Genomic DNA, 115,343 nt, shown 5'->3' on the forward strand with positions numbered 1-115,343 from the left:
AGCGGTGCCTCGATCCCGGCGTCGCCCAGCGCCTGCACCAGCGTGAGCACCGGCGCGAGCGCGGACACGGGATCCGCGTCGGCGGCACAACCCACCGCCGACAACGACACCACCCCCGTCGGCACACCCTCCTCGCCGATCGCCGCCAGCCGCCGCGCCAACGCGGTCCGTTCGCCCACCGCGGACAGCACCACCACTTCGACGCCGCACTCGGCCAGCGCGCCGGCGAGCACGTCCCCGACCTCCCCGTCCGGAGCGACGAGCACCAGACGCCCCATCCCGTCGGCGGAGGCGGCCGGCGCCGCCCACGGCTCCCACCGCACCCCGTACCGCCAGGACCGCACCGTCGCGTCCGCCCGCCGCCGCGCCCGCCAGGACGTCAGCGCCGGCAGCACGTCGCTCAGCGGCGCGTCCGCCGCCACCTCCAACTCGGCCGCCAAGTCCTCGGCGCCCGCCGCCGCCAGCGCCTCCCACAGCCTGCTGTCCTCGGCATCGCCCACCACCGGCGTCGGTGTCGTGCGACCGGGCAGCGCCGTGCCCATGTCCGGTTCGAGCCAGAAGCGGCGACCCTGGAAGGCGTACGTCGGGAGCTGTACCCGCCGGACCCCGTCGTGGTGCAGCAGCCCGGCCCAGTCGACCGGCAGGCCGCTTACGAACGCCGCCGCCAGTGCCGCGACCAGGCGTTCGGGGCCGCCCTCGCCCCGGCGCAGCGTCTCCAGGACCGTGCCGGACGTGCTCCCGAGGGCGTCGAGGGTGTCGCCGAGCGGCACCACCAGGCCGGGGTGCGGGCTGCATTCGACGAACACGGTGTGCCCGTCGGCCGCCGCCGCGCCGACCGCCGTGGTCAACCGCACGGTGCGGCGCAGGTTTTCGAACCAGTACTCGCCACCCAGGTCCGCCGGATCGGTGACCTTCAGCCCGCTCACGGTCGAGTACATCGGCACCCGCCCGTTCCCCGGCTCCACCCCCGCCAGCGACTCGGCCAACACCTCGCGCACGTCGTCCATCCGCGCCGAGTGCGAGGCGTAGTCCACCGGAATCCACCGCGCCCGAACCCCGTCGCGCTCGCACGCGGCCGCGATCGGCGCCAGGCCCTCGACCGGCCCGGAAAGCACCACGCCCGCAGGCCCGTTGACAGCCGCCAGAGACAATCCCTCGACCAGCGCCACGAGTTCGCGACCACGCTCGGCGGACACGCCCACCGACAACATCCCGTCACCTTCGGCCGCCAGCCCCCGCAGTGCCCGACTGCGCAGCACCACGATCCGGACCGCGTCCTCCAGGGACAAAAAGCCCGCCACATGCGCGGCGGCGATCTCCCCCTGGGAGTGCCCGATCACCGCGCTCGGCCGTACCCCGCACGACTCCCACCAGCGGGCCAGACCGACCATCACGGCGAACAACACGGGCTGGATCACATCCACCCGCTCCAACAGCGCGGCGGACGCGTCCCGGAGCACGTCGAGCAGTGCCCAGTCGGCCAACAGCGGATCCATCGCCGCCGCGCACTCCACCATCGACTCGGCGAACACCGGGCAGCAGGTCAGCAGTTCCGCCGCCATCCCGACCCACTGCGAGCCCTGACCGGGAAAGACGAACACCGGCCCCACGGCCGCCTCGCCCGAAACACCGGTGCCGCCGGCAAGCACGGCACGTGCCCCCGCGTCCCGCCCGGTCGCCAGCGCGTCCAGGCCCGCCGTCAACTCCGCGCCGTCCCGGCCCCACACCACCGCGCGCCGCTCGAACACGGCCCGTCCCGAAGCCAACGACCAGCCCACGTCGGCCGGATCGGCCTCGGGACGGGCCCCGGCCCAGTCCCGCAGCCGGGCCGCCTGGGCCCGTACGCCCGCCTCGGTCCGGGCCGAGAGCACCCACGGCAGCACCCCGCCGATGCCGGTGCCGGCCGTGGTCCGGGCGGCGGGTTCCGGCTCCTCGTCGGCGTGTTCGAGGATGACGTGGGCGTTGGTCCCGCTGATCCCGAACGAGGACACCGCCGCCCGGCGGGCCCGCCCCACCTCGGGCCACGGCCGCCCCTCGGCGAGCAGTTCTACCCGCCCGGTCGACCAGTCCACGTGTGGCGAGGGTTCGTCCACGTGCAGCGTCGGCGGCAACGTCCCGTGCCGCATCGCCATCACCATCTTGATCACCCCGGCCACCCCGGCCGCCGCCTGGGTGTGGCCGAAGTTGGACTTGATCGAGCCCAACCACAGCGGCCGTTCCGCCGGCCGGTCCCGACCGTAGGTGGCCAGCAGCGCCTGGGCCTCGATCGGGTCGCCGAGCACCGTTCCGGTGCCGTGCGCCTCGACCGCGTCCACATCCGCCGTGGCCAGCCCGGCGTTCGCCAACGCCTGCCGGATCACCCGCTGTTGCGACGGGCCGTTGGGCGCGGTGAGGCCGTTGGAGGCGCCGTCCTGGTTGATCGCCGAGCCCCGCAGCACCGCGAGGACCGGATGCCCGTTGCGGCGCGCGTCGGACAGCCGCTCCACCAGCAACATGCCGATGCCCTCGCCCCACGCCGTGCCGTCGGCCGCCGCGGCGAACGACTTGCACCGGCCGTCGGGCGCCAGGCCGCGCTGCCGGGCGAATTCCACGAAGACACTGGGCGTGGACATCACCGTCGCCCCGCCCGCCAGCGCGAGATCACATTCCCCGCTGCGCAGCGCGTGCGCCGCCCAGTGCAGCGCGACCAGCGAGGACGAGCAAGCCGAGTCCACGGTCACCGCCGGGCCCTCCAGGCCCAGCGTGTAGGCGACCCGGCCGGAGGCGACGCCGAACGAGTTGCCGTTGCCGATGTACGCCTCCAACTCGTCGCCGACGTCGCCCACTCGCCCCGCGGCGTAGTCCGCGTACATCAGGCCCGCGAATACCGCCGTATTGCTGCCGCGCAGCGAGGCCGGGTCGATGCCCGCGCGTTCGAACGCCTCCCAGGAGGTTTCCAGGAGCAGCCGCTGCTGCGGGTCCATGGCCAGCGCCTCGCGCGGGGAGATCCCGAACAGTTCGGCGTCGAAGCGGTCGATGTCGCGCATGAACGAGCCTTCGCGGGTATAGCAGCGCCCGGAGCGGTCGGGGTCGGGGTCGTACAGCGCACCCAGGTCCCAGCCGCGGTCGGTCGGGAACGGCGAGGTCAGGTCCACTCCGCCGGCGACGCAGCGCCACAACTCCTCGGGAGTGTCGATGCCGCCCGGATAGCGGCAGCTCATCGCCACGATCGCGATCGGTTCGTCCGAAGTCCGGTCCTTGGTCCCGGTGTTCGCCGCCTGGGTGTACTGCGGTACGCGCAGCGTCTCGGCGCGCAGGAAGCGGGCCAGCGCGGCGGCGTTGGGGTAGTCGAACAGCACCGTGGCGGGCAGCCGCAGGCCGGTGACCGTGTTGAGCCGGTTGCGCATCTCCAGCGCGGTGAGCGAGTCGAAGCCCAGTTCGGTGAACGCGCGATCGGCGGCGACCGCGTCGGCGCCCGCGTGGCCGAGCACCACGGCGGCCTGGGCGCGGGTCAGTTCGGTGAGCAGGCGCAGCTGCTCGGGCTCGGAGCGGCCGGCGAGCCGTTGGGCCAGTCGGCGGGTGTCCGCCGCGCCGGGGCGGGCGCCGTCGGGGCGTGAGGTGGGCACCAATCCGCGCAGGATGGCGGGGAGTTCGTCCTCCAAGCGGCGCAGCGCGGTCAGGTCCAGGCGCACCGGGGCCAGGATCGGCTCGCCGTGCGCGAGCGCCGCGTCGAACAGTGCCAGGCCCTGTTCGTCGGACAGCGGCAATACGCCGCTGCGGTTGATGCGTTGCCGGTCGGTTTCGGCGAACTCCTCGCGCATCAGCCCGCTCTCCTCGGCCCACAATCCCCAGGCCATGGACACCGCGGGCAGCCCGAGGGCGCGTCGCCGCTGCGCGAACGCGTCCAGGAAGGCGTTGCCGGCCGCGTAGTTCGCCTGGCCGAGGCTGCCGATCACCCCGGCCACCGAGGAGAACAGCACGAACGCGGTCAGGTCCGCGTCCCGGGTCAGCTCGTGCAGGTGCAGCGCCGCGTCGACCTTGGGCCGCAACACCCGGTCCACCCGCTCGGGCGTCAGCGCGCCGATCACCCCGTCGTCGACCACACCCGCGACGTGCACCACCGCGGACAGCGGGTGCGCGGACGGGATCGCGGCCAACTTCTTGGCCAGGTCGGCCCGGTCCGACACGTCGCAGGCCACCACGTCGACCGTCGCGCCGAGACCGGTGAGTTCGGCGGCGAGCGACCCGGCGCCCGGGGCGGCGATCCCGCGCCGGCTGACCAGGAGCAGCCGACGCACCCCGTGCGCGACCACCAGGTGCCGGGCGACCAGGGCGCCGAGCGCACCGGTGCCGCCGGTGACCAGGGTCGTGCCGTCGGGCGCGAACAGCGGCGCGCTCGGCTCGATCGCGGGTGTCCGGGTGAGCCTGGGCCGGTACGCCACCCCGGCCCGTACCGCGAGTTGCGGCTCACCCGCGCCGATCGCGGCGAGCAGCGCCTCGGGCGAGGCCGCGTCATCGTCCAGGTCGACGAGGACGAGCCGGTCCGGGTGCTCGGACTGGGCCGACCGGACCAGGCCGCCGACGGCGGCGGCGGCCGGATCCCGCACCTCCTCGTCCGCGACGGCGACCGCACCCCGGGTGACCACGACGAGGCGGGCGCCGGTGAAGCGCTCGTCCCCGAGCCAGGTCTGCACGGTGGCCAACGCCCGGTTCACGGCGGCGTGTACGTCGTCCGGGTCCGGGACGTCGCCGAGTGGTCCGGCCGGGATCGTGGGCCACGCGAGGACGACGACCTCCGGCGCCGGCAGCCCGGCGTCCACCGCGTCGCCGAGCGCGGTCGGATCGGGATGTACGGTGCCGCCGAGCCGGCCCGCGAACGGGTCCCCCGAGCCCGACTCGGCGATGATCGCCGGGGATCCGACACCGGGCGCGGCCGACGGCCGGGGCAGCGGGGTCCAGCGCAGCGTGTACAGCGGGTCGCGGCGACCCGCCGTGGAGGTGCGCAGTTGTTCGGCCGAGATCGGCCGCACGGCCAACGACTCGACCTCGGCGACGGGTCGGCCGTCCTCGTCGGCCAGGCTCAGCGTCACCGACTCCGGCCCGGTCCGCACCACCCGCGCCCGCACCGCGGCCGCGCCGGGAGTGTGCAGCCGTACCTCACGCCACGAGAACGGCAGCGCCAAATCGCCTCCCTCGGCCTCCGCCGAATCCGCGAACGCGGCCACCCCGAGGAGGTGTTGGGTGGCGTCCATCAGCGCCGGGTGCACGCCGAATCGGTCGGCCTCGAACCCGACCTGCTCCGGCAGCGCGATCTCGCCGAAGATCTCCTCCCCACGACGCCAGACCGCGCGCACCGCCCGGAAGCACGGCCCGTAGGCGACTCCGTTGTCGGCCAGCCAGGGGTAGAAGTCGTCGATCGGCACGGGTGTCGCGCCCGTCGGCGGCCAAGGGGTCGGGTCGGCGGCGGCGGGTGGTTCGTCCTCGACCGGCGCGACCGTGCCCACCGCGTTGCGGATCCACCCCTCGTCGCCGTCGCCGTCGTCCGGCCGGGAGTGGATGGTGATCGCCCGCCGCCGCTCGTCGGGGCCGGCCGCCTCGATCCATACCTGCACCTGGCAACCACCGCGCTCGCCGAACGCGAGCGGGGTCTCCAGGGACAGTTCCTCGACCCGGTCGCAGCCCACCCGGCGCCCGGTGTGCAGGGCCAGTTCCAAAAACGCGGTCCCGGGCAGCAGAACCGTGTCCAGGACGACGTGATCGGCCAGCCACGGATGGGTGTCCAGGGACAACCGCCCGGTGAACAGCGAACCGTGTCCGTCGGCCAGGCCGACCACAGCGCCGAGCAGCGGGTGATCCACCGTCCCCTGTCCCAAGCCGGTCGGGTCGCCCGTGCCGGTGCCGGCGTCCAGCCAGAAGCGCCGCCGGGTGAAGGCGTACGGGGGTAGCCCGACCCACCGCCCGGGCACCAGCGCCGCCCAGTCCACCGCCGCGCCGTGCACGAACACCCGGGCCAGCGCCTCGACCACACCCGTCACCGGGTCACGGTCACGCCGCCGGGTGGCGACCGCCACCACGTCGTCCGCGTCGGCCGTGACATCGGCGACCATCGGGGTCAACGCGGCGTCCGGCCCGATCTCGACGAACGTGCGCACCCCGTCGGCGCGCAGCGCGTCCAGCACATCGCCGAAGCGCACCGCGCGCCGCACGTGGTCCACCCAATAGCGCGGATCGCACCACTGCTCCGCCGACCCGATCCGGCCGGTCACGTTCGACCCGATCGCCATCCGCGCCGGACGCGGCGTCAATCCCGAGACGACCTCGGCCAGTTCGTTCAGCATCGGTTCCATCAGCGCCGAGTGGAACGCGTGCGACACCCGCAGCCGGGAGATGCGCAGCCCGCGCTCGGCACACACCCGGGCCACCTCCGCCACGGCCGCCGCCTCGCCGGAAAGCACCACGCCGGTCGGCCCGTTCACCGCCGCGATGCCCACCCCCGGGTGGTCGGTGAGCAATCGGGCCGCGGCGCTCTCCGACGTGCCCACCGCGACCATCGCGCCCCCGGGCGGCAGCGCGCTCATCAGCGCGGCGCGGGCGGCGACGAAGGTGGTGGCGTCGGCGAGCGAGAACACCCCGGCCACATACGCCGCGACCACCTCGCCGAGCGAGTGCCCGGCCACCGCGTCGGGCGCCGCCGCCCACGAGGTCCACAACCGGTACAGCGCCACCTCGTAGGCGAACAAGGCCGGTTGCGCCACGCCGGTGTCCTCGACGCCCTCGTCCTCGTCCTCGCCCTCGCCCTCGGCGAGCAGCACATCGCGCACCGAGAACGGCAACACCGCGTCGAACGCGACACACACCTCGTCCAGCGCCGCCGCGAACACCGGGAACGCCGCGTGCAGTTCGCGCGCCATGCCGCGCGAGCGAACCCCCTGGCCGGTGAACAACACGGCGGTACGGCCCGATCCGCGTCGGGCCTCACCCACGATCGCCTCGGGCTCGCCGTCCGCCACGGCGGACAATCCCTCGACCAACTCCGCCGTGTCCCGGCCGAGCACCACGGCCCGGTGGCCGAACAGTGCCCGCCCCGAGGCCGACGACCGGCCCACGTCGGCCGGATCGGCCTCCGGATGCTCGATCGCCCACTCCCGCAACCGCTCCACCTGGACCCGCAGGCCGTCCTCGGTGCGCGCCGACACCACCCACGGCGTCACCCCGCCGAGGGGCCGGGCCGGATCGGCCGCCGCGACCGGGTCCTCGACCGGCGGCGCCTCCTCCACGATCACGTGCGCGTTGGTCCCGCTCACCCCGAACGAGGACACCCCCGCGCGGCGCACCCGTTCGCCGGCCGGCCACGCCATCGGCTCGGTCAGCAGCGCCACCCTCCCGGCGGACCAGTCCACGTGCGGCGTCGGCTCGTCCACGTGCAGCGTGCGCGGCAAAGCACCGTGCCGCAGCGCCTGCACCATCTTGATCACGCCCGCCACCCCGGCCGCCGCCTGGGCGTGGCCGATGTTCGACTTGATCGAGCCCAGCCGCAACGGCCGCTCGGCCGGCCGGTCCTGCCCGTAGGTGGCCAGCAGCGCCTGGGCCTCGATCGGGTCGCCGAGTCGGGTGCCGGTGCCGTGCGCCTCCACCGCGTCCACCTCGGTCGCGGTCAGTCGGGCGTTGGCCAGCGCCTGTCGGATCACCCGCTCCTGGGCCAGGTCGTTCGGCGCGGTCAGTCCGTTCGAGGCGCCGTCCTGGTTGACCGCCGAGCCGCGCACCACCGCCAGCACCCGGTGTCCGTTGCGGCGCGCGTCGGACAGCCGCTCCATCAGCAGCAGACCCACACCCTCGCTCCAGCCGGTGCCGTCGGCGCCGGCCGCGAAGGACTTGCAACGACCGTCGCCGGCCAGGCCCTGCTGCCGGGAGAACTCGTCGAACGCGCCGGGCGTGGCCAGGACGGTGGCCCCGCCGACCAGGGCGAGGTCGCACTCGCCCGCCCGCAGCGCCTGGCCGGCCAGGTGTACCGCGACCAGCGAGGACGAGCAGGCGGTGTCCACGGTGACCGCCGCGCCCTCCAGACCGAAGTGGTAGGCGAGGCGGCCGGACGCCACGCTGACCAGGCTGCCGGTCAGCAGATGGCCCTCGACCTCCTTGGGCACCCGGGCCAACCGCGACAGGTAGTCACTGGCGATCACCCCGACGAACACCCCGGTACGGCTGCCGCGCAGCGTGGTCGGATCGATCCCGGCGTGCTCGAAGACCGTCCACGACGCCTCCAGGAGCACCCGCTGCTGCGGATCCATGGCCAGCGCCTCGCGCGGCGAGATACCGAAGAAGTCGGCGTCGAAGTCGGCCGCGTCGGTCAGGAAGCCGCCCCGGTACGACGTCGCGTTCGCGGCCTCGTCCACCTCCCAGCCCCGGCCCGGGGGCGGTCCGGTGATCGCGTCGGTGCCCGCGTCGACCAGGTCCCACAGGTCGTCCGGCGAGGCCACCCCGCCCGGGTAGCGGCAGTGCATGCCGACGATGGCGAGCGGTTCGTGCCACTTGTCCTCTGTCTCGCGCAACCGCAGTCGGGTTTCCCGCAGTTCGGTGGTGGCCCGGCGCAGATAGTCGCGGAGCTCGTCTTCGTTCGCCATCGGTGCTTCTCCTTGCCTGTTCAGGAGGACGGGAGAGTCCCAGCCCCGCGATCGGTCGTCGGTCCTCGATCCCGCCGTCGTCGAATCAGTGCTCGATCCCACCGTCGATGAAGTCGAACAGCTCCTCGTCCGTGGCCGCGTCGAACCCCCGGCCGCCGGCCGCGTCGCCGTTCGCGTCGAACCGGCGGCCACCGGACGGAACTTCCGGGCCGCCGATCAGGTCCCGAAGCCGCTCCGCCGCCCGGGCCCGGTCCCCGTCGTCGAGTTGTGCGAGCATCGCCTCGACCCGGTCGATCTCGCCGAGCACCGAGTCCCACGAGACACCGCGCTCGCGGCGCAGCAGGCCGTGCAGGTGCCGGCCCAGGGCCGCCGCGTTGGGATGGCTGAAGATCAGCGTGGCGGGCAGCGTCAGACCCAGTGCGGCGCGCAGTCGGTTGCGCATCTCCAGGGCGGTCAGCGAGTCGAAGCCGAGATCCTTGAACGCCGCTCCCGTCTCGATGGCGGTCGGATCGGCATGACCGAGGATCGCGGCGGCGCAGCCGCGAACCAGGTCGACCAGGGCGCTTTCCCGCTCGTCGTCCGGCAGGTCGAGCAGTCGGCCGAGCAGCGCGGGTGCCGCCTCGGCGGCGCCGACGCGGTGGGTCGGGTCGGCTACCAACGTGGTCAACAGCGCCGGCAGTACTCCCGGTTCGGCCCGGCGCAGCGCCGAGGTGTCCGGCACGAGCGGGATCAGGGCGGGTTCGGACAGGCCCAGGGCCCGATCGAACAGGGCCGTGGCCTGCTCGGTGGGCAGCGGCAGCAGCCCGGCGGCCGGCTCGTCCCCCGGTGCCCAGGCCAGCGCGAGCGCGGGCAGCCCGGCGGCGTGCCGGTGCCGGGCCAGGGCGTCCAGGAAGGCGTCGCCGGCCGCGTGTTCGCCGCGGCCGGAATCGGCGAGTACGCCGTCCAGGGCGGTGCAGAGCACGAAGGCCGACAGGTCGGCGTCGCAGGTGAGTTCGTGCAGGTGTACGGCCGCGTCCACCCGGGCCCGCAGCATGGCCTCGGTGTCCGACCGGGCGCGTCCGGCGGCGTGCACCACGGCGGTCAGCGGGCTGTGCTCGCGGATCGTGGCCAGCAGCTTCGCCAGTTCGGCGCGGTCGGTCACGTCGCATGCGACCACGTCGATCTCCGCGCCCTGCGCGGCCAGTTCCCGGGCAAGCGGCAACCCGGTGGCGGGCCCGCCGGCCAGGATCAGCCGGCGCACCCCGTGGGCGGTCACCAGGTGGCGGGCCAGCAGTACGCCGACCGTGTCGGTGCCGTCGGCCGCGTCGGTCGGCTCGGCCGCGACGGTGACCAACACCGTGCCCTCGGTCCGGAAGTCCGCCGTGCCGCTCTCGCCCGCCGGTATCCGGGCCAGGCCCGGCAGCAACACCGTACCCGCGCGGATCGCGAACTCGGCGCGACCGGCGGCCGCTTCGGCCATCAGCACCGGCCAGGACCCGTCCTCCCCGTCGACGTCGGCGAGCACGAACCGCTCGGGGTCCGCCGCCCGGGCCGCCCGGACCACGCCCCACACCGCCGCCGCCCCCGGATCGGCGACCCGGTCCTCGGGCCGCGCCGACACCGCGTCGTGGGTCACCACGACCAGGCGCGAGGCCGCCAGACGCGGTTCGGCCCGCCACTGCCGCACGGTCTCGCGCACCGCCCGGATCGTGGCCCGGATCGCCTCCGGATCGAGCCCGCCGGCCGGGTCGATCCGCACGGGCAGCGCGACCAGATCCGGAACCGGGACGCCGACCTCGACGGCCGCGATCAGTTCGGCGGCGGTCGGGTAGGCCGGCACCCCGTCCCAGGCCCGCGCGCCGAGCACGGCCCAGCGACCTCCGGCCGCCGCTGTGCCGGTCGGCTCGACCCGGGTCCACTCCCAGCGGGTCAGCCACGGTCGGGCCCGCCCGGCGGCCCGCACCTGACCGGCGGTCCAGGGCCGCAGCGCCACCGACTCGATCCGGGCCACGGATCGGCCCGCCTCGTCGGCCAGTTCGACCTCGACGCCGTCCCCGTCCACGACCCGCAGCCGGATCCGGCCGGCGGTACCGGCATCGCCGCCCAGCGTCACCCCGCGCCAGGCGCCGGCCGGCCGCACCTCGGTCGGTGCGCCGTCATCCGTGTGCTCCGCCCCGGGGGCCAGTCCGTGCAGGGCCGCGTCGAGCAGGGCCGGGTGCAGGCCGAAGCGGGCGGCGCCGCGTTCGGCGTCGGCGGTGCGCGCGACCTCGGCGAACAGCTCGTCGCCGCGCCGCCACGCGGCCCGCAGTCCGGCGAGCGTCGGGCCGTAGCCCAGGCCCAGTTCGGCCAACCGGCGATATACGTCCGCCACATCCAGCGGCGTCGCCCCGATCGGCGGCCACGGCCCGGACTCCTGCTGCGGCCGGTGCGCGCCGGGGGCCACCGTGCCCGAGGCGTGTCGGATCCACGGCTCGGTGGCGGGCGCGTCCTCGGGCCGGGAGTGCACGGTCAGCGCCCGCACACCCGCGTCGTCCGGTGCCTCGACGGTGACCTGGATCCGCACCCCGTCCGCGTCCGGCAACACCAGCGGCTCGTGCAGGGTCAACTCCTCGACCGCCGCACAGCCGAGCGCGCCGCCCGCGCGCAGCGCCAGGTCCACGAACACCGTGCCCGGAACCAGCACTTCGCCGAGCACGAGGTGGTCGGCGAGCCAACCGTGTGTGGTGGTGTCCAGGCGCCCGGTGAACACGGTCGCCGAGCCGTCGGCCAGGTCGACCCCGGCGCCCAGGATCGGGTGCTCCACGGCGAACTGCCCCCAGCCGGCGCCTCCTCGGGCCGGTCCGACGGGCTCCACCCAGTGCCGCCGACGCTGGAAGGCGTACGTGGGCAGCGCGACCCGGCGACCCGGCAGCAGTCCGGCCCAGTCCACCGCGCCGCCGTGCACGAACATCGCGGAGAGCGCGGCGAGCAGCCGGTCGGCGCCGCCGTCCGCGCGGCGCAGCGTCTCCAGGGTGGCGCCGTGCACGCCGAGCGAGTCCAGGGTGTCGCCGAGCGGCACCACCAGGCCGGGGTGCGAGCTGCATTCGACGAACACGGTGTGTCCGTCGGCCGCCGCCGCGCCGATCGCCTCCTCGAACCGCACGGTGCGCCGCATGTTCTCGAACCAGTAGTCGATGTCGAGCAGCGCGTCGTCGGCGAGTCGGCCGCCGGTGACCGTGGAGTACATCGGCACCCGCCCGGGGGTGGGTTCGATGCCCGCGAGCAGGCGTTCCAGGTCGCCGCGTACGGCGTCCATCTGCGGCGAGTGCGACGAGTACGCGGCCGGGATCCAGCGCGCCCGCACTCCCTCTCGCTCGCAGTCGGCCACGATCAGGGCCAAGGCGTCGGTGTCGCCGGACAGCACGGTGTTGGTGGGGCTGTTGATCCCGCCCACGTTCACCAGGTCCCCGGTGCCGGTGCGGGAGATCAACTCCTCGGCCCGCGCGGCGGATACCGCGACCGCCACCATCGCGCCGCGGATCATGTCGGCGGCCTGCACCGCGCGGATCCGCAGCGCGGCGATCCGGGCGGCGTCCGGCAGAGTCAGGTGGCCGGCGACGTACGCGGCGGCGATCTCGCCCTGGGAGTGTCCGATCACCGCGGCCGGTCGCACCCCGCACGACTCCCACCAGCGGGCCAGGCCCACCATCACCGCGAACAGCACGGGTTGCACCACCTCGACCCGGCGCAGCAGTTCCGCCGTCTCCTCGTCGGTGCCGCGCAGCACGTCGAGCAGCGCCCAGCCCGGCAGCAGCGGGTCCATCACCTCGGCGCACTGTGTGACGGTCTGCGCGAAGACCGGGCAGCACGTCAGCAACTCCGCCGCCATGCCCACCCATTGCGATCCCTGGCCGGGGAAGACGAACACCGGCCCCGGCCCGATCGCCGTCGGCGCCTCGCCCGTTGCCGGCGCATCGGCCACCTCACCGAGCGCGGCGACCAGTTCGCCGGTGTCCCGACCCCGGACCACCGCCCGTCGCTCGAACACCGCCCGCCCGCGCACCAGCGAGGCGGCCACGTCGGCCGGGGCGAACTCCGGATGCGCGGCGGCCCAGTCCCGCAGCCGCGCCGCCTGCGCCCGCAACCCGGCCTCGGATCGCGCGGACACCACCCACGGCACGGTTCCCCCGGGCGCGGCGACCGGCGCGGCCTCGACAGGCGCCGCCTCGACCGCGTTCTCCGCCGGCGCCTGCTCGATGATCACGTGCGCGTTGGTCCCGCTCACCCCGAACGAGGAGATCCCGGCCCGGCGCACCCGCTCCCCCGCCGGCCACGCCACCGGCTCGGTGAGCAGCCGCACCTGTCCCGACGCCCAGTCCACATGCGGTGTGGGCGCGTCCACGTGCAACGTCGGCGGCAACGTCCCGTGCCGCAGTGCGAGCACCATCTTGATCACCCCGGCAACCCCGGCCGCGGCCTGGGTGTGCCCGATGTTGGACTTGACCGACCCCAGCCACAGCGGCCGGTCCGCCGGCCGGTCCTGCCCGTAGGTCGCCAGCAGCGCCTGCGCCTCGATCGGGTCGCCGAGCGTGGTCCCGGTGCCGTGCGCCTCGACCGCGTCGACGTCCGTCGCGGCCAGGCCCGCGTTGCGCAACGCCTGCCGGATCACCCGCTGTTGTGAGGGGCCGTTGGGCGCGGTCAGCCCGTTCGAGGCGCCGTCCTGGTTGACCGCCGAGCCGCGCACCACGGCCAGCACCGAATGCCCGCGCCGGCGCGCGTCGGACAACCGCTCGACGAGTACCAGGCCGACGCCCTCGCCCCAGCCGGTGCCGTTGGCCGCCGCCGCGAACGGCTTGCAGCGCCCGTCCGCGGCCAGTCCGCGCTGTCGGCTGAACTCGATGAACGCCTGTGGCGACGTCAACACCGCCACCCCGCCCGCAAGCGCGAGATCGCACTCGCCCGCTCGCAGCGCGTTCGCCGCCAGGTGCAGTGCGACCAGGGACGACGAGCACGCGGTGTCCACGGTCACCGCCGGTCCCTCCAGGCCCAGGACGTAGGAGACCCGGCCCGAGATCACGCTGGTCGCGGTCCCGGTCAGCAGATAGCCCTCCTGGCCCTCGGCCATCGCCTGTGAAGTGCCGTGGTAGTCCTGCGCCATGGCCCCGACGAACACCCCGGTACCGCTGCCGCGCAGCGTGGTGGGGTCGATGCCGGCCTGCTCGAAGGTCTCCCACGCGGTCTCCAACAGGAGCCGCTGCTGCGGGTCCATCGAGGTCGCCTCGCGGGGCGAGATCCCGAAGAACTCGGCGTCGAAGTGCACCGCGTCGGCGACGAATCCGCCTTCGCGCACATACGACTTGCCCGCCCGGTCGGGGTCCGGGTCGAAGAGTGTGTCCAACTCCCAACCCCGGTCCCGGGGGAAGGGCCCGATGGTGTCGGTGCCCTCGGCGAGCATGCGCCACATCTCGTCCTGTCCGGCCACCCCGCCGGGGTAGCGGCAGCCGACGCCCACGATCACGATCGGGTCGTCGTCGGTGTGTGCGGCGGGTCGCTCGGGTTCGGCGACCACGGGCGCGACGCCCAGCAGTTCGGCGCCGACGTGGTCGGCGAGGGCCTGCGGGGTCGGGTGGTCGAAGACCAAGGTGACGGGCAGGCGCAGGCCGGTCGCGGCACCGATGCGGTTGCGCAGTTCGACCGAGGTGAGCGAGTCGAAGCCGAGTGCCTTGAACGGGCGCAGCGGAGCGACCGCGTCCGGGGTGGCGTGGCCCAGGACGGCGGCGGTCTCGGTGCGGACCAGGGTCAGCAGCGTCTGCCGGCGCCGCTCCTCGGGCAGTCGGGCCAGCCGCGCGGCCAGGGACGCGGCGTCCGGCGCGGTGTCGGTGGCGGCGCGGCGTCCGCGCGGGCGGACCAGGTCGCGCAGCAGCGCGGGTACGGTCGGAGCGGCGGCGCGCAGCGCGTCCGGGTCCAGGCGGGCGGGCACGATCGTGGGGCGGTCGGCCGCGCGGAGCGCGTCGTACAGGGCGAGTGCGTGGGCGGTCTCCAGCGCGGCGACGCCGGTGCGGGCGATGCGGTCCAGGTCCTCGGCGCCCAGGTGTCCGGTCATCCCGCTGGCCTGCGCCCACAGGCCCCAGGCGGCCGCGGTCGCGGCCAGCCCGCGGGCGCGGCGGTGCTGGGCGAGCGCGTCCAGGAAGGCGTTCGCGGCGGCGTAGTTGGCCTGTCCGGCACCGCCGAAGGTGCCGGCCATCGAGGAGAACAGCACGAACTCGGCCAGGTCGAGGTCGCGGGTCAGCTCGTGCAGGTTCCAGGCGGCGTGCAGTTTCGGGCGCAGCACCCGGTCCAGCCGCTCGGGAGTGAGCGCGGTCAGCGCCGCGTCGTCGATCACGCCGGCGGCGTGGATCACCGAGGTGAGCGGGTGTTCGGCCGGGATGTCGGCGAGCAGCGCGGCGAGCGCCGCACGGTCGGCGGCGTCGCAGGCCGCGATGGTCACCCGGGCGCCGAGCGCGGTCAGTTCGGCGGACAACTCGGCCGCGCCGTCGGCGTCCCGGCCGCGCCGGCCGATCAGGAGCAGGTGTCGTACCCCGGCGGTGTGTACGAGGTGGCGGGCGAGCAGGCCGCCCAGGGTGCCGGTGCCGCCGGTGATCAGGACCGTGCCCTCCGGGTCGGGGGCGGCGCCGAGGGTGGGCGGCAGGGTCAGCACGATCTTGCCGGTGTGCCGGGCCTGGCTCAGGTGCCGGAACGCGGCGACCGCGCCGCGCACGTCCCACGTGGTCACGGGCAGCGGGTGCAGCACGCCGGTCTCGAAGAGCCGGTACAGGTCGGCCAGCATCTCCCGGATCCGCTCGGCCCCCGCGTCCATCAGGTCGAACGCCCGGTAGTCGCGGCCCGGATGGGCGGCAAGCACCTCGTCCCGGTCGCGGATGTCGGTCTTGCCCATCTCCAGGAATCGGCCGCCGGGCGCGAGCAACCGCAGTGAGGCGTCGACGAATTCGTGCGCGAGCGAGTTGAGCACCACGTCGACCTCGCCGAACCGGTGTGCGAAGTCGAGATCGCGCGAGGACGCCAGATGCGCGGCGTCCAGGCCCTGGCCGCGCAGGGTGGCCCATTTGCCGGGCGAGGCGGTGCCGAACACCTCCACATCCCAGTGCCGGGCCAGTTGCACGGCCGCCATGCCCACTCCGCCGGTGGCGGCGTGGACGAGCAGCGATTCGCCGGCCCGCAGCCCGCCGAGGTCGGACAGGCCGTAGTAGGCGGTCAGGAACACCACCGGGACGGCCGCGGCCTGGGCGAAGGTCCAGCCGGTGGGGATCGGCGCGAGCAGCCGGTGGTCGGCCACGGTGATCGGTCCGGTGCCGCCGCCGAACAGGCCCATCACCCGGTCGCCCGGGGCGAGTTCGGCTACGTCCGGGCCGACCTCCACGACGATTCCGGCGCCCTCGCCACCGGGCGGGCGGGTGTCGGTGACCATGCCGAGGGCGACCACGACGTCGCGGAAGTTCAGCCCGGCGGCGCGGACGGCGATCCGGACCTGTCCGGGCGCGAGCGGGGCCGCCGCGTCGGCGTTCGGGAGCAGCGCGAGCCGGTCCAGGGTGCCGCCCCCGAGCAGGTCGAGCCGCCAGGCCGGGGTGCCTGCCGGCGGGCTCAGGCGCGGTTCGGTCCCGGTGCGGATCAGTCGGGGTGCGGACACGGTGCCCGTGCGGATGGCCAGTTGCGGTTCGCCGACGTCGGCGACGACGGCGCCGCGCAGCGCGGCGAAGGAGTCGGCGTGGTCGTCCAGGTCGACCAGCACGATCCGGCCCGGGTGTTCGGTCTGCGCGGAGCGGACCAGGCCCACGATCGGCGCGGCGACCAGGTCGCACACGTCCTCGCCGTGATGTCCGGCCACCGCGCCCCGGGTCAGCACGACCAGGGTGCATGCGGTGAGGCGGGGGTCGGTCAACGTGCGCTGGAGCAGGTCGAGTACGCGGTGTGCGGCGGCCCGGGCGGTTTCGGGGACGTCGTCCCCGGTCCGGCCGGCGCAGGTGATCAGCAGTACGTCGGCGGGGTCGGGCTCGCCGTCCGCGTGCACCTCGGCGCCGGCCGCGCGCAGCCCGGCCACCGCCTCCAGTTCGTCCGGGCCGAGCAACGACCAGCGGGCGGTGGTGGGTTCGGTGGGGGTGGGCAGCGGGGACCAGTCGACGTGGTGGAGGTCGCGGTGGGCCGGGTCGGCGGCGGGCGCGAGCCGGCCGGCGGTCGCGGGGCGGCCGACCAAGGCGCCGACGGTGGCGACCAAGGCGCCGGTGTGGTCGCTGAGTTCGAGGCCGACGGTGTCCGGGCCGCGGCGTTCCAGGCGGACCCGGAGTGCCGCGGCGCCGACGGCGTGCAGGCGTACGTCGGTCCAGGCGAAGGGTAGGCCGATGGTGCCGTCCCCCGCGGATGTACCACCTTCGGCGGCGCCGGCGGCGTGCAGCGCGGCGTCCAGCAGGGCCGGGTGCAGCGCGAAGTCCCGGGCGCCGTGCGCCTCGTCGCCCGGCGCGACCTCGGCCAGGACCGTGTCGCCCAGGCGCCACGCGGCCCGCACCGCGCGGAAGGCCGGCCCGTACCGGTAGCCCTGTCCGGCCAGCCGCTCGTACAGCCCGTCCACGTCCAGCGCGACGGCCCCGGCGGGCGGCCACGCGGCGTCGGTCGCCGGCGCGGCGCCGGGCCCGTCCGCGACCGGCGCCAGTACCCCGCTCGCGTGCCGCGTCCACGCCTGGTCCGCGGGCGCGTCGTCGGGACGGGAGTGGATGGTCAGCGCGCGGCGGCCCTGCTCGTCCGGCTCGTCCAGCAACACTTGCAGGTGTACGGCGCCGGTGTCGGTGAGTCGCAGCGGGGCCTCGACGGTCAGTTCCTCGATCAGGTCGCAGTCGACCCGATCGCCCGCCTGGAGGGCGAGTTCGACGAACGCGGTGCCCGGGAGCAGCACCGTGTCCAGGATCGTGTGGTCGGCGAGCCAGGGGTGGGTACGCAGCGAGATGCGGCCGGTGAGGATGTGCCGGTCGCCCTCGGCGGGTATCACTGCCGCGCCCAACAGGGGATGTGCCGCCGGGTGCAGGCCGAGGCCGGCCGCGTCGGTGGGCGCCTTGCCCGCCTCCAGCCAGTAGCGCTCGCGTTGGAACGCGTAGGTGGGCAGGTCGACCGGCCGGGGTCGGTGTCCGGCGTGGGTCGCGGACCAGTCCACCGGGACGCCGTGCACGTGCAGGCCGGCCGCGGCGGTGAGGAAACGGGCGAGGGTGTCGGTGTCGCGCTGGAGGCTGCCCACGACCGTCACGTCCGTCCCGGCACGCTGAGCGCTGTCCTCGACGGCGGGCGCCAGCACCGGATGCGGGCTGGTCTCGACGAACACGGTGTGACCGTCCCGCAGCAGGGCGTCGGTGGCCCGGTCGAAGGCGACGGTGGCGCGCAGGTTGCGGTACCAGTACTCGGCGTCGAGCGCGGTGCCCTCGACGGGTTCGCCGGTGACCGAGGAGTAGAAGACCGCTTCGGTGTTGGGTGTGGGCACGATCTCGCCCAGGGCGGAGAGGAGTTCATCGCGGACCTGCTCGACCTGGGCGGAGTGCGAGGCGTAGTCGACCGGGAGCACGCGGGCCCGGATCCCGTCCGCCTCGCAGCGGGCGTGCAGTTCGGCGAGCGCGTCGGCCGTGCCGGAAATCACCACGGCGGCGGGGCCGTTGACGGCGGCGATGCCGAGCCGGTCCGCGAGTCCGGCGAGCAAGCGCCCGATTTGCTCCGGGCCGGCCGCGACGGACATCATCCCGCCGTCGCCGGACAACCCGCGCAGGGCGCGGCTGCGCAGTGCGACGATCCGGGCCGCGTCGTCGAGGGTGAGCGCGCCCGCGATGTGGGCGGCGGCGATCTCGCCCTGCGAGTGGCCGACCACCGAGGCCGGCCGTACGCCCAGCGAGCGCCACAGTTCGGCGAGCGCGACCATCACCGCGAACAACACCGGTTGCACCACGTCGACCCGGTCGAGTGGCGGCGCGTCGGGCTCGCCGCGCAGCACGGCGAGCAACGACCAGTCGGTGTGCGGCGCGAGCGCCGCGTCGCAGTCACGGATCCGGGCGGCGAAGACCGGCGACTCGGTGAGCAGTCGGGCGCCCATGCCGGGCCACTGCGAGCCCTGGCCGCCGAACACGAAGGCGACCCGCCCGGGTTCGCCGGCCACGCCCACCGGTACCGCGGCGTCGGGCCGGTCGGCGCTCAGCGCGTCCAGCCCGGCCCGCAGGCCCGCCGCGTCCTCGGCGACCACCACGGCGCGGTGTTCGAACCGGGATCGGCCGCCGACGAGCGCGTGCGCGATATCGACCGGACCGTACTCGGGGTGCGCGTCCAGGTGTGCGCGCAGCCGCTCGGCCTGCCCGCGCAGCGCCGCCGCGCTCGCCCCGGACAGCGGCCAGGCCAGCGCGGCCGGAGGCGCCGGTGCCGGTTCGGCGGGCGCGGTCGGGGCGGGGTCGCCCTGTTCCAGGATCACGTGCGCGTTGGTCCCGCTGATCCCGAACGACGACACCCCCGCACGGCGCGGACGCCCGGTCCGCGGCCACGGGGTCGCGGCGGTGAGCAGCGAGACCGCCCCCGCCGACCAGTCCACGTGCGGCGAGGGGGCGTCCACGTGCAGCGTCCCGGGCAGTTCGGCATGCCGCATCGCCATGATCATCTTGATCACGCCGGCCACGCCCGCCGCCGCCTGGGTGTGCCCGAGGTTGGACTTGACCGACCCCAGCCACAGCGGCCGATCCGCCGCCCGGTCCTGCCCGTAGGTGGCGAGCAGGGCACGCGCCTCGATGGGGTCGCCCAGCGGCGTGCCGGTGCCGTGCGCCTCCACCGCGTCCACGTCGGAGGGACGCAACTCGGCGTGCGCGAGCGCGTCCCGGATCACCCGCTCCTGGGCGAGTCCGTTCGGCGCGGCCAGGCCGTTGCTGGCACCGTCCTGGTTGATCGCACTGCCGCGAACCACGGCCAGCACCGGATGGCCCAGCCGGCGCGCGTCCGACAGGCGTTCCACCAGGAGCAGTCCGATGCCCTCGGACCACGAGGTACCGTCGGCGCCGGCCGCGAACGACTTGCACCGCGCGTCCGGGGCCAGGCCGCGCTGCCGGGAGAACTCGACGAAGGTGGCCGGGCTGGACATCACGGTCACCCCGCCCGCCAGCGCCAGATCACACTCGCCCCGCCGCAGTGCGTCGGCCGCCAGATGCAGTGCGACCAGGGACGACGAGCAGGCGGTGTCCACGGTCACCGCGGGCCCCTCCAGGCCCAGCGTGTAGGCCACCCGCCCGGACGCGATGCTGCCCGCGCTGCCGTTGCCGAGATAGCCGTCCACGCCCTCCGGCGCGCTGCTCAGTCGCGACGCGTAGTCCGCGTACATCAGGCCCGCGTACACCCCGGTCCGACTGCCGCGCAGCGACCGGGGATCCAGGCCGGCGCGCTCGATCGCCTCCCAGGACGCCTCCAGGAGCAACCGCTGCTGCGGGTCCATGGCCAGCGCCTCGCGCGGCGAGATGCCGAAGAACTCCGGGTCGAACTCGGTTGCCCCATAGAGGAAGCCGCCCTCGCGGACATACGAGGTCCCGGCATGTTCGGGGTCGGGGTGGAACAGCTCGGCCAGGTCCCAGCCCCGATCCTGCGGGAACTCCGAGATGGCGTCGGTGTGTTCCGACACCAGCCGCCACAGGTCCTCGGGGCTCGCGACGCCGCCGGGGAAGCGGCAGCTGATCGCCACCACCGCGACCGGCTCGTCCGACACCGGCCGGGCAACGCTCGCCGCCCGCCCGGGTGTCGGCGCGTCCAGCAGTCGCGCACGCAGGTGTACGCCCACGGCACGCGCGCACGGATGGTCGAACAACATCGTCGCGGGCAGGCGCAGTCCGACCGCCGTGCTCAGCCGGGTGCGCAGTTCCAGCGCCGCCAGCGAGTCCAGGCCCAGTTCGCCGAACGCGCGGTCCGGGTCGATCGTGCGCGCGTCGGCGTGGCCGAGCACTCCGGCCGCGTGGGTGCGGACCAGGTCAACCAACAGCCGGTCCTGCTCGGCCTCGGGCAGCGCGGCCAATCGGCGCACCAGCGAGCGGGCGGTGTCCGAGGTGCGCGCCGGCACGCGCCGGGCCCGGGTCGGCACCAGCCCGCGCAACACGGGCGCCACCCGCTCCTCCGGGCCGCGCAGGATCGCCGGGTCCAGGCGCAGCGCCGTCAGCACCGCCTCGGGCCGCCCGGCCGCCGCGTCGAGCAGTGCGAGGCCCTGCTCGACGGACAACGCCCGCACACCGGCGCCGGCCGCCCGGCGCCGGCCGGTCGCGCTCATCGTCGCGGTCAGCGCACTGCGTTCGGCCCACAACCCCCACTGCAGCGACACGGCCGGTCGACCGAGCGCCCGGCGCCGGCGCGCCAGGGCGTCGAGGGCGACATTGGCCGCCGCGTAGTTGGCCTGCCCGGGGTTGCCGACCAGACCGGCGGCCGAGGAGAACAGGATGAACGCCGACAGGTCGGCGTCGGCGGTGAGTTCGTCCAGGTGCAGCGCCGCGTCGACCTTGGGGCGCAGCACCGCCGTCAGCCGCTCGGGGGTCAGCGCTTCGACCAGCCCGTCGTCGGTCACCCCGGCCAGGTGCACCACGCCGGTCAGCGGGTGGGCGGCCGGGATCGCGGCCAACACGTCGGCCAGCAAGTTTCGTTCGGCCGCGTCACCGGCGGCGAAGGTGACGTGTGCGCCGGCCTCGATCAACTCGGCCCGCAACTCGGCGGCGTCGGGGGCTTCGTCGCCGCGACGGGAGAGCAGGAGGAGGCGGCGCACTCCGTGTGCGCGCACCAGGTGTCGGGCGACCTGCCGGCCCAGGGCTCCGGTGCCGCCGGTGATCAGGACGGTTCCGTCGGCGGTGAAGCCGAAGTCGGCCTTCGGCGCCACGGCCGCTCGGCGCAGGCGCGGGACCCGGATGCGGCCGGCCCGCACGGCCACCTCGGGCTCGACCGCCACGGCGGCGATGGCCTCGGGCGAGATCTCGTCGAGGTCGGCGGCGTCGACGAGCGCGAACCGCTCGGGGTGTTCGGAGCAGGCGGTGCGAAGCAGGCCATGGGTCGCGGCGGCGGCCGGGTCCGGCGCGTCGCCTTCGACGGCGGCGACCGCGTGGCGGGTGCGCACGATCAGGCGGGCCGACTCGAAGCGCTCGTCGGCGAGCCAGGATCGGGCCAGGTCGAGCGCTTGCGCGGCGGCTTGCTGTACGGCTTCGGCGGATGCTCCGGGGATGGCGGTGACCAGGTCGTACAGGACCGTCTCGGGGATCGCCGACTCGGCCAGGGCGGCCAGGTCGGGGTGGTGCGCGGCGCCGAATCGGGCGGCCGTCGAGGCGAGTTCGGGGCCGCCCACCACCACACCGAGCGTGTCCGCCGTGTCCGCCGGCGACAGCGGCGTCCACTCCGGCTCGAACAACTCGCCCGCGTTCGCGTCGGGTTGCGGCAGTCGGTCCCGCGACGGTTCGCGCACCGTCAGGGCCTCGACCGAAACCACCGGTCGGCCCGTCTCGTCGGCGGCCGTCACCGCGATGGTGTCGGGCCCGGTGGGACGCAGCCGCACCCGCAACGTGCGTGCCCCGGACGTGTGCAGCGCCACTCCGCGCCAGGAGAACGGCAGCCGCAGGCGCGGCGCCTCCGCGTCGAACAGGGTCAGGCCCAGCGGGTGCAACGCGGCGTCGAACAGCGCGGGGTGCAGCTCGAACCGGCCGTCGGCGGCGGGCTCGTCGGCCGCGAGCACGATCTCCGCGAACACCTCGTCATCACGACGCCAGGCCGCCTGTACGACCTGGAACGAGGGTCCGTAGTCGACGCCGGTCTCGGCGAACCAGGGGTATAGCGCCGCCGTGTCCATCGCGGTCGCGTCGGCGGGCGGCCAACTCGCCGCGTCCAAGGGGGTGTCCACCTCGGACGACGGCGCCAGGGCCCCGGCGGCGTGCAGCGTCCAAGGCGCCTCCTCCGCCGAATCCGGCCGGGCATGCACCGTGATCGTCCGTGTCCCGCTCTCCTCCGGTACACCGACCCGGACCTGGACCTGCACGGCGCCCGTCGACGGCAGCGCCAGCGGGGCCGACAGGGTCAGCTCGTCGACCCGCGCGCAGTCCAGGAGGCGGCCGACGTGCAGGGCCAGTTCCAGGAATGCCGTGCCCGGCAGCAATACCGCGCCCAGGACGCTGTGTTCGGCCAACCACGGATGGGTGTCCAGAGCCAACCGGCCGGTGAACAGGATTCCCTGGTCGTCCGCCAGGCCCACGACCGCACCGAGCAGCGGATGGTCCACCGCGCCCTGCCCCAGACCGACCGCGTCGCCCGCGTCCACACCGGCGTGCAACCAGAAGCGCCGCCGCTCGAAGGCGTAGGTCGGCAGGTCCACCCGTCCCCCGGGCCCGGAACCGGTCGACAACGCGCCCCAATCCACCGGCGCGCCGTGCACGAACACCCGGGCCAGCGCCTCCACCACACCCGACACGGCGGCTCGACCCCGGCGCCGGGTCGGTACGGCCACCACGTCCTCCGCGCCGGCCGTGCCCTCGACCACCATCGCGGTCAACGCCGCCTCCGGCCCAATCTCCACGAAGGTACGCACCCCTTCGGCGCGCAGCGTGGCGATCGCATCCCCGAAACGCACCGCGCGGCGTACGTGCCGCACCCAGTACTCGGGATCAGCCAACTCTTCGGCGCTCGCGACCCGCCCGGTGGTGTCCGACACCACCGTGACCTCGGGCGCCCTATAGGCCAACCCGCCCAGCACCTCGCGGAGTTCGGCCGTCATCGGTTCCATCAGCGCCGAGTGGAAGGCGTGCGACACCGGCAGGCGCGAGACCCGCCACCCGCGGACCACACAGTCCGGCTCCAGCGCGGCCACCGCCTCGGCGGGTCCGGAGACCACCACACTCGCCGGGCCGTTCACCGCCGCGATCGTCACCCCGGCCGGGCACGACGCCGCCACTTCGGCCTCGCTCGCACCGACGGCGAGCATCGCCCCTCCGCTCGGCAGCGCACTCATCAGCCGAGCCCGCGCCGCGACGAAGACCACCGCGTCCGCGAGCGAGAACACGCCCGCCACATGCGCCGCGACGATCTCGCCGAGCGAATGCCCCACCACGAAGTCGGGCATCTGCCCCCACGAGGTCCACAGCCGGTACAGCGCAACCTCGAACGCGAACAGCGCCGGCTGGGCCACCCCGGTGTCCTGCGCGTCGGCCTCCGACACCCCCTCGGCGCCGAGCACGACGTCCCGCACCGAGAACGGCACCACGTCGTCGAAGGCGGCACACACCTCGTCCAGCGCCGCGGCGAATACCGGGAACGCGCCGTGGAGTTCACGGCCGATACCGAACGCCCGCACCCCCTGACCCGTGCACAGCACGGCCGTCTTCCCCGGCCCGCGACCCACGGCGCCGACCACCGCGCCCTCGGCGCCCGCCACCACTGCGGACAACCCATCGGCCAGCTCGGCGAGATCGGCGCCGGAGACCACCGCCCGGTGGCCGAACAGTGCCCGCTCGCCCACCAACGAGCGGGCCACGTGCGCCGGATCGAGATCCGGGCGGGCTGTGACCCAGTCCCGCAGTCGGGCCGCCTGTTCCCGTACCGCTGCCTCGGACCGCGCCGACACCACCCAGGTGTGCCGCCCACCGAGCCCGGAGTCGGCCGGCCCAGCGGGCACTTCGGTCACCGGTGGCGGCTCTTCCAGCACCACGTGTGCGTTGGTCCCGCTGATCCCGAACGACGACACACCCGCCCGGCGCACCCGCTCGCCCGCCGGCCACGCCACCTCGTCCGCCAACACCTCGACCCGCCCGGCCGACCAATCCACATGCGGCGTCGGCTCGTCCACATGCAACGTCCGAGGCAACACCCCATGCCGCAACGCCAACACCATCTTGATCACCCCGGCCACACCCGCAGCCGCCTGAGTGTGCCCGATGTTCGACTTCACCGACCCGAGCCACAACGGCCGATCCCCCGGCCGGCCCTGCCCGTACGTGGCCAACAACGCCTGCGCCTCGATCGGATCACCGAGCGTGGTCCCGGTCCCGTGCGCCTCCACCGCGTCCACATCGACCGGCGACAAACCGGCGCCGCCCAACGCCTGCCGGATCACCCGCTGCTGCGAAGGCCCATTCGGCGCGGTCAGGCCATTCGACGCACCGTCCTGGTTCACCGCCGACCCACGCACCACCGCCAACACCGGATGCCCATTGCGCCGCGCATCCGACAACCGCTCCACCAGCACCAACCCGACACCCTCACCCCATCCGGTGCCGTCCGCCGCCGCCGCGAACGACCGGCACCTGCCGTCGGACGACAGGCCGCGCTGTCGGGAGAAGTCGAGGAACACACTGGGCGTCGACATCACGGTGACGCCACCCGCCAGGGCCAGTTCACACTCGCCCGACCGCACCGCGTTCACCGCCAGGTGCAGCGCCACCAGGGACGACGAGCACGCCGTGTCCACGGTGACCGCCGGTCCCTCCAGACCGAACGTGTAGGCCACCCGGCCCGAGGCGACACTGCCCACGTTGCCGTTGCCGATGTAGCCCTCCAGCTCGTCCGGCACCTTCCGCAACCGGCCGCCCGCGTAGTCGTAGTAGATGGCGCCGGCGAACACCCCGGTCCGGCTGCCGCGCAGCGAGGTCGGATCGATGCCCGCCCGCTCGAACGTCTCCCACGCCGTCTCCAGGAGCAACCGCTGCTGCGGATCCATCGCCAACGCCTCACGCGGCGAGATCCCGAACAGGTCCGGGTCGAAGTCGGCGGCCGTGTCGACGAATCCGCCGGTGCGCACGTAGGTGCTGCCGGGTCGGTCCGGGTCCGGGTCGAAGATGCGCTCGATGTCCCAGCCACGATCGGTGGGGAAGTCGGTGAGCGTGTCCACCCCACGGGCCACCACGTCCCACAGGTGTTCGGGCGCGGTGATCCCGCCGGGGAATCGGCAGCCCATGCCGACGATCACGATCGGATCGTCGCCGGCGTCGGAACCCACCGACGACACCACCTGCGCCCCGGCGGTCGAGCCGACCGGGCCGGCCTCCTCCTCGGCGAGCCGATCACACAACCACCGGCCCAGGACCACCGGGCTGGGGTAGTCGAAGACCAGCGTGGCGGGCAACCGCAGTCCGGTTGCCGTGTTCAACCGATTGCGCAGTTCCAGGCCGGTGAGCGAATCGAAGCCCAAATCGCGGAACGCCCGTGTCTCGTCGATCTCGGTCGCGTCGGCGTGGCCGATGACGGCGGCGGCATGCGCGCACACCGCCCGGATCAGCGTCTGCTCCCACTCGGCCGCCGAGACACCGACCGGACGACGGCGCAGCTCGGCCGCCGAACCCGTCGTCGCAGACCGCCGGTTGGGTATCCGGGCGAGGCCGCGCAGCAGCGTGGGCACCACCGATCCGGCGGCGCGTAGCACCGCGAGGTCCATCCGGACCACGGTCGGCGTCGGTTCGGAATGGTTCGTCGCCGCGTCGAACAGGGCCAACCCCTGTTCCGGGGCCAGGGGCAGTACACCCAGGCGCGCCATCCGCTGCCGGTCGGCGTCGCCGAGCCCCGCGGTCATCTCACTGGTCGGCGCCCACCAGCCCCACGCCAACGAGCTGCCGGGCAGGCCCTCGCGGCGCCGGCGGCGGGCGAGCGCGTCGAGAAAGGCGTTGGCCGCCGCGTAGTTGCCCTGCCCGGGGTTGCCGAGCACACCCGCCGCGGAGGAGAACAGCACGAACGCGGTCAGGTCCAGGTGCCGGGTCGCCTCGTGCAGGTTCCACGCGGCGTCCACCTTCGGGCGCAACACCGCGTCCAGCCGGTCGGCGGTGAGGGACTGCACGACGCCGTCGTCCACCACGCCCGCCGCGTGGATCACCGCCGTCAGCGGGTGTTCGGCGGGGATCGCCGCCAACACCCGCTCCAGCGTGGCGCGGTCGGCGGCGTCGCCGGACACGCAGGTCACCTCGGCGCCGAGCGCCGCGAGTTCCGCGACCAGGTCCGCCGCGCCGGCGGCCGTCCCGCCGCGCCGACTCAGCAACAGCAGCCGGCGCACGCCGTGGTGGGTGACCAGGTGCCGGGCAAGCAGCGTGCCCAGGGTGCCGGTGCCGCCGGTGATCAGGACCGTGCCGTCGGCAGCGGGCGCGAATCCGGCCGATCCGCCGCCCGCGGGGGCTCGAACCAGACTCGGTACCAGAGCCGTTCCGTCCCGCAGAACCAGCTGATCCGCACCGGTCCGCAGTCCGCGGGCGAACTCCGGGCCGGGGTCGGCGACGGAGTCCGCGTCCACCAGGACGAAGCGCCCGGGGTGTTCGGACTGGGCGGAGCGGACCAGGCCCCAGACGGCCGCCGAGGCGGGGCGTATCTGCTCGTCCGCGACCGCGACCGCGCCGGAGGTGACGAACACCAGCCGAGAGTCGGCGAACCGCTCGTCCGTAAGCCAGTCCCGAAGCACCGACAACACCTGCCGGCCGGCGGTGTGCGCCGCCGCCACGGGATCCGCGTCGTCGACCGACACGGGCACAACCACCAGAGCCGGTACGTCGGTTCCGGTGCCGACAGCCGTCGTCAGCGCGGCGAGATCGGCCACACCGTCGCCGCCCGACAGGGTCACGCTCGGCGCGTCGGCATCGACATCCGGTAGCTCCAACGCGGTCCACGCGAGCGTGAACAGGGAGTCGCGGACCAAAGCATCGGGCGTCCGCAACCCATCCGCCGAGACCGGGCGAATGGTCAGCGACTCGATCGCCACCACCTCCCGGCCGCCCTCGTCCCACGCCCGGACCGACACCTCGCCGGAAGCCGAGGGCGAACCGGCAGCCGACCCCGACGCCGAGCGCACCAGCCGAACCCGCAACCGTCGCGCCCCGGGCACACCCGCCCGAATGCCCCGCCACACGAACGGCAGCCCGGCCACGATCTGCGCGTCGGCACCGGCCGCGACCACCAGCGGATGCAACGCGGCATCGAGCAGCGCCGGGTGCAGCGCGAACCGGTCCGCGTCCGCGCCCCCCTCCTCCGGCAACTCCACCTCGGCGAACAACTCGTCGCCCCGCACCCGGACCGACCGCAGCCCCTGGAACACCGGGCCGTAGTCGAAGCCCGCCACCGCCAGCCGCTCATAGGCGTCGTCGACCCCGACCACCGTGGCACCCGGCGGCGGCCACGGCCCGACCGGCGCCTCCTCGGCCCGCTCCTCGCCCGCCGCTACCAGCACCCCCGAGGCGTGCCGAGTCCACGGGTGCTCCGGCGGCGCGTCCTCGGCTCGCGAGTGCACGTCGACGGTCCGCGCCCCGTCGCCGCCGTCGCCGTCCGCCGCACCGACCACCACCTGTACCAGGACGCCCGAGGCGTCCGGCAGCACGAGCGGCGTGTGCAGGGTCAGTTCCTCGATCGCCGGGTAGCCGACCTCGGTACCGGCGCGCAGAACCAGGTCCAGGAACGCCGTCCCGGGCACGATCACCGTGTCGAGCACGGCGTGGTCGGCCAGCCACGGTTGGGCGGTCGTCGACAGCCGCCCGGTGAACACGGTGCCCGCGTCGCCGGCCAGGTCGACGGCGGCGCCGAGCACCGGATGCGTCACCGCCCGCTGCCCCCAGGCCACGCCGCCGCCCGCGGGCGATTCGGCCTCGGCCCAATAGCGGCGATGTTGGAAGGCGTACGTGGGCAGGTCGGCCCGCCCCTCGCCCGGAAACAGTGCGGCCCAGTCCACCGGCACACCCGCGACGAACGCCGCCGAGAGCGCGGCGACCAGCCGATCGGGGCCGCCGTCGTCCCGCCGTAACGTCTCCAGGACCGTGCCGTCGTCGACGCCCAACTCCTCGAGGGTGTCCGCGAGCGGCACGACCAGGCCCGGATGCGGGCTGCACTCGACGAAGGCGACGTGTCCGTCGGCAACGGCCGCCCCCACGGCGGTGGTCAGCCGTACCGTTCCACGCAGGTTCTCGAACCAGTAGCCGGCGCCCAACTCGGCCGGGTCCGTGACGGCTTCCCCGGTCAGCGTCGAGTACATCGGCACCCGACCCGCCCGCGGCGTCACCTCGGCCGACAAACGCTCGACCTCGTCCCGAACCACCTCCATGTGCGCGGAATGCGACGCGTAGTCCACGGGGATCCACCGGGCCCGCACGCCTTCACGCTCACACGCGTCGACGACGGCGGCCAGTGCCTCACGGTCCCCGGAAAGCACGACGCCGCGCGGCCCGTTGACGGCCGCGAGCGACAATCCGGCGGACCCGGCGACCAGTTCCTCCGCCCGCTCGACGGACACCCCCACGGACACCATGCCGCCACCGGCCGCCGCGATCCCGCGCAGCGCCCGACTGCGAAACACCACGATCCGTACTGCATCGGCCAGGGACAGACAACCCGCCACATGCGCGGCCGCGATCTCCCCCTGCGAATGCCCGATCACCGCACCCGGCCGCACCCCACACGACTCCCACCACCGCGCAAGCCCCACCATCACCGCGAACAACGCCGGCTGAACCACATCCACCCGCTCGGCCAACGCCTCGCCACCCGCACCACGCAACACATCCAACAGCGACCAATCCGCCACCAACGGATCCATCACCGCCGCACACTCCGCCACCGCACCCGCAAACACCGGAGAGCACTCCAACAACCCGGCCGCCATCCCCACCCACTGCGACCCCTGACCCGGAAACACGAACACCGGACCGGGTCCGGCGAACATCGACCGCCCGCCGCCGAGTTCACCGCCGTCGGCCACCTCGCCGACGCGCACGGCGAGTTCGGCGACGTCGCGCCCGCGCACCACGGCGCGACGTTCCAGCACCGCGCGCCCTGTCGCCAACGACCGGCCCACGTCGACCGGATCCGCCTCGGGGTGCTCGGCCAGCCAGTCCCGCAGTCGCCCCGCCTGCGCACGCAACGCCGCCTCGGACCGGGCCGACAACACCCACGGCAGGACACCGCCGATGCCCGTGGACTGGGGCCCCTCCACGACACCGTCGTCACCGTCCGACGGCGCCTCCTCCACCACCACGTGCGCGTTCGTCCCGCTCGCCCCGAACGACGACACACCGGCCCGGCGCGGCCGGTCCGACCTCGGCCACGGCACGGGCTCGGTGAGCGGTTCCACCCGCCCGGCCGACCAGTCGATATGCGGGGAGGGCGCGTCCACGTGCAGCGTCCTGGGCAGCACACCGTGCCGCAGGGCCAACACCATCTTGATCATCCCGGCCACCCCCGCGGCGGCCTGGGTGTGTCCGATGTTGGACTTGATCGACCCGAGCCTCAGCGGCCGATCCGCGGGCCGATCCTGCCCGTAGGTAGCCAACAGCGCGTGTGCCTCGATGGGGTCGCCGAGCGTGGTCCCGGTGCCGTGCGCCTCCACGGCGTCCACGTCACCGGTCACCAGTCCGGCGCTCTGCAGGGCCTGCCGGATCACCCGCTCCTGTGCCGGCCCGTTCGGCGCGGTCAGCCCGTTCGACGCGCCGTCCTGGTTGATCGCCGAACCGCGCAGCACGGCCAATACCGGATGCCCGTTGCGCCGCGCGTCGGAGAGCCGTTCGATCAGGAACAGGCCCGCGCCGTCGGAGAGGATGAACCCGTCGGCCGCGGCCGAGAACGGCTTGCACCGGCCGTCGCGGGCCAGTCCGCGCTGCCGGCTGAAGTTGACGAAGATCTCCGGCGTGCACATCACCGTCGCGCCGCCCGCCAGGGCCAGGTCGCATTCCCCCGACCGCAGTGCGTTGCTCGCCAGGTGCAGCGCCACCAGGGACGACGAGCACGCCGTGTCCACGGTCACCGCCGGCCCCTCCAGGCCGAGGATGTACGCCACCCGACCCGCCAGCAGGCTGGCCCCGTTGGCCATGCCGAGCGTGCCGTCCCGGCCCTTGGCGGTTCGGGCCAACACGCTCGTGTAGTCGAGGCCGTTGATCCCGGTGTAGATCCCGGTCCGGCTGTGCCGCAGTGACGTCGGGTCGATGCCCGCGCGCTCCACCGCCTCCCACGAGGTCTCCAGAAGCAGCCGCTGCTGCGGGTCCATCGCCGCCGCCTCGCGCGGCGAGATGCCGAAGAACTCGGCGTCGAAGTCCGCGACGTCGTAGAGGAATCCGCCCTCGCGGACGTACGACGTGCCCGGGCGGTCGGGATCCGGGTCGTACAGCCCGTCGAGGTCCCAGCCCCGGTCGGTCGGGAACTCGCCGATCGCGTCGCCGCCTTCGGCGACGAACCGCCACAGGTCCTCCGGCGTACGCAGACCGCCGGGGAAGCGGCAGGCCATGCCCACGATCGCGATCGGCTCGCGCTGCCGGTCCTCCAACTCGCGCACCCGGCGATGCGCGTCGCGCGCGTCGGTGATGGCCTTCCGCAGGTACGAGCGCAGTTTCTCTTCCGACTCAGCCACGTTGCCTCTACTCCTTGCCGACACGGTCGAATGCGTGGATGGGCCGGGTCATTCGAAGCCCTGGTCGACGAGCGAGAACAACTCGTCGTCGGTGGCCGACTGCACGTCCGAGACGTCGTCGGCGGTGGTGGGGGCGCTCTCGTCCGGCGCGGTGCAGTCGGCCAACAGCCGACGCAGCCGCTCGGCCAACCGGTCGCGGGCGTCCGCCTCGCCGAGCACCGCGTGCAACTCGCCCTCGAACCGGTCCAGATCGGCCAGCAGCGCACCGATCGGGGACGCTGCCTCGACCAGCCGGCCGCTCAGGTGGCGGGCCAGGATTCGCGGCGTGGGGAAGTCGAAGACGAGGGTGGAGCGCAGCCCGACCCCGGTGCCCCGGATCAGCCGGTTGCGCAGTTCCACCGCGGTGAGCGAGTCGAACCCGACCTCCTTGAAGGCCCGTTCCGGTCCGATCTCGCCGATGCCGGCATGCCCGAGCACCGCCGCGGCCTGGGCCCGTACCAGGCCGACCAGTTCGCGCTCGCGCTCCTCCTCGGGCAGCGCCGCCAGGCGCCGGACCAGGGCCTCGCCGTCCGCCTCGGTCGAGGTCTCGGCGGGGATCGTGCGACTGCCGTTCCGGGAGGGCGACAACGGTGACGTCGACGCGGGCCCGGTGAGATCCGTCGACGCCGAAACCAACACGGCGTCCTCCCGGCGCATCGCCTCGTCGAACAGGTCGGGCAGCCCCGGCAGCGGATCCGTCCCGCACGCGAGCGACACCCCGGGCAGCCCACGCGCCCGCCGATGTGCGGCCAGCGCATCGTGAAGGGCGTCCACCCCGGCCGTGGCCGCGTACGTCGACGAACCGAGCAGGCTCGCCGCCGACGAGAACAGCACGAAGAACGCCAGGTCCACGTCGGCGGTCAGCTCGTGCAGGGCCCAGGCCGCATCCGACTCGCCCGACGCGTCCACCACGCCCACCGGCCGGTGTTCGGCCAAGAGCGCGGCAAGCCCGCCCGAATCGTGCCCGTCCCAGGCCGCCGACACGACCTCGACACCGGCCTCACGCAGCCGGGCGAGCGGTTCGGTCGGCCCCGCGCCCGAAGGATCCACGGACAACAACACGAACCGACCCACCCCGTACGCCTCGGCCAGATGTTCGGCCACCCGCGCACCGACCGCCCGGTCCGCACCGGCGATCAACACCGTGCCGGTCCCCACCGCCGACCGTGCCCCGCCGGAGGCCGGAATCCGCTCCAGCCTCGGTACCGACACCCGGCCACCGCGCACCGCGAACTGCGGCTCACCACCGGCCGACGCCACCGCCGCCAGAACCGCCGCCGAGGCCGGCTCGTCGTCCAGGTCGACCAGCACGATCCGCCCCGGATGCCCGGCCTGCGCCGCCCGGACCACTCCCCAGACCGACGCCGACGTCGGATCCCCGAGGCTCGCGTCCCCATCCACGACCACCGCCGAGCGGGTCACCACGACCAGCCGGGCCGGCGCGAGCCGTTCGTCGCCGAGAAACGCCTCCAGCCGTCCGACCAGTTCCGCCGTCACCTCCCGCATACGCCGCTCGGAGAACGGCACATCGGCATCCGGATCGCCGACCGGGAGCAGTACCAGATCTGGCAACGGCCGCTCACTCGAAGCAAGTTCGGCAACTCCCGGATACCGGTCCACCGACCCGCCCAGACCGGGCGGATCCCACCCGCCGACCACCGCCACACGCGGCGCCGCCACGGGTACGGGAACCGACGACGCCCGCCACGCGAGCCGGTACAGCGCGTCCCGCCCGCCGCCGGCCCGCCGTAGCTGCTCGGCGGAGATCGCCCGCACCGTCAACGCCTCGACCGCGGCGACCGCCCGTCCGGTCTCGTCCGTGATCCGCAGCGACACCGCGCCCTCGCCCGACGGCACGCACGACACCCGCAGCCGGGTCGCACCGGCCGCGAAGAGCCGCACCCCGTGCCAGGAGAAGGCCACCCGGATGTCGTCCTCGTCGAGCTGCCCCGGATCCACCCGCAGGGTCTGCACGCCCGCGTCGAGCAGCGCCGGATGCACCCCGAAGCGGTGCGCGTCGCGCTCCTCCCCGGCCGGCAGCGCCACATCGGCGAACACCTCGTCCCCGCGCCGCCAGGCGGCGCGCATCCCGCGAAACGCCGGCCCGTAGTCGACCCCGGACCCCATCAGCCGCGCATAGAAGTCCGCCACCTCGATCGGCTTCGCGCCGACCGGCGGCCACGCCTCCGCAGCCGCGTCGAGAGCGGCACCCGCCTCGGTGTCGGCGACGAGGACACCGACGGCGTGTCGGGTCCACGGTTCCTCGCCGGGCGCGTCCTCCGGCCGGGAGTACACCGCGACCGCCCGGGCCCCGGCGGCGTCCGGCCCGTCGACGGTCACCTGTACATGCACGCCGCCGTGCTCCGGCAGCACCAGCGGCGTGTGCAGGGTCAGTTCGTCCACCACCGGGCACTCCGCCTCGGCCCCGGCCCACAGCACCAGGTCCACGAACACCGTGCCCGGCACGATCGTCGAGCCGAGCACCACATGATCCGCGAGCCACGGGTGGGTCGCCGTCGACAACCGCCCGGTGAACAACAACCCCGCGCCCTGCGCCGGCCGTATCGCCGCACCCAGCAAAGGATGCGCGACCGCGGCCAGTCCCAACCCGGCCGGATCCCCCGAGCGTGCCCCTTCGTCCAACCAATAGCGCCGCCGCTGGAAGGCGTAGGTCGGCAAGTCCACCCGCGCACCGACGATCAATCCGGCCCAATCCACCGGCAGACCACGCACGAACGCCGCCGAGAGCGCGGCGACCAGCCGATCGGGCCCACCCTCGCCCCGCCGCAGCGTCTCCAGAACGACGCCGTCCACCCCGGCCGCCTCCAGGGTGTCCCCCATCGGCACCACCAGCCCCGGATGCGGACTGCACTCCACAAACGCACCATGCCCATCCGCGACCGCCGCACCGACCGCCCGCTCCAACTCGACCGTGCGACGCAGATTCTCGAACCAGTACGACCCGCCCAACTCGGCGGGATCCGCGATCGGCGCACCGGTCACGGTCGAGTACATCGGCACACGGCCCGCCCGCGGCGTCACACCCGCCGACAACCGCTCCACCTCGTCCCGCACGGCCTCCATCCGCACCGAATGCGACGCGTAATCCACCGGGATCCACCGAGCCCGCACACCATCCCGCTCACACCCGGCGACCACCACCGCCAGCGCCTCGACATCACCCGAAAGCACCACACTCGACGGCCCGTTCACCGCCGCCAACGACAACCGGTCGTCCTCGGCAACCAACTCCCGGGCCCGATCGGCGGACACACCCACCGACACCATCCCGCCACCGGAAGACGCAACCCCGAGCAACGCCCGACTCCGCAGCACAACCACCCGCACCGCATCCGCCAACGACAGATAACCCGCCACATGCGCAGCCGCGATCTCCCCCTGCGAATGCCCGATCACCGCACCCGGCCGAACCCCACACGACTCCCACCACCGCGCAAGCCCCACCATCACCGCGAACAACGCCGGCTGAACCACATCCACCCGCTCCAACTCACCGGCAGACCCACCCCGCAACACATCCAACAACGACCAATCCGCCACCAACGGATCCATCACCGCCGCACACTCCGCCACCACACCCGCAAACACCGGCGAACACTCCAACAACCCGGCCGCCATCCCCACCCACTGCGACCCCTGACCCGGAAACACGAACACCGGATCCGAGCCGGTCATCAGCGAACCGGGGTCCCCCACCCCACCGCGCGCCAACTCGTCCAGCCCAGCGACAAGCTCGCCGGACTCGCGCCCGCGCACCACCGCCCGCACGTCCAACACCGCCCGACCGACCACCAACGACCGGGCGACATCCGCCGGTTCGGCGTCCGGATGGTCGCTCACCCAATCCCGCAACCGCGCCGCCTGTGCCCGCAGCCCGGCCTCGGTGCGCGCCGACACCACCCAGGGCAGCACCCCGCCGACTCCCGGGACCTCCGGCGCGGCGGGCGCAGGCTCGGCGGCGTCCGCAGGCGCCTCCTCCAGGACCACGTGTGCGTTCGTCCCGCTGATCCCGAACGACGACACACCCGCCCGGCGCACCCGCTCGCCCGCCGGCCACGCCACGTCGTCCGCCAACACCTCGACCCGCCCGGCCGACCAATCCACATGCGGCGTCGGCTCGTCCACATGCAACGTCCGAGGCAACACCCCATGCCGCAACGCCAACACCATCTTGATCACCCCGGCCACACCCGCAGCCGCCTGAGTGTGCCCGATGTTCGACTTCACCGACCCCAACCACAACGGCCGATCCCCCGGCCGACCCTGCCCGTACGCGGCCAACAACGCCTGCGCCTCGATCGGATCACCCAACGTCGTCCCGGTCCCGTGCGCCTCCACCGCGTCCACATCGACCGGCGACAAACCGGCGCCGCCCAACGCCTGCCGGATCACCCGCTGTTGCGAAGGCCCATTCGGCGCGGTCAGGCCATTCGACGCCCCGTCCTGATTCACCGCCGACCCACGCACCACCGCCAACACCGGATGCCCATTGCGCCGCGCATCCGACAACCGCTCCACCAGCACCAACCCGACACCCTCGGCCGCGCCCATCCCGTCCGCCGCCGCCGCGAACGCCTTGCAGCGGCCGTCCGGCGACAGACCCCGCTGCCGGGAGAACTCCACGAAGAACTCGGTGGTGGCCATTGCCGTGACGCCTCCGGCCAGGGCCAGTTCGCATTCGCCCGACCGCACCGCGTTCACCGCCAGGTGCAGCGCGACCAGGGACGACGAGCACGCGGTGTCGATACTGACCGCCGGGCCCTCCAGGCCCAGGACGTACGACACCCGACCGGACGCGATACTCGCCGAACTGCCGTAGCCCAGATAGCCCTCGACCTCGTCCGGTACCTGGTTCACCCGGGCGCCGTAGTCATTGTCGATCACCCCGGCGAACACCCCGGTCCGGCTGCCGCGCAGCGAGGTCGGATCGATGCCAGCCCGCTCGAACGTCTCCCACGCCGTCTCCAGGAGCAACCGCTGCTGCGGATCCATCGCCAACGCCTCACGCGGCGAGATCCCGAAGAACTCCGCGTCGAACTCGCCGATCCCATACAGGAATCCGCCCGATTCCACGTAGCTCTTGCCGGCCCGCTCGGGATCGGGGTCGAACAGCCCGGCCAGGTCCCATCCCCGGTCCGTCGGGAACGGCCCGATCGCGTCCCCGCCCGAAGCCAGCAGGCTCCACAGGTCCTCCGGCGAGGCCACCCCACCCGGGAACCGGCAGCCCATGCCGACGATCACGATCGCATCGTCGGCGTCCCCGTGCCGCCCACCGATCGGCGACACCGGCACCGGCACGGCCTGTATCGAACGACCGACCAACTCACCCACCAGGAACGCCGCCAGCCCCGCCGGCGTCGGGTAGTCGAAGACCAGCGTGGACGGCAAGCGCAGCCCGGTCGCGGTGTTCAACCGGTTGCGCAGTTCCACCCCGGTCAGCGAGTCGAACCCCAGCTCCTTGAACGCTCGCCCGGACGGCACCGCCCCGGCCGACTCGTGTCCCAACGTGTTCGCGGCCTCGGTCCGCACCACGTCCAGGACCGCCTGCTCCCGCTCGGCCGGGGACATCCCCGCCAGCCGTCGGGTCAGCGCCGACCCGCCCGCGCCCGCCGCCGCCCGTCGTGTAGCGGTCCCGAGCAACTCGCGGAACAGCGCGGGTCGAGCACCGGCATCCGCCCGCATCACCGGGAGGTCCAGGTGTGCCGGCACCAGCGCCGCCTCGGGCCGGCCCAGCGCGATGTCGAACAACCGCAGTGCCTCGGCCGCCGGCATCGCCACCGCGCCGGTCCGGGCCCAGCGGGCCACGTCGGCCTCGCTCAGCCGCCCGCCCATCCCCTGCGTACCCGCCCACAGGCCCCAGGCCAGCGAGATCCCGGGCAGGCCGCGATCGCGGCGCTGCCGGGCCAGGCCGTCGAGGAAGGCGTTGGCCGCCGCGTAGTTGCCCTGTCCCGGGCCACCGAAGGTGGTGGCCCCGGAGGAGAACAGGACGAACGCGGCCGGGTTCGCGTCCCGGGTCAACTCGTGCAGATGGAACGCGGCGTCCGCCTTGGGACGCAGCGCGTGTTCCAGGTGCGCATCGGTCAGGTTCGTGATGGTGGCGTCGTCCACCACACCGGCGGTGTGGATCACCCCGGTCAGCGCGTGCCGGGCCGGGATGCGCGCCAACTCGGCGGCCAGCGCGGCACGATCGGTGAGGTCGCAGGCGGCGAGGGTGACCTCGGCCCCCTGCGCGGTCAGGTCCTCGACCAGTTCGGCCGCGCCGGGTGCGGCCGCGCCCCGGCGGGACAGCAGCAGAAGTCGGCGCACGCCGTGCGCGGACACCAGATGCCGGGCCACCAGGGCACCCAGGCCGCCTGTGGCACCGGTCACCAACACCGTGCCATCGGGCGCGAAGGCGAACGGCCCGCCGTCCCCGGCAGTCACCCTCGCCAGCCGAGGCACCCGGAATCGGCCCGCGCGGATCGCCAGTTGCGGCTCCGCCGAGGCAAGAACCGCCGGCCAGGCATCAATCGACGCAGCGTCCTCGTCGAGGTCGACCAGCGAGCATCGGTCGGGGTGTTCGGACTGGGCCGAGCGCAACAACCCCCATACCGCCGCACCGGCCAGGTCCGCCACCCGCTCGTCGGGGTCGGCATCCACGTCGGCGGCGACGGCCCCGGAGGTCACCACGAGCAGGCGCGTCGCCGCGAAGCGGGAATCGGCCAGCCATTCCTGCGTCCGGCCCAGCACGTCCGCAAGCACCCGCCGGGTGCGCTCGACCGACCCTTCCGAATCATCGGGCCTGCCCACGCCCACCACCACGACATCGGGCGGTCCCGCCGCCACATCCCCGGCCGCCTCGACCACACTTCGGTACACCGGCACATCCGGATACGCCGCCACCAGCCGGGCAAGCGGCCCGGAGTCCGCCGCGCCCACCACCGCCCAGCGAACCGCCGCGCCCGGCTCGTCGCCCGACACCGACCGCCACTCCACCCGGAACATCGAGTCGCGCGGCGGCGCCCCCGCCGGGCGCAGCCGCTCGGCCGCGACCGGCCGCACGGTCAGGGCCCGAACCGACCCGACCGGCTCACCGTCCATATCGCTCAGCCACAACGCCACCGCATCCGCCCCCGCCGGTGCCAGCCGCACCCGCAACCGTCCCGCTCCGGCCGCAACCAGCCGAACTCCGCGCCAGGAGAAGGCAATCCGCGCCTCACCCGGCGCAACCTCCGCCGCCGGCTCCACCCCCAGCGCGTGCACGGCCGCATCCAACAGCGCGGGATGCACCTCGTAGCGTTCGGCCTCCTGCCGTGCGTCGTCGGCGAGTTCGATCTCGGCGAACGACTCGGCGCCGCGCCGCCACAGGGCGCGCAGCCCCTGGAAGGCGGGACCGTACTCGAATCCGGCCGAGGCCAGTCGCTCGTAGGCTCCGTCCAGATCGACCGGCGAACTACCCGCGGGCGGCCAGATCGCCGACTCCGCGGCCACGTCCGCCGGGTCGAGGTCAGTCGCGGTCAGGGTGCCGGAGGCGTGCCGGGTCCACGGCTCGCCGCCGGCCGCGTCCTCCGGTCGGGAGTGGATCTCCACCGATCCGACCCCGGCGGCGTCGGGTGCGCCGACCCGGACCTGAATCCGTACACCGCCCGCGTCGGGCAGGATCAGCGGCGCGTGCAGGGTCAGTTCCTCGACCGTCGCCCGGCCGACCGTCGCGCCCGCACGCAGCGCCAGGTCGACGAACACCGTGCCGGGCGCGATCACCGTCCCGAGCACCACATGCTCCGCGAGCCACCCGTGCGAGGCCGCGGACAGCCGCCCGGTGAAGACCGTCCCGGCCCCGTCGGCCAGATCGACCCCGGCGCCCAGCACCGGATGTTCGACCGTGAACTGCCCCCACCCGACCCCGCCGGCCCGCTCGGCGGGCTCCACCCAGTACCGCCGCCGCTGGAAGGCATAGGTCGGCAGCTCGACCCGCCGCCCCGGCACCATCCCGGACCCGGCCCAGTCCACGGCCAGACCGCTCCGGAACGCCGCCGAAAGCGCGCCGACCAGCCGATCGGGACCGCCCTCACCCCGCCGCAGCGTCTCCAGAACGACGCCGTCCACCCCGGCCGCCTCCAGGGTGTCCCCCAGCGGCACCACCAGTCCCGGATGCGGACTGCACTCGACGAAGACCGAATGCCCGTCGACAACGGCTGCTCCGACGGCCCGCTCCAACTCGACCGTGCGCCGCAGATTGTCGAACCAGTACGAACCACCGAGCACACTCGGGTCGGTAACGTGCCCCCCGCTCACCGTGGAGTACATCGGCACGCGGCCCGCCTGCGGCGTCACATCCGCCAACAGCCGCTCCACCTCGTCCCGCACGGCCTCCATCCGCGCCGAATGCGACGCGTAATCCACCGGGATCCATCGAGCCCGCACACCATCCCGCTCACAGCCGTCGACAACCACGGCCAGCGCCTCGACATCACCCGAAAGCACCACACTCGACGGCCCGTTCACGGCCGCCAACGACAACCGGTCGTCCTCGGCAACCAGCTCCCGGGCCCGATCGGCGGACACACCCACCGACACCATCCCGCCACCGGAAGACGCAACCCCGAGCAACGCCCGACTCCGCAGCACAACCACCCGCACCGCATCCGCCAACGACAGATAGCCCGCGATGTGCGCAGCCGCGATCTCCCCCTGCGAGTGCCCGATCACCGCACCCGGCCGCACCCCACACGACTCCCACCACCGCGCAAGCCCCACCATCACCGCAAACAGAACCGGCTGAACCACATCAACCCGCTCCAACTCACCGGCAGACCCACCCCGCAACACATCCAACAGCGACCAATCCGCCACCAACGGATCCATCACCGCCGCACACTCCGCAACCACACCCGCAAACACCGGCGAACATTCCAACAACCCGGCCGCCATCCCCACCCACTGCGACCCCTGCCCCGGAAACACGAACACCGGACCGGCGGCGGGGACCGAGCCGACGATCGGCGCCTCGTCACCCGGCCCGTTGTCGACCAACCTCTCGACCGCCGAACGCAGTTCCGCGAGGTCGCGCCCATGCACCACCGCCCGGTGATCGAGCGCCGCCCGCCCGGTCGCCAACGACCGCCCCACATCGAGCGGATCCGCGTCGGGATGTACGGCCAGCCAGTCCCGCAACCGCGCGGCCTGTGCCCGCAACGCGGGTTCGGACCGGGCCGACAACACCCAGGGCACCCGACCGCCCCACACCGATGTCCCGGCCGCCGGAGGAGTCACCGCAGGCACCGATCCCGCCGGGTTCTCCTCCGCCTGCTCCAAGATCACGTGCGCGTTGGTCCCGCTGATCCCGAACGACGACACACCCGCCCGGCGCACCCGCTCACCCGCCGGCCACGCCCGCGCGCTCCTGAGCAGTTCGACCCCACCCGAGGACCAGTCCACATGCGGCGTCGGCTCGTCCACATGCAAGGTCCGAGGCAACACCCCCTGCCGCAGCGCCGAAACCATCTTGATCACCCCGGCCACACCCGCAGCCGCCTGGGTGTGCCCGATGTTGGACTTCACCGACCCCAACCACAGCGGCCGATCCGGCGCGCGATCCCGCCCGTAGGTCGCGAGCAACGCCTGTGCCTCGATCGGATCACCGAGCGTCGTCCCGGTCCCGTGCGCCTCCACCGCGTCCACATCGGCCGCGGACAGCCCGGCGTCGGCCAGGGCCGCCCGGATCACCCGCTGCTGCGACGGGCCGTTCGGCGCGGTCAAACCGTTCGACGCGCCGTCCTGGTTCACCGCCGACCCACGCACCACCGCCAGTACCGGATGCCCGTTGCGCCGGGCGTCCGACAGCCGCTCGACCAGGAGCAGGCCCACGCCCTCGGCCGCGCCCATCCCGTCCGCCGTGGCCGCGAACGCCTTGCAGCGGCCGTCCGCGGACAGTCCGCGCTGCCGGGAGAACTCCAGGAAGAAGTCGGGCGTGGACATCGCCGTCACCCCGCCGGCGAGCGCCAGGTCGCACTCCCCCGACCGCAGCGCGTTCGCCGCCAGGTGCAGCGCGACCAGCGACGACGAGCACGCCGTGTCCACGGTCACCGCCGGCCCCTCCAGGCCGAACGTGTAGGCCACCCGGCCCGAGGCCACGCTGGCCGCGTTCCCGGTCAGCAGGTGGCCCTCCAGCCCGGCTTGCGTACGGGCGCCCCCGGTCGCGTAGTCGTGGCCGGCCATCCCGGCGAAGACGCCGGTCCGGCTGCCCCGGAGCGAGGTGGGATCGATGCCCGCCTGCTCGAAGGTCTCCCACGCGGTTTCCAGTAGCAGCCGCTGCTGCGGGTCCATCGCCAACGCCTCGCGCGGCGACACACCGAAGAACTCGGCGTCGAACTCGGCCGCCCCGGCCAGGAACCCGCCGGTGCGGACGTAGCTCTTGCCGACCCGCTCCGGATCGGGATCGAACAACGCGTCGACGTCCCAGCCGCGGTCGGTCGGGAACGGCCCGATCGCATCGCCGCCCGCGGCCACCAGGTCCCACAGGCCCGCGGCCGAGTCGACCCCGCCCGGGAACCGGCAGCCCATCCCGACGATCACCACCGGATCGGCCGCGACCACCGCACCCCCGGCGGCCGGCCCGGTCGGCGTCGTCTCCACCGCGCCGACCGACTCGGCGACCAGGAAACCGGCCAGGCCGAGCGGGGTCGGGAAGTCGAAGACCAGCGTGGACGGCAGCCGCAATCCGGTGGCGCCGCTCAGCCGGTTGCGCAGTTCCACACCCGTCAGCGAGTCGAACCCGAGATCGCGGAAGGTGGCTTCGGGCCGCACCCCGTCGATCGACTCGTGCCCCAGGACCACCGCCGCCTCGGCCCGGACCAGCCGCAGTGCCACGTCCACTCGCTCGGCGGGCGCGGCCGTGGCGAGCCGTCGGGCCCACGGCGCCTCCGGGAGCGCGTCGTTCCGGCGGGTCGGGGTGCCCACCAGGCCGCGCAGCAGCGGAGGTACCGGCTGGGTCGCCGCCTGTGCGCGCAGTGCGGCAAGGTCCAGGCGGGCCGGGATCAGCGCCGCCTCGTCGGCCTGCCAGGCGGCGTCGAACAGCGCGAGCCCCTGGGCGGTCGAAATCGGCACCAGGCCGCCGCGCGCCAGGCGCTTCAGATCGCCGACGCCCAACTGCGCGGTCATTCCGCCGCGTTCCGCCCACAGGCCCCAGGCCAGGGCGGTCGCGGGCAGCCCCCGCTCGCGGCGCCGACCGGCGAGGCCGTCCAGGAACGCGTTCCCCGCCGCGTAGCCGCCCTGGCCGGCCACGCCGAGTACGCCGGCCACCGACGAGAACAGCACGAACGCGGCCAGGTCCGCGTCCCGGGTGAGTTCGTCCAGTACGAGGGCGGCGTGCACCTTGGGCCGCAACACGTGGTCGACCCGCTCCGGGGTCAGCGCCTCGATCGGCGCGTCGTCGAGTGTTCCGGCGGCGTGTACCACGGCGGTCAACGGGTGTTCGGCCGGTATCGCGGCCAACACCGCGGCCATCGCCTCACGATCCGCCGCATCGCACGCCACGATCGTGGTCTCGGCACCCGACTCGGCCAATTCCGCCACCAGTTCGGCGGCACCGGGAGCGGCGGGCCCGGCCCGTCCGGTCAGCACCAGCCGGCGCACACCCCACCGTGTGACCAGGTGTCGGGCCAGACCGCGACCCAGGGTGCCGGTGCCGCCGGTGATCAGGACCGTACCGTCGGCCGCGAGCGGCTGCGGCACGGTCAGCACCACCTTGCCCACATGCCGGGCCTGGCCCAGGAAGCGCAGCGCCTCGCGGGCCCGGCGGATGTCCCAGGCCCGAATCGGCAGCGGTTGCAGGACACCGCGCTCGAAGAGGTCGACCAGTTCGGCGAACATTTCGGCGATACGATCCGGACCGGCCTCGATCAGGTCGAAGGCCCGATAGCGCGCCCCGGCCGGCAGCCCCTCGGTCCGGATGTCCGTCTTGCCCATCTCCACGAACCGGCCGCCCTCGGCCAGGAGTCGCAACGACGCGTCGGTGAACTCGCCCGCCAGCGAGTTCAACACCACGTCGATCCCGCGCCCGTCCGTGGCCCGCGCGAAGCGCTGCTCGAAGGACAGGTCCCGGGACGAGGCTATCCGCTCGTCCGGAACACCCAGCCCGCGCACCGTGGCCCACTTCGGCGCACTCGCGGTCGCGTACACCTCGGCGCCCCGATGCCGGGCCAGCTGGGTGGCGGCCATGCCGACCCCACCCGTGGCCGCGTGCACCAGCACCGATTCACCCGACCGCAGCCCGGCCAGGTCGTGCAGCCCGTAGAGCGCGGTGAGGAAGACCACCGGCACCGACGCCGCCTGAGCGAACGACCAACCCGCCGGTACCCGGGCCAACAACCGCCGATCGGCCACCGCAAGCGGCCCGAACGCCCCCTCGAACAAGCCCATCACCCGGTCGCCGACGGCCGGATCCGACACGCCCGGACCGACCTCCACGACCACCCCGGCCGCCTCGGCGCCGACCACCGCCCGCCCCGGGTACATGCCGAGCGTGATCAGCACATCGCGGAAGTTCACCCCGGCCGCCCGCACCGCCACCCGCACCTGCCCGGCCGCCAACGGCGCCGAGGCGGCCGGATGCGCCGCCACCACCAGATCGTCCGGCGTCCCTGCCGTCCCGGACTCGATCCGCCACGCCTGATCCGACCCCGGCGCCGGCGGTACCAGCGCCGTGTCGTCCACCGCCCGCACCAGGCGCGGCGCCAGCACCACATTTTCGCGAATCGCCACCTGCGGCAGCCCGCACGCCACCGCCGCACCCAGTGCCGAACCCGAATCGGCATCATCCCGATCGACCAGGACGAAGCGCCCCGGATGCTCGTTCTGCGCGACCCGCACGAGACCCCAGATCGCCGCATGCGCCGGAGAACCCACCCGTTCCCGCGCGTCCGTGGCAACCGCGCCACGGGTACGGACCACCAGCCGCGCCTCGGCGAACCGCTCGTCCGCCACCCACGCCCGAACCGCGGCCAGCACCGCATGCACCGCACCGGCCACCGCCTCGGCTGCTTCGCCGACCACGGGCGGGCAATCGAACAGCCCCACCTCGGAGGCCTGTTCGGCGCCCGCGAGGGTCACCACTCGAATCCCGCCCGCCACAAGCTCCGCCTGTGGGTCGGACTCCGCGATCGAAGCGGGGAGTTCGCCGTCGGCGCGCTCCGCCACCGGCGCGTCCGCGATCTCCCAGACCATCCGGTACAGCCACTCGCGGCTCACGTCCTCGGCCGCCACCAACTGCTCGGCAGCCACCGGCCGCAGCGTCAGCGACGCGACCGACGCCACCGGAACACCCCGCTCGTCGGCCACCTCGACCGCCAGCGTCTCCCGCCCGGTGCGCCGCAACACCACCCGGAGCACCGACGCCCCCGGCCCATGCAGCGTGACCCCGGTCCAGGCGAACGGCAACAGCGTCGTCCCCGACTCCGCCACCGCCGCGGCCGCGGCCACATGCAGCGCGGCGTCCAGCACCGCCGGATGCAGGTCGTAGCCGTGCGCGTCCCGACCGGCCGCCTCCGGCAGGGCGACCTCCGCGAAGAAGTCGTCACCCCGCCGCCACGCGGCCCGCAACCCCCGGAAGATCGGCCCGTATTCGTATCCGTGCTCCGCAAACCGCTCGTACACGGTCTCCGGGTCGACCACCTCGGCGTCCGCCGGCGGCCAGACCGCCCACGCCTCCGCTCCGGCCGACGCGGATCCGAGCACGCTCGCGGCGCCCAGCGTGCCGGTCACATGCCGAGTCCACGACTGCTCGGCGGCGGCATCCTCGGGTCGCGAATGGAACTCCACCGCCCGACGCCCGGCCGAATCCGCCGTGCCCACCGCCACTCGAAGCCGGATGCCGACCCCGTCCGGCAGCACCAGCGGCGCATGCAGCGTGAGTTCGTCCACGACCGGGCAACCGGCCTCGACACCGACCCACGACGCCAGCTCGACGAACGCCGTCCCCGGCACCACCACCGAGCCGAACACCGCGTGGTCCGCGAGCCATCCGTGCGTCGCGGCGGACAACCGCCCGGTGTACAGGAGTTCCCCGTCCCGAACCGAACCGACCGCGGCCCCCAGCAGCGGATGATCGGCCGCGACCAGCCCCAACCCGATCGGATCGCCCGCGTGTTCGCCACCCGTCAACCAGTAGCGCCGCCGCTGGAACGCGTAGCTCGGCAGTTCGACGTGGCGCCCCGGCAACATCCCGGCCCAGTCCACCGCGACACCCGCCACGAACGCCGCCGAGAGCGCGGCGACCAGCCGATCGGGACCGCCCTCACCCCGCCGCAGCGTCTCCAGAACGACGCCGTCCACCCCGGCCGCCTCCAGGGTGTCCCCCATCGGCACCACCAGCCCCGGATGCGGACTGCACTCCACAAACGCACCATGCCCATCCGCGACCGCCGCACCGACCGCCCGCTCCAACTCGACCGTGCGACGCAGATTCTCGAACCAGTACGACCCGCCCAACTCGGCGGGATCCGCGATCGGCGCACCGGTCACGGTCGAGTACATCGGCACACGGCCCGCCCGCGGCGTCACACCCGCCGACAACCGCTCCACCTCGTCCCGCACGGCCTCCATCCGCGCCGAATGCGACGCGTAATCCACCGGGATCCACCGAGCCCGCACACCATCCCGCTCACACCCGGCGACCACCACCGCCAGCGCCTCGACATCACCCGAAAGCACCACACTCGACGGCCCGTTCACCGCCGCCAACGACAACCCGTCAACCCCGACAACCAACTCCCGGGCCCGATCGGCGGACACACCCACCGACACCATCCCGCCACCGGAAGACGCAACACCCAACAGGGCCCGACTCCGCAGCACAACCACCCGCACCGCATCCGCCAACGACAGATAACCCGCCACATGCGCAGCCGCGATCTCCCCCTGCGAATGCCCGATCACCGCACCCGGCCGAACCCCACACGACTCCCACCACCGCGCAAGCCCCACCATCACCGCAAACAACACCGGCTGAACCACATCAACCCGCTCGGCCAACCCCTCGCCACCCGCACCACGCAACACATCCAGCAACGACCAATCCGCCACCAACGGATCCATCACCGCCGCACACTCCGCCACCACACCCGCAAACACCGGCGAACACTCCAACAACCCGGCCGCCATCCCCACCCACTGCGACCCCTGACCCGGAAACACGAACACCGGACCCGGCCCCGAGAACATCGGCCGCCCATCACCGATGCCACCGCCGGCAGCCAACTCACCCAAACCAAGCGCGAGTTCATCTACGTCGCGACCACTGACCACCGCCCGCCGATCGAAGACCGACCGCTCCCGCGCCAACGACCACCCCACGTCGACCGGATCCGCCTCCGGATGACGCGCCGACCACTCCCGCAACCGCGCCGCCTGCGCCCGCAGACCGTCGGCGGTCCTGGCCGACAACACCCACGGCACCAGGCCCGCCACACCCACCGGCTCGTCCCGGGACACCGCCGGCTCGGCCGCCGGCGCCTGTTCGACGATCACGTGCGCATTCGTCCCGCTGATCCCGAACGACGACACGGCGGCCCGGCGCGCCCGGCCGACCTCGGGCCACGGTCGACGCTCGGCCAGCAGCTCGACGTGCCCCGTCGCCCAGTCCACGTGCGGCGACGGCGCGTCGACGTGCAACGTCTCGGGCAGTACGCCGTGCCGCATCGCCATGATCATCTTGATCAGGCCGGCCGCCCCGGCCGCGGCCTGCGTGTGCCCGATGTTCGACTTGATCGAGCCCAGCCACAACGGCCGATCCGCCGGCCGATCCTGCCCGTACGTGGCCAACAACGCCTGCGCCTCGATCGGATCACCCAACGTCGTCCCGGTCCCGTGCGCCTCCACCGCATCCACATCCGCCGCAGACAACCCCGCACCGGCCAACGCCGCCCGAATCACCCGCTCCTGGGACGGGCCGTTCGGCGCGGTCAGCCCGTTCGACGCGCCGTCCTGGTTGACCGCCGAGCCACGCAGCAGCGCCAGCACGGGATGGCCGTTGCGCCGCGCGTCGGACAGTCGTTCCACCACCAGCAGCCCGACACCCTCGCCCCACCCCGTACCGTCCGCGCCCGCCGCGAACGACCGGCACCGGCCGTCCGCCGACAGGCCGCGCTGTCGGGAGAACTCGACGAAGACGTTCGGGGTGGACATCACCGTCACCCCGCCGGCGAGCGCGAGATCGCACTCCCCCGACCGCAGCGCGTTGGCCGCCAGGTGCAGCGCCACCAGCGACGACGAGCACGCCGTGTCCACGCTGACCGCCGGCCCCTCCAGGCCCAGCGCGTAGGACACCCTGCCGGTCACGACGCTGCCCACGTTGCCGGCCAGCAGCATGCCCTCGAAGCCGTCGGGGGCGTGGTGCAGCCGCGAGGCGTAGTCGTTGTACATCACCCCGGCGAACACACCCGTATTGCTCCCCCGCAGCGTCCTGGGATCCAGGCCCGCGTGCTCGAACGCCTCCCACGCGGTCTCCAGGAGCAGCCGCTGCTGCGGATCCATCGCCGCCGCCTCGCGCGGCGAGATGCCGAAGAACTCGGCGTCGAAGTCCCCCGACTCGTAGAGGAATCCGCCCTGTCGGGTGTAGACCTTGCCGACCTTGTCCGGGTCGGGGTCGTACAGGTTCGCCAGGTCCCAGCCACGATCCCCGGGGAAGTCGCCGACCGCGTCCGTGCCGGCCGCGACCAGTCGCCACAGGTCCTCGGGACCGGCCACACCGCCCGGATAGCGGCAGCCGATGCCGACGACGGCGATCGGCTCGTCGACCGTCACGGTCGGTGCGGCGGCGGGCGTGGTCCGCTCGCTCGGCGCCGCACCGATCAGCTCTCGCGTCATCCGAGCGACCAGGGCCGTACCACTGGGGTGGTCGAAGACCACGGTCGCGGGCAGCCGCAGGCCGGTGAACGCATTGATTCGGTTGCGCAGTTCGAGTGCGGTCAGCGAGTCGACGCCCAGTTCGCGAAAGGCGCGGTCGAGGTCGAGGCGTTCGGGTGCGTCGTGACCGAGGACGGCGGCGAGTTGCCCGCGCACCAGGTCGGTGATCGCCCGTTCCCGCTGTTCCCCCGGGAGTTCCCGGATTCGCCGGGGCCACGACGAGGCGTCCGCCCGGTCGCCGGAGGCGGCGGCACGCGGCGGCGGGACACGCACGAGGCCGCGCAGTACGGCGGGCAGCACACCGCTCGCGGCCAGGGCCCGCAGTGCGCCGCGGTCCAGGCGGGCCGGGATCGTATAAGGGCGGTCCCGGTGCAACGCGGCGTCGAACAGGGCGAGTCCGGTCTCGGTGGGCAGCGTCGCGATTCCGCCCCGGGACATCCGGGCCCGGTCGGTGTGGTCGAGGTGGCGGGTCATCCCGCTGCCCTCGGCCCACAGTCCCCAGGCCAGCGCGTTGGCGGGCAGCCCGGCGGCGCGGCGGTGTTCGGCGAGAGCGTCCAGGAAGGTGTTGGCCGCCGTGTACGCGCCCTGGCCGGCATTGCCCGTGATCGCGGTGATGGACGAAAACAGCACGAATGCCGCCGGGTTCGCCGCTCGGGTCAACTCGTGCAGATGCCAGGCCGCGTCCACCTTGGGGCGCAGCACCGCGTCGAGCCGATCCGGGGTCAACGACAACAACGTGGCGTCGTCGAGCACACCGGCGGCGTGTACGACGATCGTCGGCGGGTGCTCGGCGGGGATGTCCTCGATCACCCGGCGCAGCGCGGCCCGGTCGGCGACGTCGCACGCGGCCACGATCACCCGGGCGCCGAGCGCGCCGAGTTCGGCGATCAACTCCTCGGCCCCCGCAGCCTCCCGACCCGCCCGTCCGAGCAGGAGCAGGTGCCGGATGCCGTGTTCGGCGACCAGCCGGCGGGCGATCAGCGCACCCAGGGTGCCGGTGCCACCGGTGATCAGCGCGGTCCCGTTCGGATCGGGTCGGCGTCGGGCGATCGCCGCATCCGCCGAGTCCACCGCCACCATGCGGGGTAGATGAACCATCCCGTCACGCAAGGCGAGTTGCGGTTCACCCGCAACGGCCGCGCCGAGCAGCGCGGAACCGGAGCGCACCGCATCGTCCAGGTCGATCAGCACGAAACGATCGGGATGTTCGGACTGCGCGGTCCGCAACATCCCCCATACGGGGGCTGCGGGCAGCCCGGACAGCGCGTCACCGGCCCGGGCGGCGACCGCACCACGGGTGACCACGACCAGCCGCGCCGCACTCGACCGCTCGCCGGCAAGCCAACGCCCGACCAGGTCCAACGCCCAGCGCGCGCTGTCGTGCGCGGCGCCCGGGACGTCGTCGTCCGCCCCCACCGGCACGGCGGCGAACACCACGTCGGGCGTGGGTTCCCCCGTCGTGAGCAGTCGCGCATCGAGATCCGCGAGGCTCGGATACACCTCGCCGCCGCCCAAGCCGAGGTCGTCCCCGATGAACGCGTGCCGGAGACCCGTCGGCTCCGCCGGGGTCGGCCCGGTGATCCAGCGCAGGTCGAACATCGCCTCGTCCGGCCGGGGTTCCGCCGCGATCCGCCCGTCCGCGGGCAGTTCGCGCAGGGTGAGCGCACCGATGGACAGCACCGGCGCACCGACGCCGTCGGCAACCGTGAGCGCCGTGGCCCCGTCATCCGCCCGACGCAGCCGTACCCGCAGCATGTCGGCCCCGGTGGCGTACAGCCGCACGTCCGCCAGCGAGAACGGAATACGCGGCGGCGTACCCGCCGGCCCGTCCTGCGTCGAAAACAACGAAGGCGACAACGAAGGCAACGAAAGCAACGGATGCAGTGCCGCGTCCAGGAGCGCCGGGTGGATCCCGAATTCCGTCCCCGCGACCCCCGGCTCCGCTTCCCGCAGTTCATCCGGCAGCCGCACCTCGGCGAACAGTTCGCCGCCGGCCCCGCGCCAAGCCGCACGCAGTCCCCGAAAGGCCGGCCCGTAGCCGTAACCGAGCCCGGCCAACGCGGGGTAGGCATCGGCGACGTCGAGCACATCGGCACCGGGCGGCGGCCACTCGGTGAGCCCGCCGCCGCCGACCTCCCGCACCGAATCAACGAGCAGCCCACCCGCATGCCGAACCCACGTCTCCCGCTCCGCGTCGGCACCGCCACCACCCGCACGCCGGGAGTGGATGGTGACCGCCCGTCGCCCCTCCTCGTCCACCGGGGCCGCGGCAACCCGCAGGTGCACGTCGCCGCTCTCGGGCAGGAGCAGCGGGCTCTCCAGGGTCAGTTCCCCGACCTGCGGAATCCCCACGTACTCCCCAACCCACAGGGCCAGTTCGAGGAACGCGGTCCCCGGCAACACCACGGTGTCCGCGACCGCGTGGTCCGCCAGCCACGGCAGCTCCCGCAGCGAAATCCGACCGGTCGCGATCACCGTGCCATCCGGCTCGACACCGAGTGCGCCCAGCAGCGGATGGGCGATCGGCGTCAGACCGAGGGCGGCCGTACCCTCGGGAGCCGCCTCACGCGGGTTCAGCCAGTAGCGGCGGTGCCGGAACGCGTAGGTGGGCAGGGCAACCGCCCGCGTCCCGGTTCCGGCCGGGTCGAACAGCGCTTCCGCGTCGGGCCGGGCGCCGTGCGCGACGGCCTCCGCCACCGCGACGAGAAAGCGGGCCCGGTCGCCGTGGTCGCGGCTCAGCGTGCCGATCGTGGTGCCGCCGCTGCCGCACGCGTCCAACGTTTCCTGGGTACCGAGCGTGAGCACGGGGTGCGGGCCGACCTCGACGAACAGCCGGTGACCGTCCTCGCTCAGCGCCCGAACGGCCGTCTCGTACCGCACCGTTCGGCGCAGGTTGCGGTACCAGTAGTCGGCGTCGAGGCCGCTTGTGTCGGCCATGCGACCGCCGGTCAGGGTGGAGTAGAAGGCTGTCGACGCGGCTCGCGGCGTCACGTCGGCCAGGTCGGTCAGGAGCCGATCGCGGATCCGCTCCATGTGCGCGGAGTGCGACGCGTAGTCGACGGGAATGCGCCGGGCCCGCAGGTCGTCCGCCGCGCATCGGTCCAGGAACGTGTCCAGTGCCTCGGTGTCGCCGCTGACCACGGTGGCGCTCGGCCCGTTGACGGCGGCCACCCCGAGCCTGCCGGCCCAGGGTTCGAGCAGCGCGGCGACACGTTCGGCGGGCAGCGACACCGAGGCCATCCCGCCGCTGCCCGCCGCCGCGACCAGCGCCCGGCTGCGCAGGGCGACCACCTTGGCGGCGTCGGCCAGGGACAGTGCGCCCGCGACGTACGCGGCGGCGATCTCGCCCTGCGAGTGGCCGACCACGGCCTGCGGTTCGATCCCGATCGAGTGCCACAGCGCGGCCAGCGAGACCATCACCGCGAACAGCGCCGGTTGCACGACGTCGACGCGCGTCAACCCGGGCGTCCCGGGTTCGCGGAGCACGTCGAGCAGCGACCAGTCGACGGCGTACGGGTCGAGCGCGTCGGCGCAGGCCCGCATGGAGGCGGCGAACGGCTCGCTGGTGTCCAGGAGTTCCAGCGCCATCCCGGACCACTGGGTGCCCTGCCCGGGGAAGACGAACACGGTCCCGCCCCGGGCCGCCGCGGCGCCGCCCCGGATCAGCCGGTCGGCGGGGCGATCGGCGGCGAGCGCGGTCAACCCGTGCAGCGCCTCGGCGTGGGTGCGCGCCGGCACCACGGCGGTGTACTCGAACCCGGTCCGGCCGCGCAGCAGCGAATATCCGACATCGGCCAGGGCCGGGGCGTCCGCCCCCCGCAGCAGTCCCGCAAGCTGCTCGGCCTGCCCCCGCAACGCGGCCTCGCTCCGCGCGGAAACCACCAGCGGCACGGGGTCGGCGACACCGTCGGACGCAGGACCGCCGGCAGGGGCGGGCCCCGGTGCCTCCGCACCCCCGCCCGCCTCCTCCACGATCACGTGCGCGTTCGTCCCGCTGATCCCGAACGACGACACCGCCGCGCGGCGCGGTCGGTCGTGCGCGGGCCAGTCCGTGGTCGTCGTCGGCAGCGTGATCGCCCCGTCCGCCCATCGCACATGGGGCGATGGTTCGCGCAGGTGCAGCGTCCCCGGTACCGCGCCGTGTCGCAGGGCCAGCACGGTCTTGATCAGCCCGGCCACACCCGCCGCGGCCTGGGTGTGGCCGATGTTGGACTTCACCGAGCCGAGCAGCAGCGGCCGATCGGCGGCCCGATCGCGCCCGTACGTGGCCAGCAGCGCCTGTGCCTCGATCGGGTCGCCCAGCGGTGTCCCGGTGCCGTGTGCCTCGACCAGGTCGACGTCGTGCGGACCGAGTCCGGCGGCGGCCAGCGCGTCCCGGATGACGCGTTGCTGGGCGGTCCCGTTGGGCGCGCTGAGCCCGTTGCTGGCCCCGTCCTGGTTGATCGCGGAGCCGCGCAGCACGGCGAGTACGGGATGGCCGTTGCGGCGTGCGTCGGACAGGCGTTCCAGCAGGAGCACGCCGACGCCCTCGGCCCAGGCGGTGCCGTCGGCGTCCGCCGAGAACGGCTTGCAACGACCGTCGGGGGCCAGGCCGCGCTGCCGGGCGAACTCGACGAACATGCCGGGGCCGGCCATCACGGTGGCGCCGCCCGCCAGGGCCAGCGCACATTCCCCGCTCGCCAGCGAACGGGCGGCCAGGTGCACCGCGACCAGCGAGGACGAGCAGGCGGTGTCGACGGTGAGCGCCGGGCCCGACAGGCCGAGCGTGTACGCGATCCGCCCGGACGCGACGCTGGGCGTGGTGCCGGTCAGCAGGAAACCGGCGAGGGCGTCGGTGGATTCGTGCATGCGCGGGCCGTACTCCTGCGCGGTGGCGCCGACGAACACCCCCACCCGCTCGCCGCGCAGCGTGCTCGGGTCGAGTCCGGCGCGTTCGATCGCCTCCCAGGAGGTCTCCAGGAGCAGCCGTTGCTGCGGGTCCATGGCCAGCGCCTCGCGCGGGCCGATCCCGAAGAACTCCGCGTCGAAGTCGCCCGCGCCGTCCAGGAATCCGCCGGATCGCACATAGCTGGTGCCGGGCCGGTCCGGGTCGTCGTGGTGGAGCCGATCCAGGTCCCAGCCGCGGTCGGTGGGGAAGGCGGTGATCGCGTCTGTGCCGTCCGCGACCAGCCGCCACAGGTCCTCGGGGGTGCGGACCGCGCCGGGTAACCGGCAGCCCATCGCCACGATGGCGATCGGTTCGTCGGCGCGGGCCGGCCCGGACGTCGGTCGGGGGCCGGTCGGCGCGGGCAGGTCGAGCGTCCGGGTACGCAGGTGGTGGGCGAGCGCGGTGGGTGTGGGGTGGTCGAAGACCGTGGTCGGGGGCAGGTCGAGGCCGGTGTCCCGGGCCAGCCGGGTGATCAGTTCGACGGTGCCGAGCGAGTCCAGGCCCGATTCGCGATAGGTGCGATCGGGTTCGACGGTCGTGGTCGCGCCGGGGCCCAGGACGGCGGTCGCGTGTGCCCGGATCAGGTCGAGCAGGATCCGATGTTGCTCGGCCGCGGACAGGGCGGCCAACCGCTCGGCCAACGTCGGGACCACTGCGGGCGATTCGTCCGGCGCGACCGTGTCGGCGGCTTCCGCCGAGGCACCCGGCCAGTGGCGTGCGCGCCGGAAGGCGTACGTGGGCAACGCGACCCGGCGCGCCCCGCGCCCCGCGAACACCCGCTCCCAGTCCGGGTCCACGCCGTTGGCGTACAGGCGGGCCACCGCCGTGGTCAGCGCGTCCGCCTCGGAGCGGTCGCGGCGCAGCGTCGGGATCGTGGCCACGGTGTCCCGCTCGCCGTCGACCAGGCAGGTCCGGGCCGCCGCCGACAGGCTGCCGTCCGGGCCCAGTTCGAGCAGTACCGTCGCGCCCTCCGCCCGCAGCCGGCGCACCCCGTCGTGGAAGCGCACGGTGTGCCGCACGTGGCGGACCCAGTAGTCCGGGGAGCCGGCCTGCTCGGCGGTGAGCGGCAGGCCGGTCAGGTTCGACACGACGGGCAGGGTGGGTGCCCGAGCGGTCAGCCCGGCGGCCACCTCGGCGAAGGCGTCCGTCATCGCGTCCATGCGCGGTGAGTGGAAGGCGTGTGCGACCCGCAGTCGGGTGGTCTTGTGGCCCTGTGCCCGCCAGCCGGCCGCGACGTCCAGGACCGCGTCCCGGTCGCCCGAGATCACCGTGGCCAGCGGCCCGTTGACGGCCGCGATCGAGACCCGGTCGCGGACCGGTTCGAGCGAGGCGAGCACGTCGTCCTCGGCGACCCGCAGCGACACCATCGCCCCGCCGTCCGGCAGTTCCTGCATCAGCCGGCCCCGGGCCGCGACCAGCGCACACGCGTCGGGCAGGGACCAGACGCCGGCCACATGCGCGGCGCACAGCTCGCCGATCGAGTGGCCGAGCAGCAGGTCCGGGGTCACCCCCCAGTGCTCGAACAGCCGGTACAGCGCGACCTCGACGGCGAACAGCGCGGGTTGGGTGTACTCGGTGCGGTGCACGAGCGCCGCGTCCGGGCTGTCGGGTGACGCGAACAACACCTCGCGCAGCGGGCGCGGCAGGTGCGGGTCCAGGTGGGCGCAGGCGTCGTCGAAGGCCGCCGCGAAGACGGCGTGGCGGTTGTACGACTCGCGGGCCATGGCCGGGCGTTGGCTGCCCTGTCCGGTGAACAGGAAGGCGGTGCGGCCGGGTCGAGCCTCGGGTCGGACCAGGTGTGGATCCGCGCCGGCTCCGCGTAACGCGTCGAGCCCGGCGAGGAGTTCGGCGTGGTCGCGAGCGAGTACGACGGCGCGGGCGGCGAACGCGGTCCGGGTGGTGGCCGCCGAGTAGCCGAGGTCGGCCGGGGCCACGTCGGGATGTTCGCGTACATGGCCGTGCCACCGCCCGGCCTGGGCCCGAAGCCCGTCCGCGTCGACGCCGGAGATCGGCACGGCGACCGCGTCCGAAGGCACCGGGCCGGTGGCGGACTCCGCGACCGGATCCGCCCCGCCCGAGGGCGCCGACGCGACCGGCGGCCCCGCCCGGCCCGCGGGCTCCGCCTCCGCGAGCACCACATGGCAGTTGGTCCCACCCATCCCGAACGAACTCACCCCGGCGATCAGGGTTTCGTCCGGGCAGGGCCAGTCACCCTCGGCCGTCTGCACCCGCAGGCCCAGTTCGCCCAACGGGATTCGCGGATGGGGCTCGGCGAAGTTCAGGCTTGCCGGGAGCCGCCGGTGTCGGATCGCCAACACCGTCTTGACCAGGCCGACGATGCCGGCCGCGCCCTCCAGGTGCCCGACGTTGGTCTTCACCGAACCGACGGCCAGCGGTGGCCGGTTCGCCCGCTCCGCGCCGAGCGCCGCACCGAGTGCGGCGGCCTCGATCGGGTCGCCGACGGGGGTGCCCGTGCCGTGCAGTTCGACGTATTGCACGGCGGACGCGGTGACCCCGGCCCGCCGCCGGGCCAGCCGGATCACCTCCGCCTGGGCCCGGGGGTCGGGCGCGGTCAGCGCGTCGCCGCCCCCGTCGTTGTTCGTCGCGCTGCCCCGGATCACCCCGTGCACGACGTCACCGTCGGCCAGCGCCCGGGACAGCGGCTTGAGCACCACCACCGCACCGCCCTCGCCGCGCACGTAGCCGTCGGCCCGGGCGTCGAAGGTGAAGCAGCGGCCCCGCGGGGAGAGCCCGCCGAACTTGGCCGCGTCGCCGTCGTGGTCGGGAACCAGGTCCAGGTTGACCCCGCCGACCAGGGCCAGTGTCGACTCGCCCCGGCGCAGGCTCTCGCCGGCCAGGTGTACCGCGACCAGGGACGAGGACTGGGCCGCGTCCACCGTCATGCTGGGGCCGCGCAGGCCGAGGGTGTACGAGACCCGGTTGGCGATCATGCTGCGGTGCAGGCCGGTGGCGTGTCGGGGGCCGGGCTCGACGCCGGCGCGGCGCAGCAGGGTGGCGTAGTCGTCCCAGATCGCGCCGGCGAACACCCCGGTGGCGCTGCCCCGGATCCGGGTCGGCGGGATGCCCGCGTGTTCCAGGGCCTCCCAGCACAGTTCGAGCATCAGGCGCTGTTGCGGGTCGATCAGCGCGGCCTCGCCCGGGGTGATGCCGAAGAAGGCGGCGTCGAACCGGTCCACCGCGTCCAGGAATCCGCCTCTTCGCGGTCGGTTCGCGGCTGGGTGAGGGGATCCGCCGGCCGTTCGGTTCGCGTCGTTCGCCGCTCTGGCGTCCCGGCGATGGTGGGGCACTTCGGTGATCGTGTCGCGTCCGCTGCTCAGCAGGTCCCAGAACTCGTCGGGGCCGTCGGCGCCGGGGAGTCGGCAGGCCAACCCGACGATGGCCACCGCGTCTTCCGGCGCGGGGTGTGTGCGATGGACATCGGCGTTGAACTCATTCATTCCGCGCTCCATGACCTGCATACGTTGAGTACACGGACGAACACAGATCAACACATTGGAGTACCGGGTCGATCGGCCGCAAGGGGTGAATTCAGCCCCCGCTCGGGCGCTTTCGACGGCTCGGTTGAACCATTCGGGTCACCTGGTGTAGTGCGCGAACGCCCCGCGCACGCCCGCCTCCGACCTGCGTCGTCGACGCGTGAGAACCCTTGATCAGACCGGCCGCGAACCCGGCGTGCACGCCCGCACGCGCGGTCCCGACGACCCGCCGGTGGGGGCGAACGGACGTGCCCGCGACGAACGTTCACATGTCGCTTACATATCGGTCACATGTGCAACAGCACGGGAGCGCATCGATTCGGACTAATTTTTTCCGGCCGGAGCGGACCGAATTTCCGAAAGGGCGGTGTCGACGCGTGTCGACACCGCCCTTTCACCCACCGCCGATGCCTCAGCAGCAGCGTGTCTGCGGCCGCTCCTCGCGTCGCCGGGTCCGCCAGGACTCGTACTCGCGTCGGGTCGGCGCCGGTCGGTGGGGGTGCTCCCGCAGGTGTCGCCGGCAGTGTCGCTCGTAGTCCGCGTCGCCGGAGATCTCCCGCAGGTACCACCGCACCCACCCGAACACCCGCCCGGGCGCCTGCCGAAGATCCCGGGCCCGCCGCGTCACGAGCGTCCCACCGCGTCGCCGGACGCGGCGCCAGCGCCGGCGAGTGCCCGATCCCCGGCCGCGCCGCCCGGTCCGAGGTCCAGGGTGGACTCGACCCACGGCGTCTCGGTGGTGGGCAACGATCCCCCGGCGCGGATCGCCCGCACGCACACCACGGCCGCGTTGGCGATCACCAGTGCGATCAGCACCAGGAAGATCGCGATCAGCACGCCGTCGACGGTGGAGTTCAGCACCACGGTGTGCATGTCGTCCATGTTCTTGGCCGGGCCGAGCACCTTGCCCGCGTCGATCGCGTCGGCGTAGCGGTCGCGTTGCGCGAAGAAGCCGATGCGGGGGTCGTCGGAGAAGATCTTCTCCACGCCGGCGGTGTACGTCACCGCGACGTCCCAGGCCAGCGGGACGCCGGTGACCCAGGCCCAGCGCAGCTTGCCGGACTTGACCAGCACCGTGGTGGCGACGGTGAGCGCGACGGCCGCGAGCAGTTGGTTCGCGATGCCGAAGAGCGGGAAGAGCTGGTTGATCCCGCCGAGCGGGTCGGTGGCGCCGGCGTACAGGAAGTAGCCCCACAGGCCGACCACCGCGGCGCTGGTGATCCAGATGCCCGGCTTCCAGTCGACCCGGCCGATCGGCTTCCAGACGTTGCCGAGCATGTCCTGGAGCATGAATCGGCCGACCCGGGTGCCGGCGTCCACCGTGGTCAGGATGAACAGCGCCTCGAACATGATCGCGAAGTGGTACCAGAACGCCTTCATCCCCGAGCCGCCGAACACGTCGGCGAAGATCTCCGACATCCCGACGGCGAGCGTGGGCGCCCCGCCGGAGCGGGCGATCAGGGTCTTCTCCTCGACCGCGTGGGCCGCCGCGCGCAGGTCGTCGGGGGTGATCGTGAAGCCGAGACCGGCGACCGCGTGCGACGCGCTCTCCGCGGTGGCGCCGAGCACGCCGGCCGGGGCGTTCATCGCGTAGTACAGGCCCGGGTCGATCACACACGCGGCGATCAGCGCCATGACCGCCACGAACGACTCCATCAGCATGGCGCCGTAGCCGATCATCCGGACCTGCGACTCCTTGCGGATCAGCTTCGGCGTGGTGCCGGAGGCGACCAGCGCGTGGAACCCGGAGAGCGCGCCGCAGGCGATGGTGATGAACAGGAACGGGAACATCGTCCCGGCGAACACCGGCCCGGAGCCGGAGCCGGCGAACGAACTGACCGCGTCCGTCTTCATGTTCGGCGCGGCCACGAGCACGCCGATCGCGAGCAGCACGATCGTGCCGACCTTCATGAACGTGGACAGGTAGTCGCGCGGGGCGAGCAACAACCACACCGGCAGCACCGAGGCGACGAAGCCGTAGCCGATCAGGCAGAACACCAGGGTGGTCGGGCTCCAGGTGAACGCGTCGCCGAGCGCGGTGTCCTCGATCTGCCCACCGCCGACGATCGCGGCCAGCAGCAACGCCACCCCGATCACGCTGGTCTCCAGGACCCGCCCCGGGCGCAGGTAGCGCAGGTACACGCCCATGAACAGCGCGATCGGCACGGTCAGCGTGACCGAGAAGGTCCCCCAGGGCGAGTCGGCCAGCGCGTTGACCACGACCAGGGCCAGCACCGCGAGCAGGATGATCATGATCACGAACACCGCGATCAGCGCCGCCGCGCCGCCGACCCGGCCGATCTCGTCGCGGGCCATCTGGCCCAGGCTCTTCCCGTCTCGACGCATCGACAGGAACAGCACGACCATGTCCTGCACGGCACCGGCGAAGATCACCCCCACGACGATCCAGATGGTGCCGGGCAGGTAGCCCATCTGCGCGGCGAGCACCGGGCCCACCAGCGGTCCGGCGCCGGCGATCGCGGCGAAGTGGTGGCCGAACAGGACCCGGTGGTCGGTGGGTTGGTAGTCCACGCCGTCGTCGAGGCGCTCCGCCGGGGTGGCGCGGGTGTCGTCGGGCTCCAGGACCCGGCGGACGATGAAGCGCGAGTAGAAGCGGTAGGCGATCGCGTACGAGGCGACCGCGGCGAAGATCAGCCAGACGGCCGAGATCTCCTCGCCGCGGGCCAGCGCGACCACGCCCCAGCCGGCCGCCCCGATCAGGGCGACGACGGTCCAGATCAGGATGGTCTTGGCGTTGTGCGCGAAGTCGCCGGAGTCGTTGGGGTCGTCGGAGTCGTCCGGGCGGGGGCTGCGGGTCTCTGTGGCGGACACGCGTACTCCTGTTCGAGCGGGGGAGGGACGGGCGAACGAGCCGGCGGCGTGCCGGACCGGGTCAGGAGTGGTCCCGGTCGGGGCGGCGGCGGAGCAGCAGGTGGGCGCAGAACATGGCGATCGCGCAGCCGGGTACCCAGGCGAGCTGATACCAGTAGAAGAAGGGGACACCGGCCAACTCCGGTCCCCGACGCGCGTACCAGGGCACCCACAGCAGCGCCGTGACCGGTGCCGCGAGGAGGGCGCCGGCCGCGATCCGGCGGGTCGCGCCGGTGCGTCCGACGGCGTGCGGGGGGTTCTCCCCGGTCATGTCGCCTCCTGTGGTCGATGCCGCGGACCGACGGATCGTCGGTCTGTGGAAGAGTTGCGCGGACCGGCGATTCGGTTGACAGCCGATTTCCGGCGGATTCGCGCGGTCGCCGATCCGTGGTCCGGTACGCTCGCGCAACCTGCGGGCAAGGGCGCCCACGTGCCGAGGCGGACGGTGACGGATGATCGACGGGGCCACGACGGCCGCCTTCCTGATCGTCGTCGGCGGCGCGTCGCTACTGGCCGTGACCGCGCCGAGGCTGCACCGCAACGACGACCTGCCGTCGCTGGAGCGCTGGGCGCTGGCCGATCGTGGTCTGGGGCCGGTGTGGACCTGGTTTCTGCTCGGCGGCACGATCTTCACCGCGTACACCTTCACGGCGGTGCCGGGCCAGGTGTACGGGCGCGGGGCGAGCGCGTTCTTCGCGCTGCCGTACACGGTGATCGTCTGCCCGCTGGCGTTCGTGCTGCTCCCCCGGTTGTGGGCGGTGGCCCGGCAACACGGCTATGTGACGGTGGCGGACTTCGTCCGCGGCCGGTACGGTTCGCCGGCGCTGGCCCTGGTGGTCGCGCTGACCGGGATCCTGGCCACGATGCCGTACCTGGCCCTGCAGGTCCTGGGCATCCGCGCGGTGCTCGCGGCGGCCGGGTTGCAGGCGCGCGGGGCGGCTGGGGACGCGGCGATGGTGGCGCTGTTCGCGGGGTTGGCGATCGCCACCTACCGGCACGGGTTGCGGGCGCCGACGGTGATCTCGGCGTTGAAGGGGCCGGCGGTGTTCGTCTCCGCCGCGGTGGCGGTGGGCTTCGTGCTGGCCCGGTTCGGCGGGCCCGGGCCGATGTTCGAGGCGGCCGATCGGCGGCTGGCCCGGTCGGGTGCGGGTGATGCCTCGTTGGTGCTGAGTCCGCATCAGCAGGGCGGGTTCGCCACGCTGGCGCTCGGCTCGGCGCTGGCCCTGCTGCTGTACCCGCACGTGTTGACCGCCGGTTTCGCCGCCGCCGGTCCACGCACGCTGCGCCGGGTGTGCGTGGTGCTGCCCGCCTGGACGGCGGTGCTCGCGATGTTCGGGGTGTTGGGCATCGCCGCGCTGGCGATGGCGGTGGACGCGCCGCCGGGCGCCGCCGAGGCGGCGGTCCCGCTGCTGGTGGACCGGCTGCTGCCGGCCTTCCCGGCCGGGCTGGTGTTCGGCGCGATCATCGTGGGCGCGCTGGTGCCGGCGGCGGTGATGTCGATCGCCGCGGCGACCTCGTTCACCCGCAACGTCTACGTCGCGTACTTCCAACCCACCGCCACCCCCAAGCGGCAGACCCGGGTGGCCCAGGCGGTGTCGCTGATCGCGAAGGTGGGCGCGGTGGCGTTCGTCTTCGGACTGCGCGACCAGGCCGCGATCAACCTGCAACTGCTCGGCGGGGTATGGATCCTGCAGATCTTCCCGGCGGTGGTGATCGGCCTGTTCACCCGGCACCTGCATCACCGGGCGCTGCTCGTCGGCTGGGCGGTGGGCATGCTGGCCGGCACCGTCGCGGTGGTCCGCGAGGGCTTCGTCTCGCTGGTGCGCGTCGAGGTGGGCGGTCACGGCGGTCAGGTGTACGCGGGGCTCGCGGCCCTCGCCCTCAACCTCGCGGTCACCCTGGTCCTGACCGGGGTGTACGACCGGTTCGGCGCGGCGCGCGGCGCGGACACCACGGCGCTGCCCGCGCGCCTGGCGGTAGGTTCGGCCCTGTGGCGGGCTCCGGGGAAGGGGGCGAACGGTTCGTGAAACGGATCCGACGCGACACCTCCGACGCGGCGCCGCCGGCGCACATCCCGGCGCGGGAGGCCGCGCCCCCGGCGCCGCCCGTCGCCTCGGCACAACCGGGCTCCGCGATCCAACCGACCCCTTCGATCCGACCGACCCTTTCCCCCCAACCGGCTCCTGCGACCCCACCCGCCGCGGATCCGGCCGGGTCGGATCGGGAGGTCCAGGTGGCACGCCTGTTCGACCTGCACTATCCCTCGATGCTCCGGCTCGCCACCCTCCTGGGCGCGGACGACCCGGAGAACATCGTGGCCGAGGCCTATTACGAGATCTACCGCAAGTACCGGAAACTGCGCACCCCCGACGCCGCCGCGGCCTATCTGCGGTCGGTGGTCTGCAACCTGACCCGGATGCGAATACGCCACCTCCAGGTCGCCCGCCGACACGTGCAGGACCGGATCGACACGGTGGCCTCGGCGGAGACCTCGGCCCTGCTGCGCGACGACCAGCGGGCGCTGATCAGCGCACTGCGCGCACTGCCCGCCCGCCAGCGCGAGGCATTGGTACTGCGTCATTGGTTGTGCCTGAAGGAGAAGGAGATCGCGGCGACCATGGGCATCTCGGTCGGTTCGGTCAAAACGCACACCGCGCGTGGGCTGGCCGCGCTCACGCACGCGATGGAGGTACGGCGATGAGCAACTCCCCCGGCGCCGAAGGCCGCACGGCCGATTCACCCGACACCGAGCACCTCCTGCGCGAGGCCCTGGAGGCGCTGGCCGGCGGGGTGCACCCGGCCCCCGACGCGTATCGCGCCGCGCACGGCGACTGGCAGCGCCGCGAGCGCCGCCGCCGGCTGATCCTGGCGAGCCTGATCGTCGCGGTCTTCACCCTGGCCGTCGTCCTCGGCCTGCTGGTCCTCAACCACGCCCCCACCGACCCGGGACCCATTCCCCACCAACCACCGTCCCCGTAGCGGATATCCGGCGCGCGGGCAGACGATCCGTCGCCGGCTCGCGACCAACCGAAGTCTTGTTAGTAAAGTTTCCTAACAAGTATTGACGCGGCGCGCGGCACCTTGGGATCGTCGGGCCGACGGTCGGGCCGGAGCCTCCGTCGGCACCCCACGACGGCGCACCCCCGTCGTGTTCCGGCCCGAACGAGCGCACCACCCTGCCCGGTTCAGGCTCGACGACGATCGGCTCCTCACCACCGGAGGACGACGTGCACCTGCCCCAAGCCCTGCGCCCCACCCACCGAAGGCCGCCGTCCCGGGCCTTCCGACACGCTCTGCCCAGGCCCTCCCGGTCCCGCGGATTCGCCGCGATCGCGGGGGTCCTGGCCCTGCTCGCCGCCGTGCTCACGTTCGGCGAAACCGCCTCCGCCGCCGAGGTGTTGCTCTCGCGCGGCAAACCCGCCACCGCCTCCTCGACGGAAAGCTCCTCCTACGGCGCGGCCAAGGCCGTCGACGGCAAGTCCGACACCCGTTGGGCGAGCAAGGAGGGATCCGGCGCCCAGTGGCTGAGCGTCGACCTCGGCTCCGACGTCCCGATCTCCCGGGTGCTGCTGAGCTGGGAGGACGCCTACGCCAAGGCGTACCGCGTCGAGGTCTCGCCCGACGGCGCGTCGTGGACCAAGGTGTATTCCACCTCGGCCGGCGACGGCGGCACCGACGACATCGGTTCCCTGGCCACCCACGGCCGCCACGTGCGCGTTTACGCGACCACCCGCGGCACCGACTACGGCTACTCCCTCTGGGAGTTCGAGGTGTTCGGCGGCGCGAGCGGCCCCGACACCACCGCGCCGAGCGCACCCACCTCGCCCAAGGTCACCGGCACCACGCCCACCGGCGTCTCGCTGGCCTGGACCGCCTCCACCGACAACGTCGGCGTGACCGGATACGACATCCTGCGCGACGGCGTCGCGGTCGGCACCAGCGTAGGCACCACCTACACCGACACCGGCCTGACCACGGGCGTCTCCTACTCCTACACGATCCGCGCCAAGGACGCGGCCGGCAACCTCTCCGCACCCAGCGCGGCGGTGATCGGCACGCCGCAGGCCGGGAGTTCGTCCTTCACCGTGGTCGCCGCCGGGGACATCTCCGACCCGGGCTGCACCGCGAGCCAGGAGTGCGGCGCCCAGCAGACCGCACGCCGGGTCGAGGCGATCAACCCGGACGAGGTGATCACCCTGGGGGACAACCAATACGACACCGGCAGTCTGTCCGACTACCGCAAGTACTACGACACCACCTGGGGCCGGTTCAAGGCCAAGACCCGTCCCTCGCCCGGCAACCACGAGTACGACGACAGCACCCCGGAAGCCGGGTACAAGGCATACTTCGGCGACCGCGCCACCCCCAACGGCACCACCTGGTACAGCTGGGACCGCGGCGGCTGGCACTTCATCGCGCTCGACTCCGAGCAGTCCATGTCGTCCACCTCGGCGCAGATCAAGTGGCTCAAGGCCGACCTGGCGAACAACACGCAAGGTTGCGTGGCCGCCTACTGGCACAAGCCGCTGTACAGTTCCGGCCCGCAGGCGGACAAGGTCAGCCAGACCGCGTGGCAGGTGCTCTACGACGCCCACGCCGACCTGATCCTCAACGGGCACGACCACCTGTACGAGCGCTACGCGCCGCAGAACCCCAAGGCCAAGGCCGATCCCGCGGGCGTGCGTGAACTGCTCGTCGGCACCGGCGGCGCCGATCCCTACGACTTCGAATCCCCGCAGCCCAACAGCGAGAAGCGGGTGACCGGTTCGCCCGCCGTGCTGAAGCTGACCCTCACCGACAGCACCTACTCCGGCCAACTCGTCCGCTACGACGGCACCCAACTCGACTCCTTCGGTCCGGTCACCTGCCACTGACCCATCCGCCCGGCCTCGGAGGATCGCCCGTGTACATCGCCGCCACCCGGCGCGCGGATCAGGCCGGTGGGCGCACGGCGGTCGGGACGTCGCGGGGATTCACCCGCAACGTCCCGGCCAACGTGCTCGCCCTCGGCACCGTCAGCCTGGTCACCGACATCTCCGCCGAGATGGTCACCGCGGTACTGCCCACCTACCTCGTCCTGACCCTGGGACTGAGCCCGCTGCAATACGGCCTCCTGGACGGCGGCTGGTTCGGCGTCACCGCCATGGTCCGCCTGCTCGGCGGCCAGATCGCCGACCGCACCCGGCGCCGCAAACTGGTCGCGGGCACCGGGTACGGACTGTCCGCCGTGTGCAAACTCGGCCTGCCGCTGGTCGGTTCCTCCATCGCCGGGCTCGGCCTGGTGCTGGCGGCGGACCGTACCGGCAAGGGTCTGCGCACCGCGCCCCGCGACGCGCTGATCACGTTGAGCACCCCGACCCCGCACCTGGGCCGGGCCTTCGGCGTGCATCGCGCCATGGACACCGTCGGCGCCTTCCTCGGCCCGCTCGCCGCGTTCGCCGTGTTGTGGACCACCCACGACGCCTACGACGCGGTGTTCGTGGTCTCCTTCTGCGTCGCCACGTTCGGCGTGCTGCTGTTGATGCTGTACGTCCGCGACCATCGCGAACCGGCGCCGCCCCGGCGCGCGGCCTCGCTCCGGGCCGCGTTCGCCCTGCTGCGCCTGGCGCCGTTTCGTCGCACGTGTGTGGCAGCCGCGCTGCTGGGCCTGCTCACCGTCGGCGACACGTTCGTCTACCTCGTCCTGCAACGCGGATTCGACATCCCGCTGCGCTGGTTCCCGCTGCTGCCGCTGGGCACCGCCGGAGCGTTCCTGCTGCTCGCGGTGCCGATCGGCCGGCTCGCCGACCGCGTGGGCCGCTTCCGGGTCTTCCTCGGCGGCCACCTCGCGCTGCTCGCCGCCTACCTGGTCGCCGCCGCCCCCACCGGCGGACACGCGTCCGGGAGCACGTCGCGGTGGGCGGTGCTGCTCCTCGTACTGGGCCTTCAGGGCCTGTTCTACGCGGCCACCGACGGTGTGCTGATGGCCGCGGCCGGGCCGCTGCTGCCGGTGCACCTGCGCACCAGCGGGCTGGCCCTGCTGCAGACCGGACAGGCCGGTGCCCGGCTGTTGTCCTCGGTGCTCTTCGGCGCGGCCTGGACCCTGTGGGGCGCGGGCCCCGCGCTCTACGCCATGGGCGCCGGACTGGCCGGCTGCCTGCTTTTGGCCCGACGGCTGCTGCCGTCGGCCCCGCTCGACCCGGAGGTGACCGGATGAAGCGCGCGCTCGCCCTGGCCTTGGGGCTGTTGGTCCTGGTCGGCGTGGCGGTCGGCTACTCGACCTTCGCGGCCGACCGCAACGAGGAGGCGACGGTCGAACGCCGCCCGCTCGACCTCACCGCACGCGGGCGGCTGGTGTTCGTCGACACGAACCGCGCCGGCGGACACCGCACCGTGGCCGACACCGGCCTGGACACCCCCGCCGCCGCCCGGGTCGACAGCGGCCTGCGCTGCGAACGTTTCGCCGTCGGCGCGGGCACCGGCGTCTGCCTCCAGACCCGGGGCGGCCCGCTGCCCGGCACCGACGCGTTGATCGTCGACGCCGGCACGAACGTCAAACGCCGCATCGAACTCGCCGGAACCCCCAGCCGGGCCCGGGTCTCCGCGAGCGGGAACATGGTGTCGTGGACGGTGTTCGTCTCCGGCGAGTCGTACAACAAGACCGGCTTCTCCACCTGGACCGGCATCCTGGACACCCGCACCGACTACACCCTGATCAACATCGAGGCCATCCCGTTGACCGTCGACGGCAAGCCCTACCACTCCCCCGACGTCAACTACTGGGGCGTCACCTTCGCCGCCGACGACAACCGCTTCTATGCCACGGTCGGCACGAAGGGCCACACCTACCTGGTCGAGGGCGACTACGCCAACTGGGAGGCGCACACCATCCGCGACGGCGTCGAATGCCCGTCCCTGTCCCCCGACGGCACCCGCATCGCCTTCAAGAAGCGCTCCGGCAAGTCCACGTGGCGACTGCACGTCCTGGACCTGGCCACGATGCGCGAAACCCCGTTGGCCGAACACGCGAACGTCGACGACCAGGCCGCCTGGCTCGACGACAACACCGTGATGTACGGCCGAGACCGCGACATCTACGCCGTCCCGGCCGACGGAACGGGCGCCCCGCGCCTGCTCGTCACGAAGGGGGCGTCACCGACACTGCTGCGCTGACGGGTGGCCGGGGTCGGTCACGACGCCGGCAACACCCGTACCCAGGTGCGGTGTTCGTCCAGGTAGGCGTCCACCACCAGGTCGGACTCGGCGAGGGCCGCCTCGAACTCCGGGTCCGTGAGCGGCCGGGAGCGGAACTCGTGCGCCCACCGCATGCCGTCGAACTCGTACTCGATCCGCATCGCGTTGACCCCGTCGCCGATCGGATCGGCGGCGAGGATGTGCACGGCGCCCCGGGGGTGTTCGTTGACGCGGGGCAACTCGTCGTGCCAGCCGCGGCCTTCGCGCTGGATGAGCACCACCCCGTCGTCGGCCACATGGGTGCGACAGGTGTCGAGCATCGCCTTGCGGACCTCGGCCTCGGCCTGGTGTACGAGATAGGAACCCAACAACACGACGTCGAAACGCTCGTCGAGCCGCAGATCCTCGATCGTGGACAACACGGGCTTCGCCCCGCGCACCCGATCGAGCATCTCCGGCGACTCGTCCACCGCCGTCACCTCCCACCCCCGCTCGACCATGGCATGGGTCACCCGTCCGGCCCCACATCCGAGTTCGAGGAGTCTGCGCGCCCCCTCTCGGGCCCCGAGCGCGATCATGTCCGGCTCCTCGCGCACCGGCAACATCCCGTACATCTCCACGGCACACCCGTCCGGAGTGAACGCCCCGGGTCCCTCACCGCGAAATCCCTCACGAATACGCGCCATGACCGATCCCCTTCCCCCGAACGACCCCCGGCCGCCCACGAAACGGACACCAACCCGCCCACCCAAACCGCTGTCACCCGGGACTGTCAACGGTTTGCAGACCGTGCCGGCCGATCAACAGTGTTCCGACCGGCGTGCGTTCGTGGCGGACCGCGCGACCGATGCGGGTGGTGGTGATCAGGCCGGCGGCGCGCAGGGCCGCGGTGTGTTCGGAGACGGTGGCGTTGCTCACCCGCAGGCGGCGGGCGAGATCGCCGGTGGTGTGGCCGGCGGCCAGCACGCACAGGATGTCGGTGCGGGTTCGGCCGAGCACCGCCGCGAGTGCTTCCGCGGTGTCGGCCGGGCCGGTGGGAGTCGGCGGCAGGCCGGGACCGGCGGGGTAGGTGACGGCCACCGGGCGGTGGGGCAGGTCGGAGATCAGCGGGTGGCCGCTCCAATGGAAGGTGGGCTGGAGCAGCAGGCCGCGCCCGCGCAGTGGGATCTCCCGGGCGGCGGGACCGGCGAACTCCCAGACGTCCTCGTGCAGTCGGCTGCCCGGAACGAGGTCGGCGAGGGTCGGACCGAGGCCGTGCTCGGCCATGCCCAGCGCGTGGCGGGTGAATTCGGCCCGGTGCAGGTCCTGGACCACGGACCACACCGGCGCCAACACCGCCTCGTAGGCGGCGTGCCGGGCCCGGCGCAGGATCCGCCAGGAGTGCTCGTCGCCGCGGTGCAGATCGCGGATCCACGCCGGCGCGGGGGTCGGGTGCGGGGCGTACACCCGTTCCAGCTCGGCCCGCACCGTCTCGGGGCGGGTGGTGCGGATCGTATCCAGGCCCTCGGTCAGCGAGTCGGCGAACTCGTCGAGGAAGTTCGGCGCCGGCGGACCCGGCACCAGGTCCCCGAACGGTTCGGCCGCCACAGGCAGGGCCCGGAGCAGGCGTTGTCGCCAGGTGCCGAGCAGGAGCGCCTCGTCCGGGCGGAACACGCGCATCATGGCCACGTTCAGCTCCAGCAGCGGGGCCGGCCGCGGCGCGAACCTGATCCGGCCGAAGTCCGCGGCGGTGAATCGGATCCGGAGCATTACCCCTCCTGTCGGTGCGGCGCCATCCTTTCGGCCTCGGCCGCAAACCTCGTGTGAGGCCCCTGTCGGATGCCAACCTTCGGGTCCTGCCCCGAATTCGGCCACAAGCCCGCCGAAGCCGCAATTATGCAGGTCACCGGGCACTCCGGGCGACCCGGGTAGGGCGACACGAGGAGGATCCATGGTGCACGAAGCAGGTCCCGCGATCGGTCGGCGAAGCATCCTCGGGGCGGCGATACCGGCCGCCGCGCTGCTCTTCGCGGGCAGCGTGGTCCGGGCCCGGCCCGCGCGGGCCCAGTCGGGCGGCGCGGACCCGTCGGTGCCCGGCGAGCTGCGACTGCCCGCGCCGACCGGCCCGCATCCGGTCGGCACGACCACGCTGTATCTGGTCGATCGTTCCCGCACCGATCCGTGGGAGCCGATCGCGGTCCGGGAGATGATGATCACCCTGTACTACCCGGCGCGCGGTGTGGCCGGGCGGACCGTCGCGTCGCAACTGCCCGAGGCCGCCGCGCGGGAGTTCGCCGTGGCCGGTCCGCTGAGCCATCCGCAGTTGCCGTCGGCGGGGGTGGACTGGGCCGCCACCCGTACCCACTCCTACATCGACGCCCCCGCGCAGGCCACGCGGCGCCCCGTGCTGCTGTACAGCCCCGGCGGCGGCGATCCGCGAGGGATGGGCACCGGGCTCGCCGAGGAACTGGCGAGCCGGGGCTACGTGGTGGTGACCATGGACCACCCGGGGGACGCCGCGGTGGTCGAGTTCCCGGTCGATCTGGCGGGTCGGGACCGGGTGCGGTGGACCGTGTTCCGGTTCGACCCCCGCAACGATCCCACGATCGCCGACACGATGATCGACACGCGGATCGCGGACACGAAGTTCGTCCTGGAGCAGGTGGCCGTGCTCGCGGCGGGCGGCAACCCGGACCCGACCGGCCGCCCGCTCCCGGCGGATCTGCACCGGGTGTTGGATCCGCGCCGGGTGGGTGTGTACGGCCACTCGGCGGGCGGTACCACCGCGGCCGAGACGATGGCCGAGGACCGCCGTATCGCCGCCGCGATCAACCTGGAGGGCTATCTGGACCACCCGTCCCGGGTGCCCGGACAGCTGGGCGAGTTGTACCCCGTCGCCCGCGACGGGGCCGATCGGCCGCTGTTGCTGATCGACACCGACGGCTTCCCGGAGCACGCCGTGTTGGAACGTTCCTGGTCGGCGCTGCTCGCCCACTCCGGCCACCCGATTCCCCGGCGGCGGATGCGGTCGTCGGCGCACTCCGTGTTCACCGACTACGCGGCCATCGCGCCGCAGTTGGTGGCGTCGGGCCGGATGACGCCGGCCGACCGCGACACGCTGGTCGGCGCGATCGCCCCGACCCGGTCGGTCCCCACGGTCCGCCGGCACGTGCACGGGTTCTTCGCCCGACACCTGCCGACGCGCTGACGCCGCACCCCCGCCGACGCATCGATGCCCGGCCCTGCCGGCCCACCGAGGCGTGGTCGTGCGACGACCCCGGCGCCGATCACGCGCCGGGGTCGCCCCGCCCGGGTCGGCCACGCACCGGCCCGGGTCACCGCCTTGCGGTCGGTGGGGAGATGTTCAGGACGGGCGGGGGCGCGCGTCCGGCTCCTCGACCCAGTCCATCGTCCGGTCCACCGCCTTGCGCCAGTTGCGGTAGCCGCGCTCGCGCGTGGCCTCGTCCATCCGCGAGGTCCACTCCGCCGCGCGGTGCCAGTTCGCCCGCAGCGAGTCGAGGTCGGGCCAGTAGCCGACCGCGAGACCCGCGGCGTACGCGGCGCCGAGCGCGGTGGTCTCGGCCACGAACGGGCGGGCGACGGGAGCGTCGAGCACGTCCGCGATGGTCTGCATGAGCAGATTGTTGGCGGTCATCCCGCCGTCCACCTTGAGCGTGGCCAACTCGACGCCCGAGTCGCGCTCCATCGCGTCCACCACCTCCCGGGTCTGCCACGCGGTGGCCTCCAGGACGGCCCGGGCGATGTGCCCCTTGTTCACGTAGGCGGTCAGCCCCGCGATCACCCCGCGCGCGTCCGAACGCCAGTACGGCGCGAACAACCCGGAGAAGGCGGGCACGAAGTAGGCCCCGCCGTTGTCCTCCACGGTCAGCGCCAGCGTCTCGATCTCCGCCGCGGTGGCGATCAGCCCCATCTGGTCGCGCATCCACTGCACCAGCGAGCCGGTGACCGCGATCGAGCCCTCGAGCGCGTAGACCGGGGCGTCCTTGCCCAGTCGGTAGCCGACCGTGCTGAGCAGCCCGTGGTGCGACTGCACGATCCGCGGCCCGGTGTTGATCAGCAGGAAGCTCCCGGTGCCGTAGGTGCTCTTGGCCTCGCCGGGTTCGAAGCAGGTCTGGCCGAACAGCGCGGCCTGCTGGTCGCCGAGCGCGGAGGCGACGGGCACGCCCTCCAGGACCCCCTTCGCGGTGCCGTACACCTCGGCGGAGGAGCGGATCTCGGCCAGCACCGAACGCGGCACGTCCATCGCGCGCAGGATCCGGTCGTCCCAGTCCAGCGTCTCCAGGTTCATCAACATCGTGCGCGAGGCGTTGGTGACGTCCGTGACATGCACCCCGCCGTCCGGGCCGCCGGTGAGGTTCCACACCACCCACGACTCCATCGTGCCGAACAGGATGTCGCCCCGGTCGGCCCGCTCGCGCAGCCCCTCGACGTTGTCGAGCAGCCAGCGGATCTTGGGGCCGGCGAAGTAGCTCGCCAGCGGGAGGCCGGTCTCCACCCGGAAGCGGTCCTGGCCGACGTTGCCGCCCAGTTCGCGACACAGCGCGTCGGTGCGGGTGTCCTGCCACACGATGGCGTTGTGTACCGGGACCCCGGTATGGCGATCCCACAACACGGTCGTCTCGCGCTGGTTGGTGATGCCGAGCGCGCGGATCTGGTCCCGCCGCAGGCCGGCCCGGTCCAGCGCGCCGGCGACGACCGCCTGCACCACGCTCCAGATCTCGGCGGCGTCGTGCTCGACCCACCCCGGGCGCGGGAAGATCTGCCGGTGCTCGCGCTGGTCGACGGCGACGATCCGGCCGTCGGCGCCGAAGATGATGCAGCGGCTGGACGTGGTGCCCTGGTCGATCGCGGCGATGTACGTGTCGGACATGGCTCCTCTTCCGAAGGATCCGAGCGTGGGAGTCGGGTGGGGTGGGGGACGGTCAGAAGGCGAGACGGTACAGGCCGCCGGCCGCGAGCCCGCCCAGCGTCGGGCCGACCACCGGCACCCACGCGTAGGACCAGTCCGAGCCGCCCTTGCCGGGGATCGGCAGGAACGAGTGGGCCAGGCGCGGCCCGAGGTCGCGGACCGGGTTGATCGCGTAGCCGGTCGGGCCGCCCAGGGACAGTCCGATGCCGACCACCAGGAGCGCGGTGATCAGTACGCCGGTGCCGGACAGCGCGAGCCCGTTGGTCAGGCCCTGGGTGAGGATGACGATGACCAGCACCATGGTGGCGATCGACTCGGTGATCACGTTCTGGATCGGGTGGCGGATCTCCGGCGAGGTGGCGAACACCCCGAGTACCGGCTCGCCGTGCTCCCGGAACTGGCCGAGATAGGTCGCCCAGGCCAGCACGGCGCCGATCACCGCCCCGGTGAACTGCCCGGCCAGGTACAGCGGCACCTTGTCCCACTCTCCCGTCTTGACCGCGATCCCGAGCGTGACCGCGGGATTGAGATGCGCACCGGACAGGGACACGCTCGCATAGGCGCCGGCCAGAACCGCGAAGCCCCAGCCGAAGGTGATCGCCAACCAGCCGGCGTGTTGCGCCTTGGACCGGTTGAGCGTCACCGCGGCGCACACGCCGACGCCGAGGAGCACCAGGATGGATGTACCCAAGGTCTCGCCGACGAAGATGTCGCCGTTCGTCATCACTGAGCCCCTTCGTGAATGACACCGGTTGGCAGGCGGGATGCGACGCCGGAATGGACACGGCGCCGGACGACACACGGCGCACCCACGAGAGCGCGCCGGTCACAGCGGGTCGGCCGTCCCGATTCGGTCTGCGGGATGACTACGACTGGTGTTCGGGACCGGTACTCGACCGGTCCTCGGCGGATATTCGACTGGTATTCGACTGATATTCGACATTGACGACCGCTGTCCGGCAGTGTTCTCTGCGGGTTGCGCCGCCGTCAAGAGTCGGTGAACATCTCGTCCCCGACTCGAGCAACGGGTACCGCGGCGCTCGGGGCGGGCCCGGACCCGGCCGGCGTGTTCACAACCGCTGTTCTACATTGCCAACCTGATCTTCGACGGAGGAGTCGGTATGCCCGGTCCCATCCAGTCGCTGGAACGCGCAGCGGCGATCCTGCGGTTGCTCGCCGGCGGCGAACGGCGCTTCGGCCTGAGCGAGGTCGCGACCACCCTGGGTCTGGCGAAGGGCACCGCGCACGGCATCCTGCGCACGCTCCACCAGGAGGGGTTCGTGGAGCAGGACCCCAAGAGCGGCAAGTACCAGCTCGGCGCCGAGCTGCTGCGGCTGAGCAGTTCCTACCTGGACGTGCACGAGTTGCGCGCCCGGGCCCTGGTCTGGGCGGACGATCTGGCCCGCGGCACCGGGGAGAGCGTGCGGATCGGCGTGTTGCACAAGGGCGGCGTGCTGGTGATCCACCACGTATTCCGGCCGGACGACAGCCGCCAGGTGCTGGAGATAGGCGCGATGTTGCCGCTGCACTCCACCGCGTGGGGCAAGGTCCTGCTCGCCCTCGATCCGGCCGCGCGCGCGGAGTTGGACGAGACGGACGCGGTCGCCTTCACCGCGCGCACGATCACCGACCCGGCGGCGATGGACGCGGAGAGCGTCACGGTGCGCGAACGCGGTTGGGCGGCCGACGTCGAGGAATCGGTCCTGGGCCTGGCCGGGATCGCCGCGCCGATCCGCGACCGGCGCGGCACCCCGGTGGGCGCGGTGGGCATCAGCGGCGCCGTCGAACGTATCGTCGCCGACGGCGCCCCGCGGCCCACCCTGGTCGCCGCGGTCCGCGACGCGGCCCGCGCCATCTCGCGCGACCTGGGCGCGTCGTTCCCCTACTGAGCCGGCGACACGCACCGCCTTCGCGGCGCGACCCGGCTTCGGCGCGCCCGTTCGCTCCCCGTCTCGACCGGGCGTACTTGACGCTGCCTCGCGCGGCCGGAAAACTGTCGTTCGTCGTTCGACAATGCCGACCACCTAGGTTGGGTTCGGGACTCGTCCCACCCGCACCGTAGTAGCCGGCCGAGTGGAAATGAGACGCGTGATGAGCACCGCCACGGATCCGACCGTCCCCGCACGCGCCCACAGCCGGGCCGAACTCTCGCGCGGTACCCACGACCTGCTCGTCATCGGCGGCGGCATCCTCGGCACGGCGGTGGCCTGGACCGCGGCCCAGACCGGACTGCGGGTGGCCATGGTCGACGCCGGCGACTTCGCCGGCGCCACCTCGTCCGCGTCCTCCAAGCTGGTCCACGGCGGCCTGCGCTACCTCCAGACCGGCAATCTCAAGCTGGTCGCCGAGAACCACCGCGAACGCCGCACCCTGGCCCGCGACGTCGCCCCGCACCTGGTCCGCCCGCTGTCCTTCCTGGTCCCGGTCTACAAGGACGGCCCGCACGGCTCGGCCAAACTCGGCGCCGGCGTCTTCCTCTACTCGGCCCTGTCCGCGTTCGGCGACGGCATGGGCAAGGTGATCGGCCCCGACAACGCGCTCGAACTCGTCCCGGCCCTGCGCAAGGAGGGCCTGCGCCGCGCCGCGGTGTACGGCGACCACCAGATGAACGACAGCCGGGTCGCGGTGACCACGGTGCGCGCCGCGGTCGAGGCGGGCGCGGTGGTGCTCAACCACGCCGAGGTGGTCGCCCTGCGCAAGGACGCCGGCGGCCGGGTCACCGGCGCCGAACTGCGCGACCGCCTCGACGGCGCCGAGTTCGGGGTGAACGCGCGCGTCGTGCTCAACGCCACCGGCCCGTGGGTGGACCATCTGCGCCGGATGGAGGACCCGGCCGCCGAGCCGAGCATCCGGCTGTCCAAGGGCGTTCACCTCGTCCTGCGCCAACAACAGCCGTGGCGCGCGGCGTTGACCATCCCGATCGACAAGTACCGGGTCTCCTTCGCCATCCCGTGGGAGGAGCACCTGCTGCTCGGCACCACCGACGAGGCGTACGAGGGCGATCCCGGCAAGGTCTCGCCGACCGAGGCCGACATCGCGCAGATCCTGGACGAGGCGGGCAACGCCGTCGACCCGGACCAGCTGCGCCGCGAGGACATCACCTACGCCTTCGCCGGCCTGCGGGTACTGCCGGGCGGAGCCGGCGCCACCAGCGAGGCCAAGCGCGAGACGGTGGTCAGCGAGGGGCGCGGCGGCATGTTGTCGGTGGCGGGCGGCAAGTGGACCACCTACCGGCACATCGGCCGCACCGTCATGGACAAGCTGGCCAAGGCCGGCGTGGTGGCGCTGGAGCAGGACATGGCCACCCCGCTGCGCCGGGTGGCGCTGCCGGGCTCGGCCAACCCCGAGGCGGTGGCCCACCGGCTGCTCGGCGAGGCCACCGCGGAGGACGGCGTCGACCCGGCGGTGGCCCGGCACCTGGCCTCGCACTACGGCAACCTGGCCTACGACCTGGCCGCGATGGTGCGCGCCGACCGCTCGCTCGGCGAGCGCATCCACCCCGACGGTCCGGACATCTGGGCCCAGGCCGCCTACGCCCGCGACCACGAGTGGGCGATGACGGTGGACGACGTGCTGCGCCGGCGGACCACGGTGACCATCCGCGGCCTGGACACCCCCGAGGTGCGGGCCCGGGTCGAGGACCTGCTGGCGGCCAAGCCACACTGATCCGCGCCACCTTCCTCGGAACTCGTCCGGCGATTTCCGTTATCCGCGTCGATCCTCGGTATCTCCCTGGTGGCGGATGGACGGGAGCGGGCCCGTCACGCCGGTCGAGAAAGCGGAAGTGGCTACGTGGAGATCGAGCACGACACCGCCCTGGTCGTCGCCGCCCGGGGCGGTGACCTGCGCGCCCGGGACGAACTGGTCGCGGCCTGGCTGCCGTTGATCTACAACATCGTCGGCCGGGCACTCGACGGGCACGCGGACGTCGACGACGTGGTGCAGGAGACCATGGTCGACGCGCTCACCGGCCTCGGCGGGCTGCGCGACCCCGAACGTTTCCGGTCCTGGCTGGTGGCCATCGCGATCAACCGGATCCGCCGCCGGCACGCCCGCCGCGCCTTCACCGCCCCGCTGGACGAGGTGGTCGGACACGCCGACCCCGGCTCCGACTTCGCGAACCTGACGATCCTGCGGCTGGGCCTGTCCGGCCAGCGTCGCGACGTGGCGACCGCGACCGGGTGGCTGGACCCGGACACCCGCGAACTGCTCGCGCTGTGGTGGCTGGAGGCGGCCGGGACGCTCACCCGGGCCGAACTCGCCGCCGCCTTGGACCTGCCCGCCACGCACGCGGCGGTCCGGGTACAGCGGATGAAGGAGCAACTGGAGGCAGCCCGGGTGGTGGTCCGCGCGCTGGCCGTCACACCGCGCTGCGCGGCGTTGTCCGCGCTGCTCGCCGACTGGAACGGAAGCCCGACCCCCCTGTGGCGCAAGCGCGTCACCCGCCACGCCCGCACGTGCCGGGCCTGCGGCGACCACCGCCGCGGCCTGGCCCCGGTCGAGGGCCTGCTCGCGGGCCTGGCCCTGCTGCCCCCGACGGTCACGCTGTGGCACCTGTGCACGGGGGCGGGGACGGCCACCGCGACGGCCGGGGCGATGGGCCCGGCGGGGGCCACGAGTGCGGGCGGCGTTGTGGGCCCGGGCGGCACTCTTGGCGCGGCGGGCTCGGGCGGCGCCACGGACCCGGGCGGCGCTTCGAGTGCCGGCAGCGGGCCCGGCGGCGGGGCGGCCGCTCACGCCGACCTTCGGCCGGCTCGTCGGCTCCGGCACACCGCCACGATCGCCGCCGTCGCGCTCGTCCTCGTCGTACCGGCCGCCGTCGTCCTCCTCGACCGACCCCACCACGACACGCCGGTCCGAGGCGCGGTCGGCCCGACACCGGTCGCCGCGACGCCGCCCCCGCCGCCGCCCTCACCGCTGCCGGCCACGACCCCACCCCCGTCGCCGAGCACCGAGCCACCCACCGCCGCCACACCGCCGCCCACGACCCGCTCGACCGCCCCCGTCGACACCCGCGCCCGGCTCGAACGCGCCGTCGTCGACCTGGTCAACGCCGCGCGCGCCGAACACGGCTGCGCCCCGGTGCGAGTCGACGACCGCCTCCGGACCGCCGCCCGCAAACACTCCGACGACATGGCGACCCGACGCTTCTACGACCACGTCGACCCCGACGGAGTGCACGCCGACGCCCGGATCGCCGCCGCCGGATACCGGTGGCGACTGTGGGGCGAGAACCTGAACCGGGGCCGAGCCGACGCCGCACACATCGTCGACGAGTGGCTGGGCAGCCCGGTGCACCGGGCGAACATCCTCGATTGCGGCTTCACCGACCTCGGCGTCGGCGTCACGGTCGGCCCCGGCGGCACGACCTTCTGGACACAACTCTTCGCGGCACCGGCCTGATCGGCGACCGGCCGGGAAAATCCCGCGCCGATTTCCGTTATCCCCGCACCCGCCCCGGCTCTCCCAGGTGTCACCGGCGTTCCGGCCGGTCGACGAGCCGTAGCCTCCGAGGAGCCACCCAGCGTGCAGCACCCCAAGCACTCGCAGCACCCCATGCACCCGAAGCACTCCACGCACCGCAAGCGCCCCGTGCACCGCCACCGCCGAGCCGTCACCACGACCGTGGCCGCCGCCCTCGCCGCGCTCGTCGTGGCCGGCTGCGGATCCGCCGGACACCACGACGGCGCGAGCCGATCGGCCGCCCCGAGCGCCACCGTCGCGGCCGCCGACACCACCGCATCGGCGACGCCCTCCGCGGCGACCCCGCCCCCGACCGGCGACCCGACCCCCTCCGGCGGCACCGGCCCGAGCAGCACCGCCCCGTCGACCCGCAAGCCCGCCCCGTCCACCACCACGAGCCGCCCCGGCACCGACGCCAAGTCGGGGGCCGCGGCCGGCACTCGCCCCACGACCGCGTCCGCCGCCGACGGTCCGCCCGGAGCCAACCCCACCGTGCGCGGCAACCGCCCGCCCTCGCAGTCGATCACCGACGCCGAGGCGATGTCGCTGGAACTGCTCAACGCGGAACGCGCGAAGGTCGGCCTGCCACCGCTGCGCGCGAGCGCGGACCTGAGCGCCTTCGCCCGCACCTGGGCCGAGCACATGCGCCGCAACGGCTTCGCCCACTCCGGCCGCGAGGCCGACGCCCTGGTCACCGGCCGGCGTACCGGCGTGGCCGAGAACATCGTGATGTGGGGCGACGCGGCCCTGACCGCCCGGCAGGCCGCCGAGAAGTTCCAGGACATGTGGCGGCACAGCCCCGGCCACTACCGCAACCAGACCGACCCGTCCCACACGGAGGCGGGCGTCGGCGTCTTCCACGACGAGAGCGGCTGGTGGGGCGTGCACGAGTTCGCCAACGGCTGAGGCCCCGGCCCGCCGAGGCCCGACCACCCCCCACTCCCGTCTCACCCGGTCGCGGCGCCCCCCGGCCGGAAGTCCGGGTGGTCGAGGAGGTCGGCCGCCAGTGCCCGCGCGTACGCCTCGTCCGTATCCGGGATCGAGAAGACCACCCGGAAGTACAGCGGGGCGATGATGCGATCGATGACCTGCTGCCGGGTGGGGACCATCCGGCCCCGCTCGGCCGCCTTCGCCAGCAGCGCGTCGATCCGCACGGCGCACCGGTCCAGGCACCTCGCCAGCCCGGCCCGCCGGTCGTCGGGGTCCGGCGCCACCTCGGCCCGGAAGAACGCGATGCCGCCCGGCCGGGAGAAGTCGACCAGCGCCCACGCCGCGTAGCCGGCCAGGTCCTCGTCCAGCGCGCCGGTGGGCTCGGGCGGCCGGTCGGTGTCGTGCCGGACCAGCGCCACGTCCGCCAACAACCCGGCCACCGTGCCCCAACGCCGGTACACGGTGGTCGGGTTGACCCCCGCCCGAGCCGCGACGGCGGGCATGGTCACCCGATCGGCGCCGAGTTCGCAGACCAGTTCGGTGGCCGCCCGATGCACCGCGGCCTGCACCCGGGCGCTGCGTCCGCCCGGTCGGCTGGGACCGGGTACCCGGTCCGGGGCTGCGTTCATACGGGTCATCTTAATGCAAAGAGTTTTGCTATAGGGCTGCCCTGTGGCTAGTCTCACCCTAAAGCCAAGTCTTTTGCTTTAGGGGAAACTCGTGACAACCGCCGCTCCCGCGACCCGGTCGCACCCGCAGAGCGCTCCGACATCCGGGCGAATATCCCACCGCGCCGCGTTCTGGACGCTCGCCGGAATCCTGTTCGCCTTCATGTGCGCGGCGGCGGCCCCGTCCCCGCTCTACGTCGTCTACCAATCCCGATGGCACTTCTCCGCGACCACCCTGACCGTGGTCTTCGCGCTCTACGCACTGGCGCTGCTGATCGCGCTGATGGTGGTCGGGGCGCTCTCCGACCACGTCGGCCGCCGCCCGGTGCTGATCGCCGCGCTCGCCGCCGAGGCCGTCGCGATGGCGCTGTTCGTGGTCGCCGACGCGGTCCCGTGGCTGCTGGCCGCCCGCGCGGTACAGGGCCTCGCCACCGGCGCGGCCACCGGCGCGATCAGCGCCGGCGTGATGGACCTCCAGTCCGGCCGCCGTCCGGGCCTGGCCACCCTGGTCAACAGCGCGGGCCCCGGCATCGGGCTCGGCGCCGGCGCCCTCGGCTCGGGCCTGCTGGTGGAATACGCCCCCGCGCCCCGCGCGCTGGTCTTCGTCGTCCTCGGCGTGCTGTTCCTGATCGGCATCGCCGCCGTCGCGGTCATGCCGGAGACCGCCCGACCACACCCCGGCGCGCTCGCCTCGCTGCGCCCCCGGGTCGGCGTCCCGTCCGGCACCCGGGGCCGATTCCTGGCCGTCGTCCCGACCCTGGTCGCCACCTGGGCCGTCGCCGGCCTGTACCTGTCCCTCGGCCCGTCGCTGGCGGCCGGCGTCCTCGGCGTGCGCAGCCACCTGATCGGCGGCCTCGTCGTCTTCGCCCTGATGATCGCGACCGCGACCGCCTCGATCGTGCTCGGCGGTCGCAGGTCGCCCGTCCTGATGGCCGGCGGCTCGCCGACCCTGGCGCTGGGCCTCGGGGTCACCCTGATCGCCCTGCACACCGGCTCCGTCCCGCTGTTCTTCGTCGGCACCGTGATCGCGGGCATCGGCTTCGGCAGCGCCTTCCTCGGCGCGTTCGGCGTCCTCGCCACACTGGCCGAACCGAGCCGCCGGGCCGAGTTGTTCGCCACCGTGTACACGGTCAACTACCTGGCCTTCAGCCTCCCCGCCGTGGCCGCCGGCATGGCGGTGTCCCCGATCGGCCTGAGCCGCACCGCCGACATCTACGCGACCGTGGTGATCGTGATCGCCCTGGCCTCCGCACTTGGCGCGATCATGACCCGAAAAGCTGACAAAACGTCCTAAAATTGGACCATGGCCTCGCGCCGCCGTGGCCGGGGCCATGGCCCTCGAAAACTCGGGGACGAGCCGTCCGGGAGGACGCCATGCGCAAGGTCGCCGACTGCCGGGACTTCCCCAGCGAATCGAATTGCAGCCTCACCATCGCCGGCACCGAGGACGAGGTCGTCGTGGCCGCCGCCCAGCACGCCCAAGCGGTGCACGGCCACACCGACAACCCCGAACTCCGCGAAGAAATCCGCAAGTTCCTCAAGGACGAGGAACCCGGCCGCTGACCGTACGCCGGGGAGGGAACCCACCGGTTTACCGCCGTCCCACGCGGCCACAGTCCACCCATGCCCCCACACGACACCGCCCCGCCCGCGCCGGACCCCATCGCCGCGCTGGATCGCATCGCCTTCCTGCTCGAACGCGACCAGGCGCCCACGTACCGGGTCAAGGCCTTCCGCACCGCGTCCGCCGTGATCGCCGGACTCGATCCGGCGGAGCTGCGCACCCGGCTCGCCCGGCACACGCTGGGCGAGCTGAAGGGCATCGGCCCCAAGACGGCGGACGTGATCGAGCAGGCGCAGGCCGGCCGGGTCCCGGGCTACCTCGCCGACCTGGAGGCCCGCCCGTCGCCGCTGCCCACCGCCGGCGCCGCGCTGCTCGCCGCCCAGCGCGGCGACTGCCACACGCACTCGGACTGGTCCGACGGCGGCAGCCCGATCGACGTGATGGCCCGTACCGCCCGGGACCTGGGCCACAAGTGGACCGTGCTCACCGACCACTCCCCCCGGCTGACCGTGGCCCGGGGGCTGACCGCCGACCGGCTGCGCGCCCAGCTCGACGTGGTCGCCGAACTCGCCGCCGAACTGGCCCCGTTCCGCCTGCTCACCGGCATCGAGTGCGACATCCTCGACGACGGCTCGCTGGATCAGGAGCCCGAACTCCTGGCCCGCCTCGACGTGGTCGTCGCCTCGGTGCACTCCAAACTGCGCATGGACGCCCCGGCGATGACCCACCGCCTGCTGACCGCCGTCCGCGATCCCCGGGTGAACGTGCTCGGGCACTGTACGGGCCGGCTCATCCAGGGCAAGGGCCGCCCGGAGTCCACCTTCGACGCCGAGGCGGTGTTCGCGGCCTGCGCCGAGTCGGACACCGCCGTGGAGATCAACTGCCGCCCCGAACGCCGGGACCCCCCGACCCGGCTGATCCACCGCGCGCTGGCCGCGGGCGTGTACTTCTCCATCGACACCGACGCACACGCCCCCGGCCAACTCGACTGGCAGGCGCACGGTTGCGCCCGGGCCGAGGAGTGCGAGGTACCGGCGGAACGGGTGATCACCACCTGGCCGGTGGACCGACTGCTCGCCTGGACGAGGCCGGCGGGGGATTGACCCGCTACTCCCCCGCGTCGGAACCCGAATCCGCGTCGCCCCGCTCCCGCGCGGCCACCTGGCGCCGCCCGACCACCGCGGCCGCCGCCGCGGCGCTGCCGGTGAACGCGAGGCCCACCACCCACGGCCGGTCCAACACGTGGCAGGTCGCGTGGTCGATCGAGAACCGCCCGGGCCCGGCGAGCCCGATCCCGGCCGCGACGAAGCCCAGGAAGGCCGGATACTCGAAGCCGCCCGACTGGGCGAAGAACCCGGCGGGCGCGTGCACCGAGACCGCGCCGGCCATCGCGCCGGCCGCCGCCGCCCCGGCCGCCGGGGTGGCCAGGCCGAGCGCGAGCAGTGCACCGCCGCCGGCCTCGCCCAGCCCGGCCGCCAACGCACTCTGCCGACCCGGACGAAAGCCCATGCTTTCCATCGCCGAGCCGGTGCCGCTCAGACCGTGACCGCCGAACCAGCCGAACAACTTCTGCGCGCCGTGCGCGAACAGGACGCCGCCGGTGCCGACGCGCAGCGCCAGCAGACCTACGTCCTTGCGAACCGACAGCCGGGTACGCCTCACCAGCCGGATGGGGAGCGACAGCAACATGGGAGGGGCCTTCCTGGGGGTGGGTCCCCTCAGTGTCGGCTCGCCGCCGACACCCCCGCCGGCGGTGCTGCGCCGTCGGGGGGACGGGCGGCGTCAGTGTTCGCGCGCCCGGCTGGGCTGTACTCGGGGCGGCTCGCCCGGCATCTTGGGGTGGTCCGGCGGGTACGGCAGGTCGCCGACGCCGTGGTCCCGGGCCTGGCGGTCGGCCAGTTCGAGGGCCGGGCGCAGGTCGAAGGCGTGCTCCGCCATGTCCGCGTGCACGTCGCCGAGGCGGGCGTAGCGCGGCGGCATGCTGCCCAGGTCGAAGTCGTCGGGGTGCGCGTCGTTCACCTCGTCCCAGGTCAGCGGCGCGGAGACGGTCGCGCGGACGGTGGGGCGGGGCGAGTAGGCGGCGGCGATCGTGCGGTCGCGGGCCATCTGGTTGTAGTCGACGAAGATGCGCTCGCCGCGCTCCTCCTTCCACCAGGCGGTGGTCACCCGATCGGGCATCCGCGCCTCCAGCTCTCGGGCCAGCGCGATCACCGCGCGCCGTACCTCGGGGAATTCCCAGTCGGGGCGGATCGGCACGTACAGGTGCAGGCCGCGACCGCCGGAGGTCTTCGGCCACGCGGTGAACCCGTACTCGTCCAGCACCTCGCGCATCGCGTGTGCGGCGTGGATCGCGTCGGCGAAGTCGGTGCCGGGTTGCGGGTCCAGGTCGATGCGCAGTTCGTCGGGGTGTTCGGTGTCGGTGCGGCGGACCGGCCAGGGGTGGAAGGTCAGGGTGCCGAGATTGGCCGCCCAGACCAGCGCGGCCACGGTGTCCGGGGCCATCTCGTCGGCGAAGCGGCCGCTGGGGAAGGTGATCCGTGCGGTGGGGATCCATTCCGGCAGGTTCTTGGGCACCCGCTTCTGGAAGAACGACTCGCCGGTGACGCCGTGCACGAAGCGCTGCAGCGTGGTGGGCCGGTCGCGCAGGCCCCGGAGCATGCCGCCACCGACCGCGATCAGGTAGCGGACCAGGTCTCCCTTGGTGAATCCGCGCTCGGGGTAGTAGACCTTGTCGACGCTGCTCACCCGGACGGATCTGCCGTCGATCTCGAATTCCTCGGCCTCGCTCATGCCTCAGGGTAGGCGGATTCATACAGTTTCGTCCCATTCGACGCCGCCCCGTTCGGCTCCCTGTTGTCTCTGCACGGCAGCTGCGGAGGCGACCGCTCCGGGCCCCGCGCACACTGGGCCGCATGCGCCTTCCCGTGATGCCCCCGGTCAAGCCGATGCTCGCCAAGGCCGCCGCGCGGATTCCCCCCGGCCTGCACTACGAGGCCAAGTGGGACGGGTTCCGGGCGATCGTCTTCCGGGACGGCGACGAGGTGCTGATCGGCAGCCGCAACACCAAGCCGCTGGATCGTTACTTCCCCGACGTGGTCGAGGCGGCGCTGCGGCTGCTCCCGCCGCGCTGCGTACTGGACGGGGAGCTGGTCATCGCGCTGGACGGACGGCTCGACTTCGATCGGCTCCAGGATCGGATCCACCCGGCCTCCTCGCGCGTTCGGCATCTGGCCGCGACCACGCCGGCCTCCTTCGTGGCGTTCGACCTGCTGGCGCTCGGCGACGAGTCGTATCTGGGCCGCCCGCTGACCGAACGGCGGGCCGCGCTGGAGGCGGCGCTGGCCGACGCGCTGCCGCCGATCCACGTCGCGCCGGCCACCACCGACCCGGCCGTGGCGCGGGACTGGTTCGACCGCTTCGAGGGTGCCGGGCTGGACGGGATCGTGGCCAAGGACCCGGCCGGCCCGTACCTGCCCGACGAGCGGGCGATGGTCAAGATCAAGCACGAGCGCACCGCGGACTGCGTGGTGGCCGGATACCGCGAGCACAAGTCGGGTCCGGTGGTCGGTTCGCTGCTGCTCGGGCTGTACGACGACCGGGGTCGGCTCCAGCACGTGGGGGTGAGCGCGGCGTTCACCGCGGCCCGACGGGCCGAGCTGGTCGAGGAGTTGGCGCCGTACCGGATGAGCGACCCGACCGGGCACCCGTGGGCGCACTGGGCCGAGGCCGAGGCACACGAGGGTGACCGGTTGCCGGGCGCGATCACCCGCTGGTCGGGCGGCCGACTCTCGGACTGGGTGCCGCTGCGGCCCGAGTCGGTCTGCGAGGTGGCCTACGACCACGTCCAGGGCGACCGCTTCCGGCACACCACCCGCTTTCGCCGGTGGCGTACCGACAAGGACCCGACCGAGTGCACGTACGAACAACTCGCCGAGCCGACCCGCTACGACCTGGCCGACGTGCTCGGCACCCGATAGCGCGCGCGTCCGAATCCCGAAGCGGCCCAGCCTGCCGCCCGTTCGTCGAGCGTGGTCGCCAGGATCGAGCGCAGGCCGTGGCGGTCCCGGACGCCCGTCTTGCGATAGGCCCGGCCCGGCGTGTCGTCGACGGTTCGGATGGACAGGCCGCAGTGCCGGGCGATCTCCCGGCTCGTATGCCCGTCGGCGGCCATCAGCGCGATCTGGTGTTCCCGCGCGCTGAGCGCTCCGGCGGCGGACAGGGACACCAGGCCCGGCGTCGCGGCGCCCTCGCACCGGGTCGTCAGGAGCAGGGCTCGCGCATGGGCGCGCCGCGCCGCCGCCTCCCGGTTCGGCCCGCGCGCGGAGCGCCGCAGTCGGGCGGCCTCGGCCAGGCATTCGGCGGCGAGCAGTGTCGCGCCGAGCGCGGCCCACGCGTCGGAGGCGGCGTCCAGCGCGGCGGGGTCGGCGTCGGCGACCGCGTGGGCGTGCGCGGTGCGGGCGGCCGCGTGGGCGCCCTGGGCCTCGTCGGTCATCGCGGCCAGGCGACGCGCGGCGGCCCGGTCGCCCCAGCGGACCAGGTCGTGTTCGAGCACGCGGGCGCCGGTCGAGTCACCGCGAAGGCGGGCGGTCCCGGCGGCGTCGCGCAGGAGCGCGTGGGCCTCGTCCGCGTGTCCCCGGCAGCGCTGTGCCCAGGCGTGCGCGCGCAGGGTGTCCCATCCGCACAGCGCGGGGTCGGCGGCGACGGTGTCCGCGAGCTGCGCCGCCTCGGGCCCGACGTGGCCGGCGTACGCGTGGGCCGGCACCAGACCCGCCAAGGCGCGGTGTTCGGCGAAGCCGTGACGCTGTACGTGGGCCTGGGCCCGGGCCTCGGCGAACAGCGAGGCGGCCTGCCGTACCCGGCCGCGTTCCAGCGCGATCCGGCCGTGCACCCATCCGAACCAGACGACCAGCGCGGGGACCGGCGCGCGCGGCAACTCGCGTCGGCCGGCAACAGCGCGAGCAGGGCCGAGGAGGTCGCGTCGAGCAGGTGCACGTCGTCCACGGCGACCACGGTGCGGCGTTCGCCGGCCGCCCGGCGTGCGGCCAGGTGCTCGCGTACCAGCGCGAAGAAGGCACCGGGCGTCTCCGGGCGGGCCCCGCCGGGCAGCAGCGGGGTCAGCGCCGACAGGGCCACGGAGGTCGACGCACGAGTGGCCCGCACCCGTACGACGTGTCGGGCCCGGTCGGCGCGGGCCGCTCTCGCGGGCGCACCGAGCACCCTCTCCCCCGTCAGGCCGGCCAGGAATTCCTCCACGAGCCGACTCCTGCCGATTCCGCCCGCGCCGGTGACCACGACGCCGACACAGGTCGACGCGCGTAGTGCCCGGTCGAGTTCGGCCAGTTCCGCGTCCCGACCCACGAACGGCGGACGTGCGTGCGCCCGCGCGATCCCCGATGCGTTCCCCATCGTGCCCCCTGCGACGTTCCCGGCAGCATGCCAGTCCCACGCCGCTGCCACGCGGGTTCGCCCGGGCCGATTCCGAAGCGGAGGCCCGCGCGCACACGCCCGATGGAGTACCCGAGGCCGCGGAATGGAGTAGTGGGCCACTCTGTGCCGCGCCGGGGAAGAGTGGGCCGCGCAACGGGCGGGCCGAGGGGACGGTCCGCCCTCGGAGGGGGGACACGATGGTGGACACGAGGCGGTTGCGCCGTCGACTGGCGCCGCTGGCACTGATCACCGTGCTCGCGGCCGGCACGGTCACGGTCGGCACGGCGTCGGCGGAACGTTGCCAGGACTGCGAGCCGGGCGGTGGCGGTGATGGGGGCGGCACCGGCGGCGGCAGCGGCGGCGGAGGTACCGGAGGCGGCACCGGCTCGAACGTGCCCACGCGGCACGTCAAGCTGACCGGCTCCGTCGCGATGAAGGACGCCGAGGGCATGTTCAACGACGACAAGTTCTGCTCCGACGCCTTCACCTACGAACCGGCCGCACCGATCGGACAGTGGACGGTGAGCCGGCGGGACAGCTTCTGCGGCGGCGAGGTGCGGGTGGAGACCTACATGGACGTCTTCCCGGCGACCGACGGCACGATGCAGGCCGTGCTGCGGGTCAAGTTGTTCGAGGGGACCGACTATCAGACCCGGGATCTCGACGGCGAGGGCAGCGCGATCCTGCCGACCCTCGCGGCGGGCGCTTCCGCCGCCACGTAGGTCTCGGTACTCAGCGACGAGGCCGGGGCGAGCGACTACGGCAGTTCCTCCGTCACCTTCACCAACGCATAGGGGGTCGAACAGATGCGAAACACGCTGTGGCGCCGGACGCGCAGGGCGGCGACACTCGCCGCGAGCACCACGCTGGTCCTCGGCGCACTCACCGTCGGCTCCGTGTCGGCGCAGCGGTGCGAGGACTGTGAGCCGGGCGGCGGAGGCGGTGGCACGGGCGGCGGTCCGACCACTCCGGTGGTCTACCGACACGTCGCCCTGGAGGGCCGGCTGAACCTGTACGACCACGAGGGAGGCAACGGTTACACCCGGTGCGAGGGCAGCGGCGGCGACTACTTCCGGTACGACCTCCAGGCTCCCGTCGGGCAGTGGACCACCAGTCGGCGGGACAGCTTCTGCGGCGGCGAGGTGCGGCTGGAGACCAGGATCGCGGTCCGGCCGAACGCGGACGGCACCCTGGACTATCGCGGCGAGCAGTTGTTGTACGAGGGCACCACCACGCACAGCAACGACCTCGGCGGCAAGGCGACGATCACGGAGAGCACGGTGGCGCCGGGAGCCACCACGGGGTTGGACGTCTCGGCGTTCAACGGCAACGAACAGGGCCACCTGGTCTTCAACTTCGGCCAGGTCGACGACACGTTCCAGGTTTCGCTCGCCTGGGTGCACGACACGAGCGACCCCACCGACTACACGATCTCCCGCTTCCGCATCCACAACGTCTGAGCGACCGGTCCCGGCCCGCCGACGGCTTCCCGCGCGCGCGGGAAGCCGTCGGGTTCAGGCGCGGGCCAGGTCCACGAACAGGGCGCTGGACCAGCCGAAGCCGGTGGTGGCGCGGCCGGCTCGGGCGCCGGTGAGTGGGTTCCAGTACTCGTACAGGCCGCCGCCCTCGGCCACCATCCGCACCGTGCGCTCGGTCAACTCGTCTGCCACGTCCGGGTATCCGGATCGGCGCAGGCCCTCGATCAGCAGGTAGTTGACGTTGAGCCAGACCGGCCCGCGCCACATCGCGTCGGGGTCGAAGTCCGGGTCGTCGAACGCGACGGTGGGCACCGGGCGTTCGCCCCAAAAGCTCGCCGAGCGCAGGTCGGCGACCAGTCGGTCGGCGATGGCGCGCGGCAGTCGGCCGGTGAGCAGCGGCAGCAGTTCCAGCGGGGTGCGGGTGGCCACCGCGCGGCCCGCCGAGACGGTGCCGAAGCGCTCGCCGTCCCAGCGGCGGGCGATCAGCAACTCGGTGTGCGCGGCCGCGCGTTCGCGCCAGCCGGCGGCCTCGTCCACCCTGTCGAGCGCCTCGGCGATGTCGCCGAGGACGTCGAACTGGAGCGCCAGGTAGGAGTTCAGGTCCGGCGGTTCGGCGCGCGGGCCGTAGTCCCAGACGGGGCTGTCGTCCAGGCCGCTGGAGTACGGGTGCAAATATTCGGCCAGGCCGTCCCCGTCGGGGTCGGAGTGGGTGAGCCACCACTGCTGGGAGCGCACGAGCGGCTCGTAGACCTCGGCCAGGAAGTCGAGGTCGGGGGCGGCCCGGTGGATCTTCCAGACCGCCCACGCGGTCAGCGGCGGCTTGGTCACCGGCACCACCTCGCCAAACGACGCGGCGGCGGCCTCCTCCGCCCCCAGGGCGCTGCCGACGTGCTCGGCCAGCCGGGCCCGGTCGGAGCGGGGCAGGTCGGTGGTCTCGGCCAGCACGCCCTCGTCGTGCACGACGTCGGGGATCAGCCCGTCGGGGCGCTGGTGGGCGAGCAGGATCCGGATCTGGTCCCGGGCCAGTTCCGCATCGCCGTGGCGGAGCGCGATGGCGTGGAAGTACGCGTCCCAGTTCCACACTCCGACGTAGCCGAAGCGGGAGGGGACCAGGCCCTCGCGACCGCCCGCGTGCCCGATCGGCAGCAGGTTGATCCCGAGCGTCCACCAGGCGAGCGCCGCCCGCTCGCGCAGGTCGGCGCGCACGGCCGGCATGCGCTCGAACCAGGTCGCCCAGCGTGCCCGGGCCGCGCCCAGGACGGTCGGGGCGTCGGGCGCGTCCTTGCCGACCAGTACCAGCCGGCCGTCGATCGCGGCGCCGTGCGCGGTGCCGTCCGCGTCGAGCCATTCGGCCCGCGCGCCGGCGCCGGTGAGCACGAGGGTGTCCGCGTCGGCGAAGGCCAGGTGTACCCCGCCCGCGAAGGCGATCCGGTCCGGGCGCGCGGCCCGGATCGGCAGCGCCGCGCCGTCGGCCGCGCGGATCCGCAGCGCGGTGAGCACGATCGTGTCGCTCAGCCGCGTCTCGTACTCGGACCGGGCCACCCACAGGTCGCCGTCGTCCGCGGCGAGCACGAGCAGTCGCGATCCCCGGTCGGTGAAGGGGCGTTCGCGCAGGTCCAGCGCCACCAGGTCGAGTAGGGGCGTGGGCATGTCAGCGTCCTCCCATGCCGGATGCCGCCATGCTGTTGATGATCTTCCGCTGGCCGATCACGAAGGCGATCAGCATCGGCACCACGGAGATCGTCGACGCGGCGAGCAGCAGGCCGTAGTCCAGTCCGCCGTGCTGGCCCTTGAACGAGGCGAGCAACATCGGAACGGTGAATTTGTCCTCCGAGTTCAGGAAGATCAGCGGGTAGATGAAGCTGTTCCAGCTGCCCAGGAAGACGATGATGCCCAGGGCCGCCATGCCCGGCTTGATGTTGGGCAGCACGATCCGGGTGAAGATCGTCCACCGGTTCGCGCCGTCGAGGCGGGCGGCCTCCTCCAGTTCGATCGGCACCGCGCGGATGAACTGGCGCATCATGAACACCGCGAACGGGTTGGCGATGGCGGGCAGGATCAGCGCCAGGTGGGTGTCGATCCAGCCGAAGTGCGACAACATCACGTACAGCGGCACGAGGGTGACCTGGGTGGGCACCATCTGGGTGAGCAGGAAGACCACGAACAGCGAACGCGAGAACGGGAAGTCGATCCGGCTGAACGCGTAGGCCGCCATCGAGGCGGTGAGCAGGGTGGCCACGACGGTGATCGCGGCGATGTAGAAGCTGTTCCAGTAGGCGCGCCCGAACGGCATCGCGTCCAGGGCGTCGGGGAAGTTGCTCGCCCGCCAGGGATCCGGGATCCAGGACAGCGGATCCTGGATCATCTGCCCCTCGCCCTTGAACGCGGTGAGCAACATCCAGATGAACGGGAACACCATCAGCAGCCCGCCCACGACGAGCAGGGTGTGCAATGCGACGGTGCCGATACGACGGCGGATGGCCGTGACCATCACGACCCTCCTCTCCTACGACTCGTAGTGGACGAAGCGCTTTTGCGCGCGGAACTGGACGAGGGTCACCACGATCGTCATCAGCGTCAGGAGCAGGGCGGCGGCGCTGCTGGCGCCGAACTCGAACTTCTTGAAGCCCAGGTCGTAGACCTGGTACACGATCGTGCGCGCGCCCTCGTTGTGGTCGGGGTCGACGAGCACGTAGATCTGGTCGAACGCCTGGAAGGAGCTGATCACCGCGACCACGAAGGAGAAGAAGATGGTCGGCGACAGCAGCGGCAGCGTCACGTGTCGGAAGATGCGCAGCGGGCCCGCGCCGTCGATCCGGGCCACCTCGGTCAGGTGTGCCGGGATGGACTGGAGGCCGGCCAGGAAGATCACCACGTTCAGCCCGAGCGAGGACCAGATGGTCACCGCCGCGATCGCGACCATCACCCAGTCGGGGTCGTTGAGCCAGTCGGGCAGGGTGATCCCGAACCAGTCGTGCACGGTGTTGTTGAGCATGCCCAGGTCGCCGCTGGCGAGGAGCATCTGCCAGATCACCGCGACCGCCACCGAGCTGGTGACCACGGGCAGGAAGTAGACCACCCGGTAGAAGGTCTTGCCGCGCACGTTGTTCAGCGCCATGGCGATCAACAACGCCAGGGCCAGGCCCACGGGCACCGTGATCAGGCCCAGGGTCAGCGTGTTCAGGACCGCGTCGCGGAAGGTGGGGTCGGACAGCTGGGTCTGGAAGTTGTCGAAGCCGACCCAGGACTTCTCACCCAGGCCGTCCCACTTCATGAACGCCAGTACGACCGCGAAGCCGAGCGGGATCAGGGTGAACAGCAGCAGGAAGGCCAGTTGCGGCCCGAGGAAGAGGGCGGCCCACCACCGTTCCCGGCGCCGCCGGCCCCGAAGGGACCGGCGGCGCTCGGAGGTTGCCTCGGTGGTCGGGCGCCGTGTGTCGGTCGTGCGGCTGAGCGTGGACGTGGTCACGGCGGCCCCCGGTCAGTGCAGTTTGGCGGAGACGAGCGAGCCGAGTTCGTTCATCGCCTGGTCGAAGCCGATCTTGCCGGTCCACAACTTCAACAGGTGCTCGTTGATGTCGGCGGTCAGCGCGGGCACGCCGGCCTCCTCCGGGTAGTTGGCGAAGCCGCCGTCGCGGGCGTCGATGAAGGTCTGCGCGTGCGCCGGGTAGCCCTCCATCACCACGCTGTCCGCGCCCTTGACCGAGGGCACCGCGTTGCCGCCGCCCTTCAGGCGCAGCAGTTGGCCGTCCTTGGAGACGAACTCGGACATGAACGTCCAGGCGGCCTGTGCCTTCTTGGTGTCCTTGTTCATCGCGAGGAAGGACGTGCCCACCGTCTGCGGCATCAGCACGCCGGTCTGCGACGGGAAGGGCACGATGTCGTAGTTGTCCTGCTGGCCCTTCTTGACCGTGTCGATCATCCACCGGCCGCCCGCGGCGAAGCCGACCTTGTGCTTGATGAACTGCACGTCGGAGCCGTTGCCCTCGGGCAGGAGGTCGGCGACCAGGAACGTCTTGTCCTGGTAGCCGTCGGCCAGCGTCTTCAATGCCTCACGCGACTTGGGGTCGGTGTTGCCGACGAACTTGCCGCCGTCGTACACCTTGCCGCCGAAGCCGTTGATCATGCTGTAGGTCGAGCCGTACCAGTTGTAGAAGACCGAGCCGGCCTTGTCGGCGGCCTTCAACTTGCGGTTCATGTCCAGGAACGTGGCCATCGTCCACTTGCCCTGGGCGTTCAGCGCGGCCGGGTCGTCGGTGATCCCGGCGTCCTTGAGCGTCTGCTTGTCGTACCAGAGCACCTCGGGGTTGGCATCGTTGGGGATGCCGTAGATCTGGCCGTCCTTCTTGGCGCCGCCGTACAGGCCGTCGAAGAAGTCCTCGGGCTTGGCCTTGCTGTCGGGGGCGGCCATCTTGTCGTTGAGCGGGGCGAGCACCCCGGCGGAGACGAATTTCCCGGCGAAGTCGTCGCCTATGTAGAAGACGTCGGGCGCGGTCTTGGAGGAGAGCTGGGTGAGCAGCTTGGCGTGGTAGTCGCTGTAGGACGGCACCGCCTGGAGCTTCAGATTGATGTCGGGGTGCCGCTTGGCGAAGTCCTTCTCGAATGCCTTGAACCGGGCGAGCTCTTCCGGGTTGCCCCAGGTCGACCAGGTGATGGTGGTCTTGGAGCCGGAACCGGAACCGCTGCTGCCGCCACAACCGCTGGTGGCGACGAGCGCGGCGCCGGCGGCCAGCACGGCCACGGTCTTCGCGGCGCGGGAGATTGACACGATGTGCCTCCGGGGGGATGAGTGCGGGACGTGCACGTGCGGGGAAGGGGCCCGCCGTCCTCGGGAGCGGCGGGGCCCGGACTAGGCGAGGCCGCCGCCGTCCACGACCAGGGCGGTACCGGTGATGTAGCTCGCCGCGTCGGAGGCGAGGAACAGGACCGCGCGGGCGATCTCGTCGGGCCGGCCGGCGCGGCCCATCGGGCGGTCGGCCGCGTCGGCCTCGAACGCCGCCCAGTCCTCGGACAGCTGCCGGGCCTCCTCGCGGAGCATCGGGGTGTCGGTGTCCCCGGGGTTGACCGAGTTGACCCGGATGCCCGCTGCGGCGTGGTCGATCGCCAGGGCGCGGGTCATGTTGACCACCGCGGCCTTGGACGCGCAGTAGGAGATCGCGTTGCCGCCGCCCTTGAGGCCCCAGCCGGAGCCGGTGTTGACGATCGAGCCGCCGTCGGTCATCGCGGGCACGGCGTGCTTGCACATCAGGAACACCGAGCGCACGTTGACCGCCATCACGCGGTCCCATTCGTCGACGGAGGTGCCGATCGCGTCGGCGCGCCGGATGATGCCCGCGTTGTTGAACAGCACGTGCAGCCCGCCGAAGGTCTCCACCGCCGCGGCGACCACGCCCACGCAGTCCGCCTCGGCCGACACGTCGGCCTTGACCGCCACCGCCCGGCCGCCCTGCGCCGAGATCTCCTCGGCGACGCGGGTCGCGGCCGCGGCGTCGATGTCGGCGATCACCACGTCGGCGCCCTCCGCGCCGAACATCAGCGCGGTGGCGCGGCCGATGCCCGAGCCGCCGCCGGTGACGATGGCGACCTTGCCGTGCAGGGATCCAGTCATCCCGTTCATCCGACGCTCTCCTCACTAGCAGGAACAATTCGATAGGGCACACTCTCGCGGTAGCCCGTGACCACCCGGACATAGCCCCCGAGTCGGGCGTCGGTGGCCGGGTCCCCGGTGTCGGCCAAAAGCGGCCGGCCGCCGAGCGCGGCGAGCTTCTCCCGCGTTGCCAGCACGGTCAGTTCGTCCACCCGGGCCAGGACCCGGGGGCTGATCTGCTGGTTGCCCCGGCCGAGCACGAAGCCCTGGCCGCCGATCACCGACACCACCGCGGCCACCTCGTGCCCGTCCACCAGGTCGAGCAGGGCCCGCTCGCTCACGTCGATCCCGATCGGCACGCCGTCGGCGATCACGTCCACCCCGAGCAGGGTGCCCTCGCTGCCCAGGGCCCGGCCCACCGCGCGTGTGGTGCTGCCGGGGCCCAGGATGTAGCGCACGCCGGGCCGCATCCGGGCGACCACCTCGCGGGCGATGCCCTCGACCGTGGCCGGGGCCGCGGTGGTGGAGCCGGTCTTGCGGCCGGAGAGCCGGACCCGGGCGGTCGGCACGGTGAGTGTGCCGTAGAGCCGGGGGCTGACCCGGCCCTCGCGGTAGGCCTGTTCGTCCAGGTCGACCACCTCGGCCTCGGTGGTGTTCCCGGCGAACTCGGCGGCGGCCAGGCCCGCCGCCGCCGGACCGACCGCGAAGCAGCCGGAGTAGACCTTGACCCCGGCCGGGATGCCGAGCACGGGCACGTCCGGCTCGGCGTCGAGCACGTCCCGGGCGGTGCCGTCGCCGCCCGCGAACAGCAGTACGTCCACCGCCGCGAGCGCGCGGACCGCCGCCCGGGTGTCGCCGGCCGAGGACGGCTCGCCCGGGGCGAAGGCGGCGAGTTCGGGCTCGGCGCCGCCCGCCCGCGCGGCCGCCTCCCCCATCGCGCCCGGCACGGTGACCACCGTGGCGTCCGGGCGGGCGGCGAGCAGCGCGCGCACCGCCGCCGCCGCACGCTCGCCCGCCCGGGCGGTGGCGCCGCGGGCCAGCGCCTCGCGCTGTACCTCGGTGCCGTCGCTGCCCTTGAGCCCGGCCGCGCCGCCGAGGCCGGCGACCGGGTTCACGATCAGGCCGATTCTCACGACACGTGCTTACGGACGTACGCCCGCCAGGTCGGCGCCCACTGCTCCGGGTCGTCCAGGCACGTCGGGTCGATCTTGTGCACGGTCTGGTTGTAGGGCGCGCCCTTGACGAACTCCGGGTCGGTACGCGCCTCCTCGGCGACGTGCGCGAGGATCGCGGCGTACTCGTCCAGGTCCTCCTTGGAGTACGACTCGGTGGGCTCCAGGGTGAACGGCTCGGGTACCAGGTACGGGTGGTGGCTGGTCCAGTAGTGCACGCCGAAGTCGGCCGCACGCACCCCGATGTCCTCCGAGTGCACGCCGGTCTCCTCGTACAACTCCTCCCACGAGTAGCGCACCTGCTCGAGCCGGCGCCTGCCCCACGGCGCGGAGGCGCCGGGGATCTGCAGGATCTTGTGCTGGAGGTAGTTGTTGTTCAGCACCGCCGTCTCGGCGACCTGTCGCAGGCCCTCGGCGCCCAGCGCCATGATCCACGCGTAGGCGCGCACCACGTTCTGGGTGACCCCCAGGTAGGGCCGGACCTTGCCGATCGACTGCGGCCGGTCGGCGTCGAGGAAGTAGCGCTCGCCGTCGAACTCGACGGTGGGGCCGGGCAGGAACGGCACCAGCTTCTCCGCCACACCGCTGGCGCCCGCGGCCGGCCCGCCGCACATGTGCGGGGTGGAGAAGGTCTTGTGCAGGTTGAAGTGGCACAGGTCGAATCCGGCCTCGGCGGCCCGGGTGATGCCCAGGATGCCGTTCGCGTTGGCCTGGTCGTAGCAGGCCAACCCGCCCACGCCGTGCACGAGTTCGACGAACTCGGCGATCCGCGGGTTGTAGATCCCGGTGTCCTCCGGGTTGGTGATCATCAGCGCCGCGGTGCGCGGGCCGACCGCCGCGCGCAGTGCCTCGATGTCCGGGTGGCCCTCGGCGTCCGGCATCAGGGTGATCACCTCGTACCCGGCGAGCTTGGCGCAGGCCGCGTTCGAGGGGTGCGAGAACATCGTGGTGATCACCTGGTCGCGCTGCTCGCCCTCGCCCCGGGAGGCGTGGTACGCGCGGATCATCGCGATGTTGGTGTAGATGGCCGCCGAGCCGGAGTTGGGCTGGAGGCTGACCCGGTGCAGACCGGAGATCTCCGCGAGCATGCGCTCCATGCGCCAGTAGATCTCCAGCACGCCCTGCACGCTGTCCTCGGGCTGGGCCGGGTGCAGTTCGGCGATCCGCGTGTCGGCGACGAAGCGGTCGTTGACCTTGGGGCTGTACTTCATCGTGCAGGTGCCCTGGCCGACGGCGATGTTGACATCGACGCCCAGCGTCTGCTGGGACAGCCGTACGTAGTGGCGCAGCACGTGCAGCTGGGACATCTCCGGCAGCGCGGGCGGTGCCTGGCGGCGCACCGCGGCCGGCAGCTCGACGGCGGGCACGCCCGCCTCGGGCACCCCGATGCCGCGCCGGCCGGGGCTGGACAGCTCGAAGATGATCGGCTCGTCCCAGCGCGCCTGGTGGAACCGGCGCAGCGGCGGCTTGGCCTCGATCGGCAACTTCGCGAAGGATTCTCCGACGGCACCCATCAGCCCTGCACCTCTCGTACCGCTCGCACCAGCGTGTCGATGTCGTCCTTGGAGTGCCGCTCGGTCACGCAGACCAGCAGCGTGCCGGCGTCCAGGCGCACACCGGCGAAGATGTCGTGCGCGCGCAGCGCGGTGAGCAGCGCGTCGGCGTCGGCCACCTCGACGGCGAACTCGCGGAAGTGCACACCCTCGGGGTGCAGTACCCGTATGCCGGGTACGGCGCCGAGTTCGTCCATCGCGTAGCGGGTCCGGGCCAGGACGGTCTCGCCCAGCTCGCGCATGCCCTCCGGGCCCATCAGGGCCAGGTAGACGCCGGCGGTGATGCCCCACAGGGAGGCGGCGGTGCCGACCCATTCCTTGCCCTCCTCGCGCAGCGCGAAGGAGGTGCGGTCGTAGAAGACGTCGCCGAAGCCGTATTCGCCGGGCACCGCGGTGGGCGCGATGCCGAACAGGCGGGAGGGGAACTCGGCGACCAGGCGCGGTTCGTCCCGGGTGGCGATGTAGCCGGCGTGGCCGCCGCCGTAGCTCTGGTGCATGCCGAGCGACTGGATGTCGCCGCAGACGATGTCCGCGCCGAGCGTGGCGGGCGGGGCGAGCACGCCGAGCGCGATCGGGTCGGCGCTCACCACGAGCAACGCGCCCTGGGCGTGCGCGAGTTCGGCGATCTCGGCCATCCGGGTCTCGACCACGCCGTACGCGTTGGGGTATTCCAGGTAGACCGCGGCGACGGTGTCGTCGACGGTGAACGCGGCGGCCTCGCCGGTCTCGGTGACCGGGATCGTGGCGATCTCGATGTCGGGCGCGAGGAAGTCGTGCAACTTGCTCAGCTTGTCCGCGCCGATCGCGGCGGTGACCAGGACGGTGGAGCGGCCGGTGTAGCGGGCGGCCATCCGCAGTGCGGTGCCGGATGCCTGGAAGCCGTCGTAGGTGGGGACGTTGACGACGTCCATTTCCAGGAGTTCGGCCATCATGCTGACGTACTCGAAGATCGCCTGGAAGCGGCCGTGGTCCTCGTAGGGTTCGCCCGCGTAGGCGGTGAGGAATTCGCCGCGCGTGTTGACCTCGTCGCACACGGCGGGCACGTGGTGTGGGTAGCAGCCGCCGCCCAGGAAGCTCAGCACCTCGGTGGTGTCGGTGTTGCGTGCGAGCAACGCGCCCATGTGCCGGACGAGTTCGTGTTCCGAGGCGATCGGCGCGGGCAGGTCGAGCGGGCGGTTCAGGCGCAGCGCGGCGGGGATGTCGGCGTAGAAGTCCTCGACGGACTCGACCCCGATGGCGGCCAGCATCTCGGCCCGTACGGCCGGCTCGGCATTGGGTATATAGGGGTGGGTCACTTCTCTCCCTCGTGAGCGGTGCGCAGCACCACGGCGTCCCTGGGTCCGATCTCGATCGAGCCGTGCAGGTCGCGCCCGGTCAGCAGGTCCGTGCCGGGGGCGCGCAGGGTCAGTGCCGCGGTGGTCGTGCCGTGGTTGAGCAGGAACAGGTAGTCGGCGTCGGGGCCGGTACGCAGCCCGGCCTCGACGCCGGGGGGCAGGTCGGCGACCGGGCGTACGCCGGCGCGGGCCAGCGCGTCGGTGAGTACGGGGGTGACGTCCTCCAGGGCGCAGCCGACGTAGGTGACGCGGCCCAGGCGGGTGATCGCGGGTTGTCCGGCGAGGTCGCCGTCGGCGTATTCGGCGATGGCGGCGGCGCCTTCGGTACGGATCCACTCGGCCCAGCGGGTCGCGGTGCCCGAGGTGCCGTCGGCGTATCGCACGCTCTGCTCGACACCGTCCGCCAGCGGCCAGAATTCGTCGACGCTCAGTCCGAGCAGCTCGCGCAGCGGGCCGGGGGCGCCGCCGGGGTGGATCCGGTCGGCCGCGTCGACCACGCCGCTGAACGGGCCGACGACCAGTTCGCCGGGGTAGGCGCGCAGGTTGGCCGCGCTCTCCTCGGTGCACATGTACAGGTTGGGCGCGATCACCAGGCGGTAGTCGGACAGGTCGCGGTCGGGCGGGGTCAGGTCGACGGTGATGCCGAGCGCGTGCAGCGGTGCGTACCAGCCGCGCATCAGCCGCAGCAGGGCAAGCCGCTTGGTGGGCATCGACTCGGGGGCCTCCAGGCCCCACCACGAGTCCCAGTCCAGGACCAGCGCGACGTCGGCGCGGCCGTGGGTGCCGGCGATCTCGGCGAGCTTGCCCAGATCGCCGCCCAGGCGCAGCGTGTCCTGCCATCCTCGGGTCCGGACACCGCCGTGCGGCAGGAGTGCGGAGTGGAACTTCTCGGGGCCGTAGTGCGCCTGGCGCCATTGGAAGAACATCACGCCGTCGGCGCCGTGGGCGAGCGCCTGGAGGCTGTCCAGGCGCATCTTGCCGGGCGGCTTGGGCACGTTGACCTCGCGCCAGCTGACCGCGCTCGGCGCCTGTTCGAGCAGCAGCCACGGGCGCCGCTTGAGCGAGCGCATCAGGTCGTAGCTGAGCGCGATGCCGGTGTGCGAGGTCGGGTCGGCGGGGTCGGGGTAGGCGTCGTCGCTGACGAAGTCCTCGGCGGCGGCCCACTTCCAGTAGTCCAGGCCGTGCAGGATGCTCATGAAGTTGGTGGTCACCGGGATGTCGGGGGTGACCTCGCGCAGCACGGCCTTCTCCGCCTCGAAGCACTCCAGGAGCGCGTCGGAGCAGAACCGCCGCCAGTCGAGCACCTGGGCGGGGTTGATCGGCCCCGGTGCCACGCGCGGGGGGTTGATCTGGCCGAAGTCGGTGTAGTGCTGGCCCCAGCACGAGGTGCCCCAGGCGGCGTTGAGGCCGTCGATGTCGGCGTAGCGATCGGTCAGCCAGCGGCGGAAGTGCCGGGCCGACTCGTCGCAGAAGCACTCCAGTGTGTGGTCGGCGTACTCGTTGCCGATGTGCCACATCGCCAGCGCGGGGTGGTTCCCGTAACGCTCCGCCATCGCCCGGGCGAGCCGGACGGTGGCCGCGCGGAAGATCGGCGAGCTGGGACAGTAGCCCTGCCGCGAGCCGAATTCGAGCCGGGTGCCGTGCGCGTCCACCGGCATCGTCTCGGGGTGCTCGCGCACCAGCCAGGGCGGCGGGGTGGCGGTCGCGGTGGCCAGGTCGGCGGCGATGCCGTGCTCGTGCAACAGGTCGAGCACCCGGTCCAACCAGCCGAAGTCGTACTCCCCCGGCCTGGGTTCCAGACGTGACCAGGAGAAGACCGCGACGGTCGCCATGTTCACGCCGGCCTCGACCATCAGCTTGGCGTCCTCGGCCCAGACCTCCTCCGGCCACTGCTCGGGGTTGTAGTCACCTCCGAACAGCAATCCCGGCACTCGCGTCAACCGCACGTTGATCTCCGTTCATGTATTCTGTATTCATAATTCAAGGTGGCTACGGTGTGACATGTCAAGCACCAGATATCGGCGACGATCGACACGAGGAGTAACCGACACATGGGTATCCAGCGGCGACCTCTGCGGGAGCAGATCCGCGAGGAGTTGCTTCTGCGCCTCGACAGGGGCGACTTCGCGGCGGGCAAGGACATCAACGAGGTGGTGCTCGCCGCCGAGTTGGGCGTGAGCCGCACCCCCCTGCGCGAAGCCCTGATCACCCTCGCCGGCGAAGGTGTCCTGGAGAGCAATCAGGGGCGCGGCTTCCGGTTCGCGCCGGTCAGCAGCAAGGAGTTCCGCGAGCTGTGCGAGATCGTCGCGGGCCTGGAGTCACTCGCCCTGGAGCTCTCCGACCCGGATGAACTCCGGGAGATGGCACCGGAGTTGCTGCGGCTGGCCCGGGGCTTCCCGGATCCGGTGGCGGAGCAGTCGGAGATCGAGTGGCACGACGACGAGTGGCACGACCTGCTGCTCGGCCGGTGCCCGAACGAACGGCTGCTCGATCTGGTGACCAGCGTGAAGGCGGGCATGCGCCGCTACACGCACCTGATCGCGGGCGAGGACACCCTCCTGGAGCGCGAGGCCGAGGAGCACTGCCGGATCGCCGAGCACCTGCGTGCCGGCGACGTCCCGGCGGCCACGGCGGCGCTGCGCGACAACTGGATCAGCGGGATGGAGCGCATGACGAGCCGGATCCCGGCGGCTCCGGGGACGGCCTGACCGACCCGGGTCCGACCCCGCGGGCCGCCTGCGGCCCGGTCGGGGCCGGGCTCGTCGGGGGCCGGGCTGCCGGGGGCGAGTCCGCGAGGGCCGGCCCCTCCGCACCGACGACGCCCGCCGCCGTCGGTCGCTTCGGCGTGTCCGGATGCGGCGGGAGTGTGCGCGGGCGTACGACGACGCCCCGGCGACGGCGGGCGTCGCCGGGGCGTACGGAGTGTTCGGAGTACCCGGCGGGTCGGACCCGTGGGCCCGATCGGGAGGTCGAGGTCGCGTGCTACCCCTCGATCACTTCTCCAGGTCCGGGCGCAGCCGCAGGGTCTGCGCCGCGGTCTCGTCCAATGTCTTGGCGGTCATCCCGTACACGACGCCCACGGTGTCCGCGTCGGCCCATACGCAGGTCGGCAGCGCCTTGCCGCCGGACTTGATGGTGGTGCAGCGCAACACGCCGCCCATCGAGCCGGCGCCCATCTCGCGCACGGTCCCCAGGTCCGCCGACTTCTCGTCGGCGCCCTCCCGCATGCCGGCGATGATCTGATCCATCGTCGTCATCGGTGACTGACCCGGCGCCGGGTTCGCCATCACCATGACCACCGCGCTCGGCGAACTCGCGCCCGCCGCACCGTAAGCGGCGACCTTGGAACCGGGCCTGGCCCCGTCGCGGAGCGACTTCTGCGCCGGATACGCGTCGTCGTCCATCTTGTTCAGCCCACCCGCCCTGTCGGGGGTGTCCACGGTGCGCCGGGGCGCCGAGGTCGTGCTCGGCGGGCGGGTGGTGGGCAGGTCCGGCGGCGCGGGCGCGGGCGAGGTGGGCCGCGTGGTCGGCGGGCCCGAGGTCTGGGCCGACGAGGTGGGCTTCGCCACCGGGTCCTTGTCGTCGTCGGACGAGAACGCGCCGGTGGCGCCCAGCACCGCGACGGTGCCCACGGCGAGCACGCCCACCACGGCTCCGACGACGATCGCGACCTTGCGCTTGGGCTGCCCGGGCGGCGGGGGTCCGCCGTATCCGGGCCCCTGGCCCCACTGGCCCGGGGGCGGCGGGGCGCCGTAGGGATGGGCGCCGGGCTGCCCGCCCGCGTACGGCGGGCCGGGCGGACCGTAGGGGCCGCCATACGGTTGGCCGGGAGGCGGCGGTGCCCCGTACGGACCGGGCGGCGGACCATATGGCCCGCCGGGGGGCTGCTGCGGCTGATCGCCGCCCGGCGATTGCTGAAACGACACGGATCCACTTCCCCGTTACGACTTACGATGCGGCGCCTACGGACGACGCCGGAATCACATCCTCTCCCACCGAGGCGTCGCCGCGACGGTGGGTCCGACGCCGGTCCGACGCCCGACCGACCCGGGCGGTTCCCTCGGCCGGGGCGGGTCCACCCTCGAACCGGCCCGGATTGTCGGCGGCGGACGGCCGGGATCGGTACGGTAATCGACGCGATGTCGTGTCGGGGACGGATCGGGAACGGATCGGCGACGGCGGCGGCACGAGGTGAACAGGGAACGGGACACGGGGGGCACGATCGTCATGACGCAGTCATCGCCACCGCGGCGACAGGCCGCCGGACCGACGCCGACGCCGTGGGGCGCGCCGCCGGAACCCGCTCCGGCCCGCGGGCCGGCCGCGCCGCGCAAGGTCCTGGTGATCGTGGTGGGCGTACTCGTCACCGCCGCCTCCGCCGCGGTGATCACCTTCCTCGTGTTGTGGCTGCACAACGTCGGCCAGTCGGTCGGACACGTGGACCGCCGCGACCTCAAGGACCTGCCGGGCCCGCACGAGGTCGGCCTCGGCGCCCCGGTGATACCAGGCACCTCGGGAGCCGCCGCGTGAGCACCCCGCAGAACCCGAACGATCCGCAGGACCCGTGGGACGAGCACCGCCGTGCCCGAGCGGCCTCCTCCGAGCAACCACCGTTCGCCCCGCCGCAGCCGACCCCGGCCGACCCACCGCCGTTCGGGCCGCCCGGATCGAACACGTCGGGCCGCCCCGGCTTCGCCCCGCCCCCGGGGCAGGGCCCGCCGCAGCCCTACATCCCACACCAGGGACAGGCGCAGCCGCACAACCCGGCCCAGGGGCAGGCCCAACCGCACGTCCCGCACCAGGCGCGGCCACAACCGCACACCCGCCCGGCGCCGTATCCCCATTCCTCCGGCGGCGGCGGTTTCGTCGCGAACCCCAATCTGCCGCTGTACGACACCCATCCCCCGGCCGGCCCGCACGCCGGTCCCGGCGGCCCGGCCGGCCCGGGTTCGCCACCGCCCTACGGCCCCGGCGGCCCGACACCGACGCCCCCGTCGTCCCCGATGCCGCTGCAACCGGCGCCCTCGGACCACCACTTCGTCTTCGGCCCGCCGCTCGACCCCAACCGGGTCCGGGCGCGGCGTGATCGCCCGGTCCTGCTCCGCAGCGCGCTCCTGGCCCTCGCCGTGTTGGCGGTGGCCGGCGTCGGCGCGGTCCGGCAGGCGGTCAAGGACGGCAACGACTACGCCAACTCCGGCGAACACGTCGCGGTCTCCTGGGCGTTGAAGGAGGGCCGGGACGGTCCCAAGCCCCCGGCGAGCGCGGCCAAGGACGCCCGTACCCTCGAAGGCACCTGGTTCCAGGGCGACACCGTGGTCCGCTCGGAGCGCGCCCGTGTGGTGGCGTACCGCGTCGACAGCGGGGCCACCGCCTGGGAGAAGCCGCTCCCGGGCGGCGCCTCGATGTGCGCCGCCGGCGCCGACACCGACGGGACGATCGCGGTGATCGTCTACGGCGTCGGCACCGCCTGCGACCGCGTCGCGGGCATCGACGTCACCTCCGGCACCGAGGTCTGGAGCAAGCCGCGCACCGCCAGGGACGCCCCGGCCCAGGAGCGGGTGGCCGTCTCACACGGCGTGGCGGTCAGCGGCGACACCGCGTTCCGGATCAGGGACGGCGCCCAGCTCTGGACCGCGAACACCGTGGCGGCCGGCTGCCGGGTCACCGGATTCCGCGGCGGCGCGGCCCTGGTCGCCAACGGACAGTGCGCCGGCGCCGACACGGTCTGGGCCCTAAATCCCACGACCGGCAAGCCGGCCTGGACACACACCCTGCCCAAGGGCGGCCCGCCCGGCGCCTCCCCGGTCGTGGCCACCTCGCCGGTGATCGTCAACGAACCGACCGGCACCGGCGGTGCGACCCGACCCACGGTGCTGACCGATCGCGGCGAACCCGCGTACCCGATCGAAACCGGCAATCCCCTGGTCGGCGACGCCCGAGGCACCGCCCCGCGCCTGCTCGCCGACGAGCGCACCATCTACGTCCCCGGCAACAACGGCCGGTCCGTGCACGCCTCGTCCTCCCCCGGCGCCAACCAGATCATCGCGATCGACCGGGCGAGCGGGCGGGTGCGCTGGATCTCCGAACTGCCCGCCGCGGTCAAGGTGGTCGGCCTGAGCGTGGACAGCAAGGCCGCCCCGATCGCGGTCGAGCCGGACGGCGCCCTGCGCGTATGGGTCAACGCCCGGGGCAGCAAACCACCGCGCCTGGTCCGCTTCGACCCGAACGACGGCCACATCACCGTCCTCGACGAATACCCGCTGCGCCTGGGCGTCTCGCTCGCGGAGGCGATGCCCAAGCCGTTCGAGCACGACGGCCGCCTGTTCCTGGTCGACGAAACCACCACCGGCCTGGGCTACCGCCTGATCACCAGCACCCGCAGATCGTCCTGACCCGCCCGCGGTGGCGCCGGGCGAGTGCCGGGGCGACCGCCGGGGGCGTGATCAAGCGCTAGCGGGTGAGGCTCCGGCTCTGTGGCGAGCGTGACCCCCACGGGCCGCTGCGCCAGGTGATGCCGTTCCAGCGGCCGAGGCGGCGGATCTCCCACACGCTCAGCGCGGTGATGATCAGCGATCCGCCCACGCCCACCGGGAGTTTGATGTTGTCCGGCACGATGTCGGAGCCGGCGAAAAGCGGGTTGTCCGTCTTGATCAGCAGGTCGGTCAGGGTGAAGGTCCAGGCCAGCCACATCGCCATCAGCGCGGGCAACATCGGGTGGCCGTCGGCCGCCGAGAACAGGTGCTGGGCCACCTGCCAGATGGCCACCACGGCGAAACCGAACACCCAGATGCCGACGACCATGGACACCCACGACAGCACCAGCTGCACCATCGTGCCGTCGGTGCGCAGCGTGTTGGTGTTGCTTCCGAGGCCCGCGCCCCTGCGGCAGCCCCAGGCCACCGCGACGCCGACCACCGGGACCACCAGGAACAGCCCGACCGAGCGGACCGGGTGGATCAACTGACGCATGGTCAGCGAACGCAGGTGCGGCCGGGCGAAGAGCACCAGGAGGCAGCCGATCAGCACGATGCCGATCATCCCGTACACCGGCAGCAGGACCATCCGGCGCACCATGGCCGACGCCACCTCGGCCACCACCTGCGCACCCTGGATCCGGGTCGTGGTGGCCGACTCGCCGGAGCCCTGCTTACGCTCCTGGTAGAGCCCGCGCAGGAACACCGCCAGCACGATCATCAGCCCGAGCCACGCACGCACCCGGTTGAGGTTGCCCATCAGCCCGTCGGGCTTGCCGATCCGGTGCGTCGGCCGCAACATCCGGTGCGCGAGCACGCCCGGGACCACCACGGAGGCGATGTTGGCGATCCAGCGCCGCTCGATCTGCGCGGCGGTCTCCACCGGCGCGTGACCGGGCCCGGTCCCGGGTGGGTTCGGGTGTGGACGTACGTCCGGCTGCCGGCCGACATGGGCCATCGCTCGAAACCTCCCCGCGGAACGACCACTCGAGCCGCACCACGGTAGCAACGCCCGCCGGCTGCCGCCGGAGGTCCGGTACGAACGGGGCCGATCCCCCGATTCAGCGTGTCGCGCCCGCGCGGATCCGGGGTGCGATGCCCGCGAGTTCGGCCAGGCGCCGGGCCGAGTCGGCGCGGCCGGCCCGGTCGTGGCTGCTCGTGGTGACCAGGAACTCGTCCGCGTCGGTGCGGGCGAGCAGGGCCGCCAGGTCCGCCGCGACGGTCTGCGCCGTGCCGGCGATCCCGTCGCGCCGCGCGGCGTCCAGGTGTTCGCGCTCGCGTGCGGTGAGCGCGGCGGCGCGGATCTCCTCGGCCGGGATCAGCGGCGGGAAGGTGCCGCGGGTGCGCGAATAGGCCGCCGCCCACGCCTCGGGCAGCAGCAGGTCGTCGGCCGCCTCGGCGGTATCCGCGACCGCGACCGGGCCGGCGAGCACCACGTAGGGTCGCGCGGACCAGGCGGACGGCCGGAACGTGGTCCGGTAGCGCTCGATCGCGCGCAGCACGCGCTCCTCGCCGATCGCCGCGGCCACCACCAGCGGTACGCCCGCCGCTGCCGCGTGATCCGCGCCCGCCCCGGTGGCCAGCACGAACGGCGCCGGACGCAGCCCTTCGGCGGGGCGCGCGTGTACGCCCGGGTGTGCGTCCTGGGTGCCCAGGAAGTAGCCGAGCAGTTCGGCCAACCGCTCCGGGAAGTCCTCCGCCGCGTCCTTGCCCCGCCCCAGCGCCGCGCGGATCCCGTCGGTGAAGCCCACGGAGCGCCCCAGGCCCATGTCGATCCGCCCCGGGTACAGCGCCTCCAGCACCCCGAACTGCTCGGCCACCACGAGCGGTTGGTGGTTGGGCAACATCACCCCGCCGGTGCCGACGCGGATCCGCTCGGTCGCCGCCGCCACCGCGGCGGCCAGCACGGTGGGCGCCGACCCGGCGACCCCCGGCACGCTGTGGTGCTCCGCGACCCAGAAGCGGTGATACCCCAGCCGCTCCACCTCCCGGGCGAAGGCCACCGCGTGCCGCAGCGCCGAGGCGGGGTGCTCGCCGCGGAGCGTCAACGATCGATCGAGGACGGAGAACCGGACCTGCGGCGAAAACACGTTCACACGAGTGGCAACACGACGACACCCGAGGAATTCCCGACCCGCGGGCGCTTTCGCGGGCGACCCGACCGCCCTCTCGGCCGTGGATCCGGTATCCGCTGCGGCTGCTGTGTCCGGAACACGATCAGGACAGGGCCCTGACCAGCGCGGACGGTCGGCGACTGTCCGGGACAGCCGGTTTTCGTTGCTTCACCCGTCGAGGGGCGAAAGCCTGCCGTGCAGTCCCTCGCAACTCTCGACAGGAGGAATCCATGAGGAGCAAAGCAGCCGCCGGATTGGTGTGTGTCGCGGCCGTCGCCGGTTCGATCGCCGCATCCGGTGTCGCACAGGCGGGCACCTCGGGTACGGCGGCCACCAGTTGCTACGCGGTCGCCGCCACGCCGTTCTACCGCAACGGCACCGTCTATGCGACAGGTCATGCCTACTGCACGCCGTGGGCCGACGTGGAGATCACGGTGACGATCACGGCCGACGGCGCCTTCGAGGGCGACACGGAGACCGGCGTGATCGCAGCGCCGCACATCTCCGACACCGCGGCCGCGCCGAACCGCGCCGGTAATCAAAAGTGGTGCACCAAAGTGAACGGAAAGTACTACACCGGCGGGCGGACATACCTGATCAGCGATTCGGCGTGCGAGTCCGCGTCGTTCTAGCCAAAAACCGGAAGCCGGAGGCTCCCGGCCCCTGGGACATCCCCGGGCCCCGGGGGGACGAGCGTCGGCGGACGCGATTCGCCCGGGGATGTCCCCTTCCACCCGGCGCGGGGGCGGCACGCCGCCGGGTGCCGGGACCGATGGCCTCTCCGGTCCCGGAGTCGATGTCGCGGCGCGCTCGCCGCGGGTGTGGGCGCCGCGCCCCGATCCGACGCGCTCAGCGCTCCCGCAGGTACGCCCCCGCCACCGCGCGCAGGTGGTCGTGCCGCCCCTCGTAGGCGCGCTGTCGGCCCAGCGTCGCCTTCGGGAGCTTGGCCACCATCGTGTAGTTGGTGTCGCACACGTTGGCGGCCGGGGCCAGGCCGGCCTGGCTGACCAGCTGGTAGGCGTCGAGCAGGTCCAGGTCCAGCAGGGCGGCCGTCCAGTCGACCAGGTCGCGCTGGCTGATCCGGTAGGCGTCCTCCAGCGGGCGGGCCGAGCCCGTGGTCATCAGGTAGTGGTCGTTCTCCAGGCGCGGCGACACGGGTGCGCCGCCCTTGATCAGGTCGACCACGATCACCGTGCGCATCGCGGCCTCCACCGCCGTCCCGCACACCTCCCCCTCGCCCTGCCGGGCGTGGCCGTCGCCGATCGAGAGCATGCCGCCCGCGACGTTGACGCCGAAGTACGCGGTGGTGCCGGCACGCATCTCGGGGGTGTCCATGTTGCCGCCGTGCGCCCCCGGGGTGATCGACATCAGCGTCTCGCCGCCGGCCGGCGCCACCCCGACGGTGCCGTGCATCGGGTCCAGCGGCAGTTCGACCGAGAAGTCGCTCTTGCGGGCCCGGAAGCGGCAGACGCCCGCCTCGACGTCCAGGTCGTAGACCCAGACCCGTTCCTCCAGCGGCGCGTGCAGCATCGCGGTGGTCGACGTCGCGGTCAGCGCGCCGAAGTGCGGGAAGGTGCTGGAGATGCCCCAGTCCCGGGCGGGCGAGATGTCCACGAAGTGCACCGCGAGGGTGTCCCCGACCTCGGCGCCCTCGACCGCGATCGGGCCGGTGACGGGATTGAGGTAGGGGAACTCGCAGACCGCGCTGGGCAGATCGTCGAAGCCCTTGACGTTGCCGCCGAAGCAGTCCTCGGTGGACAACTCGACGATGGTGCCGGGGCGCACCGTCACCAGCGGTCGGCGACCGCCGAAGGTGTAGGCGTACTGGTGGTAGGTCGGCCGTAGCGAGACGACTTCGAGCAGGGTCATACGGGTTCCTCGAGCGAATCGATGGCGGAGATCTTGGGCCGGCGGCCCGCCAGGACCAGACCGGAGAGCAGGGCGAGGCCGATCGCGAACCAGATCGTGCCCAGGCGCTGCGCGTCATCGTCGGCCTTGTAGACGACGTACGCCAGAATCGCGAAGCCGATCGAGGGCGCGATCAGGTGTCGCCAGTAGTCGCGGCTCTTGTGCCGGACGAGGTAGTGCACGACCACCGAGACGTGCAGGACGAGGAAGGTGGTCAGCGCGCCGATGTTGACCAGGCTGCTCAGCTTGGTGATGCCGTCGTCGCGGGTGCTGGTGTACAGCCCGAGCGCGAGCGAGATGGCGGCGGTGAGCAGCGTGGCGTTGACGGGCACCCGGTGCTTGGGGTGCACCTTGGCCAGGATGGACGGCAGTTGCCGGTCGCGGGCCATCGCGTAGAGCAGGCGTGAGGTGGCCGCCTGGGCGACCAGCGAGTTGGCGAAGCCCCATGCGATGGCGGTGGCCACGGCGGTGAGCTTGGCCAGCCAGCCGCCGGCCGCGACCCGGGCCGCGTCGTAGAACGCGGTGCCGTCCGGGTCGCCGTTGGCGATCAGCGCCTTGGGGTCCTCCACGAGGAGCGAGGCCACCCAGGTCTGCACGATGAACAGGGTGCCGGCGAGCAGCAGCGCGGCGACCATCGAGCGGCCGATGGCCTTGGCGGAGTCCTTGTTCTCCTCGGACAGCATGGAGATGCCGTCGAAGCCGAGGAAGCTCAGCGCCGCGATCGAGACGGCGCCGAAGGCCAGGCTCCAGGAGAAGGTGTCGCCGTTGTACAGCGGGGTGAAGTCGAAGCCCCGGCCCTTGCCGTCCATCAGCGCGACCACGCCGACGACCACGAACAGCAGCAGGACGATCAGCTCGCCGATCAGCATGATCTTGTTGACCTTGGCGGTCATCTCCACGCCCAGGTAGTTCACCGCCGTGTTCAGCAGCACGAAGCCGACCACCCACATCCACACCGGGATCGAGCCGACCAGCGAGTTCATCGCCACGGCGGCGATCAGATAGAGCAGGCCGGGGACGAGGATGTAGTCGAGAAGGATCATCCAGCCGGCCAGGAAGCCCACGGGGGCGGCGATGCCGCGACCGGCGTAGGAGTACACGGATCCGGCCATCGGGAAGGCCTGCGACATCTGCGCGTAGGACAGCGCGGTGAACATCATCGCGACCATGCCGATGATGTAGGTGAGCGCGACCATGCCGCCGGAGCCCTGGAACACGCCGCCGAAGATGCCGAACGGCGCGATCGGGACCATGAAGACCAGGCCGTAGACGAGCAGGTCGCGAAAACTCAGCGAACGGCGGAGCTCTTGCTTGTAGCCGTACTTCTCGATCGACTCGGGTCCACCGGTCGGGTCGGGTCTGCCGGTGGACCCGGGTCTCGCGGCGGATTCGGGCGCGGGGACTTCGCTCATGGTGATCTCTCCTCGGGACGACCCCGAGGGGTCTCGGAGAGACCCTAGATCCAGTTATTTCCAAATGGAAGTACTTTCGCGGCGCGGAAGCACGGCGAAATCCAACCCCTCCGCCCGCGCGAGGAACACCTGCCTGCGCGGCGGGCCCAGCGGCGACCGCGCCCAGGCCGCCCGGGTGCCCTGCGGGTCCCCGTCGAGCAGGCGATGCACCGCCGCCGCCAACCCGTTGGGGCCCAGCGCGTTCCACGACGCGAGCGCCGCGACCAGGTGCAGCCCGTCGTACAGCCCCTCCGCGTAGGCGTCCAGAACCGGTGCGTCCGGCCCGAACAGCGCCCGGTGCCGCTCGGCCAGCCCCAGCCGGCGATCGTCGGTCTGCGACGCGAACGACTGCATCACCGCGTACATCCCGCCGGTGTCGTCGCCGCCGTAGGCCAACAGGCCGTTCTCCTCCAGGGACCCGGAAAGCCGCACCAGGATCCGGTCCAGACCGGCGTGCCGCAGCGCCCGGTTGAAGTCGACCAGGTCCCGCCCGATCAGGCTGAGCAGCAGCGCGTCGGCCCCGGTCGTGCGCAGCCCCTGGAACAACTCGTCCAGCCCCTCGCGCACCGCGCCGAAGGCGACCCGCCGCTCGTACACCACACTGCTGCGCGCCTCGGCGATCAGCCGGGCCGCCGCACGGTGGGTGGCCTGCGGCCAGATGTAGTCGTTGCCGATCAACGCCCAACGGCGCAGCCGGTGCTGCCGGGTCAACCAGCCGATCGACTCGCGCAGCTGCCGCATCGGGTCCACCCCGGTGCACACCACGCCGGGCAGCCGGCGACCGCCCTCGTGCGGCGGGGTGAAGATGTACGGCACACGTCCGGTCACCACCGCCTCGATCGCGCGGTGCACGTCGCTGGTGTGGAAGCCGACCAGCGCCTCCACCGCCCCGGCGTCGGCGAGTTGTCGCACCTGTGCGGCGACCTCGGCGGGCGGGACGCCGGCGTCCACCAGCACCAGTTCGAGCCGGCGGTCGCGCACTCCGCAGGCGGAGTTGATCTCGTGCGCCGCGAGCAGCGCGGCATCCACGGCGGAGGGGCCGATGATGCCGAGCGCACCGGACTGGGGCACCACGAGGCCCACTCGAAGCACCTGGGGATTCCGGTCGGAATACAGCGCGTCGAGCGGCTCGATCAGGACTGTCTCGACGCTCATCAGGCGAGTAAGTATGCTCCTGAGAACGGTCCGGTGAAGGGGTGATCAGCATGTCCGCCGGCGAACTCGCGCAACGCGCCGTCGCACCGCCGCTTCTGGTCGAGGCGCTGACCGTCGCGCAGCGCCGACTCACCCGCACGCTGACCGTCGCCCTGACCGAGGAGGACTGCACCCTCGACCAGTGGCTGGTGTTGCGCACCCTGGGCGACGGCACGGGGCGGTCGATGGGCGAACTGGCCCGGGCCCTGGTGATCCCGCAGGCCACGCTGACCCGGATCGTGGACGCGCTGGTGGACGGCGGCCACATCTACCGCCGCCAATCCGGGGCCGACCGCCGCCGGATCACGGTCCATCTGTCCCGGCGCGGTACGGACCGACTCGCCCGGCTGAACGCGCTGGCCGAGGCACACGAGGCGGCCGTGCGCGCGGCGTGCGCGAGCGAGGACCCGGCGGCCCTGCTGGCGTTCCTGGCCGGGCCCGACGCCGCCTGACCGGCCCGTCACCGCCCGCCGAGGAACCGCGCCGTCACCCCCACCCCCCGCGCCGCCACCTCCCCCGGCACCCCGCTCGCCACGATCCGCCCGCCGTGCACGCCGCCGCCCGGCCCCAGGTCGATCAGCCAGTCGGCGCCGGCGATCACGTCCAGGTCGTGCTCGACCACCACCACCGTGTTGCCCGCGTCGACCAGACCGTGCAACTGCCGCATCAGCAACTCCACATCCGCCGGATGCAGACCCGCCGTCGGCTCGTCCAGGACATAGAGCGTGTGCCCGCGTCGGGCCCGCTGCAACTCGCTCGCCAGCTTGATCCGCTGCGCCTCGCCGCCGGACAGCTCGGTCGCGGGTTGGCCCAGGCGCAGATAGCCCAGGCCCACCTCGCGCAGCGTGGTCAGACTGCGCGCGGCGGCGGGCACGTCGGCCAGGAAGTCGGCCGCGTCGTCCACGGTCAGCCCGAGCACGTCCGCCACGTTCAGCCCGCGATAGGCGACCTCCAGGGTGGCCGGGTCGTACCGGGCGCCGTGGCAGGTCGGACACGGCGCGTACGTGCCCGGCAGGAACAACAACTCGACCGCGACGAAGCCCTCCCCCGCACAGGTCTCGCAGCGCCCCTCGGCCACGTTGAACGAGAACCGGCCCGCGGTCCACCCGCGCTCTCGCGCCGCGTCGGTCTCGGCGAACAACCGGCGTACGGTGTCGAACAGCCCGGTGTAGGTGGCCAGGTTCGAGCGCGGCGTGCGCCCGATCGGCTTCTGGTCCACCCGCACCAGTCGGTCGATGGCCCCCAGTCCCTCGACCGCGCGCACCTCGCCCGACACCGGCCCGTCGTCCTCGTCCGGCTCCGGCCCGGTGCCCAGGTGCGCCGCCGTCACCTCGGCCAGCACCCCGCCGACCAGGCTGGACTTGCCCGACCCCGACACCCCCGTGACCACGGTGAACACGCCCAGCGGGAACGCCACGTCCAGATCGCGCAGATTGTGCAGCGTGACCCCGGTCAACGTCAGCCACGCGCCGGCCTGCCGCGGCTCGCGCACCTCCGGCGGGCCGGCCGGGAACAGGAAGCGGCGCGTCGCCGAGTCGGCCACCTCGCGCAACCCCGCCGGCGGGCCGCTGTACAGGATCCGGCCGCCGCCCTCGCCCGCGCCCGGCCCCACGTCCACCAGCCATCCGGCCCGGCGCGCGACGGCCATGCGATGCTCCACCACGAACAGCGAGTTGCCGGCCGCCCGCAGCCGGTCGAGCACCACGAGCAGCGCCTCGGTGTCCGCAGCGTGCAACCCGGCCGACGGCTCGTCGAGCACGTACACCACCCCGAACAACCCGGACCGCAACTGGGTGGCCAGGCGCAGCCGCTGCAACTCGCCCGAGGACAACGTCGGCGTCTCGCGCGCCATGCCCAGATAGCCCAGCCCCAGCTCGACCAGCACCGCGATCCGGGCCACCAGGTCCGCGCAGATGGTCGCGGCGGCCTCCCCGTCCGGCTTCGCCTCGGCCAGCACCCGGGCCGCCTCGGTCAACGGCAGCGCGACGAGCGCGGCGATGTCGTACCCGGCGAACGTCACCGCCAGCGAGGCCGGCCGCAACCGCCGACCGTGGCAGACCGGACACGGCCCGCCGCGCAGGAAACGCTCCACCCGCTTGCGCTGCGTCGCGCTCTTCGAGGTCGCGAACGTCTTGAGCACGATCCGCCGGGCACTGCTGTACGTGCCCTGGTAGTCGCGCTGGATCCGGCTCGCGTCGCGCACCGGACGCACGGTGACCACCGGTTGGTCGTCGGTGAACAGGATCCACTCCCGCTCGGCCTTCGGCAGCTCGCGCCACGGCCGGTCCACGTCGTAGCCGAGCGTGGCCAGGATGTCCCGCAGATTCTTCCCGTACCACGCGCCCGGCCAGGCGGCGATCGCCCCGTCCCGGATCGACAGGTCCGGATCCGGGACCAGCGACGCCTCGTCGACGTCGTGCACCCGCCCGAGCCCGTGACAGTTCGGGCAGGCCCCGGCGGCGGTGTTCGGGGAGAACGCGTCGGAGTCCAACCTCGGCGCGCCCGGTGGATACTCTCCCGCGCGGGAGAACAACATCCGCAGCGAGTTCGACAACGTGGTCAGCGTGCCCACCGTCGACCGCGACGTCGGCGCGGACCGCTGCTGCCGCAGGGCGATCGCCGGCGGCAGTCCGTCGATCGTGTCCACGTGCGGTGCGCCGACCTGCTGGATCAACCGGCGCGCGTAGGGCGCGATCGACTCGAAGTAGCGCCGCTGCGCCTCCGCGTACAGCGTGCCGAACGCGAGTGAGGACTTGCCCGACCCGGACACCCCGGTGAACACCACGAACGTGTCGCGCGGGATGTCCACGTCCACGTCCCGCAGATTGTGCTCCCGCGCGCCGCGCACACGCACATACGGATCGTGCTCGCTCATCCACCCGCTCCTCGCCACACCGCTCCCGACCGCACCGCTCTCGGCCACACCACTCTCGGCCACACCACCGGAAGGTTGTCGTATGCCCGCGCCGGCGAACAGCCGAACCGCCCACCTCACCGCACGACGGCCTCGAGGCCGCCCGGGACCTCCCACCCCGGCCGCGGACCGGGTTCGGTCGTCCGCCCGCTCCCCGTGCCGCTGGTGATCGTCGGGCATCGGCGCTAGCTTCGGCGCGCGCCGGGTGGCGGCGCGTGTGAGGGGGCGTCGATGGGGTTGGACGGGATCGATCCGCGCACGCCGGTCCTGGTCGGGGTCGGGGTGGCGGATCAGCGCCTGGCCGAGGCCGGGGCCGGGGTGGGCGAGTTGGAGTTGATGGCGCGGGCCGTCGAGGACGCGGCCGAGGGGCTCGGCGGGCTGCTCGGGGCGGTGCGGCGGGTCCTGGTGCCGCGCGGCACCTGGCGGCACGGCGATCCGGGGCGGTGGCTGGCCGAGCGCTTCAAGCTTGTCGACACGCACAGCACGTTGGCCGAACTGGGCGTCCTCCAACAGTCGTTGCTCACCCGTGCGAGCACCGACATCGCGGCCGGCCGGGTGGACGCGGTCCTGGTGGTGGGCGGCGAGGCGGCGCATCGGCGGCTGCGTGCCCGGATCGCCGGGGTCGAGTTGGCGGATCCGGTCGCGGACGGGGTGCCGGACACGGTGTGGGCGCCGGGCGCGGACATCCTGGCCCGGGTCGAGATCGATCGCCATCTGGCGGTGCCCGCCCGGCAGTACGCGGTCCTGGAGTCGGCGATCGGCGCCGCGCGCGGCGTGTCGCCGGCGCAGGACGCCCGGGAGATCGCGGCGCTGTGCGCGCAGTTCGCCGCCGTCGCCGCCGAGGGCGGGCGGTCGATCCGCGGCCGCACGGTCTCCGAGGACGAGTTGTTGGCCCCGGTCGGGCGCAACGCGTGGCTGGCGAGCCCCTATACCAAGTGGCACTGCTCGCAGATGAACGTCGACCAGGCCGCCGCGCTGGTGTTGTGCTCGGTGGAGACGGCGCGCCGGTTCGGCGTCGCGCGCGAGCGGTGGGTGTTCCCGACGGTGGCGGCCGAGTCCAACACGATGGTGCCGCTGGTGGCCCGGCCGGACCCGGCCCGCTCGCCGGGCTTCGCGGCGGTCGGCGCGGCGCTGGGCCCCGGGGTGGCCGACGCGGCGCATGTGGACCTGTACAGCTGTTTCCCGGCGGCGGTCCGGATCCAGCGGCACGAACTGGGCCTGACCGGGCGCGCCGATCGGGAGCTGACCACGACCGGCGGCATGGCCTTCGCCGGCGGTCCGCTCAACACGTACGCGCTGCACGCCACCGTCGAGGTGGCCCGGCGGGTGCGCGAGGGCGGGGACGGGCTGGTCACCAGTGTGTCGGGCATGGTGACCAAGCAGGCCGGGGCGCTGTGGTCGACACGCCCCGCCCCCGGCGGCTTTCGCGCGGTGGACGTGAGCGCCGAGTTGCCCGCCCGCCCGGTGGACCCGGAGTACGCGGGCCCGGCGCGGGTGGTGGGCTGCACGGTGGCCTTCGACGGGGGCGAACCGGCGGTGGCGATCGTGGTGGTCGAGGGCGCGGGCGAGGGCGGCGGGGTGCGCTCGGTGGCCTCCTCGACCGACGCGGACGTCCTGGCGTCGATGCGCACGCACGCGTGGGTCGGTCGGGCGGTGCGGGTGACCGGGGCGGCGTTCGAGCCGGCGTAGGGCCGGCCGGTGGTGGCGGGTGTCGGCCGTGCGGTCGGGGCGGCGGCGTCCGGGTGTTCGCCGTGCCGGGAGATGGGATCGGTCGTGGCGGGTATCCGGGTGGCGACGTCGCGACCGCGACGCGCTACCTGCTTGGAGGTCGCCGTGACCGACCCGTGGCCCAACCCACTGCCTCCGGTGCCGCCGATGCCCCTCCCCCACCCGCTGCCCGAACCCGGCCCGGAGCCCCTGCCGCCCGATCCGGGCACACCTCCGCCCCCGGACAAGCCGGAACCGGCCCCCGAGCCGGGCCCGGCGTCCTGAACCGGCGCACGGGCCGCGCTTCGCCGGGCGTACGGCCGATCGTCGCGCGCCGGCTGTCGGCCGACCCGGCGGAGCCGGCACGCTGAGGGCATGGACACGACGATCCCCGAACCACGCACGCCGGACCTGGTGATCCGGGTCGGGGGTGCCCGCTGGCCGTCACCGGCCGAGATCCGAGCCGAGTTGCCCGAGGACGTACGCGCCGAGTTCGAGCGGGAGTTCGCCGCCGCCCTCGCCCACGCCCACGACACCGGGCAACTGGCCCTGCTCGCCGATCTGCTCGCCGGGTGGCAGCGGCACCTGATCCTGCGCCGCACCGGCGACTACGAACGTGTCCTCGAACGGGCCGCCCGGCTGCACGCGGGCGAGGAACTGGAAACGGTGCCCGCCGCCGAGACCAGGCGCACATGAGCTACCGCGTGGTGTACGACGTGCCCGCCGCCCGGCAGAAGGCGGGCCTGCCACAGCCCGCGGTCGCCGCGCTCAACGACCTGGAGAGTGCGCTGGAGCGTGACCCGTGGAGCGTCGGGGGCCGGATGCACAGTGGTCTCAAGACCATGCGCGAAGTCGCGTTCGGGGCCTTCGGTTTCATCACCTTCGTGATCGAGGACAACCGCGTCCGAGTCACCGTGATGAACGTGGTCTGGACCGGCTGAGCCCGCGGGGCGCCGCCCCGACGCCCCGCCCGACGACGCGGCGCGGGGCCGCCGCGACGCGGGTCAGCGAATCGGCACCTCCGCCAACGTGCGGGCGATGACCAGGCGTTGGATCTCGCTGGTGCCCTCGAAGACGGTGTAGATGGCGCTGTCGCGGTGCATGCGCTCGACCGGGTATTCGCGGGTGTAGCCGTTGCCGCCGAGGATCTGCATCGCGGCCGCGGTC

The 115,343-nt window shown here is 73.2% G+C and carries 56 protein-coding genes and 1 pseudogene (2 of these 57 cut by a window edge); 25 read left to right on the forward strand and 32 right to left on the reverse strand.

The annotated features are described in order from the left end of the window. The 6 genes from ACFRCG_RS04205 to ACFRCG_RS04230 form a co-directional block, all read right to left on the reverse strand. On the reverse strand, window positions 1-8,600 hold the 5' portion of the coding sequence (locus tag ACFRCG_RS04205; protein ID WP_380028572.1) for a type I polyketide synthase. It extends 1,636 nt beyond the left edge of the window; the window shows 8,600 of its 10,236 coding nt (coding positions 1-8,600); it begins with the start codon at window positions 8,598-8,600; its stop codon lies beyond the left edge, outside the window. A gap of 85 nt (window positions 8,601-8,685) precedes the next feature. Next, entirely contained in the window at window positions 8,686-30,921 is a 22,236-nt protein-coding gene (locus tag ACFRCG_RS04210; protein WP_380028574.1) for an SDR family NAD(P)-dependent oxidoreductase, read from the reverse strand. Window positions 30,922-30,969: 48 nt separating this feature from the next. Beyond that, the gene (locus ACFRCG_RS04215) at window positions 30,970-56,247 is read right to left on the reverse strand and encodes an SDR family NAD(P)-dependent oxidoreductase (RefSeq protein WP_380028576.1); all 25,278 of its coding nucleotides are present in this window, start codon (window positions 56,245-56,247) and stop codon (window positions 30,970-30,972) included. Window positions 56,248-56,698: 451 nt separating this feature from the next. Beyond that, on the reverse strand, window positions 56,699-57,013 hold the full coding sequence (locus ACFRCG_RS04220) for a CstA-like transporter-associated (seleno)protein (RefSeq protein ID WP_380028578.1): 315 nt from the start codon (window positions 57,011-57,013) through the stop codon (window positions 56,699-56,701). Beyond that, window positions 56,911-59,031, reverse strand: a complete 2,121-nt coding sequence (locus tag ACFRCG_RS04225) for a carbon starvation CstA family protein (protein WP_380028793.1) — start codon at window positions 59,029-59,031, stop codon at window positions 56,911-56,913. The genes ACFRCG_RS04220 and ACFRCG_RS04225 overlap by 103 nt, the downstream gene beginning before the upstream one ends. A 148-nt stretch (window positions 59,032-59,179) precedes the next feature. Next, the gene (locus ACFRCG_RS04230) at window positions 59,180-59,428 is read right to left on the reverse strand and encodes a DUF3311 domain-containing protein (RefSeq protein ID WP_380028580.1); all 249 of its coding nucleotides are present in this window, start codon (window positions 59,426-59,428) and stop codon (window positions 59,180-59,182) included. Window positions 59,429-59,609: 181 nt separating this feature from the next. On the opposite strand from ACFRCG_RS04230, the gene ACFRCG_RS04235 reads away from it, so the two are divergent. The 6 genes from ACFRCG_RS04235 (at window position 59,610) to ACFRCG_RS04260 (ending at window position 66,309) form a co-directional block, all read left to right on the forward strand. After that, window positions 59,610-61,184 carry a sodium:solute symporter gene (locus ACFRCG_RS04235; RefSeq protein WP_380028582.1) on the forward strand — a complete coding sequence of 525 codons (1,575 nt, stop codon included), beginning with the start codon at window positions 59,610-59,612 and terminating at the stop codon, window positions 61,182-61,184. 107 nt (window positions 61,185-61,291) lie between these two features. Then, window positions 61,292-61,858, forward strand: coding sequence for a sigma-70 family RNA polymerase sigma factor (locus ACFRCG_RS04240; RefSeq protein WP_380028796.1), 567 nt, complete (start codon window positions 61,292-61,294; stop codon window positions 61,856-61,858). Further along, window positions 61,855-62,136, forward strand: coding sequence for a hypothetical protein (locus ACFRCG_RS04245; RefSeq protein WP_380028585.1), 282 nt, complete (start codon window positions 61,855-61,857; stop codon window positions 62,134-62,136). The genes ACFRCG_RS04240 and ACFRCG_RS04245 overlap by 4 nt, the downstream gene beginning before the upstream one ends. A 248-nt stretch (window positions 62,137-62,384) precedes the next feature. Then, on the forward strand, window positions 62,385-64,031 hold the full coding sequence (locus ACFRCG_RS04250) for a discoidin domain-containing protein (RefSeq protein WP_380028587.1): 1,647 nt from the start codon (window positions 62,385-62,387) through the stop codon (window positions 64,029-64,031). Between the two features lie 29 nt (window positions 64,032-64,060). After that, a complete protein-coding gene (locus ACFRCG_RS04255) occupies window positions 64,061-65,353 on the forward strand; it encodes an MFS transporter (protein ID WP_380028590.1) in 1,293 nt (430 codons plus the stop codon). Beyond that, window positions 65,350-66,309 (forward strand): TolB family protein, encoded by a 960-nt coding sequence (locus tag ACFRCG_RS04260; RefSeq protein ID WP_380028593.1) that lies wholly within the window; start codon window positions 65,350-65,352, stop codon window positions 66,307-66,309. The genes ACFRCG_RS04255 and ACFRCG_RS04260 overlap by 4 nt, the downstream gene beginning before the upstream one ends. A gap of 17 nt (window positions 66,310-66,326) precedes the next feature. On the opposite strand, the gene ACFRCG_RS04265 is transcribed toward ACFRCG_RS04260, so the two are convergent. Beyond that, window positions 66,327-67,016: a class I SAM-dependent methyltransferase gene (locus ACFRCG_RS04265; protein ID WP_380028595.1), complete on the reverse strand. Its 690-nt coding sequence runs from the start codon at window positions 67,014-67,016 to the stop codon at window positions 66,327-66,329. Between the two features lie 73 nt (window positions 67,017-67,089). Further along, window positions 67,090-68,079, reverse strand: coding sequence for an ArsR/SmtB family transcription factor (locus ACFRCG_RS04270; RefSeq protein WP_380028597.1), 990 nt, complete (start codon window positions 68,077-68,079; stop codon window positions 67,090-67,092). Window positions 68,080-68,260: 181 nt separating this feature from the next. On the opposite strand from ACFRCG_RS04270, the gene ACFRCG_RS04275 reads away from it, so the two are divergent. Further along, a complete protein-coding gene (locus ACFRCG_RS04275) occupies window positions 68,261-69,517 on the forward strand; it encodes an alpha/beta hydrolase (protein ID WP_380028599.1) in 1,257 nt (418 codons plus the stop codon). 156 nt (window positions 69,518-69,673) lie between these two features. Here the strand turns inward: ACFRCG_RS04275 and glpK are convergent, their stop codons facing one another. Next, the gene (gene glpK, locus ACFRCG_RS04280) at window positions 69,674-71,200 is read right to left on the reverse strand and encodes a glycerol kinase GlpK (protein WP_380028601.1); all 1,527 of its coding nucleotides are present in this window, start codon (window positions 71,198-71,200) and stop codon (window positions 69,674-69,676) included. 52 nt (window positions 71,201-71,252) lie between these two features. Continuing rightward, window positions 71,253-71,963, reverse strand: a complete 711-nt coding sequence (locus ACFRCG_RS04285) for an MIP/aquaporin family protein (protein WP_380028603.1) — start codon at window positions 71,961-71,963, stop codon at window positions 71,253-71,255. A 397-nt stretch (window positions 71,964-72,360) separates the two neighbouring features. On the opposite strand from ACFRCG_RS04285, the gene ACFRCG_RS04290 reads away from it, so the two are divergent. The 4 genes from ACFRCG_RS04290 (at window position 72,361) to ACFRCG_RS04305 (ending at window position 77,608) form a co-directional block, all read left to right on the forward strand. Beyond that, window positions 72,361-73,128 (forward strand): IclR family transcriptional regulator, encoded by a 768-nt coding sequence (locus ACFRCG_RS04290; RefSeq protein WP_380028606.1) that lies wholly within the window; start codon window positions 72,361-72,363, stop codon window positions 73,126-73,128. 202 nt (window positions 73,129-73,330) lie between these two features. After that, window positions 73,331-74,905, forward strand: a complete 1,575-nt coding sequence (locus ACFRCG_RS04295; protein WP_380001802.1) for an FAD-dependent oxidoreductase — start codon at window positions 73,331-73,333, stop codon at window positions 74,903-74,905. A gap of 126 nt (window positions 74,906-75,031) precedes the next feature. After that, window positions 75,032-76,642 (forward strand): sigma-70 family RNA polymerase sigma factor, encoded by a 1,611-nt coding sequence (locus ACFRCG_RS04300; RefSeq protein WP_380028608.1) that lies wholly within the window; start codon window positions 75,032-75,034, stop codon window positions 76,640-76,642. Window positions 76,643-76,765: 123 nt separating this feature from the next. Further along, window positions 76,766-77,608: a CAP domain-containing protein gene (locus tag ACFRCG_RS04305; RefSeq protein WP_380028610.1), complete on the forward strand. Its 843-nt coding sequence runs from the start codon at window positions 76,766-76,768 to the stop codon at window positions 77,606-77,608. 41 nt (window positions 77,609-77,649) lie between these two features. On the opposite strand, the gene ACFRCG_RS04310 is transcribed toward ACFRCG_RS04305, so the two are convergent. After that, window positions 77,650-78,261, reverse strand: a complete 612-nt coding sequence (locus ACFRCG_RS04310) for a TetR/AcrR family transcriptional regulator (RefSeq protein ID WP_380028612.1) — start codon at window positions 78,259-78,261, stop codon at window positions 77,650-77,652. Between the two features lie 91 nt (window positions 78,262-78,352). Between ACFRCG_RS04310 and ACFRCG_RS04315 the strand changes: the two genes are divergently transcribed. The 3 genes from ACFRCG_RS04315 (at window position 78,353) to ACFRCG_RS04325 (ending at window position 80,967) form a co-directional block, all read left to right on the forward strand. After that, window positions 78,353-79,594, forward strand: a complete 1,242-nt coding sequence (locus ACFRCG_RS04315) for an MFS transporter (RefSeq protein ID WP_380028614.1) — start codon at window positions 78,353-78,355, stop codon at window positions 79,592-79,594. An 80-nt stretch (window positions 79,595-79,674) separates the two neighbouring features. Next, window positions 79,675-79,863: a DUF1059 domain-containing protein gene (locus tag ACFRCG_RS04320; protein WP_380028616.1), complete on the forward strand. Its 189-nt coding sequence runs from the start codon at window positions 79,675-79,677 to the stop codon at window positions 79,861-79,863. Between the two features lie 60 nt (window positions 79,864-79,923). Beyond that, complete coding sequence (locus tag ACFRCG_RS04325; protein ID WP_380028618.1) at window positions 79,924-80,967, forward strand: PHP domain-containing protein; 1,044 nt, start codon at window positions 79,924-79,926, stop codon at window positions 80,965-80,967. A 4-nt stretch (window positions 80,968-80,971) separates the two neighbouring features. On the opposite strand, the gene ACFRCG_RS04330 is transcribed toward ACFRCG_RS04325, so the two are convergent. Next, window positions 80,972-81,553, reverse strand: coding sequence for a DoxX family protein (locus ACFRCG_RS04330; RefSeq protein ID WP_380028620.1), 582 nt, complete (start codon window positions 81,551-81,553; stop codon window positions 80,972-80,974). Between the two features lie 93 nt (window positions 81,554-81,646). Continuing rightward, a complete protein-coding gene (ligD, locus tag ACFRCG_RS04335; RefSeq protein ID WP_380028622.1) occupies window positions 81,647-82,654 on the reverse strand; it encodes a non-homologous end-joining DNA ligase in 1,008 nt (335 codons plus the stop codon). A gap of 122 nt (window positions 82,655-82,776) precedes the next feature. Here ligD and ACFRCG_RS04340 point away from each other — a divergent pair, with 122 nt between their 5' ends. After that, window positions 82,777-83,841: an ATP-dependent DNA ligase gene (locus ACFRCG_RS04340; RefSeq protein WP_380028624.1), complete on the forward strand. Its 1,065-nt coding sequence runs from the start codon at window positions 82,777-82,779 to the stop codon at window positions 83,839-83,841. On the opposite strand, the gene ACFRCG_RS04345 is transcribed toward ACFRCG_RS04340, so the two are convergent. Further along, entirely contained in the window at window positions 83,808-84,752 is a 945-nt protein-coding gene (locus ACFRCG_RS04345) for a LuxR C-terminal-related transcriptional regulator (RefSeq protein ID WP_380028627.1), read from the reverse strand. The two genes, ACFRCG_RS04340 and ACFRCG_RS04345, sit on opposite strands and share 34 nt — an antisense overlap. A gap of 62 nt (window positions 84,753-84,814) precedes the next feature. Further along, window positions 84,815-85,270, reverse strand: a pseudogene (locus tag ACFRCG_RS04350) (AAA family ATPase); the annotation flags it as partial. Window positions 85,271-85,488: 218 nt separating this feature from the next. On the opposite strand from ACFRCG_RS04350, the gene ACFRCG_RS04355 reads away from it, so the two are divergent. Together ACFRCG_RS04355 and ACFRCG_RS04360 are read left to right on the forward strand one after the other, a co-directional pair. Next, window positions 85,489-86,013 (forward strand): hypothetical protein, encoded by a 525-nt coding sequence (locus ACFRCG_RS04355; RefSeq protein WP_380028629.1) that lies wholly within the window; start codon window positions 85,489-85,491, stop codon window positions 86,011-86,013. An 84-nt stretch (window positions 86,014-86,097) separates the two neighbouring features. Beyond that, the gene (locus tag ACFRCG_RS04360) at window positions 86,098-86,751 is read left to right on the forward strand and encodes a hypothetical protein (RefSeq protein WP_380028631.1); all 654 of its coding nucleotides are present in this window, start codon (window positions 86,098-86,100) and stop codon (window positions 86,749-86,751) included. Between the two features lie 54 nt (window positions 86,752-86,805). On the opposite strand, the gene ACFRCG_RS04365 is transcribed toward ACFRCG_RS04360, so the two are convergent. The 9 genes from ACFRCG_RS04365 to ACFRCG_RS04405 all read right to left on the reverse strand — a co-directional run bounded on the left by ACFRCG_RS04365 (window position 86,806) and on the right by ACFRCG_RS04405 (window position 98,361). Further along, window positions 86,806-88,419 carry an amylo-alpha-1,6-glucosidase gene (locus ACFRCG_RS04365; protein ID WP_380028633.1) on the reverse strand — a complete coding sequence of 538 codons (1,614 nt, stop codon included), beginning with the start codon at window positions 88,417-88,419 and terminating at the stop codon, window positions 86,806-86,808. A 1-nt stretch (window position 88,420) separates the two neighbouring features. Further along, window positions 88,421-89,260: a carbohydrate ABC transporter permease gene (locus ACFRCG_RS04370; protein ID WP_380028635.1), complete on the reverse strand. Its 840-nt coding sequence runs from the start codon at window positions 89,258-89,260 to the stop codon at window positions 88,421-88,423. A 15-nt stretch (window positions 89,261-89,275) separates the two neighbouring features. Beyond that, on the reverse strand, window positions 89,276-90,238 hold the full coding sequence (locus ACFRCG_RS04375) for a carbohydrate ABC transporter permease (RefSeq protein WP_380028637.1): 963 nt from the start codon (window positions 90,236-90,238) through the stop codon (window positions 89,276-89,278). Window positions 90,239-90,250: 12 nt separating this feature from the next. Then, the gene (locus ACFRCG_RS04380) at window positions 90,251-91,537 is read right to left on the reverse strand and encodes an ABC transporter substrate-binding protein (RefSeq protein WP_380028640.1); all 1,287 of its coding nucleotides are present in this window, start codon (window positions 91,535-91,537) and stop codon (window positions 90,251-90,253) included. Window positions 91,538-91,618: 81 nt separating this feature from the next. Continuing rightward, window positions 91,619-92,386 (reverse strand): SDR family NAD(P)-dependent oxidoreductase, encoded by a 768-nt coding sequence (locus ACFRCG_RS04385; RefSeq protein ID WP_380001770.1) that lies wholly within the window; start codon window positions 92,384-92,386, stop codon window positions 91,619-91,621. Further along, window positions 92,383-93,489, reverse strand: coding sequence for an ATP-NAD kinase family protein (locus tag ACFRCG_RS04390; protein ID WP_380028643.1), 1,107 nt, complete (start codon window positions 93,487-93,489; stop codon window positions 92,383-92,385). The genes ACFRCG_RS04385 and ACFRCG_RS04390 overlap by 4 nt, the downstream gene beginning before the upstream one ends. Then, window positions 93,486-95,042 carry an aminomethyl-transferring glycine dehydrogenase subunit GcvPB gene (gene gcvPB, locus ACFRCG_RS04395; protein ID WP_380028646.1) on the reverse strand — a complete coding sequence of 519 codons (1,557 nt, stop codon included), beginning with the start codon at window positions 95,040-95,042 and terminating at the stop codon, window positions 93,486-93,488. Before gcvPB ends, ACFRCG_RS04390 begins: the two co-directional genes overlap by 4 nt. Beyond that, window positions 95,042-96,376 (reverse strand): aminomethyl-transferring glycine dehydrogenase subunit GcvPA, encoded by a 1,335-nt coding sequence (gene gcvPA, locus ACFRCG_RS04400; protein WP_380028648.1) that lies wholly within the window; start codon window positions 96,374-96,376, stop codon window positions 95,042-95,044. Before gcvPA ends, gcvPB begins: the two co-directional genes overlap by 1 nt. Continuing rightward, entirely contained in the window at window positions 96,373-98,361 is a 1,989-nt protein-coding gene (locus ACFRCG_RS04405) for a beta-galactosidase (protein ID WP_380028650.1), read from the reverse strand. Before ACFRCG_RS04405 ends, gcvPA begins: the two co-directional genes overlap by 4 nt. A 105-nt stretch (window positions 98,362-98,466) precedes the next feature. On the opposite strand from ACFRCG_RS04405, the gene ACFRCG_RS04410 reads away from it, so the two are divergent. Further along, window positions 98,467-99,123, forward strand: a complete 657-nt coding sequence (locus ACFRCG_RS04410; protein WP_126639895.1) for a GntR family transcriptional regulator — start codon at window positions 98,467-98,469, stop codon at window positions 99,121-99,123. A gap of 285 nt (window positions 99,124-99,408) precedes the next feature. On the opposite strand, the gene ACFRCG_RS04415 is transcribed toward ACFRCG_RS04410, so the two are convergent. Continuing rightward, a complete protein-coding gene (locus tag ACFRCG_RS04415) occupies window positions 99,409-100,341 on the reverse strand; it encodes a hypothetical protein (RefSeq protein WP_380028652.1) in 933 nt (310 codons plus the stop codon). A 301-nt stretch (window positions 100,342-100,642) separates the two neighbouring features. Between ACFRCG_RS04415 and ACFRCG_RS04420 the strand changes: the two genes are divergently transcribed. Further along, window positions 100,643-100,945, forward strand: a complete 303-nt coding sequence (locus ACFRCG_RS04420; RefSeq protein ID WP_380028654.1) for a hypothetical protein — start codon at window positions 100,643-100,645, stop codon at window positions 100,943-100,945. Beyond that, window positions 100,942-102,807, forward strand: a complete 1,866-nt coding sequence (locus ACFRCG_RS04425; protein WP_380028656.1) for a PQQ-binding-like beta-propeller repeat protein — start codon at window positions 100,942-100,944, stop codon at window positions 102,805-102,807. Before ACFRCG_RS04420 ends, ACFRCG_RS04425 begins: the two co-directional genes overlap by 4 nt. A 58-nt stretch (window positions 102,808-102,865) precedes the next feature. On the opposite strand, the gene ACFRCG_RS04430 is transcribed toward ACFRCG_RS04425, so the two are convergent. Together ACFRCG_RS04430 and ACFRCG_RS04435 are read right to left on the reverse strand one after the other, a co-directional pair. Then, window positions 102,866-103,846: a hypothetical protein gene (locus tag ACFRCG_RS04430; RefSeq protein WP_380028658.1), complete on the reverse strand. Its 981-nt coding sequence runs from the start codon at window positions 103,844-103,846 to the stop codon at window positions 102,866-102,868. 103 nt (window positions 103,847-103,949) lie between these two features. Beyond that, window positions 103,950-104,984: an MsnO8 family LLM class oxidoreductase gene (locus tag ACFRCG_RS04435; RefSeq protein ID WP_380028660.1), complete on the reverse strand. Its 1,035-nt coding sequence runs from the start codon at window positions 104,982-104,984 to the stop codon at window positions 103,950-103,952. Between the two features lie 248 nt (window positions 104,985-105,232). Here ACFRCG_RS04435 and ACFRCG_RS04440 point away from each other — a divergent pair, with 248 nt between their 5' ends. Then, window positions 105,233-105,634, forward strand: coding sequence for a hypothetical protein (locus tag ACFRCG_RS04440; RefSeq protein ID WP_380028662.1), 402 nt, complete (start codon window positions 105,233-105,235; stop codon window positions 105,632-105,634). A gap of 217 nt (window positions 105,635-105,851) precedes the next feature. Here the strand turns inward: ACFRCG_RS04440 and ACFRCG_RS04445 are convergent, their stop codons facing one another. Genes ACFRCG_RS04445 through ACFRCG_RS04455 form a run of 3 tightly spaced genes read right to left on the reverse strand, consistent with a single transcriptional unit; the run spans window position 105,852 to window position 109,516 of the window. Beyond that, window positions 105,852-106,871, reverse strand: coding sequence for an acetamidase/formamidase family protein (locus ACFRCG_RS04445; protein ID WP_380028664.1), 1,020 nt, complete (start codon window positions 106,869-106,871; stop codon window positions 105,852-105,854). Next, window positions 106,868-108,322, reverse strand: coding sequence for an APC family permease (locus tag ACFRCG_RS04450; protein ID WP_380028666.1), 1,455 nt, complete (start codon window positions 108,320-108,322; stop codon window positions 106,868-106,870). Before ACFRCG_RS04450 ends, ACFRCG_RS04445 begins: the two co-directional genes overlap by 4 nt. A gap of 54 nt (window positions 108,323-108,376) precedes the next feature. Further along, entirely contained in the window at window positions 108,377-109,516 is a 1,140-nt protein-coding gene (locus tag ACFRCG_RS04455) for a substrate-binding domain-containing protein (protein WP_380028668.1), read from the reverse strand. A 50-nt stretch (window positions 109,517-109,566) separates the two neighbouring features. Between ACFRCG_RS04455 and ACFRCG_RS04460 the strand changes: the two genes are divergently transcribed. Continuing rightward, window positions 109,567-110,007 (forward strand): MarR family winged helix-turn-helix transcriptional regulator, encoded by a 441-nt coding sequence (locus tag ACFRCG_RS04460; RefSeq protein ID WP_380028798.1) that lies wholly within the window; start codon window positions 109,567-109,569, stop codon window positions 110,005-110,007. Window positions 110,008-110,015: 8 nt separating this feature from the next. Here the strand turns inward: ACFRCG_RS04460 and ACFRCG_RS04465 are convergent, their stop codons facing one another. Continuing rightward, window positions 110,016-112,430 carry an ABC transporter gene (locus ACFRCG_RS04465; RefSeq protein WP_380028670.1) on the reverse strand — a complete coding sequence of 805 codons (2,415 nt, stop codon included), beginning with the start codon at window positions 112,428-112,430 and terminating at the stop codon, window positions 110,016-110,018. Window positions 112,431-112,700: 270 nt separating this feature from the next. Between ACFRCG_RS04465 and ACFRCG_RS04470 the strand changes: the two genes are divergently transcribed. The 3 genes from ACFRCG_RS04470 (at window position 112,701) to ACFRCG_RS04480 (ending at window position 115,117) form a co-directional block, all read left to right on the forward strand. Continuing rightward, entirely contained in the window at window positions 112,701-114,158 is a 1,458-nt protein-coding gene (locus ACFRCG_RS04470) for a hypothetical protein (RefSeq protein ID WP_380028671.1), read from the forward strand. A 393-nt stretch (window positions 114,159-114,551) separates the two neighbouring features. Continuing rightward, window positions 114,552-114,872 (forward strand): DUF6247 family protein, encoded by a 321-nt coding sequence (locus tag ACFRCG_RS04475; protein ID WP_126639905.1) that lies wholly within the window; start codon window positions 114,552-114,554, stop codon window positions 114,870-114,872. Continuing rightward, entirely contained in the window at window positions 114,869-115,117 is a 249-nt protein-coding gene (locus ACFRCG_RS04480) for a type II toxin-antitoxin system RelE/ParE family toxin (RefSeq protein ID WP_380028672.1), read from the forward strand. Before ACFRCG_RS04475 ends, ACFRCG_RS04480 begins: the two co-directional genes overlap by 4 nt. Before the next feature lie 63 nt (window positions 115,118-115,180). Here the strand turns inward: ACFRCG_RS04480 and ACFRCG_RS04485 are convergent, their stop codons facing one another. Then, window positions 115,181-115,343 carry the 3' end of an acyl-CoA dehydrogenase family protein gene (locus ACFRCG_RS04485; protein ID WP_380028674.1) on the reverse strand. Its footprint extends 1,052 nt past the window's final position, so only the last 163 of its 1,215 coding nucleotides appear in the window; its start codon lies beyond the right edge, outside the window; it ends in the stop codon at window positions 115,181-115,183.

Source organism: Embleya sp. NPDC056575 (assembly GCF_042793325.1).
GTDB lineage: Bacteria > Actinomycetota > Actinomycetes > Streptomycetales > Streptomycetaceae > Embleya.

Coding starts and splice junctions, on each gene's coding strand:
- ACFRCG_RS04215 (WP_380028576.1), bottom strand. CDS start 56,247: ATGAATGAGTTCAACGCCGATGTCCATCGCACACACCCCGCGCCGGAA.
- ACFRCG_RS04230 (WP_380028580.1), bottom strand. CDS start 59,428: ATGACCGGGGAGAACCCCCCGCACGCCGTCGGACGCACCGGCGCGACC.
- ACFRCG_RS04235 (WP_380028582.1), top strand. CDS start 59,610: ATGATCGACGGGGCCACGACGGCCGCCTTCCTGATCGTCGTCGGCGGC.
- ACFRCG_RS04245 (WP_380028585.1), top strand. CDS start 61,855: ATGAGCAACTCCCCCGGCGCCGAAGGCCGCACGGCCGATTCACCCGAC.
- ACFRCG_RS04260 (WP_380028593.1), top strand. CDS start 65,350: ATGAAGCGCGCGCTCGCCCTGGCCTTGGGGCTGTTGGTCCTGGTCGGC.
- ACFRCG_RS04265 (WP_380028595.1), bottom strand. CDS start 67,016: ATGGCGCGTATTCGTGAGGGATTTCGCGGTGAGGGACCCGGGGCGTTC.
- ACFRCG_RS04270 (WP_380028597.1), bottom strand. CDS start 68,079: ATGCTCCGGATCCGATTCACCGCCGCGGACTTCGGCCGGATCAGGTTC.
- ACFRCG_RS04275 (WP_380028599.1), top strand. CDS start 68,261: ATGGTGCACGAAGCAGGTCCCGCGATCGGTCGGCGAAGCATCCTCGGG.
- glpK (WP_380028601.1), bottom strand. CDS start 71,200: ATGTCCGACACGTACATCGCCGCGATCGACCAGGGCACCACGTCCAGC.
- ACFRCG_RS04285 (WP_380028603.1), bottom strand. CDS start 71,963: ATGACGAACGGCGACATCTTCGTCGGCGAGACCTTGGGTACATCCATC.
- ACFRCG_RS04290 (WP_380028606.1), top strand. CDS start 72,361: ATGCCCGGTCCCATCCAGTCGCTGGAACGCGCAGCGGCGATCCTGCGG.
- ACFRCG_RS04295 (WP_380001802.1), top strand. CDS start 73,331: ATGAGCACCGCCACGGATCCGACCGTCCCCGCACGCGCCCACAGCCGG.
- ACFRCG_RS04310 (WP_380028612.1), bottom strand. CDS start 78,261: ATGAACGCAGCCCCGGACCGGGTACCCGGTCCCAGCCGACCGGGCGGA.
- ACFRCG_RS04320 (WP_380028616.1), top strand. CDS start 79,675: ATGCGCAAGGTCGCCGACTGCCGGGACTTCCCCAGCGAATCGAATTGC.
- ACFRCG_RS04325 (WP_380028618.1), top strand. CDS start 79,924: ATGCCCCCACACGACACCGCCCCGCCCGCGCCGGACCCCATCGCCGCG.
- ACFRCG_RS04330 (WP_380028620.1), bottom strand. CDS start 81,553: ATGTTGCTGTCGCTCCCCATCCGGCTGGTGAGGCGTACCCGGCTGTCG.
- ligD (WP_380028622.1), bottom strand. CDS start 82,654: ATGAGCGAGGCCGAGGAATTCGAGATCGACGGCAGATCCGTCCGGGTG.
- ACFRCG_RS04340 (WP_380028624.1), top strand. CDS start 82,777: ATGCGCCTTCCCGTGATGCCCCCGGTCAAGCCGATGCTCGCCAAGGCC.
- ACFRCG_RS04355 (WP_380028629.1), top strand. CDS start 85,489: ATGGTGGACACGAGGCGGTTGCGCCGTCGACTGGCGCCGCTGGCACTG.
- ACFRCG_RS04360 (WP_380028631.1), top strand. CDS start 86,098: ATGCGAAACACGCTGTGGCGCCGGACGCGCAGGGCGGCGACACTCGCC.
- ACFRCG_RS04365 (WP_380028633.1), bottom strand. CDS start 88,419: ATGCCCACGCCCCTACTCGACCTGGTGGCGCTGGACCTGCGCGAACGC.
- ACFRCG_RS04370 (WP_380028635.1), bottom strand. CDS start 89,260: ATGGTCACGGCCATCCGCCGTCGTATCGGCACCGTCGCATTGCACACC.
- ACFRCG_RS04385 (WP_380001770.1), bottom strand. CDS start 92,386: ATGAACGGGATGACTGGATCCCTGCACGGCAAGGTCGCCATCGTCACC.
- gcvPB (WP_380028646.1), bottom strand. CDS start 95,042: ATGGGTGCCGTCGGAGAATCCTTCGCGAAGTTGCCGATCGAGGCCAAG.
- ACFRCG_RS04410 (WP_126639895.1), top strand. CDS start 98,467: ATGGGTATCCAGCGGCGACCTCTGCGGGAGCAGATCCGCGAGGAGTTG.
- ACFRCG_RS04420 (WP_380028654.1), top strand. CDS start 100,643: ATGACGCAGTCATCGCCACCGCGGCGACAGGCCGCCGGACCGACGCCG.
- ACFRCG_RS04430 (WP_380028658.1), bottom strand. CDS start 103,846: ATGGCCCATGTCGGCCGGCAGCCGGACGTACGTCCACACCCGAACCCA.
- ACFRCG_RS04440 (WP_380028662.1), top strand. CDS start 105,233: ATGAGGAGCAAAGCAGCCGCCGGATTGGTGTGTGTCGCGGCCGTCGCC.
- ACFRCG_RS04445 (WP_380028664.1), bottom strand. CDS start 106,871: ATGACCCTGCTCGAAGTCGTCTCGCTACGGCCGACCTACCACCAGTAC.
- ACFRCG_RS04450 (WP_380028666.1), bottom strand. CDS start 108,322: ATGAGCGAAGTCCCCGCGCCCGAATCCGCCGCGAGACCCGGGTCCACC.
- ACFRCG_RS04455 (WP_380028668.1), bottom strand. CDS start 109,516: ATGAGCGTCGAGACAGTCCTGATCGAGCCGCTCGACGCGCTGTATTCC.
- ACFRCG_RS04460 (WP_380028798.1), top strand. CDS start 109,567: ATGTCCGCCGGCGAACTCGCGCAACGCGCCGTCGCACCGCCGCTTCTG.
- ACFRCG_RS04465 (WP_380028670.1), bottom strand. CDS start 112,430: ATGAGCGAGCACGATCCGTATGTGCGTGTGCGCGGCGCGCGGGAGCAC.
- ACFRCG_RS04470 (WP_380028671.1), top strand. CDS start 112,701: ATGGGGTTGGACGGGATCGATCCGCGCACGCCGGTCCTGGTCGGGGTC.
- ACFRCG_RS04475 (WP_126639905.1), top strand. CDS start 114,552: ATGGACACGACGATCCCCGAACCACGCACGCCGGACCTGGTGATCCGG.
- ACFRCG_RS04480 (WP_380028672.1), top strand. CDS start 114,869: ATGAGCTACCGCGTGGTGTACGACGTGCCCGCCGCCCGGCAGAAGGCG.